The 114,857-nt window shown below is 56.8% G+C and carries 110 protein-coding genes (1 of these 110 running past the window's edge); 53 read left to right on the forward strand and 57 right to left on the reverse strand.

All coding sequences use genetic code 11. The features are described 5' to 3' along the window. The first annotated feature begins 1,026 nt into the window (after window positions 1–1,026). Window positions 1,027–1,764: a uracil-DNA glycosylase gene (locus OSH09_RS14860; RefSeq protein ID WP_266121578.1), complete on the forward strand. Its 738-nt coding sequence runs from the start codon at window positions 1,027–1,029 to the stop codon at window positions 1,762–1,764. 30 nt (window positions 1,765–1,794) lie between these two features. Beyond that, on the forward strand, window positions 1,795–2,148 hold the full coding sequence (locus OSH09_RS14865; protein WP_222669201.1) for a hypothetical protein: 354 nt from the start codon (window positions 1,795–1,797) through the stop codon (window positions 2,146–2,148). 337 nt (window positions 2,149–2,485) lie between these two features. Here the strand turns inward: OSH09_RS14865 and lipA are convergent, their stop codons facing one another. Continuing rightward, window positions 2,486–3,490, reverse strand: a complete 1,005-nt coding sequence (gene lipA, locus OSH09_RS14870; RefSeq protein ID WP_207872967.1) for a lipoyl synthase — start codon at window positions 3,488–3,490, stop codon at window positions 2,486–2,488. A gap of 199 nt (window positions 3,491–3,689) precedes the next feature. On the opposite strand from lipA, the gene OSH09_RS14875 reads away from it, so the two are divergent. Then, complete coding sequence (locus OSH09_RS14875; protein WP_222669203.1) at window positions 3,690–4,481, forward strand: enoyl-CoA hydratase; 792 nt, start codon at window positions 3,690–3,692, stop codon at window positions 4,479–4,481. 84 nt (window positions 4,482–4,565) lie between these two features. Here OSH09_RS14875 and lipB read toward each other — a convergent pair whose 3' ends face one another. From lipB to OSH09_RS14900, 5 genes are all read right to left on the reverse strand, one after another. Beyond that, the gene (gene lipB, locus OSH09_RS14880) at window positions 4,566–5,228 is read right to left on the reverse strand and encodes a lipoyl(octanoyl) transferase LipB (protein WP_266121425.1); all 663 of its coding nucleotides are present in this window, start codon (window positions 5,226–5,228) and stop codon (window positions 4,566–4,568) included. A gap of 17 nt (window positions 5,229–5,245) precedes the next feature. Next, entirely contained in the window at window positions 5,246–5,518 is a 273-nt protein-coding gene (locus OSH09_RS14885) for a DUF493 family protein (RefSeq protein ID WP_266121426.1), read from the reverse strand. Further along, window positions 5,515–6,387, reverse strand: coding sequence for a D-amino acid aminotransferase (locus tag OSH09_RS14890; protein WP_153228819.1), 873 nt, complete (start codon window positions 6,385–6,387; stop codon window positions 5,515–5,517). The genes OSH09_RS14885 and OSH09_RS14890 overlap by 4 nt, the downstream gene beginning before the upstream one ends. Before the next feature lie 23 nt (window positions 6,388–6,410). Further along, window positions 6,411–7,640, reverse strand: coding sequence for a D-alanyl-D-alanine carboxypeptidase family protein (locus tag OSH09_RS14895; RefSeq protein WP_207872959.1), 1,230 nt, complete (start codon window positions 7,638–7,640; stop codon window positions 6,411–6,413). 125 nt (window positions 7,641–7,765) lie between these two features. After that, the gene (locus OSH09_RS14900; protein ID WP_266121427.1) at window positions 7,766–8,416 is read right to left on the reverse strand and encodes an alpha/beta hydrolase; all 651 of its coding nucleotides are present in this window, start codon (window positions 8,414–8,416) and stop codon (window positions 7,766–7,768) included. 57 nt (window positions 8,417–8,473) lie between these two features. On the opposite strand from OSH09_RS14900, the gene OSH09_RS14905 reads away from it, so the two are divergent. The 5 genes from OSH09_RS14905 (at window position 8,474) to OSH09_RS14925 (ending at window position 11,850) form a co-directional block, all read left to right on the forward strand. Beyond that, window positions 8,474–9,343 (forward strand): biotin--[acetyl-CoA-carboxylase] ligase, encoded by an 870-nt coding sequence (locus tag OSH09_RS14905; protein ID WP_266121428.1) that lies wholly within the window; start codon window positions 8,474–8,476, stop codon window positions 9,341–9,343. Between the two features lie 38 nt (window positions 9,344–9,381). Continuing rightward, a complete protein-coding gene (locus OSH09_RS14910) occupies window positions 9,382–10,218 on the forward strand; it encodes a type III pantothenate kinase (protein WP_266121429.1) in 837 nt (278 codons plus the stop codon). A gap of 142 nt (window positions 10,219–10,360) precedes the next feature. Further along, on the forward strand, window positions 10,361–10,537 hold the full coding sequence (locus OSH09_RS14915; RefSeq protein ID WP_266121430.1) for a hypothetical protein: 177 nt from the start codon (window positions 10,361–10,363) through the stop codon (window positions 10,535–10,537). An 18-nt stretch (window positions 10,538–10,555) separates the two neighbouring features. Further along, window positions 10,556–11,386 carry a UTP--glucose-1-phosphate uridylyltransferase GalU gene (gene galU, locus OSH09_RS14920; protein WP_266121431.1) on the forward strand — a complete coding sequence of 277 codons (831 nt, stop codon included), beginning with the start codon at window positions 10,556–10,558 and terminating at the stop codon, window positions 11,384–11,386. Between the two features lie 254 nt (window positions 11,387–11,640). Next, entirely contained in the window at window positions 11,641–11,850 is a 210-nt protein-coding gene (locus OSH09_RS14925) for a cold-shock protein (RefSeq protein WP_026483779.1), read from the forward strand. 147 nt (window positions 11,851–11,997) lie between these two features. On the opposite strand, the gene OSH09_RS14930 is transcribed toward OSH09_RS14925, so the two are convergent. Continuing rightward, window positions 11,998–13,332, reverse strand: a complete 1,335-nt coding sequence (locus OSH09_RS14930; RefSeq protein ID WP_266121432.1) for a 3-deoxy-D-manno-octulosonic acid transferase — start codon at window positions 13,330–13,332, stop codon at window positions 11,998–12,000. 185 nt (window positions 13,333–13,517) lie between these two features. Continuing rightward, complete coding sequence (gene waaC / locus OSH09_RS14935) at window positions 13,518–14,519, reverse strand: lipopolysaccharide heptosyltransferase I (protein WP_266121433.1); 1,002 nt, start codon at window positions 14,517–14,519, stop codon at window positions 13,518–13,520. 123 nt (window positions 14,520–14,642) lie between these two features. On the opposite strand from waaC, the gene OSH09_RS14940 reads away from it, so the two are divergent. The 8 genes from OSH09_RS14940 (at window position 14,643) to OSH09_RS14975 (ending at window position 22,759) form a co-directional block, all read left to right on the forward strand. Beyond that, entirely contained in the window at window positions 14,643–15,542 is a 900-nt protein-coding gene (locus OSH09_RS14940; RefSeq protein ID WP_222669210.1) for a LysR family transcriptional regulator, read from the forward strand. Window positions 15,543–15,640: 98 nt separating this feature from the next. After that, window positions 15,641–16,444: a putative hydro-lyase gene (locus OSH09_RS14945; RefSeq protein ID WP_222669211.1), complete on the forward strand. Its 804-nt coding sequence runs from the start codon at window positions 15,641–15,643 to the stop codon at window positions 16,442–16,444. A 117-nt stretch (window positions 16,445–16,561) separates the two neighbouring features. Beyond that, entirely contained in the window at window positions 16,562–17,608 is a 1,047-nt protein-coding gene (locus OSH09_RS14950) for a TRAP transporter substrate-binding protein (RefSeq protein WP_207872949.1), read from the forward strand. 130 nt (window positions 17,609–17,738) lie between these two features. Then, on the forward strand, window positions 17,739–18,359 hold the full coding sequence (locus tag OSH09_RS14955; protein WP_266121434.1) for a TRAP transporter small permease subunit: 621 nt from the start codon (window positions 17,739–17,741) through the stop codon (window positions 18,357–18,359). Beyond that, window positions 18,356–19,639: a TRAP transporter large permease gene (locus tag OSH09_RS14960; protein ID WP_266121435.1), complete on the forward strand. Its 1,284-nt coding sequence runs from the start codon at window positions 18,356–18,358 to the stop codon at window positions 19,637–19,639. Before OSH09_RS14955 ends, OSH09_RS14960 begins: the two co-directional genes overlap by 4 nt. A 32-nt stretch (window positions 19,640–19,671) precedes the next feature. Next, on the forward strand, window positions 19,672–20,355 hold the full coding sequence (locus OSH09_RS14965; RefSeq protein WP_222669215.1) for a DUF2848 domain-containing protein: 684 nt from the start codon (window positions 19,672–19,674) through the stop codon (window positions 20,353–20,355). 42 nt (window positions 20,356–20,397) lie between these two features. Continuing rightward, entirely contained in the window at window positions 20,398–21,753 is a 1,356-nt protein-coding gene (locus tag OSH09_RS14970) for an amidase (protein WP_266121436.1), read from the forward strand. 70 nt (window positions 21,754–21,823) lie between these two features. Next, the gene (locus OSH09_RS14975; RefSeq protein ID WP_266121437.1) at window positions 21,824–22,759 is read left to right on the forward strand and encodes a DMT family transporter; all 936 of its coding nucleotides are present in this window, start codon (window positions 21,824–21,826) and stop codon (window positions 22,757–22,759) included. A 16-nt stretch (window positions 22,760–22,775) separates the two neighbouring features. Here the strand turns inward: OSH09_RS14975 and fmt are convergent, their stop codons facing one another. Next, a complete protein-coding gene (fmt, locus tag OSH09_RS14980) occupies window positions 22,776–23,717 on the reverse strand; it encodes a methionyl-tRNA formyltransferase (protein ID WP_207872938.1) in 942 nt (313 codons plus the stop codon). 5 nt (window positions 23,718–23,722) lie between these two features. Further along, complete coding sequence (gene def / locus OSH09_RS14985; protein WP_207872936.1) at window positions 23,723–24,241, reverse strand: peptide deformylase; 519 nt, start codon at window positions 24,239–24,241, stop codon at window positions 23,723–23,725. A 167-nt stretch (window positions 24,242–24,408) separates the two neighbouring features. Between def and dprA the strand changes: the two genes are divergently transcribed. The 3 genes from dprA (at window position 24,409) to OSH09_RS15000 (ending at window position 27,056) form a co-directional block, all read left to right on the forward strand. Continuing rightward, on the forward strand, window positions 24,409–25,563 hold the full coding sequence (gene dprA, locus OSH09_RS14990; protein ID WP_266121438.1) for a DNA-processing protein DprA: 1,155 nt from the start codon (window positions 24,409–24,411) through the stop codon (window positions 25,561–25,563). A gap of 105 nt (window positions 25,564–25,668) precedes the next feature. Beyond that, window positions 25,669–26,589 (forward strand): hydroxymethylglutaryl-CoA lyase, encoded by a 921-nt coding sequence (locus tag OSH09_RS14995; protein WP_266121439.1) that lies wholly within the window; start codon window positions 25,669–25,671, stop codon window positions 26,587–26,589. After that, window positions 26,589–27,056 (forward strand): hypothetical protein, encoded by a 468-nt coding sequence (locus tag OSH09_RS15000; RefSeq protein WP_207872930.1) that lies wholly within the window; start codon window positions 26,589–26,591, stop codon window positions 27,054–27,056. The genes OSH09_RS14995 and OSH09_RS15000 overlap by 1 nt, the downstream gene beginning before the upstream one ends. 136 nt (window positions 27,057–27,192) lie before the next feature. Here the strand turns inward: OSH09_RS15000 and OSH09_RS15005 are convergent, their stop codons facing one another. From OSH09_RS15005 to OSH09_RS15040, 8 genes are all read right to left on the reverse strand, one after another. Then, a complete protein-coding gene (locus OSH09_RS15005) occupies window positions 27,193–28,209 on the reverse strand; it encodes an amino acid ABC transporter substrate-binding protein (RefSeq protein ID WP_266121440.1) in 1,017 nt (338 codons plus the stop codon). A 90-nt stretch (window positions 28,210–28,299) separates the two neighbouring features. Then, window positions 28,300–29,580 carry a phenylacetate--CoA ligase family protein gene (locus tag OSH09_RS15010; RefSeq protein ID WP_207872926.1) on the reverse strand — a complete coding sequence of 427 codons (1,281 nt, stop codon included), beginning with the start codon at window positions 29,578–29,580 and terminating at the stop codon, window positions 28,300–28,302. 161 nt (window positions 29,581–29,741) lie between these two features. Then, window positions 29,742–30,575: an ABC transporter ATP-binding protein gene (locus OSH09_RS15015; RefSeq protein ID WP_207872924.1), complete on the reverse strand. Its 834-nt coding sequence runs from the start codon at window positions 30,573–30,575 to the stop codon at window positions 29,742–29,744. 50 nt (window positions 30,576–30,625) lie between these two features. Next, complete coding sequence (locus tag OSH09_RS15020) at window positions 30,626–31,894, reverse strand: ABC transporter substrate-binding protein (protein WP_376912221.1); 1,269 nt, start codon at window positions 31,892–31,894, stop codon at window positions 30,626–30,628. Window positions 31,895–32,031: 137 nt separating this feature from the next. After that, window positions 32,032–33,096, reverse strand: a complete 1,065-nt coding sequence (locus tag OSH09_RS15025; protein WP_207872920.1) for a branched-chain amino acid ABC transporter permease — start codon at window positions 33,094–33,096, stop codon at window positions 32,032–32,034. A 12-nt stretch (window positions 33,097–33,108) separates the two neighbouring features. Further along, on the reverse strand, window positions 33,109–34,038 hold the full coding sequence (locus OSH09_RS15030) for a branched-chain amino acid ABC transporter permease (protein ID WP_207872918.1): 930 nt from the start codon (window positions 34,036–34,038) through the stop codon (window positions 33,109–33,111). Window positions 34,039–34,049: 11 nt separating this feature from the next. Then, entirely contained in the window at window positions 34,050–34,850 is an 801-nt protein-coding gene (locus OSH09_RS15035) for an ABC transporter ATP-binding protein (RefSeq protein WP_207872916.1), read from the reverse strand. Next, the gene (locus tag OSH09_RS15040; protein ID WP_222669229.1) at window positions 34,850–36,817 is read right to left on the reverse strand and encodes an AMP-dependent synthetase/ligase; all 1,968 of its coding nucleotides are present in this window, start codon (window positions 36,815–36,817) and stop codon (window positions 34,850–34,852) included. The genes OSH09_RS15035 and OSH09_RS15040 overlap by 1 nt, the downstream gene beginning before the upstream one ends. A 175-nt stretch (window positions 36,818–36,992) precedes the next feature. Here OSH09_RS15040 and OSH09_RS15045 point away from each other — a divergent pair, with 175 nt between their 5' ends. Then, window positions 36,993–37,679: a Crp/Fnr family transcriptional regulator gene (locus tag OSH09_RS15045; RefSeq protein WP_266121441.1), complete on the forward strand. Its 687-nt coding sequence runs from the start codon at window positions 36,993–36,995 to the stop codon at window positions 37,677–37,679. A 29-nt stretch (window positions 37,680–37,708) separates the two neighbouring features. Here the strand turns inward: OSH09_RS15045 and OSH09_RS15050 are convergent, their stop codons facing one another. Then, window positions 37,709–38,677: a Bug family tripartite tricarboxylate transporter substrate binding protein gene (locus tag OSH09_RS15050; RefSeq protein ID WP_207872912.1), complete on the reverse strand. Its 969-nt coding sequence runs from the start codon at window positions 38,675–38,677 to the stop codon at window positions 37,709–37,711. 134 nt (window positions 38,678–38,811) lie between these two features. After that, window positions 38,812–39,516 (reverse strand): YggS family pyridoxal phosphate-dependent enzyme, encoded by a 705-nt coding sequence (locus OSH09_RS15055; protein WP_266121442.1) that lies wholly within the window; start codon window positions 39,514–39,516, stop codon window positions 38,812–38,814. Between the two features lie 194 nt (window positions 39,517–39,710). Between OSH09_RS15055 and OSH09_RS15060 the strand changes: the two genes are divergently transcribed. The 6 genes from OSH09_RS15060 to OSH09_RS15085 all read left to right on the forward strand — a co-directional run bounded on the left by OSH09_RS15060 (window position 39,711) and on the right by OSH09_RS15085 (window position 45,305). Further along, window positions 39,711–41,000, forward strand: a complete 1,290-nt coding sequence (locus tag OSH09_RS15060; protein ID WP_207872910.1) for a Glu/Leu/Phe/Val family dehydrogenase — start codon at window positions 39,711–39,713, stop codon at window positions 40,998–41,000. A gap of 158 nt (window positions 41,001–41,158) precedes the next feature. After that, entirely contained in the window at window positions 41,159–41,938 is a 780-nt protein-coding gene (locus OSH09_RS15065) for an ABC transporter ATP-binding protein (RefSeq protein ID WP_243430186.1), read from the forward strand. Between the two features lie 89 nt (window positions 41,939–42,027). Further along, window positions 42,028–42,837, forward strand: a complete 810-nt coding sequence (locus tag OSH09_RS15070) for a transporter substrate-binding domain-containing protein (protein ID WP_266121443.1) — start codon at window positions 42,028–42,030, stop codon at window positions 42,835–42,837. 18 nt (window positions 42,838–42,855) lie between these two features. Beyond that, entirely contained in the window at window positions 42,856–43,569 is a 714-nt protein-coding gene (locus OSH09_RS15075) for an ABC transporter permease (protein WP_207872906.1), read from the forward strand. Next, window positions 43,566–44,249, forward strand: coding sequence for an ABC transporter permease (locus OSH09_RS15080; RefSeq protein WP_153228792.1), 684 nt, complete (start codon window positions 43,566–43,568; stop codon window positions 44,247–44,249). The genes OSH09_RS15075 and OSH09_RS15080 overlap by 4 nt, the downstream gene beginning before the upstream one ends. A 66-nt stretch (window positions 44,250–44,315) precedes the next feature. Next, on the forward strand, window positions 44,316–45,305 hold the full coding sequence (locus tag OSH09_RS15085) for an asparaginase (RefSeq protein WP_266121444.1): 990 nt from the start codon (window positions 44,316–44,318) through the stop codon (window positions 45,303–45,305). Window positions 45,306–45,407: 102 nt separating this feature from the next. On the opposite strand, the gene OSH09_RS15090 is transcribed toward OSH09_RS15085, so the two are convergent. From OSH09_RS15090 to OSH09_RS15110, 5 genes are all read right to left on the reverse strand, one after another. After that, a complete protein-coding gene (locus OSH09_RS15090) occupies window positions 45,408–46,334 on the reverse strand; it encodes a pseudouridine synthase (RefSeq protein ID WP_266121445.1) in 927 nt (308 codons plus the stop codon). Between the two features lie 100 nt (window positions 46,335–46,434). Continuing rightward, window positions 46,435–49,089: a TRAP transporter permease gene (locus tag OSH09_RS15095; protein ID WP_266121446.1), complete on the reverse strand. Its 2,655-nt coding sequence runs from the start codon at window positions 49,087–49,089 to the stop codon at window positions 46,435–46,437. Window positions 49,090–49,269: 180 nt separating this feature from the next. Then, window positions 49,270–50,268, reverse strand: a complete 999-nt coding sequence (locus tag OSH09_RS15100; RefSeq protein WP_266121447.1) for a TAXI family TRAP transporter solute-binding subunit — start codon at window positions 50,266–50,268, stop codon at window positions 49,270–49,272. A gap of 55 nt (window positions 50,269–50,323) precedes the next feature. After that, window positions 50,324–51,220: a MurR/RpiR family transcriptional regulator gene (locus OSH09_RS15105; RefSeq protein WP_266121448.1), complete on the reverse strand. Its 897-nt coding sequence runs from the start codon at window positions 51,218–51,220 to the stop codon at window positions 50,324–50,326. Between the two features lie 155 nt (window positions 51,221–51,375). Beyond that, entirely contained in the window at window positions 51,376–51,654 is a 279-nt protein-coding gene (locus tag OSH09_RS15110; protein ID WP_207872894.1) for an acylphosphatase, read from the reverse strand. A 183-nt stretch (window positions 51,655–51,837) separates the two neighbouring features. Here OSH09_RS15110 and OSH09_RS15115 point away from each other — a divergent pair, with 183 nt between their 5' ends. Next, complete coding sequence (locus OSH09_RS15115; protein WP_266121449.1) at window positions 51,838–54,402, forward strand: EAL domain-containing protein; 2,565 nt, start codon at window positions 51,838–51,840, stop codon at window positions 54,400–54,402. A gap of 49 nt (window positions 54,403–54,451) precedes the next feature. On the opposite strand, the gene rmuC is transcribed toward OSH09_RS15115, so the two are convergent. Beyond that, a complete protein-coding gene (rmuC, locus tag OSH09_RS15120) occupies window positions 54,452–55,819 on the reverse strand; it encodes a DNA recombination protein RmuC (protein WP_266121450.1) in 1,368 nt (455 codons plus the stop codon). 278 nt (window positions 55,820–56,097) lie between these two features. Here rmuC and OSH09_RS15125 point away from each other — a divergent pair, with 278 nt between their 5' ends. Next, complete coding sequence (locus OSH09_RS15125; protein WP_207872888.1) at window positions 56,098–57,108, forward strand: acyltransferase; 1,011 nt, start codon at window positions 56,098–56,100, stop codon at window positions 57,106–57,108. Between the two features lie 33 nt (window positions 57,109–57,141). Here OSH09_RS15125 and OSH09_RS15130 read toward each other — a convergent pair whose 3' ends face one another. Next, entirely contained in the window at window positions 57,142–58,389 is a 1,248-nt protein-coding gene (locus OSH09_RS15130) for a D-amino acid dehydrogenase (protein WP_266121451.1), read from the reverse strand. A gap of 106 nt (window positions 58,390–58,495) precedes the next feature. After that, complete coding sequence (locus OSH09_RS15135; RefSeq protein WP_207872884.1) at window positions 58,496–59,380, reverse strand: LysR family transcriptional regulator; 885 nt, start codon at window positions 59,378–59,380, stop codon at window positions 58,496–58,498. A 147-nt stretch (window positions 59,381–59,527) separates the two neighbouring features. Between OSH09_RS15135 and OSH09_RS15140 the strand changes: the two genes are divergently transcribed. Next, on the forward strand, window positions 59,528–60,196 hold the full coding sequence (locus tag OSH09_RS15140) for a GntR family transcriptional regulator (protein WP_266121452.1): 669 nt from the start codon (window positions 59,528–59,530) through the stop codon (window positions 60,194–60,196). A 130-nt stretch (window positions 60,197–60,326) separates the two neighbouring features. On the opposite strand, the gene OSH09_RS15145 is transcribed toward OSH09_RS15140, so the two are convergent. Then, a complete protein-coding gene (locus OSH09_RS15145) occupies window positions 60,327–61,283 on the reverse strand; it encodes a Bug family tripartite tricarboxylate transporter substrate binding protein (protein ID WP_207872880.1) in 957 nt (318 codons plus the stop codon). A gap of 355 nt (window positions 61,284–61,638) precedes the next feature. Between OSH09_RS15145 and OSH09_RS15150 the strand changes: the two genes are divergently transcribed. The 3 genes from OSH09_RS15150 to OSH09_RS15160 all read left to right on the forward strand — a co-directional run bounded on the left by OSH09_RS15150 (window position 61,639) and on the right by OSH09_RS15160 (window position 64,739). Further along, a complete protein-coding gene (locus tag OSH09_RS15150; protein WP_266121453.1) occupies window positions 61,639–63,255 on the forward strand; it encodes an ATP-dependent acyl-CoA ligase in 1,617 nt (538 codons plus the stop codon). Between the two features lie 21 nt (window positions 63,256–63,276). Beyond that, entirely contained in the window at window positions 63,277–64,437 is a 1,161-nt protein-coding gene (locus OSH09_RS15155; protein WP_266121454.1) for a thiolase family protein, read from the forward strand. Between the two features lie 113 nt (window positions 64,438–64,550). Beyond that, complete coding sequence (locus OSH09_RS15160) at window positions 64,551–64,739, forward strand: hypothetical protein (protein WP_266121455.1); 189 nt, start codon at window positions 64,551–64,553, stop codon at window positions 64,737–64,739. A gap of 878 nt (window positions 64,740–65,617) precedes the next feature. On the opposite strand, the gene OSH09_RS15165 is transcribed toward OSH09_RS15160, so the two are convergent. The 3 genes from OSH09_RS15165 to dctP form a co-directional block, all read right to left on the reverse strand. Beyond that, on the reverse strand, window positions 65,618–66,928 hold the full coding sequence (locus tag OSH09_RS15165) for a TRAP transporter large permease (RefSeq protein ID WP_266121456.1): 1,311 nt from the start codon (window positions 66,926–66,928) through the stop codon (window positions 65,618–65,620). A 14-nt stretch (window positions 66,929–66,942) separates the two neighbouring features. Next, window positions 66,943–67,467 carry a TRAP transporter small permease gene (locus OSH09_RS15170; RefSeq protein WP_266121457.1) on the reverse strand — a complete coding sequence of 175 codons (525 nt, stop codon included), beginning with the start codon at window positions 67,465–67,467 and terminating at the stop codon, window positions 66,943–66,945. Window positions 67,468–67,597: 130 nt separating this feature from the next. Further along, the gene (dctP, locus tag OSH09_RS15175; RefSeq protein WP_266121458.1) at window positions 67,598–68,572 is read right to left on the reverse strand and encodes a TRAP transporter substrate-binding protein DctP; all 975 of its coding nucleotides are present in this window, start codon (window positions 68,570–68,572) and stop codon (window positions 67,598–67,600) included. A 206-nt stretch (window positions 68,573–68,778) separates the two neighbouring features. Here dctP and OSH09_RS15180 point away from each other — a divergent pair, with 206 nt between their 5' ends. After that, on the forward strand, window positions 68,779–69,459 hold the full coding sequence (locus tag OSH09_RS15180; protein ID WP_266121459.1) for an HAD family hydrolase: 681 nt from the start codon (window positions 68,779–68,781) through the stop codon (window positions 69,457–69,459). 182 nt (window positions 69,460–69,641) lie between these two features. Here the strand turns inward: OSH09_RS15180 and OSH09_RS15185 are convergent, their stop codons facing one another. From OSH09_RS15185 to OSH09_RS15245, 13 genes are all read right to left on the reverse strand, one after another. Then, complete coding sequence (locus OSH09_RS15185) at window positions 69,642–69,983, reverse strand: hypothetical protein (RefSeq protein ID WP_207872871.1); 342 nt, start codon at window positions 69,981–69,983, stop codon at window positions 69,642–69,644. A gap of 4 nt (window positions 69,984–69,987) precedes the next feature. Beyond that, window positions 69,988–70,623, reverse strand: a complete 636-nt coding sequence (locus OSH09_RS15190) for an ABC-type transport auxiliary lipoprotein family protein (RefSeq protein ID WP_266121460.1) — start codon at window positions 70,621–70,623, stop codon at window positions 69,988–69,990. Next, window positions 70,620–71,537, reverse strand: a complete 918-nt coding sequence (locus OSH09_RS15195; protein WP_266121461.1) for an MlaD family protein — start codon at window positions 71,535–71,537, stop codon at window positions 70,620–70,622. The genes OSH09_RS15190 and OSH09_RS15195 overlap by 4 nt, the downstream gene beginning before the upstream one ends. Beyond that, window positions 71,537–72,334 carry an ABC transporter ATP-binding protein gene (locus OSH09_RS15200; protein WP_207872868.1) on the reverse strand — a complete coding sequence of 266 codons (798 nt, stop codon included), beginning with the start codon at window positions 72,332–72,334 and terminating at the stop codon, window positions 71,537–71,539. Before OSH09_RS15200 ends, OSH09_RS15195 begins: the two co-directional genes overlap by 1 nt. Next, complete coding sequence (locus OSH09_RS15205; RefSeq protein WP_207872867.1) at window positions 72,328–73,464, reverse strand: ABC transporter permease; 1,137 nt, start codon at window positions 73,462–73,464, stop codon at window positions 72,328–72,330. Before OSH09_RS15205 ends, OSH09_RS15200 begins: the two co-directional genes overlap by 7 nt. A gap of 64 nt (window positions 73,465–73,528) precedes the next feature. Beyond that, a complete protein-coding gene (locus OSH09_RS15210) occupies window positions 73,529–74,353 on the reverse strand; it encodes an NHL repeat-containing protein (RefSeq protein WP_266121462.1) in 825 nt (274 codons plus the stop codon). Window positions 74,354–74,368: 15 nt separating this feature from the next. After that, a complete protein-coding gene (locus OSH09_RS15215; RefSeq protein WP_266121463.1) occupies window positions 74,369–75,664 on the reverse strand; it encodes a TRAP transporter large permease in 1,296 nt (431 codons plus the stop codon). Then, window positions 75,657–76,148 (reverse strand): TRAP transporter small permease, encoded by a 492-nt coding sequence (locus OSH09_RS15220; protein ID WP_266121464.1) that lies wholly within the window; start codon window positions 76,146–76,148, stop codon window positions 75,657–75,659. Before OSH09_RS15220 ends, OSH09_RS15215 begins: the two co-directional genes overlap by 8 nt. Window positions 76,149–76,163: 15 nt before the next feature. Then, window positions 76,164–77,132 (reverse strand): TRAP transporter substrate-binding protein, encoded by a 969-nt coding sequence (locus OSH09_RS15225; protein ID WP_266121465.1) that lies wholly within the window; start codon window positions 77,130–77,132, stop codon window positions 76,164–76,166. A 37-nt stretch (window positions 77,133–77,169) separates the two neighbouring features. Further along, the gene (locus tag OSH09_RS15230) at window positions 77,170–77,844 is read right to left on the reverse strand and encodes a DUF4286 family protein (protein ID WP_266121466.1); all 675 of its coding nucleotides are present in this window, start codon (window positions 77,842–77,844) and stop codon (window positions 77,170–77,172) included. A 196-nt stretch (window positions 77,845–78,040) separates the two neighbouring features. Continuing rightward, window positions 78,041–78,979: a LysR family transcriptional regulator gene (locus OSH09_RS15235; RefSeq protein WP_266121467.1), complete on the reverse strand. Its 939-nt coding sequence runs from the start codon at window positions 78,977–78,979 to the stop codon at window positions 78,041–78,043. After that, window positions 78,976–79,575 (reverse strand): RNA 2',3'-cyclic phosphodiesterase, encoded by a 600-nt coding sequence (thpR, locus tag OSH09_RS15240; RefSeq protein WP_266121468.1) that lies wholly within the window; start codon window positions 79,573–79,575, stop codon window positions 78,976–78,978. Before thpR ends, OSH09_RS15235 begins: the two co-directional genes overlap by 4 nt. 44 nt (window positions 79,576–79,619) lie before the next feature. Then, window positions 79,620–80,516 (reverse strand): LysR family transcriptional regulator, encoded by an 897-nt coding sequence (locus tag OSH09_RS15245; RefSeq protein ID WP_207872859.1) that lies wholly within the window; start codon window positions 80,514–80,516, stop codon window positions 79,620–79,622. Window positions 80,517–80,657: 141 nt separating this feature from the next. On the opposite strand from OSH09_RS15245, the gene OSH09_RS15250 reads away from it, so the two are divergent. The 3 genes from OSH09_RS15250 to OSH09_RS15260 all read left to right on the forward strand — a co-directional run bounded on the left by OSH09_RS15250 (window position 80,658) and on the right by OSH09_RS15260 (window position 83,380). After that, complete coding sequence (locus OSH09_RS15250; protein WP_266121469.1) at window positions 80,658–82,226, forward strand: amidase; 1,569 nt, start codon at window positions 80,658–80,660, stop codon at window positions 82,224–82,226. Window positions 82,227–82,465: 239 nt separating this feature from the next. Then, window positions 82,466–82,714 carry a GlsB/YeaQ/YmgE family stress response membrane protein gene (locus tag OSH09_RS15255; protein ID WP_266121470.1) on the forward strand — a complete coding sequence of 83 codons (249 nt, stop codon included), beginning with the start codon at window positions 82,466–82,468 and terminating at the stop codon, window positions 82,712–82,714. 222 nt (window positions 82,715–82,936) lie between these two features. After that, a complete protein-coding gene (locus tag OSH09_RS15260; protein WP_266121471.1) occupies window positions 82,937–83,380 on the forward strand; it encodes a DUF488 domain-containing protein in 444 nt (147 codons plus the stop codon). Between the two features lie 11 nt (window positions 83,381–83,391). Here the strand turns inward: OSH09_RS15260 and OSH09_RS15265 are convergent, their stop codons facing one another. The 5 genes from OSH09_RS15265 to OSH09_RS15285 are packed head-to-tail and all read right to left on the reverse strand — an operon-like array spanning window position 83,392 to window position 88,374. Continuing rightward, window positions 83,392–84,840 (reverse strand): DUF3482 domain-containing protein, encoded by a 1,449-nt coding sequence (locus OSH09_RS15265; RefSeq protein ID WP_266121472.1) that lies wholly within the window; start codon window positions 84,838–84,840, stop codon window positions 83,392–83,394. Next, window positions 84,837–86,243: a DUF2868 domain-containing protein gene (locus OSH09_RS15270; protein ID WP_266121473.1), complete on the reverse strand. Its 1,407-nt coding sequence runs from the start codon at window positions 86,241–86,243 to the stop codon at window positions 84,837–84,839. Before OSH09_RS15270 ends, OSH09_RS15265 begins: the two co-directional genes overlap by 4 nt. Before the next feature lie 15 nt (window positions 86,244–86,258). Continuing rightward, complete coding sequence (locus tag OSH09_RS15275; protein WP_266121474.1) at window positions 86,259–86,756, reverse strand: TPM domain-containing protein; 498 nt, start codon at window positions 86,754–86,756, stop codon at window positions 86,259–86,261. Between the two features lie 17 nt (window positions 86,757–86,773). Next, complete coding sequence (locus OSH09_RS15280; RefSeq protein WP_266121475.1) at window positions 86,774–87,736, reverse strand: TPM domain-containing protein; 963 nt, start codon at window positions 87,734–87,736, stop codon at window positions 86,774–86,776. 17 nt (window positions 87,737–87,753) lie between these two features. Next, complete coding sequence (locus tag OSH09_RS15285) at window positions 87,754–88,374, reverse strand: LemA family protein (protein ID WP_266121476.1); 621 nt, start codon at window positions 88,372–88,374, stop codon at window positions 87,754–87,756. Window positions 88,375–88,801: 427 nt separating this feature from the next. On the opposite strand from OSH09_RS15285, the gene OSH09_RS15290 reads away from it, so the two are divergent. The 4 genes from OSH09_RS15290 (at window position 88,802) to OSH09_RS15305 (ending at window position 93,407) form a co-directional block, all read left to right on the forward strand. Continuing rightward, window positions 88,802–90,277 carry a DEAD/DEAH box helicase gene (locus OSH09_RS15290; protein WP_207872852.1) on the forward strand — a complete coding sequence of 492 codons (1,476 nt, stop codon included), beginning with the start codon at window positions 88,802–88,804 and terminating at the stop codon, window positions 90,275–90,277. 63 nt (window positions 90,278–90,340) lie between these two features. Continuing rightward, the gene (locus tag OSH09_RS15295; RefSeq protein WP_266121477.1) at window positions 90,341–90,964 is read left to right on the forward strand and encodes a LysE family transporter; all 624 of its coding nucleotides are present in this window, start codon (window positions 90,341–90,343) and stop codon (window positions 90,962–90,964) included. Window positions 90,965–91,061: 97 nt separating this feature from the next. Beyond that, window positions 91,062–92,675, forward strand: coding sequence for a peptide chain release factor 3 (locus OSH09_RS15300; RefSeq protein ID WP_207872850.1), 1,614 nt, complete (start codon window positions 91,062–91,064; stop codon window positions 92,673–92,675). Between the two features lie 108 nt (window positions 92,676–92,783). Next, window positions 92,784–93,407, forward strand: coding sequence for a hypothetical protein (locus OSH09_RS15305; RefSeq protein WP_266121478.1), 624 nt, complete (start codon window positions 92,784–92,786; stop codon window positions 93,405–93,407). A gap of 75 nt (window positions 93,408–93,482) precedes the next feature. On the opposite strand, the gene bfr is transcribed toward OSH09_RS15305, so the two are convergent. The 3 genes from bfr to OSH09_RS15320 form a co-directional block, all read right to left on the reverse strand. After that, entirely contained in the window at window positions 93,483–93,962 is a 480-nt protein-coding gene (gene bfr / locus OSH09_RS15310) for a bacterioferritin (protein ID WP_207872848.1), read from the reverse strand. A 269-nt stretch (window positions 93,963–94,231) separates the two neighbouring features. Continuing rightward, window positions 94,232–94,501 (reverse strand): (2Fe-2S)-binding protein, encoded by a 270-nt coding sequence (locus OSH09_RS15315; protein WP_207872847.1) that lies wholly within the window; start codon window positions 94,499–94,501, stop codon window positions 94,232–94,234. Window positions 94,502–94,640: 139 nt separating this feature from the next. After that, window positions 94,641–95,525: a LysR substrate-binding domain-containing protein gene (locus OSH09_RS15320; protein ID WP_207872846.1), complete on the reverse strand. Its 885-nt coding sequence runs from the start codon at window positions 95,523–95,525 to the stop codon at window positions 94,641–94,643. A 170-nt stretch (window positions 95,526–95,695) separates the two neighbouring features. Here OSH09_RS15320 and OSH09_RS15325 point away from each other — a divergent pair, with 170 nt between their 5' ends. From OSH09_RS15325 to OSH09_RS15365, 9 genes are all read left to right on the forward strand, one after another. Further along, window positions 95,696–96,316, forward strand: coding sequence for an isochorismatase family protein (locus tag OSH09_RS15325; protein ID WP_266121479.1), 621 nt, complete (start codon window positions 95,696–95,698; stop codon window positions 96,314–96,316). Window positions 96,317–96,350: 34 nt separating this feature from the next. Beyond that, the gene (locus tag OSH09_RS15330) at window positions 96,351–97,352 is read left to right on the forward strand and encodes a TRAP transporter substrate-binding protein (protein ID WP_266121480.1); all 1,002 of its coding nucleotides are present in this window, start codon (window positions 96,351–96,353) and stop codon (window positions 97,350–97,352) included. A 58-nt stretch (window positions 97,353–97,410) separates the two neighbouring features. Continuing rightward, window positions 97,411–97,929 carry a TRAP transporter small permease gene (locus OSH09_RS15335; RefSeq protein ID WP_207872843.1) on the forward strand — a complete coding sequence of 173 codons (519 nt, stop codon included), beginning with the start codon at window positions 97,411–97,413 and terminating at the stop codon, window positions 97,927–97,929. A gap of 1 nt (window position 97,930) precedes the next feature. Then, window positions 97,931–99,229, forward strand: coding sequence for a TRAP transporter large permease (locus OSH09_RS15340; protein WP_207872842.1), 1,299 nt, complete (start codon window positions 97,931–97,933; stop codon window positions 99,227–99,229). A 128-nt stretch (window positions 99,230–99,357) separates the two neighbouring features. Next, window positions 99,358–100,569 (forward strand): CaiB/BaiF CoA transferase family protein, encoded by a 1,212-nt coding sequence (locus OSH09_RS15345; protein ID WP_266121481.1) that lies wholly within the window; start codon window positions 99,358–99,360, stop codon window positions 100,567–100,569. Further along, entirely contained in the window at window positions 100,566–101,471 is a 906-nt protein-coding gene (locus OSH09_RS15350; protein WP_266121482.1) for a hydroxymethylglutaryl-CoA lyase, read from the forward strand. Before OSH09_RS15345 ends, OSH09_RS15350 begins: the two co-directional genes overlap by 4 nt. Then, window positions 101,468–102,880, forward strand: a complete 1,413-nt coding sequence (gene leuC, locus OSH09_RS15355; RefSeq protein WP_266121483.1) for a 3-isopropylmalate dehydratase large subunit — start codon at window positions 101,468–101,470, stop codon at window positions 102,878–102,880. The genes OSH09_RS15350 and leuC overlap by 4 nt, the downstream gene beginning before the upstream one ends. Then, window positions 102,877–103,515 (forward strand): 3-isopropylmalate dehydratase small subunit, encoded by a 639-nt coding sequence (gene leuD, locus OSH09_RS15360; protein WP_266121484.1) that lies wholly within the window; start codon window positions 102,877–102,879, stop codon window positions 103,513–103,515. The genes leuC and leuD overlap by 4 nt, the downstream gene beginning before the upstream one ends. A gap of 479 nt (window positions 103,516–103,994) precedes the next feature. Then, window positions 103,995–106,121, forward strand: coding sequence for a TonB-dependent receptor (locus OSH09_RS15365; RefSeq protein ID WP_266121485.1), 2,127 nt, complete (start codon window positions 103,995–103,997; stop codon window positions 106,119–106,121). Window positions 106,122–106,307: 186 nt separating this feature from the next. Here OSH09_RS15365 and rpoN read toward each other — a convergent pair whose 3' ends face one another. Next, window positions 106,308–107,693, reverse strand: coding sequence for an RNA polymerase factor sigma-54 (gene rpoN / locus OSH09_RS15370; RefSeq protein WP_266121486.1), 1,386 nt, complete (start codon window positions 107,691–107,693; stop codon window positions 106,308–106,310). Between the two features lie 16 nt (window positions 107,694–107,709). Between rpoN and OSH09_RS15375 the strand changes: the two genes are divergently transcribed. From OSH09_RS15375 to leuA, 3 genes are all read left to right on the forward strand, one after another. After that, on the forward strand, window positions 107,710–108,264 hold the full coding sequence (locus OSH09_RS15375) for a hypothetical protein (RefSeq protein WP_207872835.1): 555 nt from the start codon (window positions 107,710–107,712) through the stop codon (window positions 108,262–108,264). Between the two features lie 39 nt (window positions 108,265–108,303). Then, window positions 108,304–108,456, forward strand: a complete 153-nt coding sequence (locus OSH09_RS15380) for a hypothetical protein (RefSeq protein WP_153228734.1) — start codon at window positions 108,304–108,306, stop codon at window positions 108,454–108,456. A gap of 138 nt (window positions 108,457–108,594) precedes the next feature. Next, window positions 108,595–110,289, forward strand: a complete 1,695-nt coding sequence (gene leuA, locus OSH09_RS15385) for a 2-isopropylmalate synthase (protein WP_266121579.1) — start codon at window positions 108,595–108,597, stop codon at window positions 110,287–110,289. Window positions 110,290–110,526: 237 nt separating this feature from the next. Here the strand turns inward: leuA and OSH09_RS15390 are convergent, their stop codons facing one another. From OSH09_RS15390 to OSH09_RS15400, 3 genes are all read right to left on the reverse strand, one after another. Continuing rightward, window positions 110,527–111,291, reverse strand: a complete 765-nt coding sequence (locus tag OSH09_RS15390) for a YwqG family protein (RefSeq protein ID WP_266121487.1) — start codon at window positions 111,289–111,291, stop codon at window positions 110,527–110,529. Window positions 111,292–111,506: 215 nt separating this feature from the next. After that, window positions 111,507–111,827, reverse strand: a complete 321-nt coding sequence (locus tag OSH09_RS15395; protein ID WP_207872833.1) for a hypothetical protein — start codon at window positions 111,825–111,827, stop codon at window positions 111,507–111,509. Window positions 111,828–111,913: 86 nt separating this feature from the next. Beyond that, a complete protein-coding gene (locus OSH09_RS15400; protein ID WP_207872832.1) occupies window positions 111,914–112,261 on the reverse strand; it encodes a DUF1840 domain-containing protein in 348 nt (115 codons plus the stop codon). 97 nt (window positions 112,262–112,358) lie between these two features. Here OSH09_RS15400 and OSH09_RS15405 point away from each other — a divergent pair, with 97 nt between their 5' ends. Further along, on the forward strand, window positions 112,359–114,857 hold the 5' portion of the coding sequence (locus OSH09_RS15405; RefSeq protein ID WP_266121488.1) for a phospholipase effector Tle1 domain-containing protein. 1,215 nt of this gene lie beyond the right edge of the window; the window shows 2,499 of its 3,714 coding nt (coding positions 1–2,499); the start codon lies at window positions 112,359–112,361; its stop codon lies beyond the right edge, outside the window.

Genomic DNA, 114,857 nt, shown 5'->3' on the forward strand with positions numbered 1-114,857 from the left:
AGAGAAACGAGATTATGAAGCAGATCAGGCAGTGTGTCAAGCGTTTTTTTGAAGAAGTTAGAAAGTTTTAAAACCGTCCAACTCGTCCCGCTTAACCAGAACTTTCGTTCCGTCCTACCTGGCGAACAATCAACCGTAAGGCTAACTATCCAACTTCACAAACAAGGGTAAATTTTCAAATCCGTTTCAACCTTCGAAACCGCTTAAAAACTTAACGTTGCGTTCTCTGGAGCAGAACCTAGAACTTTAACACAGAATTTTCTGATTTGTCAAGCTCCGGGTTTTACGCCGTGTCAGTTACCTGACTCAGTCATTCAAGCTTCGGTGCGGACCTCTTGGTCAAGGCGGTGAATCTTGGCTAACTGCTCTCTGCGGCGCCTCGGGAAAACCCTGTGTGTGCTGCAGCGAGAAAAGAACTATAGCACGATGATTTTCGACTTGGCAAGTTTTTTACCTGAATATTTCATGCAAAAGAGGAGGTTTACAGTGTATTTCCACTTAGATCATTGTTATATATAAGAAATCCTAAATGGAACTAAATGATACTGAAATGGCTATATCTCGTTCATAGCAGGAGGGACACCAGAACAGGCCTGTGAAACACCAGGATGCTCATCGCAGAACAGGTCGATTCCAGGCTTTTCCTCTCCAGCTCAGTATCGATTCTCTCGATTTGCACTGAGTTCCCCCTCCAAAGTGTTTTCGCAGACAGACAGACAAGATGAGAATGCAGTTGCGATCCCGGGGTAGGTTGAGCAAAGACCCGACTATCACCATGGATCGCCAATCTTGAACCTAGTCTGCAACACTCTATATATAGAGCCAGTCATCCCTCTATATATAGAGGCATGCCAAGCGCCCTACTTTTGACCGACAAACCTCTCTATATAGAGACCCCCCACCCAAGCAGATAGGTAGGCCACCTCTCCCCTATTACAATAGGCGGACAAATAACTCTGTATGCAGACTATGGCCCGCTCATCTTCTCAAGCCCCTGCGGCACAGCTCAGTCTGATTGGCGAAGAAATGCTCTCCGGCAATCTCCTGACCGAGAACATCCTGACTCAAGCTGCCCGCCTTCCCAACGACTGGCGCGCAACATTGGATCGCCCGGAGCTGCAAGACATATTGGCAACTCTGGCCAAATGGTTGGACAAGGAGTGCCAGGATGGCGCCTCTATTTACCCGGCCGCCCCTTTCCGCGCGCTGGAACTGCTGCCATTGCAGAAAGTCAGCGTAGTGATTCTGGGCCAAGATCCTTATCACGGCCCCAATCAAGCACAGGGCCTGTCATTTTCTGTGCCTGACACCTGCCCGGCTCCACCCAGTCTGCGCAATATCTTTAAAGAGCTGGAGCTGGAATATCCCGACACCGCTTTGCCAAGCAGCCATGATTTAAGCAACTGGGGCCGACAAGGTGTCTTGCTATTGAATACATCGCTAACAGTAGAAGACGGTTTACCTGCCTCTCACGCCAAGAAAGGCTGGGAACAGATTACTGACTCCCTGCTGATGAACCTGGCTCAGCAAAGTACGCAGCCTATTGTTTATATGTTGTGGGGTGCTCACGCCCAAGCCAAAGAGGCCTTGATCCAGCAGCACTCTCAGCACCCCTATCTGATTTTGAAGGCGAATCACCCTTCCCCCTTGGCTGCGCGCCGCCCCCCTGTGCCTTTTATTGGTTGCGGTCATTTCCAGCAAGCCAATGACTGGCTCAAAGAGCAGGGTGCCACCCCCATACAATGGTTTGCCACTGGCGCTTAACCATCCGTTCCCCTTACCTGATCCTGAACCATGCCTTTAAGCCCTGCCAATCCAGAATTAAGCTCTTCAGAACAACATGCTCTTTGGTCGAACGAACTGCTCGAACAATATAGCTGGCAATTTCAAGGGGAGACGCCGTTCGCCGTCCCCCTGGCCAGCCTTCCCTTGCTAGATGAACTGTTCAAGTTTGTTAATGAGACCATCAAGGACTCTTTTGACCGCTCTTTATTCTGCTGGACTGATCTCAAACAAGACAGCAAAGGCCTGACGGCCTGGTATCTGGGCGTCGAAGACTATGACGAAACCCTGGAACCTTATATAGAGAGCTTGTCGACCCGCGCCCTGACACTGGGCGATGCAGTGGAGCCTCCAGCTTCTAGCTGAAAAGCGATCACGCACATATTCGGGACAAGTTAAAGGGCCGGTTACGGCCCTTTAACTTGTCCCGCTACTCGACATGCTCTCATCACAGCAAATAGAGATGGGTAGATAGCCCAACAGGCAAAAACTACCAACCCACTCGCCTCACTCCACCTCAGCTCCACGCTGCGCCGGATTGAATCGAAGGACAGCGACAAGATAGCCTAGAGAGGCTGATATGCCTGGTCGACTACACAAGACGTAACCCAACAAGCCTCTATATAAGAGCAGACATAAAAAAAACCCGGCCAAGCGACCGGGCTTTTCAGATGAAAGCGGAGAGTTATCCCCCCTTCTCTCTTTATGGTTGCACACCTGCTGCATGCGCTTGCTGATCAGCGTGATAGGACGAACGCACCATGGCACCAACGGCCGCATGGGTAAAGCCCATTGCATAGGCTTCGCGTTCAAACATCAGGAACTCGTCAGGCGTCACGTAACGCATCACAGGCAAGTGGTGCCCGGATGGTTGCAGATACTGGCCGATGGTCAGCATATCAATATCGTGAGCACGCATATCGCGCATCACTTCCAGAATCTCTTCGTTGGTTTCGCCCAGACCAACCATCAAACCGGATTTAGTTGGAATGTTTGGATGCAGCTTCTTGAACTCTTGCAGCAACTTCAAGGAGTGATGGTAATCAGAACCAGGGCGAGCCTGTTTGTACAAACGTGGCACCGTCTCCAGGTTGTGGTTCATCACATCAGGAGGGCAGGCATTCAGGATACCCAAGGCACGATCCAGACGGGCGCGGAAGTCCGGCACCAGCACTTCAATGGTCGTGGTAGGCGAATGCTCACGCACCTGACGGATACATTCAACAAAATGGGCGGCACCGCCATCGCGCAAGTCGTCACGGTCTACGGAGGTAATCACCACGTAGGACAGCTTCATGGCGCCTATCGCCTTGGCCAGGTTGGCTGGCTCGTTTTCGTCCAGAGGGTCAGGACGGCCATGGCCTACGTCACAGAAAGGGCAACGACGTGTGCACTTATCACCCATGATCATGAAGGTGGCTGTGCCCTTGCCAAAGCACTCCCCGATATTGGGACAGGACGCTTCTTCGCACACCGAGAACAATTTGTGCTCGCGCAGAGTTTCCTTGATCTCGTAGAACCGGGAGTTTGGTGCTGCCGCCTTCACCCGAATCCACTCAGGCTTTTTCAAACGCTCTGCCTGCACGACCTTGATTGGAATGCGCGAGGTCTTGGCCTCGGCCTTCTGCTTTTGCGTTGCGTCGTAGTCGACAACGCGAGGGCGAACAGTAGGTTTGGAATCGACGGACGTATCTGTAGGGGTGGTCATAGGCGTCTAAATAGAAAAACAGCGTGCGGGCAACATCACTGAACGATGGGCGCAGTGGCCAATTGTAGCCCCTTCGCTTTACAAGCGCCTAGAACAAGGGCGATAGTTTGTGCCAGACCCCTCTAATATAGAGGTCGACCTAACGATGCAGCAACACCCGAAAATAAAACCTGCACATACTATAAGTACGGAGACTTGCATGTCACAAGAACACCTGGCCGATCCCGTCCTGCTGGAACAGCATCAAGGACTGGCCCGCATCACCTTGAACCAGCCCGCAAAGTACAACGCCCTGTCTGAGGAAGTGTTGGATTCTTTACAACACATTCTGGACAAGCTGGCCCATGACCCAAGCCTGCAGTGCGTCATTATTCAGGCAGAAGGCAAAGCCTTTTGTGCCGGGCACGATCTGAAACAGATGCGCTCCAAGCCCGAGCACGACTACTACCGGGATTTGTTCAGCCGCTGCAGTCGCGTCATGCAAGGTGTGCTGGCATTGCCGGTGCCCGTGATCGCTCGAGTACAAGGACTGGCCACCGCTGCTGGCTGTCAGTTGGTCGCTACCTGCGATATGGCTGTGGCCACGGAATCCGCTCGCTTTGCAGTCTCCGGCATTAATGTCGGCCTGTTCTGCTCTACCCCGGCCGTTGCCCTGTCACGCTGCGTACCGCCCAAGGCCGCCATGGAAATGCTGATGACTGGTGAGTTCATCAGTGCCCAGCGGGCGCAGGAGCTAGGACTGATTAATTACGCAGTCCCTGAAGACCAACTGGATCAAACTGTCCAGAAGTTGGCCGACAGTGTTTTGGCCAAGAGCCCGGTCGCGGTGCGTGCTGGCAAAGCCATGTTTTACCGCCAACGCAGCCTGGCTCTTGAACAGGCCTACGACTATGCAGGCCAAGTCATGGCAGACAATATGATGAGCAATGACGCCTGCGAAGGCATTGATGCCTTCATTCAAAAACGCGCGCCGCAATGGATTGGTACCTGAAACAGCGCACTGTCCTGGTCAATAGCGATATTTGAGACTGAGCATCGCGTTACGCGGTGCCCAGTAAATCCCCAGACCAGCCACTCAAACGCTGACAAGCTGGCTACGTTGGGCCAGTGCTCGACTTAAATACGTGCATAGATACTGCGCGGCTTCGTCCATAGACACGTTAATGCCTTGCGAGCGCATGTCCGTCGTTTGCAGACCTTCATAGCCACAGGGATTGATGCCGTTAAAAGGGCTCAAATCCATGCTGATGTTCAACGCCAGGCCATGATAAGAACGGCCATTACGAATTTTTATTCCCAAGGCGGAAATCTTGGCCAGTTCCTGGTTTGCCGCCTCTTGCGGCACGTATACACCGGGTGCCCCCGGTTTGCAGCACGCGCCCTCGACACCAAAATGCGTCAGGCAACTGATGACCGCGTCTTCCAGGAGACGAACATATTCTTTGACGTAGAGGCCTACCCGGCGCAGATCAAACAGGCAGTACACCATTAACTGCCCAGGGCCGTGATAGGTGATTTGCCCGCCTCGGTCGGTTTGCACCACAGGGATGCCACCGGGGTTAAGCAAATGCTCCGGCTTGCCAGCCTGTCCCTGGGTATAGACAGGTGTGTGTTCGACAAGCCAGATTTCATCAGGGGTCTCTGACCCGCGCTGCTCGGTAAACTCGCGCATTGCTTGCCAGAGAGGTTCATAGGCGCTAGGCCGCTCAAACCACTTGATACGAACTGAGTCGGACATGAACGCCTGATCCCTGCTTACATCACCACGCGCACAAGATGATGCGCATGCAGGGCACGGTACAAATTATCCAGTTGCTCGCGCGAAACGGCGCGAACGGTGAATGTCAGGCCCATGTAGTTGCCTGCCTTGCTGGGACGTACTTCAATCGTAGCGGCATCAAAGTCAGGGTCGTGTTCCAGCACAATGGCCAGCAATTCGTCCTGCAAGGCGTCGTGGGTTTGCCCCATCACCTTGATAGGAAAGTCACTGGGGTACTCGATCAACGATTCTTCAGGGGAAATAGTCATGCTTGCTCCGCAGCCTTGATGGCCTTGTCATAGCCTTCACGTAATTTCGCAAAGACAGGGCCGGGTCGTCCGTCACCGACGGGCTGACCGTTAAATACAACGATGGGCAGCACCTCTTTGGTGGCTGACGTCATCATAATTTCGTCGGCAGTGTCGACCTCTTCACGAGAGATCTGACGCGCCTGAAAAGCTATGCCCGCCTGGGCGGCCAGCTCTTCCATCAAACTGTAGCGAATCCCTTCCAGGATCAAATTGTTACGCATGGGTGCCAGCAAGGTGCCGTCGCGCACAATCCAGATATTGCAGGAGGCCCCTTCGGTCAGAAAACCGTCTCTAAACTGAATGACCTCGTCCACACCGGCTTCAACCGCCTGCTGCTTGGCCAACACATTGCCCAGCAAAGAAACGGATTTTATATCGCAACGCAGCCAGCGCTCATCTTCAATGGCCACCGCCTTCAAGCCCGTCTCGCGTTCTTGCTGCACACGCTTGAAGGGCGAGACCATGATGAAGATACTGGGCGCCACATTGCTGGGGAAGGCATGTTCGCGCTTGGCAACACCACGGGTCACCTGAATGTAGACCATGCAATCAGCACCACGCCCCGAACGGGCCAGCATATCCAGCACCAGCTTTTCCCATTCACGACGCGTAAAGGGATTGGTGATGCCTACTTTTGCCAGACTGCGCTCCAAACGCCCCAGGTGTCCGTCAATACGAAACGGTTTACCGTGATAAGCAGGCACGACATCGTAGATGCCGTCGCCAAAGATGAAGCCGCGATCCAGTACCGAGATCTTGGCTTCGCCCAAGCGTACGAAATCGCCGTTCAAATAAACAATACTGTCGGGATCAATGCCTGCAATCATAGGTTCAGCCTCGCACCAAGGGATTACTCAAACATCAAGCGCACTTTGTCGGCCATGCGACCAAAAAAGCCTGCCTCGGGCACGTCCTGCAGCACCAGCAATGGCTGCTCGGCCAGGACTTTGCCATCCAGGGACAAAGTCAGTGTACCGACCTTGTCACCCTTGCTCAACGGAGCCAGCAAAGGCTGGGTGTAGTTGGCAACGGGCTTGATCTCCGAAGACTTGCCGCGAGGAACCGTCAGCCACAAGGCACCTTCCGTACCCAGGCCTACGTTCTCGACCTCACCTTCCCAAACACGGGCGGTGACAGCAGGATTACTGGCGTCGTACAGCTTGACCGTCTCAAAGTTCTGGAAGCTCCAGTTCAGAAGCTTCAGGCTGTTTTCTGTACGGGCAGCATCGTTCGCGGTACCCACAACCACCGACACTACACGACGGCCGTCGCGCAAGGCGGTCGACACCAGGCAGTAACCTGCCGATTGAGTGTGGCCGGTTTTCAGGCCATCAACCGTGTTGTCCAGCCACAGCAGGCGGTTACGGTTGGGCTGCTTGATATTGTTGTAGGTGTACTCTTTTTGGCTGTAGTAGTGCAGATACTGGGGAAAGCGGGCAACCAGCGCCGCGGACAACACACCCAGATCGCGGACCGAGGTCAGATGATCAGGATCAGGCAGGCCGGTGGAGTTCTTGAAATGCGTGGCCGTCAGACCCAGCTTGGCCGCTTCTTCGTTCATCAAGGCGGCAAACGCACCTTCGCTACCCGCAACGGCTTCAGCCAGAGCGACAGAAGCATCGTTACCCGACTGCACGATCACGCCTTGCAGCAGATCATTCACGGGCACTTGCGAGTTGACCTTCACAAACATGCGCGAACCTTCGGTGCGCCATGCCTTGTCCGAAATCACAACGGTTTGGTCCAGCTTCAGACGACCGGATTCCAGTGCATCAAAGACCAGATAGGCCGTCATCAGCTTGGTCAGGGAGGCAGGCTCAACCCGCTCGTTCAAGCCTTCTGCCGCGATGATCTGGCCACTATTAACGTCCATGGACAACCAGGCACGGGCCGTCAGGCCAGGTGCGGGCACCACGGACAAATCACCCGGCAAGGCAGGCGTCTGAGCGCCAAGCACTTGGGCCGATTCTGTCGGGGCAGGGGTTTGAGTTTGTGCCTGAGCCACCATAGGCAGCGCCAAGGCAAGTGCCACCACACAACGGGAGAGGACCGGAGATGCAAATTTTTGAATAGAAGTCATGGGAAAAATCGATTGCTTTGACAGTGGCGGAAAGAACCCATTATGGCAGAGCCATCTGGGCCTGTGAGGGGCAAGGCCCCTGAGTCTGAGCGGGAAAACGCAACGATTTGAAAGCAAAACCCGGCTTAGGTTCCAAGCCCGGCCAAATGACGGCTAACCAGCTCGCGCAACTGAATCAGCTTGCCATGAAAAAAGTGACCCGCATCGGGCAGAACCACCATGGGCAACTGATGTTGGCGTGCAAAATCCATGCCTTCCGGCAAGGGAACGACATCGTCTGTTTCACCGTGCACTAATAAGGTATCAGCAGGCGGGCTGACATCGCGGAATCGGAAACGATTGACCGCGGTGCCAGTCAGGATGAAAGCGCTGGGCAAGCTTGCCTGGGCTTCTTGCAGACTGGCATACACTTGAGCAGCAACCGCAGTGCCAAATGAAAAACCGGCCAACATGGATGGGCCGGAGTTCCACTGCGGGAAATGCGATGGGAATTGCTCGATCAAGGCCAGCATATCGGCAGTTTCGCCGCGGCTGCTGTCGAATTCACCGGCGGATTTTCCGACACCACGGAAATCCGGACGTACGGCCAGCAAACCATGTTGAGTGGCGCTGCGCGACAAGGTTGTCACGACTTTGTTATTACGTGCCCCGCCATGCAGGGGATGGGGGTGCAGCAACAAGGCCCAACCCTTGGGCTCGCCTGCTGGCCAGTCCAGAGCACAGTCAATAACACCGGCCTGGCCGGAAAATTGGATTGTATCTACGCGTTCAGACATGCTCAGATCAAATATCACATAAGATTACGTTTAACTCATCCAGTGTACCGGATTGTCATGAATACCTCTTCTGCATTCACTTTACCCAGCCCTCGCGATATGGTCGCCGAGTTGCGCACGCGCTTGCCGCATTTCCCTCAGATCCGCTGGGTAGACTCCACCGAATCGACGAACGCGGATCTGCTTGCCCTGGCTCGCCAGGAGGCTGGTCCGCGTGTGCGTCCCTGGTTATTGGGTGCACATTTGCAAAGCCGTGGCCGTGGGCGTGCCGGACGCACCTGGGAAAACAGTATCGGTGCCAATCTGATGTTTTCCTGTGCTTTCGATATTTTTTTGCCGACGCGGCAATTGCCTACGCTCTCGCCGCTCTCTGGCCTGGCAACAACTGAAGCGCTACGCCAGTTACTGGAACCGGCGGTGCGCAATCGTCTGGCCATGAAATGGCCGAATGACGTGCTGTGGGATCAGGCCAAGCTGTCCGGCATTCTGGTGGAAGCGACCCGAGCCAGCGCAGCGCCCAGTTCCAGCGACCATCACGTTGTCATTATTGGTATAGGGCTGAATCTGCGCGAAGCTGCCATCATCAGCCAGAACACCCAGCGCGCGATTGCTGACTGGAGCAGCATTGCTGAGCACTCGCAGCAAGCCTCCTTGGTGCGGTGTGCCGATATTGTGGCCAAGGTTGCCCAAAGTCTGTATTTGAGCCTGAACCATGTCACGGCCCACGGCTTTGCCGATCTGCCCACACGGTACGCACAGGTGGACGCACTGATTGGTCAGCAGGTTCATATCATCGACAATGGTCAGGTCCTGCACACAGGCATCGTGACCGGCATTAATACCTCGGGGCAGCTACTGTTACGTCACCCTGATGGTTCCGAACGTGCGGTAACCGTGGGCGAAGTTTCCGTTCGCGCCCAACGCTGATCGCTATACTGGCTCCTTTTTAGCGCTGACAACCCGGCATGACCTTGCTTATCGACTCTGGCAACACCCGTATCAAATTAGGGTGGTGTCATCCTTTAACCGGCGCGCGCGAAAGCCAGCCGGTTAGCTTGCACGCGGATCAATTGGATCAATTGGCCGTTTGGCTGGAAGCGGGCCAGGCCCCGCTACAGGAGTTTGCCTGTCAAAAAGGCATGCAAGCGCTAGGCGTCAACGTGGCAGGCCCACAGGTTCAAGCACAAATTGATGCGGCAGTCAGTCGCTTGGGCCTGGGCCCCGTGCGCTGGCTGCAAGCCCAGGAGCAGGTTTTTGGGCTGCACAATGATTATGAGCAAGCCAGCCAATTGGGCGCAGATCGCTGGGCTTCTTTATTAGGTCTGAGCGACTTGTTGGCTCATGAATATCCTGCACAGCAAGGCGCGTTGCTGATCAGCTTTGGCACGGCGACAACGATTGACCTGCTGGGCCCCGCACAAGATGGAATACGCCACTTTTTGGGTGGATCTATTCTGCCCGGACCCAGTCTGATGCTGGCGTCCCTGAAGCAAAACACGGCGCAGCTTCCTGAGGCCCACGGTCAGACAGCGGCTTTCCCTCGAAATACTCAAGCCGCTATTAGCACAGGAGTAGCAGCCGCTCAGGCAGGGGCTGTATTACGACAGTGGGAAAAAGGCCGCCAACACCTGGGGCACAGTCCATTGATCTTTGTGGCAGGTGGCGGTCGTGCACTGGCGCAGCAAGAACTGTTAGAACAATTAAGTAGCCATTGTCGCCTGCTAACTATAGAAGTCCCGGAACTCCGCGAACTGGAAACTCCCGCGCTGCGAGGACTGGCACTGTTTGCGCCCAAGCCTTGATCGAACGCACTCACTGTTAAAACAGGTTCGTACACGGCATAGCCCAAGTGACCCATCGATACGATTGGCATTAAAACGGATGAACTTAAACCCGCCTGCCCGTACAATCTCGGGTTGAACTGTATTTTTCAGGGCATCGACGATGCGACTGCTTTTCATACTGATCCTGGTGGCTAACGTAGCCCTGCTGGCCTTTGGACAAGGCTTTTTTGGTACGCCCCCCAGCGAGCAAGGTCGTGAACCCCGGCAGTTTTCGCAACGCAATCAGGATGCCATTCAACTTGGCGCACCCAGTCACCCCACCCCTTCCGCACCCTGAGCCACGATTGACGACATTATGAAACCCATACGCAAAGCTGTTTTCCCCGTCGCCGGTCTAGGCACGCGCTTTCTGCCTGCCACGAAAGCCATGCCTAAGGAAATGTTGCCTATTGTCGACAAACCGCTGATTCAATATGCCGTCGAAGAAGCCATCGCGGCGGGTGTCACTGAATTGATCTTTATTACTGGTCGCAACAAACGGGCGATTGAGGATCACTTCGATAGTCTGCCCGAACTGGAACACGAGCTGGAAGGTAAAAACAAGCTGGAGCTCCTGGATGCCGTCCAGAACATCATCCCCAGCCATGTGTGCTGTATCTACACTCGCCAGCCACGCGCGCTGGGCCTGGGTCATGCTGTGCTATGCGCAGCCCCTATCGTAGGCAACGAACCTTTCCTCGTGCTGCTGGCCGACGACCTGATCGACGCTACGACACCTGTCTCCAGACAACTGGTTGAGGCAGCGCATCAATACAACGGTAGTATTGTCGCGACACAAAATGTAAATAGAAATGAAACAAATAAATATGGAATTGTGTCGGGTAATTTAGTCGATTCCAAAGCGACTCGGCTTAATGGAATTATTGAAAAACCAGAACCCGAAGTAGCTCCTTCTACACAAGCCGTTGTAGGCCGTTATGTATTGGAACCGGAAATCTTTGATCACTTGCGACGCACTCAAGCAGGGGTCGGTGGCGAGATTCAATTAACGGATGGAATTGCCAGTCTTTTGGAAAGTCGTGCGGTATATGCATATGAATATGAAGGCACACGTTACGACTGTGGTAGCAAGGCCGGATTCTTTCATGCTACGCTTGAATTTGGTCGTAAATACCACGGACTTTAACGAGGGGCGCAGAGGGGTCCGTACGGGAAACAAGCTTAGTTGTAATTGTTGATCAAACACTGCCTGAAAACCACGCAGAGGGTCGATTTAGCTTGACTTACAGGTTAAATACCCCCTACGATTGGCGGTGCAGGATTTCAAGTTCGTCGAAGTTTGTTCAATACGGTATTGTTTCTAATACTCATTGCCCTGATTTTTACATCTTGACAATCTTTTTTGAGCAGATTGCTCGTCATTTTTAGGGAATGCAGGAAATGCAAACAGAAACCGGTATCGTGAAATGGTTCAATAACGAAAAAGGCTACGGCTTTATCTCCCCCGACAACGGTGGCAAAGATCTTTTCGTTCACCATTCCGACATCTTGGGCACGGGCTTTAAATCCTTGGAAGAAAACCAACGCGTTTCGTACGTGTCGGCTGAAGGCCAAAAGGGTCCACAAGCTAAGAGCATCCAAAAACTGTAAATCGATTTCGATCAGTTTTTAGATCTCAAAAAAGCCCGCTTATGCGGGCTTTTTTATTTAACTTGATTCAAATCAAGACAAGCTGTCTACAACACGCCACAAATATCAAAACGCGTAAAAACCAAATACTTATTAACTAATAAGAATCTACGTATTTGAATCGCGAATTTGCGCCAGTCCAGAAAGAACACGTTGCACCGCGCCCTCATGCATCTGGACCCAATGCAAACCCGCATCGGCCATCTTGTGATGCCGGGCCGGATCATCCACCAGCTCCACTGCCTGCTGTAGTGCCAAGGCCGGCGTACTAGCGCGTATGGCGGCCCCTGCCTGCATGGCATCTTGCATCGCCTGGGCGAAATTATGAGTATGCGGGCCCACAATAACGGGCACACCAACAGCACAAGCCTCGATAAAGTTCTGTCCGCCCAAAGGCTGGAAGCTGCCCGCCACGATCGCTACCCGCGCCATGCCGTAATACCAGTGCATTTCACCAATGGTATCGCCTAGCAGGACATCCACTTCACGGCACGCCTGAATGGCACTGGTACTGGTATCGCCCTGCTCCAGCAGCTCACTACGTCGCACCGAACGCAATCCGAGCTGGTTCAAATAATCAGCAGCTTCGTCAAACCGCTCTGGGTGTCGTGGAATCAAGACGAACAGTACCGGGCTATGCAACTCGCTACCATGTTCACGTTCGCGACGCAGGTAATGGGCGATGGCATCCGTGAAGTCAGCGTGTTCGGTCTCGCGCGTACTGGCGATCACAACCACGCGCCGTCCCAGTGCACTGGCAAAGCCTCGGCCACGCTCAATCTTGTCTTGCGGCAACACCACATCAAACTTCAAATTGCCGGACACTCGCACACCCTGCGCGCCAGCCAACTCCAAACGCTGGGCATCAGCCAGGCTTTGGGCGTAAATCAGCTTGAAAGAGCGATAGGCTCTGCGCATCACCGAACCGGCTTTCAGACTGGTACGCAGGGCATTTTCGGAAAATCGGGCACTGGCCAGCATCATGGGGACGCCTTGACGCTGCGCAGTGGCCAGCAAGTTGGGCCACACTTCACGTTCGATCAGCACGCCAGCACAAGGACGGTAATGGGCAAAAAAACGCCGTACCGAGCCTGGAAAGTCGTAAGGCAGCCATTGCTGCAACAATTGACCACTGGCAATCTCGGCCGCAAACGCATTCGCACCTTCGGTACGACCCGTCACTGTCATATGCGTCAGCAAGACCGTCTCGCCCTGATCCAGCAAGGCACGAATCAAAGGCTGGGCAGCCCGCGTTTCACCGAGACTAACCGCATGAACCCACACCGGTGCTTTTTCAGGGGCTGGCAGGGCACCATAAAAGCCAAAACGGGGGCCCGACAGTACCTGCCACTCACCACCTGCTCGACGGGCACGCAAACCCATCCAAGCCATCAAGGCTGGAGCCAGAATGCGAATAGAGGCGGTATAAAAAAATCGGTTCACCCGCGAAGCCTCGGTACGAAATCAACAGCAGCTAAGCCAGGCTTAGCGATGTCGGGAAGAAAGACAGAAGATGCGGTGGAGCAGAAAAAAGGCCTGCGCCCAAGCGGGGCCGCAGGCCCCTTAGCACCGCGTATTGTAAGCACAAAGCCTGCTCACAAAAAAACGAATTGACCGTGACAGTCAAACTAGCTTTTTTGTGACGCTAGCGAGACCCCTTCAGGCGCTGTTGTCCGACCCAGCGCCTGATCGATGGCACAGAGTACGGTTTCAGCCGAAGGAGGATGCCCGCGTTCGCCCAGACTGGCTGTATAGGCCGAGCCTTCCAAGGGAGTACGCACAGGCGTGGATGCTTTATAGATACCGATAGTGGGACGACCCAAACCGGCCGACAAGTGCGTCAAACCACTGTCCAGCCCCACCATGACTTGCGCACCGGCCAATTGCAAGGCGATAGGCGTCAAATCCATCCTGGGCATTACCTGAGCCTGAGCACGGCCTGCAATCAATGCCTCGGCTCGCTCTGACTCGGCGGGGCTGCCTGCCAGCAATCGCAATGCCATCCCTTCACCCTGCAAACGATCAAACACCTGTTGCCAGTTCTCCGGCTCCCAGAGCTTATCGTCCCGGCTGGCCGAGGGCATGATGATGGCGTAAGGATCCTCATCCTTGGGCGCTTGCGCCGCCAGACCCTGCAAACCAAAGTCCGGTGCACCGTCAAACTGATAACCAAAGGCCGAGGCTGCCAGGCTGCGCTGACGAAACACGGCAGGCTGCCAGAAGCCGACACGATGGCGCACATCATAAAAAAGCGAGGCCAATGGCTCACGCGCGGACTTCCAGTCCAGACCATGACGACGACCTTTGGTCTGCCGCACCAGCCAGATGGATTTCATCAGGGCCTGCATATCCAGAACCACATCGTATTGACGCGATTGCAACTGCTCACGCAGTACGGCCCTTTCCTGACGCGTCTGCGCAGACCACCATTGTTTGCGCCAGCGCCGGTGTGCGACCGGGATCACTTCATTTACGGCTGGATGCCAGCCAGGAATCTGGGCAAAGCTCTCTTCTACGAGCCAATCAATCTGTGCACCGGGCACATGGCGTGCAATGTCCGAGATCGCTGGCAGCATATGCACCAGATCTCCCAATGAGGACGTACGCACAATCAATATCTTGCAAGTCATGGGCGAATTATAGTGGTGGCCGCGTCCAATCAAACAAAGATGCCGAAAAATATCCGTCTGCTCTCGCTCTGCGCCTCAAGAGCCATCAGGCATAATAAGACTGCCTATTTTCTGGACCGGAACATGATTGATCTCAAACAGATCGAAGCCTTTGTATGGGTTGCCGAGCTTGGCGGTTTCCGGGCGGCTGCCGAAAAACTCAACACAACCCAACCGTCTATCTCTCAGCGCATCGCTGGGCTGGAATCCAGCCTGGAGCTGCGCTTGTTTGATCGGGGCGCCCGGGGCATCAAACTGACCGACAAAGGTCAGGAGCTCCTGTCGCACGCCCAGCGCATGCTGGACTTGCGCACCGAGATGCTGCGCGCAGCCAAAGAGCAGAATGCCATTCGCGGACTGCTGCGTTTGGGCGTGGCTGAAACCATCGTGCAAACCTGGTTGCATGAACTGATCGACAAGCTGCATCAAGAATACCCGGCCTTGGTGATCGAGATCCATGTCGACACCACCAGCGTGCTGCGTCAGCAACTGGCCAGCTTCCAGATTGATATGGCCATGATTGTGGGCGTAGGCCAAGACCCTAAAGAACAGTGCATTCGACTTTGCGCTTATCAGTTAGGCTGGGTCGCCAGCCCGGACTTGAAGCTGCATGGGCGAAAAGTCAGCGTTTCAGAACTAGGGGTTTACCCTGTAATCACCTACCCTTCCGGTAGCGTTCCTTACCTGGCCACACGCGAAGCCCTGCTGCGTGCTGGCGTCAAATCCCCACGTATTTTTGGCAGTGCATCGCTAAGCACTATCGTGCAAATGACACGTCATGCCATGGGTCCCAGCGTGCTGGCTCCCGAGGTCATAAAAGACGAGCTTTCCGAGGGAAAACTGCGTCTTTTGAAAGTGGATCAGCCTTTGCCTGCCATCGAATTTTTTGCCTGTTGGATGGACTCGCCGGACAGCCATATTGCCCGAGTCGTTGCCAATCACGCGCAAGAAATCGCGCAACAATACGTGCAGTCCGATAAGTAATCCTTATGGCCTAGGATTCAAACATACGATTGGACACACATTATCTGATCGGTTGCAATCCGAGGCTGTGATCAACCCCCTTTGTGCGAGTGGTCATCATGAACCTGCAAACCCTGCCTGTGCTGGCGCCCGAGGCTGAAAAATGCCGCGAGCTGATTCGTCAAGAAACCCATACTGGTCCTACCGCAGGACTGGCCGCAGGCTATGTGCAGGCCAACCTGATGATTCTGCCTAAAGACTGGGCCGATGAGTTCTTGCTGTTTTGTCAGCGCAACCCCAAACCCTGCCCTTTATTGGCAGTGACGGAACCCGGCCAGTTTCAGGTTCCCACCCTGGGTGGCTCGATTGATCTGCGCACGGACTTCCCTCGTTACCGTGTCTGGCAGAACGGCGAGCTCAGCACTGAGCCTCTGAACATTGAAGATGTCTGGCGCGATGATCTGGTGTCCTTTCTGATTGGCTGCTCCTTCTCGTTTGAAGAAGCGCTGCTGGCCGACGGAATTGATGTGCGCCATATCAGTGCAGGTGTGAATGTGCCCATGTATCGCAGTTCGATCCAGACCCAGGGCACGCAGCGTTTGGCTGGCCCTCTGGTGGTATCGATGCGCCCCATGCGTGCCGCTGATGCCATCCGTGCGATTCAGATCACCTCGCGCTTTCCGTCCGTGCACGGTGCCCCGGTTCATATCGGCGACCCGTCCCTGATCGGAATCAGCGATCTGCAACACCCCGACTATGGCGATGCAGTGCCAGTCGGCCCCGACGAATTACCCGTTTTCTGGGCTTGCGGCGTTACCCCTCAAGCCGTCGCCGCCCAGGCCAAGCCGCAGTTTTGTATCACGCATGCCCCTGGCCATATGTTGATTACGGACCTGCCCAACACACGGCTGGCCGCGCTGTAAGCAAGTTTTGACCGGCACAAAAAACCGGTCACCCCTTTGGTTTCAATATGCAGCTCCCTGCCAACCAGAGAGCGCACTCTATCAACCATACCGCTGGACCGCTATTAGGAGCACCTTATGAAAAAAATCGTACTGACCTCCCTGGCTTTAGGCTCCCTGGCCCTGGGCTCTGCCACGATGGCCCAGGAACTGCCCAAGACTTCCCTGAAAGTTGTCGGTGGCTTGAGCAACCTGACTGCCTACCAGAACACAGAGCAGCCCTTCTGGGCCAAGAAAGTGCCTGAGCTGTCCGGTGGCCAGATCACCGCTGATATCAAGGGCTTTAACGACATGGGCCTGAAAGGTCCTGAAATCATGCGCTTGATCGGTCAAGGCGTGATTCCTTTTGGTACAGCAACGCTGGCCTACTTCGCCAGCGACAACTCCATTAACGAAGCCATCGACCTGGCTGGCCTGGCTCCCGATATCGAAGTGGCCAAGAAGCTGACCGAAGCCTTCACCCCTGCTTACGAGCAGTTCTACGCCAAGAACAACGTCAAGGTACTGGGTTTCTCCACCTACCCTGCCCAGGTTCTGTTTTGCAACGGCAACTTCAACGGCCTGAGCGATCTGAAAGGCAAGAAAGTGCGTACCAGCAGCCGTACACAGGCTGAATTCGTTCAGGCTCTGGGCGGCAACAGCGTAACCATCCCATTTGGTGAAGTGGTTCCTGCACTGCAAAACGGTGTGGTCGATTGCGCCATCACCGGCTCCATGTCCGGCTACTCGGCCAAGTGGTACGAAGTGAGCTCCAGCCTGTACGAAATGCCAATCAACTGGAATCAGCAAATTCACGCTGCCAACCTGGGCAACTGGAACAAGCTTGATCCTAAGGTCCAAGAGTTCCTGGCCAGCAACATCAAGACCATGACCGAAGACATCTGGGCCGCTGCTGCTAAAGAAACGCAGGAAGGTTACGACTGCAACACCGGCGCTGACGCTTGCACCCAGCCTCTGAAAGGCAAGATGACTCTGGTCAAGCCTACCGACGCTGACCGTGAGCTGCTGAAGAAAGTCATGAGCGAAACCGTGGTGCCCAAGTGGGCCGAGCGTAGCTCCGCTGACACCGTGGCTGCCTTTAACGCCAGCCTGAGCCCGATCCTGGGTTTTGAAGCCAAGAAGTAATCTGACTTAATGTCACTGCCAACCGACGCTACCCCTCGCGTTGGTTGGCGGCCCAGCACCTGGGCCCACCCTGTCTCCAGGGCCTACTGTCCATTTATATGTTCCCTGAACCCTATACGGGTTAGACGCCATGGAAAATACCGAAAAATTCGCCATGCTTAACCGCCTGCTGGCTGGTGCTACCAATCTGTCGCGCTACGCAATCTGGTTTGCTGGCAGCCTGACCTTGCTCAGCGCTCTCTATATCACGGCCGATGTGCTGTTTCGCAAATTCACCGGACGCTCGCTAGGCGGCTCCGATGAATTGTCTGGCTATGCCTTTGCCATCAGCATCTCCTGGGCCTTGTCCTTTGCCACCTTGCAACGCGCCAATATCCGTATCGATGCCATCTACCAGCATCTGCCCGTGCGCCTTGCCGCACTGCTGGACTGGATTGCCCTGGTCGCCCTGTCGGTCTTTATTGTGTATCTAACCTTGTATGCCACCAGCGTGGCAGATATCTCCTGGGTTAACCAATCCACCGCCAACACGGCGATGGGCACACCCTTGTGGATTCCCCAGTTTCTGTGGGTAGCTGGTCTGATCTGGCTGTGTATTGTCCTGGCCCTGATGCTGTTGCGCTCCAGTCTGGCTCTGATTACGGGCGACCTGGCAGGGATTCAGTCCCTGTGCGGTATCCGTAGCACCCAGGAAGAAGCCTCTGAAGAAGCCGAGGCTGGCAAACGCATGGTGCAAGGAGACGCCAAATGATTACCACCGCACTGACTCTCTTGCTCGTTCTGATCGGACTGAGCATTCCCGTGGGCGCTGCCCTGGGTGTTTTGGGCCTGATTCTGGACCCACTGTATTCCATGCTGCCCCTGACCGGCGCATTGGGTGAAATTTCCTGGGGCACCAGCAACGAATTCCTGCTGGTCGCTATCCCTCTGTTCATCATGCTGGGCGAGATTCTGCTGCGCTCCGGTATGGCTGAACGCATGTACAACGCCATGAGCCTGTGGCTGTCCTGGCTGCCTGGTGGCCTGATGCACGCCAATATCGGTGCCAGCGCCCTGTTTGCTGCCACCTCCGGCTCCAGCGTCGCCACCGCCGCTACCGTGGGTACTGTGGCCCTGCCTCAGATCAAGAAGCAAGGCTATAACGAGCCTCTGTTCCTGGGTAGTCTGGCCGCTGGCGGCACCTTGGGCATTCTGATTCCGCCATCGATCAACCTGGTGATCTACGGCGTGCTGACCAATACCTCCGTGCCCAAGCTGTATCTGGCGGGCATCATCCCCGGTCTGGGCATGGCCTTGCTGTTCATGCTGGCCATCGCGGCCGCCTGCATGGTCAAACCCAAATGGGGCGGCGCCAAGATCCGTGCCTCCTGGGGCCAGCGTTTTGCCAGCCTCGTGCATCTGGTTCCTCCTCTGGGCATCTTCCTGCTGGTCGTGGGTTCGATTTACGCCGGTGTTGCCACCCCAACCGAAGCCGCTGCATTGGGTGTCGTGGGTGCGTTGATCCTGGCCGCTTTCTCGGGTCGCATGAGCTGGAACATGATCAAAGAAGTGCTGGAAGGCACCATGAAAGCCACCGCCATGATCATGCTGATCGTGATCGGTTCCGCTTTCCTGAACTTTGTGATGGCCGCTACCGGCCTGACCAATGCGCTGACCGATGCCATTACTGGCCTGGGTGTCTCGCCCATGGTCATGCTGCTGATCATCGTGGTGTTCTATCTGGTGCTGGGCTGCTTCATGGAAACCCTGTCCATGATGATCACCACCATCCCTATCGTGGCTCCCATCATGATTGCCCTGGGCTTTGACCCGGTCTGGCTGGGTATCGCCATCATTATTCTGGTGGAAGTGGCCCTGATCACTCCGCCTGTTGGTCTGAACCTGTTTGTGGTTCAAAGCCTGCGCAAGAACGGCAGCATGAACGACGTCATGATCGGCAGCCTGCCTTTTGTGATCATGCTGCTGGCAATGGTAGGCCTGTTGGCTATCTTCCCGGATCTGGCTTTGTGGTTGCCACGCCTTTTCGGTTAATCCAATCTGTCTTTGAGTAAACGAGTACTGCTATGCGTTTGACTTTTGAATTGGCTCAGGCCACCCATACTGAAATCATCGAAGCTGATTTGCAGCACTGCATCGTGGCTGGCTGGGCTGGCCGCGATCTGGCTGCCATCGAGCACCACATTGAAGAACTGGCCGAGCTGGGCGTACCGCGTCCAAGCTCGGTGCCTTTGTACTACCGCATCGCCGCCAACCAGATGATCCAGGATGCAGACATCCAGGTCGTTGGTGCAGGTTCCTCCGGCGAAACCGAAGTGTTTGTGTTCAACCACCAGGGTCGCCTGCTGGTCAGCCTGGCCTCGGACCACACCGATCGCGTTCTGGAAGCACACAGCGTGGCCCTGTCCAAGCAGATCTGCGCCAAGCCTGTTGCTCGCGAAGCCTGGTTGTTCAGCGACGTGGCCGAGTACTGGGACGAGCTGATCATCCGCGCCTACATTCAGGAAAACGGCAAAGAAGTTCTGTATCAAGACGGTCCTTTGTCCACCCTGAAGAACCCGCTGGAACTGATCGAAGGCTACTTCCAGTCCGCCACCATGCCTGAAGGCTTCGGCATGACCTGCGGCACCGTGGGTGCCATCGGTGGCATTCGCCCAGCCGCCCAGTTCACCATGGAGTTGTATGACCCCCGCCGCGAACGCAGCATCCGTCATACCTACGTGGCTGAAGTCCTGCCTGAAGTAGCCTAAACTGGCTCCGCCCGCCCCACCCATTTAATTTGTGAGTGACCCATGCTAGCGACTATTACCGAACTGCAACGTGCTCTTGATCGTGGCGAAACCACCTCGGTCGAACTGACCCAGCAAGCTCTGGATCGTATCCAGGACGAAAGCCGTGACGGCGCTGCCGCCTTCATCGAGGTGTTTGCTGAACAGGCTCTGGCTGCGGCCAAGGCCTCCGACATTTTGCGCGCAGCCGGTTTGAGCCGCTCGCTGGTGGAAGGTCTGCCCATGTCGGTCAAGAACCTGCATGACATCGCAGGCTATGTCACTTTGGGTGGGTCGGCGGTATTGAAAGATGCTGAACCAGCCGAGCAGCACGCCACGATTGTGGAGCGTCTGCTGCGCGCCGGAGCCATCCTGATTGGCTCCACCAACATGACCGAATTTGCCTTTTCCGGTCTGGGTATCAATCCCCATTACGGCACACCGCGCTCTGTCTGGGATCGCGACAACGCCCGGATCCCCGGCGGTTCGTCCTCCGGTGCCGGGGTCGCTGTAGCCCAGGGCATGTCGGTTTTCTCCATCGGTACTGATACAGGTGGCTCCATCCGTATCCCTTCGGCCTTTAACGGCCTGACCGGCTTCAAACCCACTGCGGAGCGCGTCCCCAGCGAAGGCACCATGCCTTTGTCGCGCAGCCTGGACTCCAATGGCCCTCTGGCTGCCTCGGTAGAATGCTGCGCCATTGTTGATTCCATCCTGACCGACCAGCCTTACGTACCCGTGGCAACCCCTGCCCTGGATACCCTGCGTCTGGCCGTGCCTAAAACCTTTGTCTTTGATGGCATCGATGAGACCGTACGTGCGGCCTTTGACCGTGCCATCGCACTGCTGCGCGAACAAGGCGCGGTAGTCGAAGAGATCAATCTGCCCGAATTTGACCAACTGCCACAGATCAACCGCAAAGGCGGCTTTGTCTGCGCCGAAGCCTGGTCCGTGCACCGCGACACCCTTCAAAGCAAGGGCGACGAATACGATCCACGCGTGGCCTCCCGCATTCTGCGCGGTAAGGACATCGACTGCGCCGACTACATCGAGCTGCAAGACACACGCCAGGCTTGGATCAGCGCCGTGGAAAGCCGTCTGGAACGCTACGACGCCGTACTGATGCCTACCGTGCCTGTGGTCGCTCCTCGCATTGCCGATCTGAAGGCATCGGACGAGGTCTACTTCGCCACCAACGGCCTGGTGTTGCGTAACCCTACCCTGATCAACTTCCTGGACGGCTGCGCCCTGTCGCTGCCTTGCCATGCGGCTGATGAAGCCCCTGTGGGCCTGATGGTAGCGGCGCCTGCCTACCACGACGAACACCTCTTGGCAGTAGGTTCAGCAATCGAACGGGTATTGCCCCTGCACAAACGCTAATCCGGTAAGATTTACGTTCGATACAGGACGGCCATCCGGCCGTCCTTGTGCTTTTCGTCAGGAGCCTGTCATGAGCACACCCCAACCCTCCTCCTTGCCCCAGACCATGACACCAACGGCCTTTCCCTTGGCGGGGGTGCTCATTCTGATTCTGTCTTCCTGGGCCCTGTCGGGTCTGGATGCCAGTGGCAAATGGATCATGGGTTTTGGCGTGCCGCTACTGGTGATGTGCTGGTTTCGTTACGTCGTCCATCTGGGACTGGTTCTGGCACTGGTCTTGCCAGTAAAGGGCCGCAAGATCCTGCGTAGCTCCCGCCCCAAAGCACAGATTCTGCGTGGCACAGTGATGATGCTGTCCACCTTCTCGTTTTTCAACACCTTGAGCTATCTGCCTCAAGCCGAAGCCACCTCCATCAACTTTCTGGCCCCTTTGCTGGTGCTATCTGTCGCCCCCTGGATCCTGAAAGAGCCACCACGCATGAGCCGCTGGGTGGCCGCTGGTGTCGGCTTTCTGGGCGTGCTGATCATCATTCGGCCTACCGCTGGCCTGCATCCGATAGGGGTGCTGTTTGGTTTGATGACCGCCTGTCTGTTCGCCACGCAATTTATCGCAACACGTCGCGTAGCCGTGGACAACTCCCTGACAACACTGATCTGGAGCGGGGCCGTAGGCAGCATCTGCCTGACCATTGCTCTGCCCTTTCTGCTGCCCGCCGCCCTGCCAGCCCTGAAAGAGCTGAGCTTTTTTCAATGGTTGATTCTGATTTCGACCGGCTTGTGGGGCTGTCTGGGCCATCTGCTGCAAATCCAGGCCTATCAACGCGCCTCGGCGTCTTTGCTGGCACCCTTCGTCTACCTGCAGATCGTGGCAGCGGCCGCACTGGGCTGGCTGATCTGGGGGCAGTTCCCCGATATGTTCACCTGGATCGGGATTGCCGTGGTGTGTACCAGCGGCATTGTGATTGGCGCTCTGGAGTGGCGACGCCAGCGCACTGCTGGCGTCTGAACCCGCTTGGCAAGACTTAGCGCGACTGCCAGCCCTGTACAAACACCGCAACGGGCTGGCGCTTGGAACCGGCTTTTTGCAGTTCCAGCAAACGCAGCACACCTTCACCGCAAGCCACATCAATACCTTGAGCACTGACGTTCAGAACCTGTCCAGGTTCTGCGGAATGCTTCTGCTCTACCGCCTGGGCGCGCCAGACCTTCACAGGCTGGTCCAAACCGGGCAAGGACAGGGTGGAACCTGGCACCGGGTCAAACGCGCGAATACGGCGCTCCAGCTCCTTGGCTGGCTGGCTCAAATCCAGCACCGATTCCGCCTTGGACAATTTCTCGGCATAAGTCACGCCTTCTTCTGGCTGAGGAACCGCTTGCAGCGTGCCATCACGTAATTTCTGCAAGGCTTCCAGCAAAGCTTGTGCGCCCAGTTCTGCCAAATCATCATGCAATGTTGCAGCGCTGTGATCATCACGAATCGCCAATTCACTGCGCACCAGCATATCGCCGGTATCCAGACCCTCATCCATCTGCATGATGGTGATGCCGGTAGCCGCATCGCCTGCCTGAATCGCACGCTGAATCGGTGCCGCACCGCGCCAGCGGGGCAACAAACTAGCATGGATATTGAAGCAACCGTAACGCGGCAGCTCCAAGGTCCACTTAGGCAAAATCAGGCCGTAAGCAGCCACCACCATCAAGTCCGGCTGCAAATCCAGCAAGGTCTGACGGGCCTGAGCAGCTTCTTCGGGGTACTTGCCGTCCAGTCGCAGACTATGTGGCTGCAGGACCGGAATATTGGCGTTCAATGCCGCTTGCTTGACGGGACTAGGGCTGAGCTTCATGCCACGACCGGCAGGGCGGTCTGGCTGCGTCATGACCAAAGGAACATCAAAGCCCTGCGCTAACAGGGCTTCCAGGGCGATACGGGCAAAATCCGGAGTACCGGCAAAAACAATACGCATGGCGACTATTGCCCTGCCTTCAATGCTTCACGCTGCTGCTTGCGCAGACGGCTACGAATACGTTCACGTTTGAGCACGGACAGGTATTCCACAAACACCTTGCCGTCCAGGTGATCCAGCTCGTGCTGAACACACACGGCCAACAGACCATCGGCTTCTTTCTCGTACCACTCGCCTTTTTCGTTCTGAGCCTTGAATCGGATATTGGCAGCGCGCTCGACCTTGTCGTAGGTATCGGGAACGGACAGACAGCCTTCTTCGTAGACCTTCAGCTCTTCGCTTTTCCAGGTGATTTCAGGGTTGATCAGTACCAGCAATTCCTTGCCGCTTTCCGACACGTCAATCACGACAACACGCTCGTGCACATCCACCTGGGTCGCGGCCAAGCCTACGCCGGGCGCGTCATACATGGTCTCGGCCATATCCTTGACCAGTTTGCGAATACGGTCGTCGACCTCCTGCACGGGTTTGGCAACCGTGTGCAGACGTGGGTCAGGAAATTTAAGGATAGGAAGCAAAGCCATTGTCATGTCCGAAGAAAAAGCGATAAGTCGATATAATAAAACAAGTTTCAGGGCGGCACCCGATTGCCCCGGCACCACACGAAGCCCTAGCAAAAAAATGGCCTTCACCCTGGATAAAACAGTCCAGGCCAAACAGAACAATTATCGGTTTCGTGCCACACTGCCTTATGCCTGATCATTTTAGCTCGGATGAAATCTCGAAAGAATTGCGTGCCTGGTTGCGCCTGTCGCTTGAACCAGAGCTTGCACCCGCCCAGGCCCGGCAATTGCTGGCCGTTTGCGGATTGCCGCCGCAAATCTATCAAAGCTCGGTTCAAGCCCTGTCACGACACATTCCTGGCGAGCTGGCTGTACAGCTAAGCCAGGAGCCACTGGACGAACTACAAGCACAAATCGAGCAAGCCGTAGCGTGGCTAAAACAACCCGGCCATCATGTTGTGACGCTGGCCGACCCCACCTATCCCGCGGCACTGCTGGACCTGCACGATGCACCGCTACTGCTCTATGCCAATGGCAATCTGGGCGCTCTGCAGCACAAGGGGTTGGCAATTGTGGGCGCACGCAATGCCACCCAATCCGGCCAGGAAACCGCCACGGACTTCGCCGCCACGCTGGCGTCCAAAGGCTGGTGCATTATCAGCGGACTGGCCAGTGGTATTGATCAGGCAGCGCATAAAGGAGCCTTGAAAGCAGGGCCAGAATCAGCAGGCACGATTGCTGTGATGGGGACAGGACTGGATCTGGTCTACCCGGCAGCACACCGCGACCTGGCCCACCAGATCAGTGATCACGGGCTGCTGCTCAGCGAGTTCCCCTTAGGCACCCGAGCCATGCCGCATCACTTCCCACGCCGTAACCGCATTGTGGCGGCCCTGGCGAAAGGAGTGCTGGTGGTCGAGGCCGCAAAACAAAGCGGCTCCCTGATTACGGCTCGTCTGGCTGGCGAGTTGGGACGCGAAGTCTTTGCCATTCCTGGCTCTATTCATTCTCCCTTGGCGCGCGGCTGCCATGCCCTGATTCGCCAGGGCGCCAAACTGGTGGAAAGCGCCCAGGACATTCTGGACGAGCTGGGCAATGTACAAACCACCTTCAGTCTGGACACCAACGGCCAGCCCACGCTCCAGCGTGCCCACTATGAGGCCTTGCCAGACGAACTTCGCCCTATTCTGGAGCGTATCGACTTTGCTCCCCTAACCCCGGAGCAACTGATGCGACGTACAGGCTTGCTGGCAACCGAACTGCCTGCGGTCCTGGCAGAACTGGAGTTGGCAGGCTGCATCGAGCCTCTGGCAGACGGACGATTTCAACGCTTGAAGCCTTAAGGGCCATAGGGCAGTTCCTAGGACGCCAGCCCTGCCTTCAAGAGGTATCATGACGAATACGTAAGGGCCTTGAGGCCCAAGCCATTTCTCCCTTCAGGAAACGTCATGTCATACCCATCGCGCGTCAAGATTGTGGAGGTCGGCCCTCGGGACGGCCTGCAAAACGAAAAAGAATTTATTCCCACCGATATCAAAGTCGAACTGGTCAACCGTTTGTCCAATGCGGGCTTTGCAAACGTGGAAGCGGCTTCCTTTGTCTCGCCCAAATGGGTGCCACAAATGGCGGACGGCGCAGAGGTGATGGGTGCCATTGATCGCCGCCCCGGCACTATCTATTCAGTCCTGACACCGAATATGCGTGGTTTTGAAGGGGCTCTGGCTGCCAAGGCAGACGAAGTAGTCATCTTCGCCGCCGCCAGCGAGGCCTTTTCGCAGCGCAATATCAACTGCAGCATCGAGGAGTCGCTGGAGCGCTTTGCCCCTGTTGCACAAGCGGCCAAAGAAGCCGGTCTGCGCCTGCGTGGCTCCATTAGCTGTGCCTTTGGTTGCCCCTACGAAGGCGCAGTAGCCCCCTCCAATGTGCTGAAAGTAGGCAAACGCCTGATCGAACTAGGCTGTGACGAGATCGACGTGGCCGACACCATCGGTGTGGGTACAGCCCGCCAGGTCTACGAGGTCATGCGCATGGTGACCGAGCACATTGACCCGGTCCACGTGTCCGGCCACTTCCACGACACTTATGGCCAGGCCATCGCCAATATCGTGGCCTCCATGCAGGCGGGTATTCATATTTTCCACAGTTCCGTGGCCGGTCTGGGCGGCTGCCCCTACGCCAAGGGAGCAACCGGCAACGTCGCCACCGAAGACGTGCTCTTCCTGATGCAAGGCCTGGACATTGAAACCGGCATTGATCTGAATGCCGTGGTGGACACGGGCCAGTGGATTTCGGCTCACCTGAAGCGCAAATCAGCCAGCAATGCCGGTAACGCCCTGGCCGCCCGCAAGCAAGGGGCCGCCGCGTGTTGATGAGCCAAGCCCCCTCGAAAGAGGAAATCGATGCCATGTTGAAAGATCTGGGCTCGCTTCCCATCCAGGGCCGCTCCTGGCCCAAATGGGTGGCAGCCGGTGCCTGGATTGTGTTGGCCCTGATCGGTGTACGTTTCGCCCTGGTGGCCAGCTCCCCGCAAGGCGCAGCCATCAGCCCTGTGCTGGCAGGCTGTCTGGTCTTGCTGTTTACTGGCCTGATCCTGATCGCCTGGCATATGTGGCACGGCATCACCACCATTGATCAGAACGGCATACGCCAGAACTGGATCATGAAACGGGAAGTGCAATGGCAAGACATCCACTTTGCCAAGTTCGTGCCCCTGTTCAACTCCAAGCGCCTGATCTGTTTTACCCGGCGCGGACGACCTGTGATTTTTCAGGGTGCCACGCAGGATCTGCAAGTGGCCTTTGCCAAGATTTCGCTGGTGTTACGGCGCAAGAACTAAGTCTCCAGGTTTGCCCCATGCGGCTTTGGCCTATTGGGGCAAAGAGCAAATCAGATTCATGACCCTCGAATCTAGCAGCCAATAAAAAAGCAGCTCCCAAAGAGAGCTGCTTTTTTTATCGCGAATCCTGAAAGGATTAACGAATAGGCAGACCGTAGATCAGGCCGCCATCAATCCACAAAGCATTCAAGCCACGTTCGATTTGCAGCGGGCTACCTTTACCGACGTTGCGGTCAAAGGACTCGCCGTAGTTACCGACTTGCTTGATGATGTTGTAGGCCCATTTTTCATCCAGGCCCAGGTTTTTACCGGCACCGGGCGTCACGCCCAGCAGACGCTGAATGTTGGGGTTGTTGCTCTTGAGCTTCTCGTCCACGTTAGCCGCTGTCACGCCCAATTCTTCGGCGTTGAAGCTGGCCTGAATGGACCATTTCACAATGTTCAGCCAAGCATCGTCGCCCTGGCGAACGAATGGGCCCAGAGGCTCTTTGGAAATGATTTCAGGCAGCACCTGGTAGTCGTCCGGGTTCTCCATTTTGGAGATACGGATCGAAGCCAGGCCGGAAGCGTCGGTGGAGAACACGTCACAGCGGCCAGCCACGAAAGCGTTAACCACTTCGTTGAACTGTTCGATGACCACAGGTTTGTACTCAACCTTGTTGGCACGAGCCCAGTCAGCCATGGTGTTTTCGTTGGACGTGCCGGTCTGCATACAAACCGTGGCGCCGTTCAATTCCTTGGCGCTGGATACGCCCAGCTTCTTGGACACCAGGAAGCCCTGGCCGTCGTAGAAGTTGATGCCTGCGTGGACAGCGCCCACGGCGGTGTCACGTTGCTGGGTCACAGTGGTGTTACGGGCCAGCAAATCAATTTCACCGGACTGCAAGGCGGTAAAGCGTTGCTGCGAGTTCAAGGGCACGGCCTTGAACTTGCTGGCGTCGCCCAAGGTGGCGGCGGCTACCGAGCGACATACGTCAATATCCAGGCCAGTCCATGTGCCCTTGTCGTCAGGAGCAGAGAAGCCGGCAAAACCGGTGGTCACGCCACACAGCACATGGCCGCGCTGTTTGACATTGTCCAGGGTGGCGGCCTGGGCAGCAGGCAGGCTGGCCATCAGGGCCAAAACTACGGCAGAAACGGGCACAAAGCGCATCGGGCTCTCCTCAGAAGGTATAGGTATTGACTATTTTCCAGCATAGTACCGCAGCCCGACTGCTACTTGTGTGCATATCTACATGGCTAATTAATCGTAGCTGCGTTGGTCTTCGATGACTTTACCATCCCGAGGCAAGGCACCTGGCTCTACAAATTCCACCTGAGCACGCAGTTTGGTGATTTCCCGGATCGAGTCGGCCAAGGCACTTTCCAGACCTTCAGGCTTGGCGGTGACTTCCACCTGGAACACCATCTGGTCCTGACCGCTGGCACCCCGTACCACTAGACGTGCCTGACCCAGCTCCTTGTGACGCAAACGAATCTGCTCCACTTGTCCCGGATGGACAAACATGCCGCGTACCTTGGTTGTCTGGTCAGCACGCCCCATCCAGCCGCGAATACGCTGGTTGGTACGACCGCAAGGAGACTGACCGGGCATGACGGCGGACAAATCGCCCGTGCCAAAGCGCACCAGCGGGTAGTCGGGGTTAAAGGAGGTCACAACAACCTCACCCACCTCTCCTGGAGCGACAGGCTGACCAGTACCGGGTCGCACGATTTCCAGAATCAGGTTTTCATTGAGCACCAAGCCTTCGCGGGCCTGGGTTTCATAGGCAATCATGCCCAGATCGGCACTGCCGTAGGCCTGGTAGCCTGCCACACCGTGCTCGCTGAACCATTTTTGCAGAGATGGCGGATACGCCTCTCCCGAGAACAGGGCTTTAGTCAGACCCGGCAAGGCAATCTGCATGGACTGGGCTTTTTCCATGATGATCTTCAGAAAGCTGGGCGTACCGGTATAGCCATTGGGACGCAGGTCCGCCATGGCCTGTACTTGCTGCTCTGTCTGACCCACCCCGCCCGGAAACACCGTGCAATCCAGGGCATGGGCAGCGGTTTCCATCATGGAGCCAGCCGGGGTGAAGTGGTAGGAGAAACAATTGAAAATCAGCTCTTCCCGACGAAATCCTGCCGCGTAGAGGGCGCGAGCAAAACCCCAATAATCCGGGCGACGGCTTTCAGGTTCGTACATGGGGCCGGGCGAGGCAAACACTTTACGTGCGGCACCCCAGCCTATGGAGGAGAAGCCCCCAAACACCGATTGCGCATAGGCCGCAGAATCTGCACCAGAACGGGCTTGTTCACGTGCTGCAAGCTGGGCTTGCAGCAGTTCACCTTTGCGAAACACAGGGATGGCCAACAGATCTTCGCGGCTGCGTACCGCACCCAGATCCACGGACTCCAATTGCTTGGCAATGGCCGGTGCCCCTTTGGCAGCCGCTTGCAGCACCTGCGGCAGGCGGGTCATTAAATCGGCTTCGCGCTCGTCCGGTTCCAGGGTTTCGCGCTCGTCGTAATATTCGCTCATCTCTCCTCCAGTGGGATGAATTGGCATTCAAACACTCCCGCGCCCAGCCGACTTTCTGCCCGTAGACAGAGACGTGTCGATGCCAAGCTCTGCTACCACACCCCGTGTAGCCAGAAGCTGCCCAAAACTAAAAACGTCAAAAAGGGTAAGGGGTAGCGGCTTTACGCCAACCAGCGCTTGCGTCGTCGATAAAATTTATTGTCGCGAAAGCTCTTGCGCTCGCCCCCGGACACACCCAGATAGAACTCCTTGACGTCCTCGTTCTCCGCCAAGGCCTGGGAAGGTCCATCCATCATCACCCGACCGTTTTCCAGGATGTAGCCGTAGTCGGCATACTTCAGGGCCACGTTGGTGTTCTGCTCGGCCAGCAAGAAGCTGACTCGCTCGCGCTGATTCAAGTCACGCACGATCTCGAAAATCTCTTCCACCACCTGCGGGGCCAGCCCCATGGAAGGTTCATCCAGCAAAATCATGCCCGGGTCGGCCATCAGGGCACGGCCAATGGCACACATTTGCTGCTCTCCGCCCGAGGTATAGCCTGCCTGACTGGTGCGACGCTGCTTCAGACGCGGAAAGTACTGGTACACCTTGTCCAGCTCGGCGCTTAAATCGCCGCGCGACAGGGAGCGGGTATACGCCCCGGTCAGCAAGTTTTCTTCAATACTCAAGTGCGCAAAACAGTGACGCCCTTCCATCACCTGCACCACGCCGCGCTTGACCAGATCAGCCGGTGTCAGTTGGTCGATGCGTTCACCACGCAAATGAATCTGGCCTTTGGTCACATCGCCGCGCTCGGCGCGCAGCAAGTTCGATACGGCCCGCAAGGTCGTGGTTTTACCGGCACCGTTGGCGCCCAGCAAGGCAACAATCCGCCCTTCCGGCACACGCAAGGAAACGCCCTTGAGCACCAGAATGACGTGGTTGTAAATCACTTCGATGCCATTGACGTCCAACAGCGTTGGCGTCTCATCCACTTGGCCTACGGTCTCACTCATAATCTTCCCCACGCAATGCAGTGCCCAGGGCGAACCCTGGGCGCCTGGGTTTAGCCTTCGCAGGTGCGAGGCGTAATTTTCTTCTCAGCGGCGTACTTGGCCGACATTTCTTTGACTAATGGATCAACGAAGTTCTTGTCGGACTGATACCAGTCAGATACGACTTCAAACTTGTTGCCGTCCCACTGCACAATACGTGCCCAGTCATCACCCATGTGGTTGCTGCAAGAGGTCTTGACGGGACGCATGATGCCCTCAAAGCCCAGCTCTTTCAGACGTGCTTCGTCCAGGTCCAGGTTCTCAAAGCCCCAGCGCACTTGCTCAGGCGTCATTTGCTTGCCCTTGCCAAACTTCTCTTGTGCGGTGCGAATGGCTTCTACCTGCATCATGGAGATCATCATGCCGCGGGTGTGAGCCAAGGAACCGACGTGCTTGTCGCGGTTTTCAGCCCCTTTGCCTTTGGCGTGCAGATCGCGCACGGCATCATGCACCGGACCATCGCCAGCACTGTTGTGAATGGTGATGCCCTTGTAGCCCTTGGCGGTCTGGCCCAGATCGACCACATCGCTCTCGGACGCTGCCCACCAGATGCCATAGATCTTCTCGCGTGGGTAACCCACGGCCTGTGCTTCACGAATGGCGGTAGGCGTCATGATCCCGGCGCTCCACAGCAAGACGAAGTCAGGACGGTTTTTACGCACTTGCAGCCAGGTGGATTTTTGTTCCACACCAGGAGCGGTCACAGGGTACAGATCCAGCTTGAAGCCTTGCTCTTTGGCACGTGCCTGCAACAGGGCGATAGGTTCTTTACCGTAAGGCGAGTCGTGGTAGACCAGAGCAATGCGCTGATCTTTAAGCTTGTCCTCGCCCACTTGCTTGGCGATGTCCTGGATCATGACGTCAGCAGCGGTCCAGTAGGTGCCCAGCAGTGGGAAGTTCCACTCGAACACCGCGCCGTTAGCCGAGTGAGACAGACCGTAGCCCATGGTTTCAATGGTCACGCCATCGACAAAGGCCTTGTCAGTCAGTGCGAAGGTAATGCCTGTGGACTGGGTATCAAAGCCCGAAGCGCCCCCGTTCTTGCCTTTCATGCGCTCGTAGCACTCGACACCACGGTCGGTGGCATACGCGGTTTCACACTCCTCGTACACCAGCTTGACGCCATTGACACCGCCGTCACGTTCATTGACCAAAGCCAGATAGTCCAGCTTGCCGTCCGCCCATGGGATACCCAGTGGGGCAAAGGAGCCGGTGCGGTAGGTCAGCAGGGGAATGTACTGTTCCTCGGCTGCCAAAGCGGCTGTGCTCATGGTCAACATTGCAGCGCAAGCACTCAAGCCGAGCACAGCGCGTTTCAGTCGTGTTGTCATCTCCTGGTCCTCCGATAAGTACCATTTGTCTAAGTACCCCATCCCGATTGGTGGGGCTGTTTTTGTAATGAACTGCCTACCTGCTATTAATGGGGGAAGGGCCACAAACGCAGCTTTTCCTTACCAATACTCCAGAGTCGAGCCAAACCGTGCGGCTCCACAATCAAGAAAAATACGATCAGGGCACCGAACACCATGTGTTCAATGTGCGAGGCGGTATCCACGCCAATCGACACGCCAAACCAGTGCGGCACGTTCGTCAGGAACACGGGCAGCAAGACCATGAAAGCGGCACCAAAGAAGCTGCCCACAATCGAGCCCAGACCACCGATGATGACGATGAACAGCAACTGCAAGGAACGGTTCAAGTCAAAGGCCAGCGGTTCCCAGGAACCCAGGTGTACAAAGGCCCACAAAGCACCAGCCACACCGATGATGAAAGAGCTGACGGCAAAGGCGGTGAGCTTGGCGTAGACCGGACGAATACCAATCACCTCAGCCGCCACGTCCATGTCACGAATCGCCATCCATTGACGCCCAATTGCGCCACGCACCAGGTTCTTGGCCAGGAGCGCGAACACCACCACAAACAGCAGCACAAACAAGTACTTTTGCATGGGAGTCTGAACAGGCAGACCGAAGGCGCTCAAGGCAGGCACGGACACGTTGCCCGATGGCGAATAGTTGGTGAAAAAGGCGATACGCAGGAAAGCCCAATCCACAAAGAACTGTGCGGCCAGCGTCGTAACAGCCAGGTACAGACCCCGAATACGCAAACTGGGGATACCGAAGGCCACACCCACCAAAGTAGCGAAGACACCGCCCAGCAGGATCTGCAAGACCAGTGGCAGTTCCGGAATACGGACACCAAAGTTCCAGGCGGCGTAGGCGCCCACTGCCATGAAGGCACCCGAACCGATGGAAATCTGGCCGCAATAGCCCACCAGAATATTCAGGCCAATCGCTGCCAAGGACAGGATCAGAAAGGGGATCAGAATGGCTTGCAGGAAGTAGTTGGATGCCATGGCTGGCACCAGCAGGAATGCCACCAGCAACAAGCCCAACACCACATAGCGATCCTGGCGGATGGGAAAAATCTGCTGGTCAGCCCGATAGCTGCTTTTGAACTGACCATTTTCGCGGTAAATCATATCGACTCCACCTCAGACGCGATCAATAATCTTCTCGCCGAACAGACCTTGAGGTCGGAACAGCAAGAACACCAGGGCCAGCACATAAGCAAACCAGATCTCGATGCCGCCACCTACATAAGGGCCCAGATACACCTCGGACACCTTCTCGCCTACACCGATAATCAGGCCGCCCACAATGGCACCGGGCACCGATGTCAGACCACCCAGAATCACCACCGGCAAGGCGCGCAGCGCTGCGGTAGACAGGGTGAACTGCACTCCATACTTGGAGCCCCAGATGATGCCCGCCACCAGAGCCACCAAACCGGCCACGGTCCAGACCACGACCCAGATACGGTTCAGGGGAATACCAATGGATTGCGCTGCCTGGTGATCGTCCGCCACCGCACGCAGGGCACGACCTACGCTGGTGTATTGGAAAAACATGGCCAGGGCAGCCACCAGCAAGGCAGCAACCACCGCCGAGCTCAAGTCTTCCAGGCTGACCAGCACACCGCCTTCAAACACGGATTCCAGAATGAAAGCCGGGTCTTTGGGCATACCCACATCAATGGAATACACGGAGCTGCCAAACACGATCTGGCCCAGGCCATCAAGCAGATAGCTGATACCGATGGTGGCCATCAGCAAGGTTGTGCCTTCCTGGTTGACCAGATAACGCAGCACCCAGCGCTCAATCACGACAGCCAGCACAAACATCAAGATGGCCGAGACAATGAAAGCCAGCACATTGCCCAAAATGCCAGGCTCCATGCCCAGCAACTGCGGAATCCACTGGGACAGACGGGCCATGGCCAGTGCGGCCACCAGCACCATTGCGCCCTGTGCAAAGTTAAAGACACCCGATGCTTTGAAGATCAGGACAAAGCCCAGCGCGACCAAGGCGTACAACATCCCGCTCATCAGCCCGCCCAGCAAAGTTTCAAGAAAAAATGCCATGTCCGTTCCCCTCAATGGCCAGCGCCAAGATAGGCGCGGATGACGTCCGGGTTTTGTCGTACTTCGTCAGGAACCCCGTCACCAATTTTCTTGCCATAGTCCAAGACCACCACGCGGTCCGAAATGTCCATGACCACGCCCATATCGTGTTCGATCAAAACAATCGTGGTGCCGTACTCTTCGTTCACATCCAGAATAAAGCGGCACATATCCTGCTTTTCTTCGATGTTCATGCCCGCCATGGGCTCGTCCAGCAGCAGAATGCTCGGTTGCATCGCCAGCGCCCGACCCAGGTCAACCCGTTTTTGCAGGCCGTAAGGCAGACGTCCCACCGGCGTTTTGCGGTAGGCCTGAATCTCCAGGAAGTCGATAATGCCTTCCACGTATTCACGGTTGCGAATCTCTTCACGCTCGGCACCGCCCAGTCGGAAAGCCTGGGCAAACACCCCGCTTTTCATGTGCAGATTGCGGCCGGTCATGATGTTGTCCAGCACACTCATGCCCTTGAACAGCGCCAGGTTCTGGAAGGTACGGGCAATGCCCTGCTCTGCCGTGTGACGCGAGTTCATGCGTGCATAACTCTGGTCCCGCAAGACAATCTCGCCTTGTTGTGGTGCATACACGCCGTTGATGACGTTCAGCATGGAGCTTTTGCCTGCCCCGTTCGGGCCGATGATGGAACGGATCTCGTGTTCACGAATGTTGAACGAGATATCTGTCAAGGCTTTCACACCACCAAAGGACAGCGAAATATTCTTCAAATCCAGTACTACAGGGCCAATGCGACGGCCCGGCGTTTGCGCCTCAGTCATCATGCGCTCCTTGCTGCTACGTCTGTCATGCGCTCAATGTGCAGGTCTGCCGAGATGCGACCGCTGCGCCCATCCTCAAACTTCACTTCAGTCTCCACAAACTGTCTGTCCAAGCCGCTGAACAAGGCATCGACCAGCACCTTGTACTTCTGTGCAATAAAGCCGCGACGTACTTTGCGGGTACGGGTCAGTTCATCGTCATCAGGGTCCAGCTCTTTGTGCAGAATCAGGAAGGCATTGATGCGCGAACCGGCCAGCTTGGGATCGGAAGCCAGATCTTCGTTGACCTGTGCCACGCAATCGCGAATCAAGGCGTAGACCTCGGGCTTGCCTGCCAGGTCGGTGTAACCGGCATAGGGCAGGTTGCGACGCTCGGCCCAGTTGCCCACGGCTTCCAGATCAATATTGATAAAGGCGCACACTTCTTCCTGGCCATCGCCAAAAGCCACGGCTTCTTTGACGAAGGGGAAGAACTTGAGCTTGTTTTCGATGTACTTGGGTGCAAACAAGGAGCCATCGGCCAGCTTGCCCACGTCCTTGGCCCGGTCGATGATCTTTAACTGACCATCCGTGTCCAGATAACCGGCATCACCCGTGTGATACCAGCCGTCCTCGGTAAAGGACTCGGCCGTGGACTCGGGGTTGCGGTAATACTCTTTGAACAGGCCAGGGCTACGCACCTGAATTTCACCGTTATCGGCCACACGGATTTCCACGCCTCGTACAGGTGGGCCAACCGTGTCAGGACGCACATGACCATCTTGCTGCACACATACGAACACGGAAGTTTCAGTGCCGCCGTACAACTGCTTCAAGTTGATGCCGATCGAGCGGTAAAACGTGAACAGATCAGGGCCAATCGCTTCACCTGCCGTGTAGGCTACCCGCACCCGACTCATTCCCAGTGCATTGCGCAAAGGGCCATAAATCAGGGCATTGCCCATGGCGTAGCAAAGGCGATCCCACAGGCCCACGCCGGGGCTCTTGTCCAGAATCTTGACGCCAACCCGGTTTGCCAAGGCCATGCAGCGCTTGAACAGGGCACGCTTCAAGGCACCCGCATCTTCCATGCGAATGGTGACCTGCGTCAGCAAGCCTTCCAGCACGCGGGGAGGGGCAAAATAGTACGTTGGGCCAATGTCGTGCAAATCGATGGACACGGTTTCGGGCGACTCGGGGTGATTGACCGTAAAACCCGTGACCAGAAACTGGGTGTAGGAAAACATGTTCTGCCCAATCCAGGCAGGCGGCAGATAGGCCAGCACTTCCTCGGCATCGGTCAGCGATTCCAGCTCCTGAATGGCCAGGCCACGATCCACCAAAGCCGCATGCGTCAGCACGACACCTTTGGGTTTGCCGGTAGTGCCGGAGGTATAGAACATGGCGGCCGCATGGTCAGGCGTAATCGCTTTCCAGATACGACGTACACAGTCCGGATCACGCGCTAGTTGCAAGCGCCCCTGCTCCATAACTTGTTCGATGAACTGCAATTGCTCGTACTGGTAATTGCGCAGACCGCGTGGGTCGTCGTAAATCAGCGCATCCAGATCGGGACACTGGTCCCAGACTTCCAGCAGCTTGTCGACCTGCTCCTGATCTTCGACCACGGCCACACGGATGCTGGCATCCAGCAAAACGTGCAACATTTCCTGGGCCACGGCATCCTGATACAAGGGCACAGGAACAGCGCCCAGCATTTGGGCCGCCATCATGGCCAGATACAAACGCGGGCGGTTCTCACCGATCACCGCAACGTGCTGTCCGTCTTTGACACCCAGCCCGGCCAGGCCCGCAGCCAGTTGCTCGGCCTGTTCAGCCAGCTCCCGCCACGTCCAGGTCTGCCAGATTCCCAGGTCTTTTTCGCGCATGGCGATATTGCTGCCGCGCACCTGGGCATGGTGTTCTATCCAGGCTGGGAAGGTGCCGGGTAAACCCGCTACCTGCTCTTTATCCATCCGCACAACCATGTCTCCTCCGAATTTTCCCGGCTTGTTATGGTCCAGGAGGCTGCTTATGATTGAGACCGAAGGCGAACTTGATGCCCTCACGCTATTTGCAGCCTGTTATTAATCAAGTTATCGGCTGCCCGTCCCGAAGATTGTCACGGACATGACATTCGACCTTTATCGAGGGTTAATCCTCATGCATGTTGTAGATGCTTTATCCGAGCGAGCCGCCTGGTTTCGCCTGTTGACACCGGAGCTGCAAGAGCGTGTCCGGCGCGATACTTTGGTCACTGAGTACGAGGCTGGCGCCATTGTGGAACGCAAGGGAGAACGCGCCACCGCCTGGATCGGCGTGCTGTCAGGTTTGCTCAAAGTGTCGGTAGGAAATTCCGAAGGCAAGATTGCCTCCATGACTGGCGTACCCGCCGGTGGCTGGATAGGCGAAGGCTCCTTGCTCAAGAACGAGGAACGTAAATACGATGTTGTCGCCTTGCGCGACAGCCAGGTGGCCCGACTGCCCGCGCATAGTTTTAACGACTTGCTGGACCAGAGCATTGCATTCAACCGCTACCTCCTGCATCAGCTCAATGAACGTGTGGCGCAATTTATCGGCAAGGCCGAGTACAACAGCCTGTCTACGCCCGATGCCCGCGTGGCACGTTGTCTGGCAGAGCTGTTCAACCCGCTGCTCTACCCCGGAAAAGGTCTGCGCCTGGACATTACCCAGGAAGAAATTGGCTATCTGGCCCGTGTCTCGCGCCAGCGCGCCAACCAGGCATTGCGCCAGCTTGAAAACGAGGGTTTGCTGCTGATCAAGTATGGTGGCGTCCAGGTTGTAGACCTGGACGGCCTGAAACGCTACGGCGATGAGTATGCCACCTGATTATGCGGCCACTGTGGGCCGCATCAACATCAATCCATACGGATACCGGCACGCTCGATAACCGTGGCCCATTCAGCGCGTTCACGCTGAGCGTAGGCCTGGAATTCATCGGGCGTCATGGGCATGGGTTCTACGCCCATATCGCGGATCCGCTGGGCCAGCTCAGGCGTTTTCAGGGCCTGCATCAAATCCTGGCTCAAGCGTTGACGAGCAGCCTCATCCATCTTGGGTGGCCCCACGATGCCCTGCCAAGCGTAGGCGTAGAAGTCGGCGATACCCGCTTCGGCCATGGTGGGCACGTCAGGCAGCAAGCCACTGCGCTCAGGCGTGGCAACGGCCAGCACCCGCAATTTTCCTGCCTTGATGTTGGACAGTGCTGCCGCGGAGTCCACAAAGGACATATCCACCTGACCACCTAACAAATCCTGAATCGCAGGGGCGGCGCCCTTGTAGGGCACATGCACGATCTTGGTGTCCGTGCGCTGCTTGAACATTTCCAGTGCCAGATGGTGTGGGGAGCCACTGCCAGCGGACGAAGACGTCAGCTTTTCAGGCTGTTTACGCGCGGCTTCCAGCAAATCTGCCACCGTCTTGTACGGAGACTCTTGTGGCACCGCCAGCATCAGGGGAAAACGAGCCAGACCGCCAACATACGTGAAGGCCGCCGGATCGTATTGCAGCTTGCTGTACAGGGAGGAGTTGAACGCCAAAGTGCCTGAATCAGCCGTTCCTACGGTATAGCCATCCGGCTTGGCATTGCTGACGTAGGTTGCACCAATAATGGTGGCCGCCCCCGGCTTGTTTTCCACAATCAACGTCTGGCCCAGGCTGCTTTCCAATTGCTTGGCGACCAGTCGGGCAATCACATCTGAACCGCCCCCTGCGGGATAAGGCACTACCCAAGTCACGGCAGACTGGGGCCAGTCTGCTGCCATCGCCGTTCCTGTCAGGCTGGCGCTTAGCAACAGCACACCGGCTCCAAAGTTCTTCCAATGCATGATGTCTCCTCCATGCGTGCAGACAGCGCTTTTGGCGCTATTCTTTTTAAGTGTTAAGCATCCCGTCCAGGATGCGCAGAGACATTATGCGCGGACAGCCGTGCGCAGGGCATTAGTAACGATGCTGATATCGATTAACGATAATCGCGTGCGCCAAACAGGGCCGAACCCACACGCACTTCAGTAGAACCTTCCTGAATCGCCAGCTCGAAATCCCCGCTCATGCCCATGGACAGGCCTTGCACCTGCTCGTAGCCCAGCTCGACCAGACGATCTCGCCATTGGCGCAATTGGGCAAAACAGGCACGTACGGCCTGAGGGTCGTCGCTATTGACGGCCATTGTCATTAGCCCACGTACTTTCAAGGTATCCAGTGAACACAAAGACTGCATGAAAGCAGGCAACTCGTCCGGGGCCAAACCAAACTTGCTGGGCTCGGGCGACGTTTTGACTTGAATCAGTACATCCAGGCTGCGCTGCTCTGTTTGCAGGCTTCGATCCAGAGCCTGAGCCAGCGATAAACGGTCCAAAGACTGCACTTCGCTGGCTAAGCGTGCGATGTCTTTAGCCTTATTGCTCTGCAGATGGCCTATCATCACCCACTGCACCGCGCGATCGGCCAGCTCTGCCTGCTTGTCCCGAATCTCCTGAACCTTGTTCTCGCCCATTCGTGACAAGCCCAAATCCAGGGCTTGAGCCAGCACGGGCACAGGAAAGGTTTTGCTTACCGGTAAAAGAGCCACCGCATCAGCAGGGCGGCCGGCCTGCAAGCAAGCCTGTTCGATGCGTTGACGCAACTGCGCCAAGCGACCAGAAAGGGAAGAGTCAGAAGAAGCCATCAATGCACACGCACCCAGATAAAACCATCGCAAACGCTGCAAACACAACAGCGGCCATTTCCGATAGCATAACTGTTGCACACGGCCACCGCTAAGCCAATACACAGCGTGTTTGCCGGGCTCTGCGTCTGTGCGCAACCACACGTCTTCACTGTGTACTCGTATCCCGTTTCCCCAACCTTATCGAGGAGCTCATGACAGATCGTCCCACCCATGCTTTGCCGTCATACCTGAACGCCGACGACGTCGGCCCCTGGGGTATTTATCTCGAACAAGTGGAGCGAGTCACTCCGTACCTGGGCAAACTGTCCCGATGGGTTGAAACACTCAAGCGCCCCAAGCGCACACTGATTGTCGACGTACCCATTGAACTGGATAACGGCACCGTGGCCCACTTTGAGGGCTATCGCGTTCAACACAATACTTCCCGTGGCCCAGGCAAGGGCGGCGTGCGCTACCACCAGGACGTAACCCTGTCCGAAGTGATGGCCCTGGCTGCCTGGATGTCGGTGAAATCGGCGGCGGTGAATCTGCCTTTTGGCGGTGCCAAGGGCGGTATTCGTATTGATCCACGCAACCACTCTCAGGCCGAGCTGGAGCGCATCACGCGCCGCTACACCAGCGAAATCGGTGTGATCATCGGCCCCAACAAAGATATTCCCGCACCGGACGTGAATACCAACGCCCAGACCATGGCCTGGATGATGGACACCTATTCCATGAATGTGGGCGGCACCAGCACCGGCGTGGTCACCGGCAAACCCGTGTCCCTGGGCGGCAGCCTGGGCCGTGTGGAAGCCACAGGCCGCGGCGTATACACAGTAGGCTGCGAAGCCGCCCGCGATGCTGGTATCGATCTGAATGGCGCCCGCGTCATTGTGCAAGGCTTCGGTAACGTGGGTGGCACCGCCGCCCGCCTGTTCCAGGAAGCCGGTGCCAAAGTGCTGGCCGTACAGGATCACACCGGCACCGTGTACAACGCCAATGGTCTGGATGTACTGGCCTTGCTGAACCACATGGAACAGCACAAAGGTCTGGCCGGTGCGCCCAACACGGAAGCCATCTCCAATGAAGACTTCTGGCATATCGAAACCGATTTGCTGATTCCTGCTGCCCTGGAAGGCCAGATCAACAAAAACAATGCAGAACGCATCCGCGCCCGCATTGTGATTGAAGGCGCCAACGGCCCCACCACTCCCGAAGCCGACGACATCCTGAACGACAAGGGCGTGACCATTGTTCCGGACGTGGTCGCCAACGCCGGTGGCGTGACCGTGTCCTACTTCGAGTGGGTCCAGGACTTCTCCAGCTTCTTCTGGACTGAGGACGAGATCAACAACCGTCTGGAAATGATGATGCGCTCGGCCTACACCACGGTGGCGGCGGTTGCCAAAGAGCACAACGTCACCTTGCGTACGGCTGCCTTTATTGTGGGTTGCGCCCGCATTCTGGAATCTCGTCAGGTACGTGGCCTGTATCCCTAAGCTGATAAGGCGGCGTACTCGGTTTATGCCGCTTTTTATGAGCAAAATACAGCGCTGGTGCAAAAAAAACAGGGGGAAAGCGGTAGAATCGGGCATCCAGGATATGACACCCGTATGAAACCCTTACCCCCTTTCTCTTTGACCGCAAGGACGTTGCTGTGAATACCAATGACCTGAACGCGGCGGTCCAGGTTCGCGACATCCACAAACGCTTTGGCACCAACGAGGTGCTCAAGGGCATTTCCCTGCAAGCTCACAAGGGCGATGTGCTCTCCATTATTGGTGCCTCCGGCTCGGGCAAAAGTACACTGTTGCGCTGCATTAACCACCTGGTCGTGCCTGATCAGGGCGAGATCCAGATCGGTGCCGACATTTTGCGCAGTCATCGCAATCGCAAAGGGGAATGCCAGACGGACAACCCGCGCCTGCTGGAACAAGTACGCGCACGTCTGGGCATGGTGTTTCAGAATTTCAATCTGTGGTCGCACCGTACGGTGCTGCAAAACGTCACTGAAGGCCCGATTCATGTCAAAGGTCGCTCGGCCCGTGAAGCCGCCGACTACGCCCGCGAACTATTGGGCAAAGTGGGTTTGAGCAACAAATGCGACGCTTACCCGGCCGAGCTGTCCGGCGGCCAGCAGCAACGCGTGGCCATTGCCCGTGCTCTGGCAATGGATCCGGATGTCTTGCTGTTTGACGAGCCGACGTCGGCGCTGGACCCGGAAATGGTGGGTGAAGTGCTACGTGTCATTCGCCAGTTGGCCCAGGAAGGCCGCACCATGATCCTGGTAACACACGAAATGAATTTTGCGCGTGATGTGTCTTCCGAGACCATTTTCATGCACAACGGCCTGATTGAAGAACGGGGTCACCCCAAAGACTTGTTCGATAGGCCACAATCCGAGCGTCTACAGCAGTTTCTACAACCAATGCAGTAAGATCATCGCTTCGTGAATACGACACCGGCTGGAAAACCAGCAGGGCTAATACGGCCCTCACCAGCCTATCCACAAAGGAGAGCCAGACCATGAGTTTCCTCAGCAAGACCCTGATCTGTGCCAGCCTGGCCCTGTTGGGCTCCCAGGCTGCAATGGCAGACACCCTGAAAATCGGTACCGAAGGCGGTTACCCACCATGGAGCATGGTGGATGCAGCCGGTAAAGTCACCGGCTTTGACGCCGACGTGGGCGCTGCCCTGTGCAAAGAGCTGAACAGCGACTGCAAATTCATCGTGCAAGCCTTTGACAGCCTGATCCCTTCGCTGGATGCCAAGCGCTTTGACCTGATCATCTCGGGCATGTCCTACACCCCCGAGCGTGCCAAGCGCGTGAACTTCAGTATTCCTTACGCCGTTGAAGATGCCATTTTCGTTCTGCCCAAGAGCAGCGATCTGGTTGGCGCCGACAACGAACAAGCTATTTTTGACGGCCTGGCTGGCAAAACCATTGGCGTTCAAGGCGGCACCACCCACGGCGCTTTCCTGTCCAAGAAAGCCCCCAAGACCACCGTCAAGAACTACGAGACCCTGGACCAGATGCAAATCGATCTGGACGCCGGTCGTCTGAACGGCACCTTTGCCGACCTGACTTCCCAGTCCAAGTTCCTGCATAAAGTCGGCGAAGACAACTTTGCGCTGTCCAAACTGGTCATCAAAGGCTCTTCCGATCCTGAAACTCTGGGTTATGGCATTGCCGTCGGTATTCACAAAGACAATGCAGAACTGAAAGCCAAGGTTGACGCTGCCCTGTGCAAGCTGATCGACGATGGCACCGTCAAGACCGCCAGCGAAAAGTGGTTTGACATCGACATCGCCAACTACCAGATCTGCAAGAAATAAGTCGAGAAGTACCACTTGATGCTAGAGACCATTTTTAATGTGCTGCGCGAAGGCTGGGGCTGGATGTTCCTTCGCGGAGCAGCAATGACCTTGCTGATCTCCGTTTTGGGCATGGCCCTTGGCGTAGTCATTGGGATTACAGGAGCCAGCATCAAGACCAACGGGCCACGCTGGCTGCGTGGCCCCGTTAGCCTGTACACCACGGTTGTCCGCAGTATCCCCGAGCTGCTCATCATCTACCTGCTGTTTTTTGGCTCGGTGCAAGTTGTCGCCGATCTGGCCGATTTCATGCGCATGGAAGATGTGATGACGCGCTGGTTCCCCGCGCTGGTCGGCATTTTAGCCATAGGCCTGATTGCAGGCTCCTATAGCGTGGAAGTATTTCGCGGTGCCTTGCAAGCCATTCCCGAAGGCCAGATCGAAGCCGCCAAGGCCATTGGCATGTCGTCCTGGCAGCGCCTGCGCCGCATCATCCTGCCGCAAATGTTCTGGTACGCCCTGCCCGGTGCCAATAATGTCTGGCAGACCGCCCTGAAAGATACCGCTCTGATCTCCCTGGTGGGCCTGGTCGAGATCATGCGCGCTGCCACCCTGGGTGCCGCCAACACACGCGAACCCATGGCCATGTACCTGATTGCGGGTGTGCTTTATTTTCTGATTGGTGCCTGTAGTCAGGCCCTGTTTTTGCTGGCCGAACGTTACACCGGCAAAGGCATGAGAGCCCGGGCATGATTGATCTGGAATTATTCAAGACCACTGTCGAAACCCTGTTCAAAGGGTTTGGCTTGAGTGTGTATATCGGTCTGTGGGGCATTGTGCTCTCGCTATTCATTGGCCTGTCGCTTGCCTTGATGCGCCAGTCCAATAGCCGCGCCCTGCGCAGCTTTGCCTTTAGCTACAGCACCCTGTTTCGCGGCACCCCCCTGCTGGTGCAATTGTTCCTGCTGTACTACGGCGTGGGCACTCTGAGTTTTGTAAAGGAATCACCCACTCTGTGGTGGCTGTTCAGCGACGGCATGCGCTGCGCGATTCTGGCCATTGGCCTGAACAGTGGCGCCTACGTCAGCGAAGTATTCCGTGGCGGTTTCCAGGCAGTGCCAGTGGGCCAGATAGAAGCGGCCAAATCCATAGGCATGTCCGCCTGGACACGGTTTCACCGCGTGGCCTTCCCCTTGGCAATCCGCCAGGCCCTGCCCGCCTATAGCAATGAAATTGTGCTGGCGATCAAAGGCACCAGTCTGGCCTCGACCATTGCTGTCATGGATCTGACCGGCCATGCCAAGCGCTTGATGAACCAGAACTACGCCATCATCGAGACCTTCGTTATTGCAGGTTTGCTGTACCTGCTGATCAACTTTACTTTGCTGTCGGTGGTGCACCTGATCGAGCGCTGGCTGAAAGTACGTCGTTAACGCGGCGTTATCCTGAAGCAGTCTCTCCGCACCCCATAGCGCTACTACTGGACGCGGAACACTCTCATGCCGACACGCCCCAAACTGGCCCTGGTGGGCACAGGCGGCACCATCGCCGCCACCACCCAGTCCAATACTGGCCTGACTGATTACGACATCACTGAAGGCGTGCAAACGCTTTTGCAGGCCGTACCCGGCATTACCGAGCTGGCTGATCTGGAATGTCATCAGGTTTTCAATGTGGACAGCCGGGCGATGGGCTCGCTAATGCTGCTGGAGCTGTCGCACAAGCTCAATGAGCTATTGGCCAGGCCGGATATCAATGGAGCCGTGATCACTCACGGCACCGACACGCTGGAAGAAAGCGCTTTTTTCCTGCACCTGACCCTGAAAACCGACAAGCCCGTGGTGATGGTGGCTGCCATGCGCCCCGCCTCGGCCCTGAGTGCAGACGGACCACTGAACCTGTATCAGGCCGTCCAGGTGGCCTGCTCTTCGCTGGCACAGGATCAAGGTGTGCTGGTCTTGCTGAATGATCAAATCCACAGTGCGCGCTTCCTGAGCAAACAACACACGACACAAATCAGTGCCTTCGGCTCGCCCGATGCTGGCCCCTTGGGCCTGGTTGCAGGCGGTCAGCCGCGCTTCATGATGCGTACTCTGCTGCCCCATACACACAGCAGCCTGTTCGATGTACGTTCCTTGCACAGTCTGCCTAAAGTCCAGGTCTTCTACGACCATCCCGACACCTTGGCCGAGCTATACCGCCATGCAGCGCAAAGTGGTGTGCAAGGCATTGTGGTGGCGGCAACCGGGAACGGCAGCCTGACACCCGGTGCGCTAGAAGGCGTCAGCCGGGCGCACAGACTGGGTGTGGTGTGTGTTCGGGCTTCGCGTATCCACGCGGGGCCTGTGACAGACAGCGCCTACGATGAAGACCACCACACGATCGCGGCGCACTATCTACCCGCGCAAAAAGCCCGAATCTTGTTGATGCTGTGTCTGGCAAGCAAACTGGAACACGGCGAGATTGAGGGTATTTTTCGCGATTACTAAGTCGTGATCATGATGAGTCTTCAACAGCCAGACCAAATCAAGATCCGGGCTTGAGCCGTCGACTCGTCATTGGCAGCCCGCTATGCACAGACCATATCGCCACTACGCCAACTCCAACTGTCGCCGACTGCTGAAACGCCGTGACTGACCCGTTACGGGGTCTACAAATGCAATATGTCGAGCCAGTAACTGCAAGGGTTGGCTGAAGTCATCCGCATCGCGCTCCGGCAACAGCTCGGGATAGAACACATCATTGACGATGGGCGCCCCAAGACTGCTTAAATGCACCCGTAATTGATGTTTTCGACCACTTTGAGGACGCAAGCGATACAGCGCCAGATGCTGCCCCTGCTCGGTATGCCATTGGCGCTCGCACACGATCTCAGTGCTGCTATTCGGTTCTCCGGCCACCTCTTCCATTACAAAGCGACCCGGCACCTCTTTCATACGGCTACTGTACAGCAGCCCATTCGCCAGCTTCTCTTGAAACGGCGCGACGGCTTCATATTCCTTCTCGATCTCGCCCTGCTGAAAAAGAGACTGGTACGCACCACGAGACGCAGGATCACGGCAAAACAGCAAGATTCCCGCTGTTTCCCGGTCCAGCCTGTGAATAGGACTGATGTCATCCTCTCCAAAATCACGGCGCAAACGAGTCAAGGCGGTTTCGGACAAATAACGACCACCCGGCGTCGTTGCCAGGAAATGCGGTTTATCCACCGCAATCAAACGCTCATCCTTGTAAAGAACAGGCATCTCAAACGGCACCACTGCTTCGTTTTCCACCATACGGAAATACCATAGCCAACGCTCCGCCTGATAAGGCGAGCCTGGCTGTTGGCGGACTCCGTCCTGGTCCAGAATGTCGCCACGGGCCAGCCTCTCCAGCAAAACCTCGGGGCTGACATGGGGGAAGCGTTCCAGCAAGAACTCTTCCAGCAGGCGCCACGAACCACGCGGACACCATACTTTGCTGGGGCTGACCCCATCACGAGACGCCAGGGGTGGGAGAGAACGAATAGATGTCATCACAAAAGCCAAACAGAAAACGGCCCGCTTGCGCAGCGGGCCTGAAATCCAGGGCCATCAGTGTACTACCAGCCGCCACAGGGGCGGCTGGCGCTTGAGATCAGGTTTGGGCAGCACCGTGTGCAGGCAAAGCACGCCGCATCCGCACACCCTGCCTTGTCCACAACCAGACCAGAATCAGGAATGCTGGAAGAAACACCCAGAACTCGGATGGACGATCGGGATGCGGCACTTTAACCTGCTGGATATCCCAGCCCTGCTCCCACCCCCCTCTGCGTGCCGAACTGCCAAAGGCAACCGATGCCACTTGAGCCGTGTCTCCAAAGGCCATGACCGTCAGACCTGCCAAAGAAAGGCGTTTGCTAGCCGCAGCCAGACCCGTCGCCTGATCTCCTTCCGGCAAGGCTGGCAGGGACACGGCAACCGTTTTCTGCAAATCCTTGCCTTCCAGGTTCATCCCGGCCAGTTGCACCACCAGATTGCCCCCGTCCGGCGTGTTCTGCACCACCTGCATCAACTCGGAGGCGGGACGACTTTGGTACTTCTCGCTGACATGATCCATGAACCAGTCCGGACGGAACAGCATGAACGTGACCAACAACAGCAAAATCGTCTCCAGCCAACTGGTTTTGATACGCAGCCAGCCCATTGTTGCCGCCGCAAATGCCAAAGAGGCCACGGTTGCGCCCACCACGACCAGGACCAACTCCCAGACACTGTGTATGCCGATCAACAAGAGCATGGGGTTGAAGATGAACATGAAGGGCAGCACCGCCGTACGCATGGCATAAGTGACGCCCTGCACCCCGGTCTTGATCGGGTCCTCCCCTGAAATGGCAGCGGCTGCAAAGGTAGCTAACCCCACAGGCGGCGTAATATCCGCCATGATCCCGTAATAGAACACGAACATGTGGACTGCAATCAGCGGGATTACCATTCCGCTTTGCGCCCCCAGCTCCACCACGACGGGTGCCATCAGTGTCGCCATCAGAATGTAGTTGGCGGTGGTGGGCATACCCAAACCCAAAACCAGGCACACGGCGGCGGTAAAGAACAGCATCACCAGCACATTGCCCATGGAGACCAGCTCCACAAAAGCTGTCATGCGCAGGCCAAGACCTGTCAGGGTAATGGCTCCCACAATCAAGCCTGCTGTCCCGCAGGCAATCCCGATACCCACCATATTACGGGCGCCTTCCTGCAGTCCTGTCCAGACCTCACTGATACCCTGGCGCAGCGGTTGAGCCGTTGCCTGCTTGCGGAACCAGGCGATGATGGGACGCTGTGTGGCCATCTGAAACAACATGGCCATTACAGCCCAGAAAGCCGACAGACCGGCAGACATCACCTCTACTGTCAGACACCACACCAAAATGCCGATCGGAATCAGGAAATACAAACCGGCACGTACGGTAGGCCAAGGCTCAGGGCGCACCGGCGTCTTCACATTAATGTCGGTGGGCAGATCCTCGTGGTCTGCGGCCACTTTCAGCAGGAACACATACAGCACCAGCAGCAAAAGCAGCAAAATCCAGATCGCCGCATCACCGGCTACTGCCTGAACTCCAACACCTATCCAGTAGACCAGGCCCATCACAATCAAGGTGCCGGCGGTGCCCATGCCCCACCCCGCCAGTTTCTGGGTAAAGGTCTTGGGTTTGCCCGACGCCATCATGGGCTGAATACCCAACTTCAGTGCTTCCAGATGCACGATATAAAACAACGCGATGTATGAAATGACCGCAGGCAGCAAGGCATGCCGAATGATGTCGGTATATGGGATGCCTACATACTCAATCATCAGAAAGGCAGCCGCCCCCATGACTGGCGGCATGATCTGACCATTGACGGACGAGGCTGTTTCAATCGCCCCGGCCCGAATACCGCCATAGCCTGCTTTTTTCATCAGGGGAATAGTGAAAATACCGCCCGTCACCACATTGGCGACGGAAGAAGCCGACACAATCCCGTTCACGGCCGAGGAGACCACGGCAACTTTGGCCGGCCCGCCCCGCAAATGCCCCAGCAAGGCAAACGAAACCTGCATCATGTAATTGCCCGCCCCACAGCGATCCAGCAAGGAGCCGAGCAGTACAAAAATAAAGATATACGAGACCGAGACGCCCAGAGCAACTCCGTATACGCCCTCCGTGGTCAGCCACATATGCGAGACCAGACGCTGCAAGGAGGCACCCCGGTGAGACAAGGCATCGGGCAGCCAGGGACCCAGAAAAATATAGGCAATAAAAACAATCGCCAGCACCGCCATGGGCGCGCCCAAAGAGCGCCGCGTCGCCTCCAGCAGCAACACCAGACCCATACTGGCCACCACCACATCCATCGTGGTGGGGATGCCGGGGCGAGTCGCCAATTCTTTATAGAAAAAGAACAAATACGAGCCGCAAAAGGCCGCAATCAGGGCCAACAACCAGTCATGAATCGGAATCCTGTCCCGCGCGGACTGCTTGCGGGCAGGAAAAGCCAGATAAGCCAAAAACATGGCGATACCCAAATGCAGGGCACGCGCTTCAGTGTCATTGAAAATGCCCAAATTCAGGGCAAACGGCAGCGGAGAGGCATACCAAAGCTGAAACAAGGACCAGCCTATTGCAGCCAAAAACAAAACCATGCCTGCAGCACCAGTCACTGAACGGCCACCACGATCGACATCGGCAACCAGTTTTTCCAGTTCTGCCGTCTCATCCTGTGTCAGGGCGATGTCCGGCCCCGTTTTTTTATGTTCTTGTTGTGTCATTTACATTTGTCTCCAGGAAAACCTGGCGTGGAGCACCGGCACCGCCGACACCGTCAGCCAAGCACCCGCTCTACCTGAGCCGGGCAGCCCAGGACCTCCAGACCAGAGGCAAGGTCACAGCTATGGCCATGACACTTGCGGCCAGGCTGGCACAGCCAGCCTGGTGTCAATCAGACTGTCTTACAGCAGCCCTTTTTCCTTGAAGTACTTTTCAGCCCCTTTGTGCAAAGGAGCAGACAGGCCATTTTTGACCATGTCCTCTTTCTTCAGATTCGCCAGTGCAGGATGCAGACGTTTGAAGTCATCAAAGTTGTCGAACACCGCCTTGACGACGTTGTAGACGGACTCTTCGGGCACATCCTCGGACGTCACAAAGGTCGCCAGAACACCATAGGTCTGGACGTCGTCAGGATTGTTGGGGTAGAGGCCACCAGGAATCGCGACCTTGGCATAGTAGGGATAAGTCTCGACCAACTTGTCCACTGCAGGACCGGTCAGAGGCACAAGCTTGGCGCCGCAAGAGGTAGTGGGATCCTGAATGTTGGCCGAAGGATGGCCTACACCATAGATAAAGCCGTCAATCTTGCCATCACACAGTGCCGGGCCGTGCTCATCCGGGCGCAGCTCCGAGGCCAAGGAGAAAAAGCTGTTATCCAGTCCCATGGCCTGCAGCAACTGATCCATGGAGGCTCGCGTGCCCGAACCCGGATTGCCTACGTTAAAACGCTTGCCCTTGAAGTCGTCGAACTTGCTGACATTGGCCTCTTTGCGAGACAGCACAGTAAAGGGCTCCGGGTGAATGGAGAATACCGAGCGCAGCTTCTTGTAAGCCCCGCCGTCCTTGAACTGGCCTTCACCGTTGTACGCGTTGTAGCCCACATCAGACTGCACCACGCCCAGGTCCAGCTCGCCAGCTTTGATGGTATTGACGTTAAAGACCGAACCACCCGTGGACTCCACCGAGCAACGCACACCGTCAGCATCACGATCTTTATTCACCAGACGGCAAATGGCGCCACCCGCCGCGTAATACACCCCGGTCACACCACCAGTCCCTATACTGACAAACTTCTGCTGGGCGCTGGCAGGCAAGGGGCTGAGCAACATGGCGCACATAGCCGCTGTTGCACTAAGCGCCCACACCGTTTTCTTGCCTGTTTTTTTGCTAATGTGTTCCATCTTTGTGTCTCCCATGGGGTCTCCCCTGTTTGTATAGCCGGTACGACCGGTTTCTTTACGTAGACGAAGCGGAGCCAACCGCCTCGTCCTGTTGCCAATAAACTCCCTGACTTCGAAATGAGGACTCCAATTGCGCCAGGCGCTGCACCACTGCCTTGCCGCCCAAGGTGGCAATTCGTGCCAATAAATGCTCGGCAACCGTGACGGTGCCCACTAGAGAATGAAAAAAACTGGCCGCTGGCTGCTCGCTGGTCTGCGCATCAAACAACAAGACATGCTCGGCGCCCTGCGCCACCGGAGACAGCACACTGTCCGTTATGGCGACCACGGTAATGCCACGCTGCACCGCCTGCTGCACACTATTGACCACTGTTTTCACATACGGAGCCTGGCTGATCACAATCAGCACCCCCCCGCTGTCCAGGCCAGCCTCCAGCTCCAGAAACAAGTCCACAGCCCGGTTCAGCAGAACGCCGTTACCGCGTATCAATTGATACGCATAATGCATCTGGAACGCACAGGCAAAGCTCACTCCCAAACCCATGAAACCCACTTTGGAAGCACCCAGAATCGCCTGGGCACAGGCGTCTAGCGATCTGACGGGATTAAGCCTCAAGACAGACTCCAGGGCCATCTCCTGTTGCTCCCCCAGGTCCCGTATTTGTTGCTCTGAAGCCCGGTTGCCTTGCAAATTCTGGGCCCGCGCTGCCATCGTGCCGCCATTGCGATGCAATGCCTGCTGAAACGGCTCACGAAAGCAGTCATAGCTTTCGTAGCCCGCCGCCTTGGCCAGACGAAGCATCGTGGCCGGAGCAACGGACAACTCCTGCGCCTGTTTGCGCATGGACCACAGGCTGACTTCAACCGGGTGGCGCTCCACCCATTGAGCAGCACGACGCAACTCGGGCGTCAGACCAGGCAAGATACGCTGCAAACGCAACAAGGGCTCCATTTGTCGTCCTACTCACACATCAACACAATAAAACGCATGTTAATCTGGAGAGCGTCAAAAAAAACAAATGTTTTCCTAGGGTTTGCCCGCTAATAACTATAATTATTTCTTTTCGGGGCGGGCCCAATCAACGCTGAGATCGCCGCTCGCGCTTGCTAGCGAATCTCAAAAAAATCATACCGCTTGTCGGTATAAGAGCGCTGTATATCCACGTGCTCAACCACCGCCTGCTCGGGGCCGATATACAACCAGCTCACCATACTGTCTATGGCATCCGCGCTGCCCTGCAACAGCAGTTCTACCGAACCATCCGCCGCATTGCTGACCCAACCTCTGACGCCATACAAATGAGCGTGACGCAGGGCACTGGATCGAAACCCGACCCCTTGCACCCGCCCCTTAACACACACCTCTACCGTTTCACAATCCGCCATTAACCTGCTCCCTGCTATTTGTGCCCGAAATGTGGCAGCATCCGCCCCACATCTCGATATTCAGTTAAATTAGTCACATCATTGTTGCATGACCGCACCCGCCCCCGATTACCTGCTTTGTGCAGCCTCTACCCTATGAATTTGCCCCGCCTTCTTACTCTATCGCTGCGCAGGGCAACGCACATGCTAGGCATGCTGGCCGTCCTGGGGTTTCTGACACCCTTTGCCCATGCTGCACCGCACTCCCAACAGCATATTGTGCGCGTCGGAATTTACGAAAATCCGCCCAAACTTCTGCTGGACAGCCAGGCCCGCCCCGGTGGCATTATGGGCGAACTCTTGCTGGAAATTGCCAAGCGTGAAGGCTGGACCCTGGAAGCCGTACAGTGCGATTGGCAACAATGCCTGAACGCTCTGCAAAATGATCTGCTGGATATCGTGCCAGGCCTGGCTTATTCGCCTGAACGAGCCGCTCTGTACAGTTTTCACAGCCGCGCTGTGCTGGAAGACTGGTCACAGATCTTCACGGGTAAAACCACCCATATCGGCGCACTCAATGACTTGAATGGCAAACGAATTGCCGTCATGAGCGGAACGCTGCAATTAACCCAGCTCTACAATATTTTGCAGAAACTGGAGCTGGGGTCCAAGCTGGTTATTACCGACTCCCAATACAGCGCACTGAAACTGGTGCAGAACAAACAGGCGGATGCCGCCGTCGTCGGCCATTTATTTGGGGTACGCCATGCGGGCGAACGCGGTCTGAAAACCGCCCCCATCCGGCTGGAGCCGACCAACACCTACTTTGTGACCGCCAAGGATCGACACCTGGATCTGCTGGCCGCCATTGATAGCCACATCAAGCAGTGGCAAGACAATAACGACCCGTTTTACACGGAAACGCTGAATCAGTGGGGTCTGCGCCTGATCGAAACACCGACCAAGCCCTGGATTATCCCCGCTCTACTGACGCTGGGTGTCTTGCTGACGATTGCCCTGCTAACCGTCACCCTGATGCGAATCGGCCTGCGCCGTCAGCGCAAGAAACTGGTCCGCACCGAGCACCATCTGCACACGGTGCTGGATGCCATTGATGCGTACGTCTACATCAAGGACGATCAGTTTCGTTATCAATACGCCAACCGCAAACTGTGCGAGGACCTGAACTACACCACGGCCAGTATCGTGGGTAAAACTGATCAGGACTTGTACGCCAACAAGCAGACCATCAACGAGTTTCGTCACAACGACGAGCAAGTGCTGTATAGCGGCGAGAGACTGGCCGTAGAAGAAGTCGTACGCGACCGCAAAGGCGATATTCGCGCAACCTTCTTCTCCATCAAAATGCCGGTCAAAGACCCCGAGACCCGGCAGACCAGCCTGTACTGTATTTCCACCAATATCTCGGCCCTGAAAGCCACCCAGTCAGAGAACTACCGGCTGGCGTTCTACGACCCGCTAACCGAACTGCCCAACCGCCGCCTGCTGCTGCAACGTCTGGAACGTCACCTGCAAACCATAGAGCCGTACAAACGGCCCGGTGCGCTGTACTTCCTGGATCTGGATCGCTTCAAGCACATTAATGATGCTCGCGGGCACGCGATCGGTGATGCCCTGCTGCGTAAAGTCGCACGCCGCCTGTCCCTGATTATTGATCCCCAGGACATTGTGGCTCGCCTTGGCGGAGATGAGTTCGTCATCCTGAAAATTCTGCATCCCGGTACTGTGCGTGACTGCTACAAAGAAGCGCTGGAATTTGCCGAGCTGGTGCGCACGCGCCTGGAAGAGCCCTACAGCATCGAAGGCCACTCCTATCTGAGCAGTAGCAGTATTGGTCTGGCCCTGATTACCGACAGCACGCTGACCTCGGAAGACCTGATGCGGCAGGCCGACACGGCCATGTATCGCTCCAAGGAAAACGGCCGCAACCAGATCACCTTGTACGAGCCCGGCATGCAAGAGGCGGTCGAGGAGCATCTGAACCTGCAGCATGACCTGCGTTTTGCGATTGGCTCAGATCAATTGCGCCTGTTCGTACAGTCTCAATACGACAAGCAAAACCGCATTTGCGGGGCCGAAGTGCTGCTGCGCTGGCTACACCCTACTCGCGGCATGCTGACACCCAATCTGTTCATTCCGCTGGCAGAAAGCACGGATCTGATCACCCCGCTGGGCGACTGGATCATGGCCTCGGTCTGTGATTTGCTGCTGCAAACCCAGCAGTGCAACTTCCCGATCTCCATCAATGTCAGCCCGATTCAGTTCCGCCGCCCCGACTTTGCCCGCCGCACGCGTCAGATTCTGGAAAGCAGCGGCGCACCCGCCCACCGCTTGATCTTTGAAATTACCGAAGGGGTGCTGATGGAGGACTTTGCCTCCGCCAACAGCATGATGCGCGAGCTGAAAGACGTGGGTATCCGCTTTTCCATGGACGACTTCGGCACGGGCTACTCCAACCTGGCGGCCATCCGCCGCTTGCCCCTGTACGAGTTGAAAATGGACCGCAGCCTGATCCTGGGCGTGCCTATGGAACAGGAAGCCAATGCCATTGTGCGCACCGTCCTGGCGATGGCCCGACAATTGGGACTGCATGTGGTGGCGGAAGGCGTGGAAAACGAGCAACAAAAAGAGTTCTTGCTACGCCGTGGCTGCCACGCCCTGCAAGGCTATCTGTTCTGTGCGCCTCAATTGGTGGAACAGTGGCTGGAAGTGATTCAACAAGACTGCGGGCCGGTGGAGCCGCAGTAAGCTCCAGCATCGCCTATGTAAAATTTGTCGGCAACTGGTCTGAACACCATCAGGTATCAGCTTCCTTGTTTTGGCCAGGCCCCTCATCCTCCGGCAACACCCAATCCAGCCGCTCGTGCTCTATATCCGTATGCAGAGGCTCGATTCCCGGCTGCGTACGTTTGGCACGCGCTGATAGCTCGGCAAAGCGGCTGACCTTGCCATACAGGCCCTGCTGCCCGGCCAGCGCTGTCACTGTACTGTTGTAGTGCTTGCCTGCCTGCCCCAAGGTTTCACCAAGCTTTTTCAGGCGCTCCGCCAGAATGGATACCTGGTTATAGATATCCCCCGCCCGCTGACTGAGCTCGTGCGCCTGCTCGTTACTGCGCACCATCATCCAGATATTGGCCACGGTACGCAAAATAGGCAGCAAGGTCGTGTGTGAGACCATCAGGACGTTCTTGCCCAGGCCGTAGTCAAACAAACCGTGATGCTGTTGCAGCGCCTGCATATAAGCCGCTTCGATAGGCACGTACATGAACACAAAACCAGGGCTGTTCAGACCCGACAAGGCGCTGTAGTCCTTGGAGGCCAGATCATCAATATGATTGCGTAGCGCTTGCACATGGGCCTGCAGGCTTTGCTGGCGCTCTTCCTCGGTCTCCGCACGAATCGCCCGGTCGTAATCCACTAGCGATACTTTGCAGTCCAGCACCAGGTGCTTGTCCTGCGGCAGGTGCACCACGAAGTCAGGGTAGCGCAGGCGGCCCTGCTCGTCACGGGCCTGCCATTGGGTATCGAAATGCACCCCACGCACCAGTCCAGCAACTTCCAAAGTTTTTTCCAACTGGGTCTCGCCCCAATTACCGGTGGTCTTTTTATCGCCTTTCAACGCGACCGCCAAAGAATGGGCCTCGGCACTCATGCGCAGACCCATTTCCTGCATGCGTTGCAGCTCCAGGCCCAAGGCCGTCTGACCCTTGACCGACTCATCATGCACCTGATTCACACGTAGCTGAAAACCGGCCAACTGCTCGCGGAAAGGTCGCAGCATTTCATCCAGAGTGCGCTGACTATCCTGGCGTAGTGTTTGCCCTTTGGCCTCCAGAATCTGCTGGGCCAAGGACTCGAACTGCAGGCGCATTTGCTCCCGGCTGTGCTCCAAGTCTTCTTGTATGGCCTGATTACGCATCTGCTGGGCCTGCAACTGGGCCTCTCGACGTATCAGTTCTTTATCCAGCTCCACGGCACGTTCCTGGGCGTCCAGCGTTTGCTCCTGAGCCTGGGCCAGCTCCTGCTCCAGACGGGCGCAGCGATCCTGCAGTGCCTGCTCGATAGGTGCACTCATGCGCGCTCGCAGCCACAGCCCGAGCAGCAAGCCCAGCGCCAAGGCGACCAAGGCAATCAGCACATCCATTCCCGTCAAGTCCAACTGCATCCACCGTACTCCTGCCCAGCTCCGCCATGTCAGGAATGCCCCGAATGGTCTGTCTGGCTAAGCCTGCTATTTAACCGTATAACGCTGGTAATTTATACACCCTTTTGAGGCTAGGCTCGAAAGGAGATGGGATGACTTGATCTACCCCGGCCCATCAGGAAACGCCTCCCCTCATCGTCACATCCCGTCAAAACTGGACGCGAAATCCCGTATTTGGGGGACAAATCAGAAACGTCTGCTCGTTAGCATGGGGAGGTCTCTGATTTTTATGGCTTGTCATGAACTGGATTAGCAATGCACGGATTGTGGCGATTTTTTCTGTCGTCTGCCTGCATATCGCCGCCTACGCCGTCCTGAATGCCGAACTGGGCACCGCCAATTGGTGGAGTGGCAATCTCTACGATGCTGCCACTCGCTGGTGTGTCCCCGTGTTTGTGATGGTGAGTGGCGCGTTGTTGTTAGAGCCCCGCCCGCAGGAAGGCATGAAGCTGTTTTATCGAAAACGCGCGGCACGGGTCTTGTTACCGCTATTGTTCTGGACCGCTTTCTATCTAGGCTGGACAGCCTTCAAGCAGCACTGGTGGACACCGGAGGCGGACCCCTACCCCTATCTGGAACGCCTGCTGCAAGGGCGGCCCTACTTTCACCTGTGGTTTCTGTACATGATTGTGTTCCTGTACCTGTTCACGCCCTTTTTGCGGCGCATGGTACAGAACACCAATCTGCGGCAGTTAGCGGCATTAACCGGGGCGGCTTTTGTGCTGTCTGCCCTGAGCACGCTGAGCAACCCGGACCTGAACACCCACTCCGCACCTTTCTTTACCTGGTTCCTGTCCTATCTACCCTACTTCTTGCTGGGTTATCTGCTGCGCAAAGTGCCGGTGACTGTGCCTCGCTGGCTGACTATCACCGTGCTGTTGAGCAGTATTGCTGCAACGGCCTGGGGCTTTTATGCGCTGGCCATGACGCACGATAGGCAAACGGGTGCGTACTTTTATGATTACCTGAGCATCACCGTCATTCCCATGTCCATCGCGCTAATCCTGCTACTGCGCGACTGGAACCAGCCTTTGATCAACCCACGTATCAGTGCCCATCTGGCGGAGCTGACCTTGGGGGTGTATTTGATCCACCCCTGGCTGATCGACCTGATGTACCGCTATCTGTTCACCGCGCTGGATTTCAACGCACTTTGGTCGATTCCGGTTCTTGCTGTCGCCATCTATGGTCTGTCCCTGTTGCTGACGGCGTGCTTCAAAGCCACGCCGGTTTTGCGGGCGACAGTCTAGAAAACTACTTAAAAAATAAAAAAATGGGCGGGTTTAAGGACGGAACGGTGCATCATCAATGGGCGAAGCCTCACCCGTCAGATGCGCCGCCAGAATCGCCGCACTTCCGCAAGCCAAGGTAAAGCCCAAAGCACCATGACCTGCATTCACCCACAAGCGGCCTGCCAGCTTGCTGGCGCCCACCACGGGTTTGCCTGACGGAGTCGCTGGGCGCAAGCCAGCCCAGGTCTGCGCCTGTTCCAGCGGCAAGCCAGGGAACAGATCCTTGACCTGCTGCTTCAAGGTCGCCATACGGGCAGCAGGAATATCCAGACCATCAAAACCAATATCCACCATCGCTGCCATACGCAAGACTTCACCCAAACGGGCGTACACAATGCGCTGCTCGTAATCGGTAACGCTGATAGCGGGTACAGCCTGGTTCAGGCCTTCCAAGGGCAGGCTCAGGCTATAGCCTTTCAAAGGATAGATCAGCGGACGGCCACCTAATTGACGCAGCAAAGGCACCGTACCCATACCGCTGGCCACCACAAACTGATCTGCCTGGATCTCGCCTTCTGGCGTTTGCACGGCTCGAATATCACGCCCTTCCACCACAAAGCGCTGCACGGGCGTGCTCAACTTCAGTTGATAATCGCTGTCGTTTTGCATGCGCTCATGCAGGGCCATCGAAAACAGATAGGCATCCCCCGCTTCCTCGCTGGGGGTGTAGATCGCCCCTTGCAGGCGCGAACCCAAGGCTTGCAAAGAAGGCTCCAGCTCCAATACCTGAGCCGCTTCCAACACTTGCTGCGAAGAGCCCATATCAGCCTGCAACTGCGCCTGCTCACGCGCATGCTGGAAAGGGCCAGGGCTGCGGAAAGCAATCAGCTTGCCATTGGTCTGATGCGCAAATTCCAGATTGAAGCGCTCCTGCCAATCGTGCAGGATGTCTCGGCTCAAGTAAGACAAGGTCAGCATCTGGGCCGTGGTGCGACGCACCACATCGCCCCGGCAGGCTTTCAAAAAATGCAGCAGCCAGCGCCATTGCTGTGGGCTAAGTGCCGGTTTGAAGCGCAGTGGCGAGTCTTTATTCAATAACCAGCGTGGCAAATCCTTGAACACGCCAGGATCGGCCAGGGGGGCCACATAGCTGTAGCTGAGCTGTCCGCCATTGGCAAAGCTGGTCTGCCCGGCCACTTGCGAACCGGCCTCCAGTACCGTGACCTTCACCCCTTTCTGGCGCAACATGAACGCGGTGCTCATACCAATGACACCGGCGCCGATAATACATACATGCATGGAAATACCCCCAATAACTGGACTCTATTGTCTTGGGGGCAAGGTCACAGCGCCAATGAATAGTTGGCGCACTCCATAACCCAGGGTTATGGTTTTGGCTTTCTGCCTAATCCGGAAAACGACATTCCAGCAGGGCCTGCCGGATGTGATCCAGCACACGTTCACGGGAGCCGGAACCGGCGTCATCATGAGCCGTCAAAATGCTGACGGGGATAGGCAAAGGTTCTGGCAAGCGATGGATAACAAGGCCTCGGCCTTGCATGGCGCGGGCGGTGACCAGATCCACCAAAGCCTCGCCTACCCGCTGCAGCACCAGGCCACAGGCTACGTAATGAGTCTGAACCCGCATGAAGGGAGCCACATCGGGGACATAGCGCTGCAGCAGGTCCTCCACCATCGCACCCACAGGATCGTCGGCATCTAAAGCGATGAAAGCACGCTCGGCCATCTCTTCCCAATGGCGCAAAGGAGCAACACCCGGCAAAGTCACATGGACCAGTTCGGTATGAGCCAGAACCTGCTGCTGCACACCGGACGACTCGCCCTGATCAAAGCTCATCACCATGTCCAGATCGCGCGTTTCCAGGGCTTGCAGCAACTCCCCACTGTGATGGGTACGCAGCTCGAAACTCATGGCCGGGTGAGCCTGACGGCAGCGGCTCAAGGCCACGGGCAGTAGCTCCAGACCAAAGGCCGGGCTGCTGCCAATACGCCATAAACCCTCGTGATGGGAGCGCAGATTGCGCGCCAAGCGGCTGACGTCATCCAGATTCTGATGCAGACGCGCAACGTAAGGGGCCAGAATGCTGGCCTCGCGGGTGGGGATCAGACGGCCACGCACGCGATCAAACAGCCGAAAGCCTAGCTGCATTTCTGCCGTTGCCAGCATTTTGCTGGCGGCAGGCTGTGAGATATGCAGCAACTGCGCAGCCTGCGTCAGAGAGCCGCCACGGCAAATCGCATCAAAAATTTCTACATGCCGCCACCGCATCGACTGACCCTCCTGGTGCGTGCTGGTCTGAAAACACCCCATTATCCTGCAACTTGGCCTGACAGAAAACGCCTCAGCCCCCTGCGCTTACTTGGTATCCTATAGCCCTTTGAGTCTTTTGCCGTGCGCCAGACGCCGGATGAGCTTATGGCTGCCAACCCCTACAAAAAACGCGAACCCAATATCCGTGAACAAGTCTATGGCATGCTGCGCCAGGACATTGCCCTGGGAAAAATCGGTTTTGATGTCCGTCTTGTCGACAACGAAATTGCAGCCAGCCTGAATGTCTCCCGCATGCCCGTACGCGAAGCACTCATGCAGCTAAAAAATGAAGGGGTGCTGGACGGTACGTCGCGCGGCTTTGTGCTGCGGGTGTATACGCCACAAGAGATTGAAGATATTTACGCAGTGCGTGCCCTGCTGGAACCTCCTGCGGCACAACTGGCCTGCGCCAATCAAAGCAAGGTGGGCATATTGGCACTGGAACAAGCCTTGAGCCGGATTGAGGCGACTCACCAACAAGGCGACCCTATCGACAATATTCAGGCGAACTGGGCCTTTCGTAGCGCCTGGATCAGCATGGTGCCCAACAAGCAACTGGTGGACACCATGGAACGCCTGCACGACAGAGCTGATCAGGCGCGCACAGCCTGTTTGCAAGATGCCCAATTCCGTCTGGAAACCATGCAACGCGCCAAGGCGATATGCACCGCTTTTAGCGAGCGCCAGGAGAAACAGGCAGCGCAGTTGATTCTTGAAAACCTGATTATTTGCGGCTCGGCGTATTGCATCAAGCAGGCAGAGTTGCTGGCCTAGCTGCTGTTGATGACAGACCACGAATCACCCCATTGCTAGACACACCATCCGTCTAAATGGCGTCACTCCTGGCTTCATAGGTTAATAAAAAAGGGCGCCGCAGCGCCCTTTTCCTTCAAGCCATCACGACTTAGTCCAGCGTGATGTCCAAGGCCTTGATCGTCGGCCCCATTGCCTGTGCATCGTGCTCGATCAGATCGGCAAACTCTTTGGGAGTAGAAGGCTCGATCTGAATACCGAAGTCCACGAACTTCTTGATGACGGACTCTTCTTTCAGCACAGCGGTCAACTGCTCGGTCAAACGCGCTACGTCTTCATCAGGCGTACCGGCTTTGGCCGAAAAACCCCACCAGATCGTGAAAGCCACATTCGGAATACCGGCTTCGGCAATGGTTGGAACGTCTGGACGCAGAGGGCTGCGCTCTGTCGTAGCAGCGGCAATCGCACGCAGGCGGCCATCTTCCAGGAAGCCACGGCTACCTGTCAGCACATCAAAAATGAAGTCGATCTGGCCGCTGACGGCGTCGATCAACGCTGGGCCCGCACCCTTGTAAGGCACGTGCACCAGGCGGGCACCGGTTTCTTTGCGCAGCATTTCACCCAGCAGATGAGTGCCAGTTCCCATGCCGGGCGAACCGTATGTCAGTTCTTGCTTCTGGCCTGCAGCCACCAGGTCCTGCACGGTTTTGAAGGGGCTGTCTTTATTGACCAGCAGGAACACGGGCGCTTTGGCGGCCAGCGTCATGGGGATCAGGTCAGTAGCAACGTCGTAATTCAGGCGCTGGTAGAGGTGACGGTTCAAGGAATAAGCACCGCTATCAGCCAGGAACAAGACCGTACCCAAAGAGGCGGGGTTAGCGTTTTTCACCACGTTCATGGCGACCTGGGCACCGGCACCTGGACGGTTCTCCACGATCACTTTCTGATCAAAGCGAGTGCCCATTTCCTGGGAAATCACACGCGCCAACTGGTCCGCCGCACCGCCCGGTGGGTAAGGCACAACCAGCGTCACATTCTTGTTTTGAGCATGGGCCTGTGCACCCAACATCAGCGCACAACACGTTGCCAACTTAAGCCATACCTTCATTGTTCTATCCCCGTTGCCCCTATGGGCTTATTCAAAGTCATTGTGAAGCAAATCGGCTCAGTTCCATGAGCCTGAACTGCTTGTTGCTGATCGACTGTTGTCTACGAACCTGATCAACCGCCCTGCCTGCCGTGTCTGTCCGGCCTGCCAGGCGCCCCCTTTTCTGTCTTCCTCGGCCCTGGGTTTGCGCGAAATACCACTGCTTGATGGCATCAGCTACTTCGGGTTTTTCCGGTGAAGGACAGGAATTTCAAAATAATATATTGCAGTATACTGTTTACAGGATATTAGTAATTTCACCCATGCACATCGGCTTGCCGCCTTGATCGCGCGTTGGCCGGGAGACAGATTGATCATGCACGCCCATTCCATTCCTGCTTCTGAATTGCCGCTGTTTTCAATACCTGCCACACAGCGCACGGTGCCTGCCCTGCTGCGTCTGCGCGCAGAGCGTATGGGTGATGTTCCGCTGTTCTCAGACCGCCAAAACAGCTACACCGGCCAGCAAACCTTGCAGGCTGCTGCCGCCAGTGCCAGCCGCTTGAGCCGTGCCGGTATCAAGCGTGGCGACCGTGTTGCCCTGCTGTGTACCAATCGCCACGAATTCCTGGATATGGTGCTGGGTTGTGGCTGGTTGGGCGCGATTGTGGTGCCTATCAATACCGCTTCACGCGGTGCGCAGTTGCAGCACATTTTGAGTAATAGCCAGGCTAGCCTGCTGGTGGTGGAAACGGATTTGACGCCCTTGTTGGCCGATGTAGACCTCAGTGCGACTGCCGTCCAGCAAGCCTGGCTGATTCAAGGCCAGGAAGCGGCACAAACGCTGGCTGTGGCCACATGCGATCTGCCTCCTTTGGGCGATTACTGCGAGCCTGCTGATATCGGCCCCGGTGACACCTTGGCCATTTTGTACACCTCCGGTACGTCTGGTCCCTCCAAAGGGGTTCAGTGCCCGCACGCCCAGTTTTACTGGTGGGGCATCTACACCGCCAGCAAGCTGGGCATGAAGCCCGATGATGTGCTGTACACCTGCCTGCCAATGTTCCACACCAATGCCTTGAACACCTTTTTCCAGGCCCTGGTCAGCGACGCCTGCATGGTAGTGGACAAGCGTTTTTCGGCCAGCCGGTTCTTCGACAATCTGTGCGAAACCGGCGCGACGATTACCTATCTGCTGGGTGCCATGGTGCCTATTTTGCTGTCCAAGCCCGAGACAGCGGCAGAGAAGCTGCACAAGACCCGTATTGCACTGGGCCCAGGTGTGCCGGAGCAGTTTCACAGCCAGTTTCTGGAGCGCTGCCATATGCATCTGCTGGATGGCTTTGGCTCTACCGAAACCAACTATGTGATGGGCCGTGGCATTCAGGAACAGCGCAATGGCTATATGGGACGCGTGTCTGAAGGTTTTGAAGCGCTGGTTGTAGACGAGAACGACAACCCGCTGCCAGACGGTGAAGTGGGCGAGCTGCTGCTGCGTGCCGATCAGCCCTATGCTTTTGCGCTGGGTTACTACGGTCAGCCCGACAAGACGGTCGAGACCTGGAAGAATCTGTGGTTCCACACGGGCGACCGCGTCGTGCGCGATGCCGATGGCTACTACCGCTTTGTGGACCGTCTGAAAGACATGATTCGCCGTCGTGGTGAAAACATTTCTTCGTATGAAGTCGAACAGGCTTTGGCCAGCCATCCTGCGGTTCACACAGTCGCAGTCTATGCCGCCAAATCCGAGCTGGCCGAGGACGAGGTCATGGCCATGATTGTGCTGCGCCCTGATTGCACGGTCAGTTGCGAAGAACTACTGCAACACTGCGAACGCCGCCTGCCTTACTTTGCGGTGCCGCGCTTTGTTGAGTTTGCTGAGGTCTTGCCCACCACGGAAAATGGCAAGATTCAAAAGTTTGCCCTGCGTGATCGTGGCATTGGCCCCGACACCTGGGATAGAGAAAAAGCGGGCTATCAGGTTCGCCGCTGATCGCTGCCACAGGAATTCGATATGACGCCTAGTTTCAATCTGGATACGGTGCGCCTTCTAGGGGCCACTGAAGTCACCTATACCCGGCGCGGTCAGCTCAGCACCTCCGAGCTGCTGGCTCAGGCTTTCAAACAGTCCTTGGCCGCCGCCGGTTTGCAGGCCAGCGATATTGATGGTCTGGGGGTGGCCTCGTTTACCCACGCGCCTGATCGGGCGATTGACCTGGCCTGGAAGCTGGGCTTGAAGGTGGGCTGGATTATGGATGACAGCAATGGCGGTGCCAGCGGTCTGAATATCCTGCAACACGCGATCCGCGCGGTTCAGGCAGGGGATGCCCGCTGTATTGCGATTGTGGCGGGCGATCATTTTCAGGCCAAGGATTTCCAGCAACTGGTCGAGAACTATAACCAGACGACTTACGATCATTTGCGGCCTTTGGGCGCGGGCAGTCCGAATCATCGCTTTGCCATGCTGACGGCGAATCAAATGCGCACGCTGGGTTTGGAGCGGGAGGATTATGCCGCGCTGGTGATGCGGCAGCGCTTGTGGGCCAGCATGAATCCTGGGGCGGCGTATCAAAGCCCTATGAGCCTGGATGATTATTTGAATGCGCCTCAAGTAGCAGACCCACTGACTCGGCTGGATTGTGTGCCGGTGGTGGATGGGGCCAATGCCTTGATTGTGATGCGCGAGGATCATCCGGCAGCAAAGAATCAGCCTGCAATTACGGTGAAGGCTTTACGCAGTTTTCACAATATTGATGATCAGCAAGGCGATGGTTTGAGCACGGGTCTGGCGGCTTTGGCCCCGGCTTTGTGGGCGGACTCGGGCTTAAGTCCTGCACAGATGGATGTGGTCAGTATTTATGACGATTATCCGGTCATGGTTTTGGCGCAGTTGCAGGATTTGGGCTTTTTTGATGCAGACGGGGCCAAGCGGTTTATTCACGAGTCGATTGCGACGGGGCGTTTGCCTTTGAATACGTCTGGCGGGCAGTTATCGGCCGGGCAGGCTGGGGCGGCATGCAGCTTGCATGGCTTGGTGGAGGTGATCCATCAGTTGAGCGGTCAGGCGGGAGAGCGTCAGGTGGCGCAGGCTCGTTATGGTTTGGTCACGGGTTACGGCATGGTGGAGTATCGCTATGGCATGTGCTCGACGGCGCTTGTTTTGGAGGCCTTGTGATGGGTCCGTCTGTGTTTCGTTGCGTGCAGTGTGATCATCGTATGTTCCCGGTGCGGTTCTTGTGTCCGAAGTGCCATGGGGATGGGTTTGAGGCTGAGGTGTGTGCGTCTGGTGTGGTCACTGAACTGACGCGTAGTGCCTTGTCTGGCGAGGAAGCGGGGGTCTATATGCTGGCGGCGGTGGCCAGCGATGCGGGGCCGGTGTTGATTGCCCGTGTGCTGGATGAGGCCGTGCAGCGTGGGGATGGCGTCGCTTTGGTTCTGCGGGATGGCGGGATTTATGCGGATCTTGTGCGTGGGTAAAAGCACTGTCTCAGCGGCTTTCTTTGGAATGGCCTAGCTTTCTGGGCTTAGGTTTAAATATCCAGGCATGTAAAGGTAGGGATGGCTCAAGGCTTGGAGTAAGCCACTGTTCGACGCGATAAAGAAGGTAGCTATAAGACGCTGATTAAGGGGCCGTAGCGGCGTTGGGGCTGGCAACTTGCCGGTGCTGCGCACCGGTGCCCTGGTCAGATAATCGCTACGGGCGCACCTTGAACTCGTCCGGTGGTTTGTCCCCCGGACAAACCACAAACGTCGGACTCAAACAGCAAGGTGCTTGCACCCCTACGCAATTATCTGCCTGCGGCAAGTCACCTGATCCGCCCGAACGCCGCTACGGCCCCTTGATCAGCTCACAGCTTCTTTTATCGGACAGTTGTTGATTGGGGTTTGAATGCTCCGACGTCGTGTTCTTAACGAGATGTTTGATCGTAGAGCTGCTTGATGAAAGGGATTGTTGAGAAAGATGGGAGTAGGCAAACACTGTGCCAAGCCCGTATTTGCCAATGTCTGAGCACGCTTTACTACACGCAAGTTACAGGCGCAGGGCTGACACGTTTAAGCCTTAAAAACCGACTTGAACGCTGTCGGTACGCATGCAAGCTGCATCCTACTCGCCTTCAAAATCGATCTCAGCGACGGGCAGAAAGATTGTTCAAGTTCTTAGGTGCCACTCCCTCATGAATCACTTTGCTGCACATAAATATGCGGCAAAAAATGATCAACGCTATCAGGCATGAAAAAACCTCAGTTTGGCATCTGCCGAACTGAGGTTTTTTGTTTGAAAGCCTGTTCCAGATTGTGGCTTTCTTCGCGGGACAACATGCTTGTTGTCCCGCTGTCAGGCTGACTGCTCTGTCTTAGCCGATCAGTCCTGGCAAGCCTACGGCAATCCAGGGGATGAACAGGACCAAGGCTAGTACGCCGACTTCGATCACCAGGAAGGGCACGGCTGCGCGGTAGATGTGGGGCAAGCGGATGGACGGGGGGGCCACGCTTTGCATCACGATCAGCAGCAGGCCAAACGGTGGGGTCAGCAGACCGATTTCCAGCGCGATCAAGATCATCACGCCCAACCAGACTGTGTCCACGCCTGCAGCCAGCGCCAGAGGCATGAAGAAGGGCAAGGCGATCATCATCATGGAGATCTGGTCCAGCACCATACCCATGACCAGCAACACCAACAGCATGCAGATCACCAGCACGAAGGGCGACAGGTTGTAGTCTTTGATCATGCCAAGAAAGCCTGCGCTGGCTCCGGAGAAGCTGAGCAGTTGTGCGAAGGTGGTGGAGGCGGCCAGGATGAACAGGATCACGACCGACACTTTGGCGGTTTCGATCAGGCTCTTCCACAGGGCTTTCAGGGTCAGGGCTCGGTAGGCGATGGTTGCCAGTACCGAGGCTACGACGCCAATTGCGGCCGATTCGGTGGGCGATGCCCAGCCCGCCAGCATCGAGCCGACAACCGCAATGAAGATACCCAGCAGTGGCACGACGTTGAACACGAAGGGTTTCCACAAGGCCCAGCCTTTCAGACGGGTCGCGGGGTCTTCGTCGCTCATGGGGGCATCTTGGGGACGCAGACGGCTGCGTACCACCACGTAAGCCAGGAAGCCTGCTGCCATCAACACTCCAGGCAGGATGCCGCCGATCAACAGTCGTTCGATGGAGATACCCGCCAGGCTACCCAGCATGACGGCCAGAGCCGAAGGCGGGATCAGCATGGCGATACCGCCTACCGCCATAATGGGACCCATGGCCATGGTGGGGTGATAGCCGCGACGCAACATTTCTGGCAGCATCACGCCGCCCATCATGGCTGTGTTGGCAATCGAGGAACCGGACAGGGTGGCGAAGGTGGTGCCGCCCAGGATACTGACGATAGACAGTTTGCCCGGTACGCGCGAGATCATGCGTTCGATGGAGTCGATGGCTTTGAAGGCCAATCCGGTATGAAAAAGCACCTCACCCATCAAGACAAATAAAGGGATGGGGGTTAAGGAAAAACTGCCGATGGAGGCAGTGGTGTTGCGCGCCCATTGTGCCAAACCTGCCGCTTCGCCCAGAAACAGCCAGGCACCCAGCAAGTTGACGGACAGAAAGGCAAAGACCACCGGCGTGCCGATAGCCATCAAGAGAAAAAGTGATCCCAGCAGTAGGATCAATGCCATGTGCCATTCCATGTTCAGGCTCCTTGCTCAACGGGACGGGAAATCAGGCGGCGCAGGAACTCCAGCGCCAACATGGATGCACCAAACAGCAAAGGCAGATTCAGCCACCACTCCGGGAACACCAGGGCTTTGAACACCATGGCTCCTTGCTCGTGAGCGTCCAGAGCAACGACGGCACACTGCCAGGCCAGCACGGCGCTGACAAGCAGGCCCAACAGGTTGGAAACCAGATCCAGCAGGCGCTGTACAGGCATGGGCATGTTGTTGAACAGCACGTCGATACGGATATGGCCGCCCAGGTACAGCACCCAAGGTGCGGCGACGAAGGTGGCGATGATCAGCATGTATTCGGTTACTTCCACGCTGGTGGACAAGGCGTCGTAGCCCAGGTTGCGCAGCACTACGTCGGCACAGACCAGCAGGCTCATCAGCCCGAAGGTTAGGGCCGCCACGGCGCCACAAGCGTTCATTAAAAGGGCGTAAGGACGCCCCCAGGTCGTGTTGGAAGGCAAGCCTTCCGGGGCAGTTGCAGCAGACATCGCGTCTTCTCCGCAGATCAAGGTCACTGAAAGGGCGGGCAGATTGCCGCCCGGATGGCATCATCAAAAAGTGGACACTGTCCCCAAGGGCACAATGTCCACTGTCAAACTACATAATCAGCAGTCTTGTTTAAGGCTGGTAACCACCAAACAGTTCACGCAGTTGCGCGGCGTATTTGGGGCTGGATTTGTCGATACCGGCCCAGCCCGATTCGTAGGCTTTGGTACGCAAGGCACGGGCCACGTCGGGTTCCAGAACCAGAGCTTGCACACCGGCCTGTTCGGTAGCGGCTTTTTCCTCAATTGCCATCTGGTGTTCAGTCACGTTCTGCGACTCCATCCACTCGATCTGCTTGCGCATGAAGGCTTTCTGGTCTTCGTCCAGTTTTTCCCAGCTCTTCTGGTTCATGAAGAAGCCCACTTCCACGTTGTAAAAACCGGGTTCTACACGGTATTTGGTCTTTTCATGCCAGCCCATTTCCATCACGCCCACCGATGGCCAGCCATAGCCGTCCACCACGCCACGCTCCAGCGCTGTGTAGACCTCACCCGGTGGGATCTGCAAAGGTGTTGCGCCAATTTCGCGGAAGAAAGACAGGTACACCGGCACGCCGCGCAGCTTGAAGCCCGACAGGTCTGCCGAGGTCACGGGTTTGTTGGTGTAGATGTGGTACTGCAAGCCATCCGTCGTGCGGGCCAGCCAGGTGATGTTGGCTTTCTCGCGGTGAATCTTGTCCATCAGCTCGTAGCCACCGTTCTGGCGCAGCTCGCTCATGGGTTTTTCGGTCAGCGTCAAAGCCAGTGCTTCAGGCACCAGATTGGCGTGGAATACGGCTGTAGTATTGGCGAAATCAATCACGCCGGAACGCAGGGCATTACCGACTTCAAAAGGAGGGATCGCTTCTGGACCACCAATCACATTGATCTGAACCAGACCCTTGCCTTCACTGTTGACCTTGTCAACGAACTGCTTGAATCGCTTGGTAAAGAAGGTGTCCATCGTAAAGACAGATACCGCTTTCAGCGTTACTTCCGCTGCCTGTGCGCCAGCCATTCCCAATGCCAGCAAGGCCGCAGCCACCACCCGAGTTGTTTTATGCACCATGACGGAACTTCCGCAGAAAGATTTATTATGAAATTTTAGTTTAGATATAAATATATCAATAATCAATTATTTATGAGTCGGGGTTTTCACTAAGCAAGCTAAGGGGCCAGAGGGTCTGGCGCCATCATCCTTCATCAATCCTGCCTTTGGGCTGCCTGCTGTATCATCACAGACTTCAAGTTTTGTTGGCTTAAAAGGTATTACCCATGACATTTTCCGCTGTGCTGTTTGATTGTGACGGTGTGCTGGTAGACAGCGAACCAATCACGGTTCGTGTACTGCGGGACATGTTGCAAGAGGAAGGCTGGGTCATGACGTACGAGCAGTGCTATGACTGGTTCATTGGCAAGGCTCTGCCCGACGAGCTGCCTACCGTGCGCAAGATGACGGGTAAAGATCTGGATATGGAATGGGTGATGGCCTTTCGCATGCGCCGCAACCATGCGCTGAGCAATGAAGTCATGGCCATTCCCGGTATTCAGGACACGCTGGATGCGATCTTGCGTGACAAGCCCGGCATGATTGCCTGCGCATCCGGTGCGGACCGGGCCAAGCTGGTACTGCAGTTAGGGCAAACCGGCCTGCTGGACTATTTCGGCACCCATATTTATAGCGGGGCTGAAACGCCACGCAACAAGCCTTACCCGGACGTGTATCTGGCCGCCGCTCAAGGACTAGGCGTTGATCCCACACAGTGTCTGGTGGTGGAAGACAGCGTCACGGGCGCTACCGCCGGTCTGGCTGCAGGCGCAACCGTCCTGGGCTACTGCCCGGTTCCGGACAAGGAAGAGGAATTACGCAGCCTGGGGGTGCGTGACACCTTCCGCCGCATGGATGAATTACCCGCTTTGATCGCCAGGCTGGAACAGGAACGGGTACAAGGCTGATTCATAGCCAAGCAATAGAAAAAGCGCTGTGTTTTAGGCAGTTTCTTCAAAAGAGGGCGATCCCATCTTTTTGAACTGCTCAAAACACAGCGCCTTTTTTGCCGCCGGGCCACCCCAAGGCTTGGCTCCCCTCGGGAGGCAGCAAGCCGAAAGCTTAGCGTGAAGGGTGGGTTGTCTTCTGCTTAATCTTCCAAATGGAAGGTATGCAAAATCCGATGCAGCACTGGCGCAATAATCAACCCGAAAGTGGCCGCCAGTACCAGGCTCACATAGGCCCCGTAAATGGCAAAAAATACTTTGCCTGCCCAGGTCTCAGGCAAGGCCATCGGGCCTAGTCCACCCACCATCATGGCGGCATTGAGCGCCGCATCGTGCCAATGCACGTTCTCTTCAAACCACATATGGCCCAATGCTCCCAGCATCAGCGAAAAGGCCACAAAAACAATGCCAATAAAGGCATGCACCAAAAGGCGCTTGGCAAATTGCCAACCCGTTATCAAGGGCTGATCACGAGACTCGTACATGTCATCAAGGAGCCTTGGTCTGAACCGTTAAAGAAGCTAACCATTGGCTGACCTGCAAGGACAAGGTGTCCGTCGCCTGTCCAAATGCCTCAACCACCTGCGGCACGGCTGTGCCCACTACATCCTGCTGCACCAGAAAACGATGCGTTTGAAGCAATTCGCCAGAGCGCTGGTTACGTACCAAAGCATCTAGCTGAATGCGTACGCGTGGCGCTCCCTGGACATACTCCACCTGGAATGCACCCAGCGTACCGCTTAGCTCCAGATCACTGATGACGGACTCACTATCCAGCACAACGGCCCGGAACTGGCCTGCGTCACGCAAGCCATCGGCCAAACGGTTACGCAGCAAGGCAGGCACATCATCGCCCCAACGTACGCCTTGATAGGCGCTTAGCTCATTGCCTTGGGGCAGGACGGTGATACGGGAGCTGGCCAGCAGGCGCTCGGCATGGGGCCGGTTTACCTGAATGATCAGGTTCTTGTGAGAAGCCGGAGCTTGCTGAGCTGTCAGTGCCACAGCGGGAAGCTGGTAATAAGTCAGGGATTCAGCTTTGGGCAGAACCGAGCAGGCGGTGGACAAGGCGGCCAGGCCCAGGACCGATACCTGCAGCAAACGACGCACAAGCGTGGGCATCATGGTGTGAACTCCTGTAATTTGTCGCGACCCAAGAGGTAGCCTGCCGGATTATCTTCCAGACGAGAGGTCACCGCCCGGAAACCCGCCAGCACCTGGCGCAATTCACGCAAGGCAGGCTCGATCTCGGTCAGACCCTGAGCACCGCGGCCAATCGCCGCCGAATTCTGTTCCAACAGCTTGCTCAGGCTTTGAGTGGCACGGCTGAAATCCTCCATGGATTTCTGAATCGCATTCATGGCCTGCGTCCCTTGTCGGTCTACCAGACCTTGTGTGGACGACAGCAGCGTTGTGGCCTGCTGGCTGGCCTGAGACAGCTCCTTCACCAGGCTTGGCACGCCTTCACCCGCTGTTGAGAGCTGGCCCATCAAGGTTTCCAGTTTTTGCAGGCTGGCCGACAAGGATTTTGAGTTCTCGGCCGACAGGAAGGCATTGGCGTTATCCAGCAACTTGGTGATTTGCGTCATCATTTCCTCGCCACCGGCCATAAGCTGGGCCAGCGGAGAGGGCGAAGCCACAATCATGGGCAAACCATCGCCCGTGGCTTCCAGCAAAGGGCTGTTGGGGGTGCCACCGCTCAGTTCAATGACGGACTGACCGGTGATACCGGCCAGTGCCAGACGAGCTTGCGTGTCTTCATGAATAGGGATGGAAGCCTGAATCGACACTTGCGCACGCACACGCTGCAAGTCGTTCGGGTCCAGGCGTAGCTGGCGCACTTCACCGACGCGCAAACCGTTGTATTGCACGGCGCTGCCACGAGACAGGCCCCGCACACCTTCCAGAAAGACAATATCGTAATCGCGGGTCTCGGCATCCTGCCCTGCCTTGGCCAGCCAAAGCGAGAACAGGACAGCAGCCACAGCCACTACCAAGGTAAAGACCCCGATCAATACATGATGGGCACGCGGTTCCATTAACAATGCTCCTGACGACGGTTTTGGGCCTGTTGGGCGGCCCGTCCCCGTGGACCGTGGAAGTATTCCCGAATCCAGTCGTTATCAACTTGCTCCACACGCGCCAATGTGTCGTTGACCAGCACGCGCTTTTCCGCCAGCACGGCCACCCGATCACAAATGGTGTAGAGCGTATCCAGATCGTGTGTGACCAAAAACACGGTCAACCCCAGCGCATCGCGCAAGGTCAAAATAAGCTGGTCAAAATCGCCCGCACCCACCGGGTCCAGACCGGCAGTGGGCTCATCCAGAAAGAGAATTTCCGGGTCTAGTGCCAGGGCACGTGCCAAGGCGGCACGCTTGATCATGCCGCCGGACAATTCAGCCGGGTATTTGGTGGCCGCATTGGAGGGCAAGCCTGCCAAAGACATTTTCATGGCGGCGATGTGTTCGGCCGCAGCACGGGACAGGCCGATGTGCTCGATCAAGGGCATGGCAATGTTCTCCACCACCGTCAGCGAAGAGAACAGAGCCCCTTGCTGAAACAACACACCCAGACGGCGTTCCAGCCGCGAACGTGCTTCAGGCGACAAGGAGCCAATTTCCTGATCAAAGATACGTACTGTGCCGCCCGTCGGTGGGCGCAGACCCAGAATGGAGCGCAGCAGCACGGATTTGCCCGTGCCGGAGCCACCCACCACGCCGACGATTTCACCGGGATACACATCCATATCCAGATGCTCGTGCACGACGTGATCGCCAAAGCGGTTGTCCAGGTCGCGAACCTGAATAATGGGACGAGCGGCTGTCTCTACCATCCCATCTCCATGAAGAACAAGGCTGCGAGCGCGTCAATCAGAATCACAATAAAGATGGACTGCACGACCGCAGAGGTCGTGTGTTCGCCCACAGACTGCGCGCTACCCGTGACTTTAAAACCTTCCTGGCAGCCAATCACAGCAATCAGAAAGGCAAAGATAGGGGCTTTGGACATGCCCAAGACAAAGTGCCGCAAATCAATATCCTGATTGAAGATATTGATGAACATGGTGGGCGAAATATCCAGAATCAGGGCACACACCAGCCCGCCCCCAAAAATCCCCGCCACCATGCCGACAAAGGTCAGAATGGGCATGGCCAAGAGCATGGCCAGCACGCGAGGAATGACCAGAATCAGCATGGGATTCAGGCCCTGGGCACGCAAGGCATCGATTTCTTCGTTCGCCTTCATGGAGCCAATCTGCGCGGTAAAGGCACTGGCGGTGCGACCTGCCATCAAGATGGCGGTCAGCAGCACGGCAAATTCACGCAAGAAGGAAAAGCCGACCAGGTTCACGGTATAGATCGTGGCACCAAAATCGGCCAGTACCGTCGCCCCCAGAAAGGCAATCACCGCGCCAACCAGAAAGGTCAGCAAGGCCACAATAGGCACGGCGTTAAAAGCGGTTTCTTCTAGCTGTGCCACAATCGACGTGACACGCCACTGGCTGGGCCGCAGCATATTCAGAAACAGGGTTTCCAGCGTCAGGCCGATGAAACCCAAGAGCTCACGCACATTGCGCGTGATGTGAACCATTGCCAGGCCCACACGCTCGAACAAATCCGTAATTCCCCAACGAGCCGTCTTCAGATGCTCCTGCTCCATCCGGCTCATTGCTTTGGCGACGGTTTGCAATAACTGATGGCGCTCTTTGGATAGACCTTGGGCGCTATCCAGGGCCGTTTGTACTCGTTCGGCGCCTAGCCATTCGCACAAGACTTGAGCGCCCGTGGTATCCAGGGACTTCAGTTCGCTGAAATCCAAAGACCAAGCGCCCTGCTTGTCACTAATCGAGCGCAAATTGCTTTGCAGCGCTTCATAGTGACGCAAGGACCAATCGCCTAGCAATTGGAGCTGGCCGGAGGAATCTGTACGAACATACAGAGGCGCGGACGTATTCATGCGCATAGTCTAATGGATTTGCTCTGGGAGCTTCCATAGCGCCGACTACTTTTTCATTCTTTGTTGGCGATTAAGCTGGCTGTAAGCAAGTTAAACAATCGGGCAACATTTCCGCTATATAAATACGCCCGTCCAAGCCTGTGGACAGGCCGTGTCCGTACACACCTTGGACCCGGCAACGCCCTACCAGCATGCCTGAATCCGGGTCGAACAAGGACAGACTGGCGGTTTGGTCGCTAACCAGTACCGAACCGTCTGTTTGCACAGCCACTGCCATGGGTTTATGCATGGGACGCAGCTCGCCCAGATAACGGCCTTGCGCATCCAGATGCTGGACACGGTTGTTTTCCCGGTCAGCCACCCAGACCGAGCCATCGGCGGCACAGGCCAGCATATGGGGTGTACTGAACTGCAAGGGACCGGAGCCTGGCGCTCCCAATGCTGCTAACCACTGGCGTTGCGGGTCAAAACGGTGGACTACGGTATTACCGTAGCCATCGGTGACCCACAAGCCACCATCACCACATTCAACTGCGTGCGTGGGATGGTTGAAAGGCTCTTGCCAACGCGGCTGCTCCGGTTGTCCCAAACGCCATTGCTCATGGCCTTGAGCATCCAGCGCCAGAACCTGATGCCCATCCAGATCCGTGACCAGCACCCCGCCTTGCGGGCGGGCACTGATATGGTGCGGGCACAGAATATCCTCCAAAGACCAGCGCGCTGATACCTGCCCATCCGGTGCCAGCACCAGCACGCAAGCCGGACGACGCAGCAAGGCGGCGATACGCCCGTCAGCCAGCACCGCCACACTGGTGATGCTGCTGATATCTGCCTTTGTCCAGGCGCGCTCTACCTTGTAGCGCTGCGAACCCAAGCTTACATAGGCAACTGCCATCTCCAGCCCCCTCCCTTACATGGCGTTAGGCAAGACCATGACGATTTGCGGGAATATCGTCACCAGGACTGTCGCCAGAACAAGCAACAGGAAGAACGGGAAGGCCATGCGTACCAGTTCAAACAGATTGCGTCCGGTAATGCCCTGAATCACAAACAGGTTGAAACCGATGGGCGGTGTGATCTGCGCCATCTCCACCGTCAGAATCAAATACACGCCAAACCAGATCGGATCGATGCCCGCTGCAATGACCGCAGGCAGCAAGACCGAGGTGGTCAACACCACGATAGATATCCCGTCCAGAAAAGCACCCAGGATCACAAAGAACACCGTCAGCACAGCGATCAAGGCATATTGGTTCAAACCCAAAGAACCAATCCAGGCAGCCAGATTGGCTGGCAGTCCGGTAAAGCTCATGGCGCTGGTCAGGTAAGCGGCACCGATCAGAATGAAGGAGATCATGCACGAAGTACGTGCTGCGCCCAACAAACTGGCGGTAAAGGTTTTCCAGTTCAGGGAACGACCCACGGCCGCAATGACCAAAGAGCCAATCACGCCCAGCACGGCGGCTTCCGTGGCGGTTGCAATACCCCCGTAAATCGACCCGATCACCGCAACAATCAGCAGGACCACGGGCAACAGCAGGCGCAAGCGCCGTACTTTTTCACCCAGGCTTAACTCCTCGGTCGCGGGCGGCACCCGATCCGGATGGCGAATGGACCAGATCGCGATATAGGCCGAGAACAGGCACATCAGCAAAATGCCGGGTAGCACGCCCGCCACGAACAAGCGGATGATGGAAACTTGTGCGGCAACCGCATACACAATCATCACAATGGAAGGTGGAATCAGCAAACCCAAGGTACCGGCCCCGGCCAGAGAGCCAATACTGATGCTGTCGTCATAGCCGCGTGACTTCAGTTCAGGCAGGGAGATACGGCCAATTGTTGCCGCCGTGGCAGCCGAAGACCCGCTGACCGCAGCAAAAATACCGCAGCCCAGGGTATTCACGTGCACCAAACGGCCCGGCAAACGCTGCACCCACGGACCCAACCCGCTGAACATATCTTCCGCCAGACGCGTGCGATACAGAATCTCCCCCATCCAGATAAACAGAGGTAAGGCCGTCAAGGCCCAACTGGCCGATGAGTCCCACGCTTTAGTCGCGAAAATGATGCCCGCTGGCGCGTCGGCATACAGAAAAATCGACAAAATACCGCAAGCGATCAGAACCAGCGCTACCCACACGCCACTGGCCAGCAAGGCAAGCAGAACAACAAACAGCACAATTGCCTGAGATAAATCAGCCATGTTCAGTCGCCTCCAATTCTTGACCCTGAACCACACGCAGCAATCGCCGCAACAACATCAAGGTCAGCAAGCCCAAACCAATGGGCATCCCCAACTGGGGAATCCACAGCGGTACTGCCACCATGCCCTGCGCCACTTCCTTGTAAATGAAGGACTCATACACAAAATGGGCGGTTTCCCAGGTGCACCAGGCGGCCAGCGCGATCCCGATCAGCGTCGCCAATAGCTCGTAAGGGCGTCGCAGACGATCCGGGATCACCTGCAGCAACAAGGACACACGGATATGGTCGCCATGCAGCATGGCATAGGGCAGCGCCAGGAAAATTGACGCTGCCATGAACCAGCCCGCAAAGTCATCCGAAGCGGGGATTTGCATGGAAAACAGGCGCGCCACAATCTGCGCCGTCACCACCACCCCGATCAAACATAGAAAGAGTGCGGCCAGTGCGCCGCATACTCTGGCCATACGCTCCAGCACAATCATGGACGCACTCCTTGTTTAGGGCTGACGGTAAGTATCAAGCAGCTTCTGGCCGTCGGCACCGGCTTTCTTCAACCATTCTTCGGTCATGGTCTGGCCAATAGCATGCAGCTCGCCCGCCAGTTTCTCGCTCAACTGGCCCACCACCATGCCTTTGTCAGCCATGGTTTGTGTCAGCTTGGAAGTTTGCTCACGCGACATGGCCCAACCACGCTGCTCGGCACGTGCACCGGCGTCCAGCACCGCTTTTTGCACGTTTTCAGGCAAACGCTGGAAAGCACGCTTGTTCATGATGACAAAGCTTTGAGGAATGAAAACCTGAGCGTCGTAGTAGTACTTCACGTAGTCCCAGGCCTGCGAATCCACACCCGTGGCGGGCGAGGTCAGCATGGCATCAATAATGCCGGTGGAAAATGCCTGGGGGACTTCAGGCGTTTGCACGGTCGTCGGGACCGCACCCATCAAAGACGCCAGGCGACTGGTGGCCGGGCTATAGGCACGAAAGCGCACGCCTGCCAGATCAGAGAGCTGCTCAACTGGCTTTTTTGTGTAGATACCTTGGGGTGGCCAGGGCGAACCATAGACCAGAATAATGCCTTGCTTGTCCAGGCGTTCGGCCAGGAAAGGACGGGTCGCTTTCCACAGCTTTTCCGACTGATCGAACGAGGACGCCAGGAAAGGCACACTGTCGACCTCGAACAGGGGGTCTTCATTACCGATAGCCGCCACCAGCATTTCACCGGCCTGCACCACGCCTTGCTGCACACCGCGCTTGACCTCGGGGCGCTTGAGCAGCACCGAGTTCGATTGCACGTTGATATTCAACTCACCATTGGTCGCTGCTTTGATGTCCGCTGCGAACTCGCGGGCATTTTGCGTCAGGAAATTGCTATCAGGCTGCTCGGTACTCATGTTCCAGTTGGTGGCAGCCTGAGCCGTACCCGCCAGCGCCAGAACGCAGGCCATCGAAAGTAGTTTTTTAATCATGATGTCGCTTCTCCCAAGAATTGAGGTGATGACCGCCTTATGAGCGGCTCGCATTCAGATCCCGTGACTGCAGATCCCACAGCAAAGAAAACTCGGATACATCGTTAGTCGCCACCCCCAGGTCCTGCTGCAAGCGAGCAGCCAGGGTACGAGCAGCGGTCATAGTGGTCAGATCGGCCACCAGATAGGGGTCCAGGCTGCGCTGTTGCGCGTCCTCGGACGGTAAGGGGGTAGACAATTCGGGATCAGGCGTCAGTACCCGCAAGGCCAGCAGGCCATCGGTTTGCTCCAGATAGGCCGCGCTCTGTTGAGCCAGCGCATCCAATTGCCTGGCTGCAGACAAGCGGACCAGCAACACCACAGAGCCGGTACCCACGCCGCCCAGCAAGGACACCGCCATCACGCGGCGCTGGGTATTACTCATGCGGCCAAAGTTGGCAATCGACCAGTCTGTTTGCTGCTCAAAGGCCTTTTTATATTCCGCCGTGCCAAAGACCCGCAGGGACTCGGTACGGTACAAGGCCAGGTACTTGCGACCAGCGCCTTGGCGCACATAGCGGCGTGACCATTGAAAACCCGGTATGGCGGCACGTTCAGCCATGTGCTCGCGCTCATACCATTGATTGAAATCCTGCTCATGCTCAGGGGCAATATCCGTCCAGATGAACAGTTCCCCCGGCGCATCACGATCAGTGCGAAAAGTAGCAGACACGAAAGCCTCCTGAATCAAAGTCGTTGCACACTCTTTATGGGAGTGTCCAACGGCTTCTGGGCGGATTCCAAACGGTTTATTTCAGCCTGGAGCAATAGGAAAAAGCGATCAGTTCAAGCGAGTGGCGCGGTATATAGATTATCAAGCAAGCTCACGCTCAGTACACATGCCTAGCCAAGGGGAAAACCCTCAAAGGCTAAATAGCGAAGACGCGCGTGTCTGGTGGCGGCAAGGCCAGCCCCGGATGCTCGGCAGCAAAATGATGCATGCGCTCCAGCGCCACGCCGATCACGGCCTGGGCTGTCTGTGTCAGCGGGTCGGGTCGCCAGCTTGCCACCAGCCGCAAGTCCGGCAAAGCATGCTCACACACAATTTCCTGATACAGCCCACTTGTGATCTGACGGCTGACAGCCGCCAGGGGCAGGGTGGCCACACAAGGTTGTGCTTCCAGCAACTGGGTACTGGCGGCAATGGACGACACGTAATGAATCCGGGCCTGGTCGACTGGCAAGGGTTCCAGCAATTGCACCAAGGCCAGATGAGGTTGAGAACCACGGGGAAAGGTCACCAACGGCCAGCGTTGCACTAATTCCTGCAAGCCACTGCGCACAGGCATGGCCTCACCGGCCATACATACCCAGCCCATGCGCATGGAGCCCATCGGCAGGTTGCGTATGCCATCGCCCATGATGGGGTCCGTCTGCAAGGCCACATCAATAGTGCCGCGCTTGAGCAAATCATGCAGACGCAAAGTGGACTCGGCCGTCAGCTCAATTTCCAGTTCGGGATACAAGGCATGCAATTGGCGGATCAAGTCCTTGAACCAGGTATGCACAATGGATTCCACCACCCCCAAACGCACCCGGCCGCTTAAACGGCTGGAGCCTGCCAGGGCCTCGCGCAAGTCGTGTTCCATACCCAGCATCTGCTCGGCATACTGCATCAATTTGCGCCCTGCCGGAGTCAGGCGCAGATCACGATGGCCACGCTCGAACAAGGTTTTCTGAAACTCGCTTTCCAGAGCCGCAATCCGCCCTGATACCGCGGCCTGTGTCAGGTGCTGCTTATTGGCGGCGGCACGAAAACTGCCCAGGCGGGCAATCCAGATAAAGGTTTCTAAAAAACGGATATTCATGAAGTTGTCTTTCCCGACCCCACTGTGGCCGCCACATGATATTGGCTGCGCAACTCCCCCGGCACGGACACGATCAAACCTACGCCATCACCAATAAAAGCCTGAGGCGGTAAAGCATGACGATGCGACTGATCCGCCGCAATCCGCGCATGGCGCAGCAGGGACACATGGGGCCTGAAGCGGCGCGGTGGCTGGGTCCAGCCCAAGGTAGTCAGCCTGACCCAGATATCCTCGTGCCACTGCTCCAGCAGCGTCAGCGCCTGCTCTTGAGATTCATCCGGGCCAGCCCAGACCACCTGGGGTTTCTCAAAAACATCCCGTAGCGTCAAGTCCAACTGGATCTCGGGCACGGGCCAACCCGCCATACTGGCCGCCAAGGTTTGCAAGGCCGATACGCTGCTTCCATCCAGAAACGCCAGCGTCAAATGAAAATGATCCGGTTGCATCATGCGCCCGCCATACAGGGCATGTGCATCAATGGCTTGTTCAGCCAGATAGAGACGGGTCTGCGCATCCGGCCACCAGCCAATAAACGCACGCAAGGATTGCTCGGGGCCTAACTGATGCAGGTCCAAGGCGGGCAAGGGAATCGTCATGAGCAAACCCTCAAACAAAGCAGATCAGAAAGCGGGCGTCTGACTTACGCCCTGCACAGGCGACGCGCCAGATCGTAAACAATATCCAAGGCGGGCAATTGCGTGCGCCCTGAAAGGCGTACCAAGGCATAGTGCCCGGACAAGGACGAAGAAAACAGACCCAGCGGCACCAGATCACCCGCATCAATATCACGGCGTACGGCAGCCAGCACGCTCATCAGGACCATATCGCTGTCCATCACTACATCGCGCTGGATACTGAAGCTATCACAACAAAAGCGTACAAAGCTGTCGGGGTGGCCTTGGGCACCAAACTCGGCAATCAGACGGTCGGTCAAATCATCACTAATGACGGAGCAGGCCACGGGATACTGGCTGATCGCCGCAAAATCCAGTGATTCCTGCTGCAAGAGGGGGTGGCCCTGGCGAACCAGCATATCGCCTTGCATAGCGGGCAGATACTCAATATCCAGACCACGCACATCGGTCACTGCACTGACATCCAGCACCACCATATCGTAGCGTTCCCGGCGCAGGCCCTCGATCAATTCCAGTGTGCGGCCAATTACGGCATCCACACGCAAACGCGGGTACTCGCCCAATAAAGCCACCATGCACGGATGCAGCAGGACAGCGGCGGGGGTAGAGCTTAAACCCAGGCGCAGGCTACCTGCATCCTCACCCTGAATCAGCGCCAACTCGCGCTGCATCGCACGGCCTTCCTGCAAAACGCGATGCGCCCGCTCCAGCAGTACCCGACCATAAGGCGTCAAAAAGATACGCTGGCTGCTGCGATCAAACAGCGGCACGCCCAGTTCCTGCTCCAGAGCCTGGATGCTACGACTCAAGGCAGACTGGCTTAAATGGACAGCTTGCGCGGCCCGATGAAACGTACCGTGTTCGCAAACGGCCACAAAGTGCCGCAGCTTGCGAAAGTCCATGCTTGTCCCCTTGCTGACGCTTGAACCGGCTTATGCACAGACCGCATCAACTTGATGATTTTTTGGCGTTTGAGCCGCGCATTGTACCTGCATAGAATGAGCTGGCCACTTGGATGGCCTTACAAAAAACGGGAGACAAACATGACAGATACCTCGACACCCCTGGACGCACGCCGCCGCTTTTTAAAAACTACCGGCTTGCTGTCGCTGGCAGGGATGGCCCCTTCCTTGGGACGCCAGGCCTTCGCAAAAACCGCCCCCGGTCCTGGCACGGCTCAAGACATCATCATGGCCGATGCGCTGACCTTGTCGGGCTGGATTGCACAACGCCAGGTCTCCTGCCGCGAAGTCATGGTGGCGTATCTGGACCATATCGACCGTGTGAACCCCAAGGTCAACGCCATCGTGTCTCTGCAAGAGCGCAGCGGCCTGCTGGCCCAGGCCGACAAACGCGATCAGCAACTGAAGGCAGGCCAGTACCTGGGCTGGATGCACGGCATGCCCCAGGCACCCAAAGATTTGGCAGCAACAGTCGATATCGTCACCACCAGTGGCTCGCCGATTTTCAAGGACTATCTGCCCAAACAGGACGCCATCATCGTCGAGCGCGTACGGCAATCCGGCGCCATTCTGATCGGTAAAACCAATACCCCGGAATTTGGCCTGGGATCGCATACCTACAACCCCGTTTTTGGCACCACTGGCAACGCCTACCAGCCCGATCTGTGTGCCGGTGGCAGTAGTGGCGGAGCCGCTGTCGCCCTGGCTGCCCGCATGCTGCCCGTGGCCGACGGCAGCGACATGATGGGTTCCCTGCGCAACCCCGGTGCCTTCAATAACGTCTACGGTTTTCGGCCATCACAAGGCCGCGTGCCCTATGGCCCCACCTCCGAAGTCTTCTTCCAGCAAATGGGCTATGAAGGCCCCATGGGTCGTACCGTTTCCGACCTGGCCATGCTGCTGGCCACTCAAGCCGGTTTCGATGCACGCACCCCGCTCAGCATCAGCCAGGATCCACAACAATTCACTGGCAAACTGCAACGCGACTTCAAAGGCACCCGCATCGGCTGGCTGGGCGACTACAGCGGCTACCTGCCCATGCAAGCAGGCGTCATGAACCTGTGCCAGACCGCACTGAAAAGCTTCGAGGCCATAGGCTGCACCGTCGATGCGGCACAACCCGACTACTCCATGGAACAACTGTGGCAAACCTGGCTGACCCTGCGCCATTTCACCGTCGCTGGAACCGCCCAGGGCCTGTACGCCAAACCGGAACTGCGCGCCCAAATGAAGCCCGAAGCCATCTGGGAAATAGAAGGGGGCCTGAACCTGACAGGAGCCCAGGTTTACCAAGCCTCCATCAACCGCAGCAAATGGTACGAAAGCCTGCGCAAACTGTTCCAGACCTACGACTACCTGGTCCTGCCCACTGCTCAAGTCTTCCCCTTTGCGGGCACCACCCACTGGCCCACCGAAATTGCCGGACGCCAAATGGATACCTACCACCGCTGGATGGAAATAGTGATCGGCGGCTCCCTGGCAGGGCTGCCCGTCATGAACGTGCCTGCGGGCTTTAACGAGGCCGGATTGCCCATGGGCTTGCAGATCATGGGCCCTGCCCAGGCCGATATGGCCGTGCTGCAACTGTCCTACGCCTACGAGCAGGCCACACAGTGGGTGCAAAAACGTAAACCTGCTCTATTGGGCTAAGCCAAGCCTCAACACGGCTGCCGGGGTTTGAAAGAGTCCCGACTTGAACAAAGCGCAGGAAAGACTACTGCCAACTATCACACGACATAGCCAAGCTAATTACCAGTCATCGATTTACAAAACCTGACGTTTTTAACTGTTTCAGAAACACAAAACGATAGACGCCTAAAAACTCCATACCTAAGATAAGCGGAGCGGTCCGAATCCCAGACCGGCAAACACAGAACAGGAGTGGCACGATGGGTATTATCTCCATGATTATTGTGGGCTTTATCGTAGGTTTGCTGGCGCGAGCCATCATGCCCGGCGATCAAAAAATGGGATGGATATTGACCACCATCCTGGGTATTGTCGGTGCCTTTGTCGCAGGCTATCTGGGACAAGCCATGGGCTGGTACGTACCTGGCGAAGGAGCAGGCTGGATCGGTTCTATTGTGGGCGCCATCATCGTTCTGTTCGTTTACGGCTTGGTCAGCAAGAAAGCGTAAAACGCCGCATCACACAAAAAAACAGCAGCCTTGCAGCGACTGGGGCTGGCGATCTGAAACATCGCCACGGCCACAGATTGCTGGAAGGCTGCTACGCTGAATGAAGCGCGATTCACCGATACTTATCGCTATCGCAGCCCTGACTCACAGACAACATAGACAGATCAATAATTAAGCGCCAAGCGCCTGAACACCCAAAGCCTGACGCTCCCGGAGGCGGTCATGCACTACACCATCACCTTGAGTCGCATTTACGATGCCATCCATGAGCCTGCCAACAAAGCAGCCCGTGTGCTCACAGACCGTCTCTGGCCACGCGGCCTGAGCAAAGACAAGCTAGGTGACATCCAGTGGCTGCACGACGCCAGCCCCACTCCTGAATTGCGCAAAGACTTTCATAGTGGCGCCATTTCCCCGGAGCAATTCCAACGCCACTATCAAGAACAACTAGAGCACGACCCTGACTCCTTGCTCTCCTTGATGAGGCTGGCCCGCAAAGGTGAACTGCAATTGCTAACCGCCACCCACGACCCGCACACCTCGTACCTGACAGTACTCAAACAAGCTGTGATCAAGGCCTTGGCTGAGGAAGATCGCCTACACGACGGCAATGAACCCAGCTCGCCGGTTTGTTATGCGCATTTAGTGAAAGATGAAGAGAAATAAGCCGGGCTTGGCTATCCCTGCGGCTGCCCGACAGAGCTAGCACCGGGCGCATTGCGCGCCCCCAACAGCCTCTGCACCAAACTCTGCACGCACGCCTCGCGCCGCGAATCCGGTGCATAGTCAGCCCGTAACGTAGACCAGGACGGATGAATCCTTGCCTGCGCCAGTTCCTCCGGCAGGCCTTGAGCCCGCCACACATTCAATTCCCGCTGCAAAGCCTGATCGAAATTCTCGGCATCAATCTCGCCCAGGCGAATCGGCGTCTGGGCCGCATGACCGCGCCGCTCCAAAGCCGCAATCAAACTCAACTGCCGTACCGCTAGCAGACGCAGGACCGCATCGTCCACACTAAGCTCTGTCTCGCCCCGCAGCTTGCCCATCAAACGCTGGCCCCACTTGTCCGCACCTTGCCACAAACCGCCTGCCAATGCGCCCAAGACTGTTCCAGTCCCCAAGCTAAGGCCACCCGTCATCACATCCAGCGTCGCTCCGGCCATGGCACCTGCCGCCACACCCTTGCCCAACTGCACACCAAACTCTTTCAAGGCCTGAGGATCAAACAAATCCATCCCCCAGCGCCCACCATCAAAATGCAGCAGATCTGCCACCACATCCTGGCGACCAAAGCTATAACGCTTGAGCAAGGCCTGCACACTCTTGGCCTCGCGGGCCAGGACCGGCTCACGCAACTGCTGCGCAGCCAATTCCATAGACTCCGCATCCGAAGGCGTGCTGACCCGCCAGGCCGCCACATCCACCAGCAATTCCGCCAATAAGCGCAAGGCATCCCGACGACGTAAAGCAGCCTGCTGAGTCAGATCCACTTTCAACTGCTGCAACACGCCTGCCTGCGTTTCCAGCAGCACCGCCAGCTTGTCATACAGCAAAGCCTCACCATCCAAGGCGGGTGCGACCGTGTCGAACTCTGCCAAAGCATGTAGCCCCAAACGGGCCAGGGCACTGCGCCACTCCTGAACCCGCGCCTGCGGGCTACGCACAAAATTCAGCACAGGCAACAAAGGCCGTCCGCTATAGGCCAGCAAGGTCAGCTCGTCCTTATGCTTGCTCAACACAGGATCACGCGCATCCACCACATACAAGCCTGCATCGCAGGATTGCAGCTTGCGCAACACACGAGCCTCTTGCTCAAAGCGCCCCTGCGCCGCTGGAGACTCCAGAAAGCGGCGAATCCGTTCCGGCCCATCAATACGCTCGCCGGGCTGGCTTAACTGATCCATGAAGTCCAGCAAAGCCATACTGTCTTCCAGGCCCGGCGTATCGAACAGCTCCACCAGGGCTTCGCCATCCACGGTCAGCCTTGCCCCTTCCACATGACGCGTCGTGCCCGGGCTGTTACTGACCTGCCCAAACTCCGTATCCCGCGTCAAAGTACGCAGCAAAGAGGTTTTACCCGTATTGGTGTGACCCACCACAGCCAGCGTCAAAGCAGCGGCACTCATGAGGGCTCCTTCAAAGACACATCAGGCCATTGATCGTGAATCTGCCCCGGCGCAAAACCCGCTGCCACCAGACGATCATGCCAACTGCGGCGGCGCGTCTGATCCGGGTCGGCCAAGGCCTCGTCCAGCAAAATCACATCCGATTGCTGAGCCAATTGCGCCCACTCAACCAGTGTCGCCACCACACCGCGATCCGGTGTCTGGGCAGCATCACAAACCATCAACAAATGACGCGGCGTGGCCGACTGCAAACGCCCCAGAATATTCAGACGCTCGGAGCGGGAATCCACCCGGCCCAAATCCTGCATCTCCGCCTGCATAAAAGCGGGTGGCCAGGAATGTTCAGGCGGCAGTTCCAAACCCACAAGGCACAAGGCATTGGCAGCCAAAGGTACGCTGGATTCGTGTTGAATTCGGGCCACTCTATCGGGCGAGGCCAGCTCGTCCACACCCGTCGGTTCGCTGGCTGGCATCAAGCGCGGGCGCAGTTCTGCCAGACCCGGCAAGCTGTCGTCCAGCGTCAAGCGGGCTGTGTGTTTACGCCATTGCCACAGGCTCCAGGCCAGAGCTAGTACACGGGGAATCAGGCCATACGTCACCACGGCACCCAGCAGCCAGCTAGACCACAGAGCCTGGGATTGGGCACCCAGCAATTGCAGACCATCGCTGCTACGTATCGTCAGGGTATCGGGCAGGGCAAAGCCCAGCAAAGCAGGCAGGGCACCAATACGTTCCACCAGCCACACAAAGGTGTCCGGCGTTAACAGCGTGGTTTCCCAATTGAAGTGATAACGGCGCGAGGCCAGTAAAAGAAGCAGGGTGCTCAAAGCCGACACAAAGGCCAGCACCCATAGGCTATGGCTGATCAGCCCGGCCAACCAGGATTGGCTACCCCGACGCGCCAACACGGCGGCAAAGGCCTGGGGCACCAGGCTGGCATCGCCTTTAACAAAGCGGCGGCTAAGCCACCACCAGGCATCACCCGCCCAACTGCCGGTGCCACCACTCTTGCCCGACCAGAACAGGCTAAGCAGCCAGAAAATAAAGGTCAGTGCATGCAGGCCGAGCAAAGCGCCCAAAGCCGTCAGAACATTCACTGCGCGACTGCCATCGCCCAAGGCCCCGGCTGCTGTTCCGGCCCCGGCCAGCAAAGCCAGTACGGCCATCGCAATCAATAAGAGGCGGGCTACTCGCCACCAGCGCGTCCAGGCTTGTTCCAGGCCATCACGACGTGCCAGGGCCAAGGCCCGAGCCGTCACTCGTTGAGCAAAGGAGCCACCCGCAGCCCGTGCGCGGCGCGATTCAGACAGGTCTTCTATCGGCCCCCACAGGGTCTCGCGCAAACGTATGGCTTCAAGCAGAGTTTGCTGCTGCCAGGAGCCGACGGATTCAGACGGTTTCATGGCACTGACCACCACTTAGAGAAGTACAGGTTCGTCAGGCAAGGCGTTGACTGCCTCCGCACCCGGAGTCTGCGCAGGAGCGCCTTGCTGCAAGACGGTTTCAATGGCGCTGACCGCGCCCAGCAAACCAGACAAATACTCACGCGAGGCCAGATCTTTTTCCAGTTGCTGGCAGATCTGCGCCCATTGCGCCGGGTCAGCCTTGATACCCCGATCCGCAATGATATGAATACGGCGCTGACCCAAAGCCAGATACAGCAAAACGCCGGAGTTCAAGGGCGTATCCCAGACACGCAAGCGGCCAAAAACTTCCAAAGCCCGCTGAGCGCTGTCCGCTTCATGGGCGGGCAAGACGGCCTCAATCGCCACCACCAGCTCGCCACTATGGTTCTGTTCACCTTTGCGGATTTGCTCGGCCAGATGGCTCAGCATCTCGGCATTGAAATGACGACGGCGTAGCCATTGGCCTTGTACCGATGCCCAGCCCGACAGCTCTTTCCAATTCACACTCATGTCGCTCCCCTGTGGCCTTACCAACTACCGGAAGCGCCACCGCCTCCGCTACCGCCACCACCACCGCCGCTGCCTCCACCAAAACCGCCGAAGCCGCCACCGCTGCTGCCGCCATTCCCACCAAAACCACCGGAGGAATAACCGCCCAGGCCACCAATGACGCCGCCACGGCGTGAGGCACGCCCGGAGCTGGACTTACCGCCCGCGCCAAAGAGTCGGCCAATCATGCTCAAACCAGCGCCTACCACTGCCGCCAATAAAGCCAGCCCGATGCTGCCTGAAACGACCAGGGTGAACACACCGGCTGCCAAGGCGGCAAACACGGGAGACGCAAAAAACACAATCGCGCCCACGGCCAGCAAAGGCTCCCAGAACACGCCTTCTTCACCAGACGAGGTAACAGGCGCATTTTTAGGAGGAGGGGGAAGCTCTTCACCATTGACCAGACCCACCAGGCTATCGGCAGCCGCCTGGACCCCGGCGTAGAAATTGCCTTCGATAAAACGAGGCGTCATCTGTTCGCGGATAATGCGGCCTGCTTGCAAGTCCGTCACCGCGCCTTCCAGGCCATAACCGGTCTGGATACGCATGCGGCGATCATCCTTGGCCACCAGCAGCAAGATGCCATCGTCCACTTTCTTGCGGCCGATTTCCCACTGATCAAATACACGCAGCGCATATTGCTCGATGGTTTCTTCGCCCGTGGTGGGCACCATCAAGATCACTACCTGTGCGCCTTTTTCCTGTTCTACCGCTTTAAGCTGCTGGTTCAGGGCGTCTTTTTGATCCGGGCTTAACGTGCCGGTCGTGTCTGTCACCCAACCCGCAATGGCGGGAATGGGTTCAGGTTTGGCCTGCGCCTGTGCCCAGGGCCAGCACAGCAACAAGAGGGCCATCAACAAGCCACAGGCCCAGGACAGGCTGCCGGAACGTGCAGACCCAGGCCCAGCAGTCGGTGCAAGATCGTGCACGTTCATCATGCTTTCTCCTGAATGAATCAATACCCGGCAGGAGCAGGGGTCGCAGGGATATCAAACTTGACCTCGGGGTCGCGTGTGATTTCGCTTTGACGGTCCACCCCGTAGTTTTCCTTGACCTTGTAGCCAAACAGCTTGGCGGTGATCAGGGTTGGGAACTGGCGAATGAACAGGTTGTATTCCTGAATGGTTTGCACATAACGGCCACGCTCGGTGGCGATACGGTTTTCCGTGCCTTCCAACTGTGTCATCAAGTCGCGGAACAAGCCATCGCTTTTCAGTTGCGGGTAGTTTTCCGATACCGCAATCAAACGCGACAGGGCCGAGGACAACTGGTTCTGGGCTTCCTGAAAGCGTGCCATCACTTCGGGGTTGTCCAGATCGTCCACTTTCATCTGAATCGTGCCAACTTTGGCACGGGCCTCGGTGACTTGAGTGAGCACCGTGCGTTCATTAACCATATAGGCATTGACCGAGCTGACCAGCTTGGGCACCAGTTCGGCGCGACGCTCGTATTGGTTCAAGGTTTGCGACCAAGCGGCCTTGACCTGCTCGTCCAGGCGCTGGATCTCGTTATACCCACAACCCGACAGCAAGACGGCCACGCTGCTGATAAAGACCCATCGAATCCATGATGTCATGATTTTTTTCCTGCAAAAATAAGCAGATAAACAACAAAAACGGGTTCTGACCCATTTGCTCGGGCACGTGCCAAACAGAGCCCGGCGGTGCGTGCACGCCAAGCGTAAACCGCGTGCCGCAGCATAACAAGTACGTCTATGACGGCGCTTAACAATTTCTGTCAAATCCAGGTCTGCCATCAGCCTGACCTTTTACGCTTGAAGCAGGTTGTTTTAACGCTACCGGTCAAAATGATACAAGATGGTCAATGAGGATTTTTACTAATTTCACGCTATAATGTCTGATTGCGCAGCGCACCAATCTCTGCGCCTCTTGCAGCAGGCGGCGTTCTTGCCCCTGCCGTGGCATCGTCGCCATAAACAAAATACCTTAGCCTGGATTGGTAGGGCCCCAAAGAGGGCTTTTGGGCTAGTCACTGGAAAATTCTTGGACTCTCAAATCACTTTTGCCTCTCTTGAGCTGGCAGAACCTCTGTTGCGTGCTGTAACTGACGCAGGCTATACCCACCCCACCCCTATTCAGGCCCAGGCGATCCCCAAGGTCATTGAAGGTGGTGACCTGTTGGCCGCTGCTCAAACCGGCACTGGCAAGACCGCAGGCTTTACCCTGCCTATCTTGCACCGTCTGCTGAACAACCCTCAGCAAAACCGTAAACCAGGCCGCCCACGTGCGCTGATCCTGGCTCCTACCCGTGAACTGGCCGCCCAGGTTGAAGAATCGGTACGTTTGTACAGCCAGCACACCCGTCTGCGCTCGATGGTCATGTTTGGTGGCGTGAACATCAACCCCCAGTTCCATGCCCTGCGTAAACCGCTGGACATTCTGGTCGCAACTCCTGGCCGTTTGCTGGACCACGTGCGTCAACGCACGGTGGACCTGACCGGTGTGGAAATCCTGGTCCTGGACGAAGCCGACCGCATGCTGGACATGGGCTTTATCCGCGACATCCGCAAGATCATCAGCCTGATGCCTGTTGATCGTCAGACCCTGCTGTTCTCGGCTACTTTCTCGGACGAAATCCGCGAACTGGCCCGCAGCTCGCTGAACAACCCGGTCGAAGTGGCTGTTGCTGCCCGCAACACCACCAATGAACTGATTACCCAGCAAGTGATTCTGGCTGACCAGGCACACAAACGTGACCTGCTGAGCCACATCATCCGCGAAAGCAGCTGGAACCAGGTGCTGGTGTTCTGCCGCACCAAGCATGGCGCTAACCGTTTGGCCGAAAAACTGTCCAAAGACGGCATGGCCGCCGAAGCCCTGCACGGCAACAAGAGCCAGGCGGCTCGTACCCGTGCTCTGGCTGGCTTTAAAAACGGCAAGGTTGTGGTGCTGGTTGCCACCGACATCGCTGCACGTGGTCTGGACATTGATCAACTGCCTTACGTGGTCAACTTTGAACTGCCTAACGTGCCTGAAGACTACGTACACCGTATTGGCCGTACTGGTCGTGCCGGTAGCGAAGGCGTGGCCTTGTCCCTGGTGGATCGCAGCGAAATGCGTCTGCTCAAGCAGATCGAACGCATGACCCGCAATCCTATCGAGCGCATCGTGGTGGAAGGCTGGACGCCTCCTTCGCGCGCTGCTCTGGCTGAAGAAGCCAAGGAAGACACCTACGCAGAACGCCGTTTCCACAGCGCTCCTGGTCCTGGTTCTCGTGCTCCAGCAGGTGCTCGTCGCACTGGTGGCGGTGGTGGTCAGGCTCGCTCGGCTGAAGGCCGTGGCGGCAATGGCGAAAGCCGTCCTCGCCGTCCAGGCAACGACAACCGCCCACGTCGCAGCGCCGCTCCTGGCGGTGCAGGTGGTGGTGCTGCCCGCGCTGGCCAAGGTCGCCCCGGTGGCCGTCAGGACAGCCGCGGCCCGAACCGCAGCAACCGCAGTCCTGCCCAAGCCAAAGCCTAAACCCGGCAAGGGGCTGTGCCTGCCAAAGGCGGGCACAGTGCCCGCCTTTGAACCGAGCACACCATGGCACTGAGCACCTGGCTCGCCTTTTTCGCGGCTTCCTGGGTTATCTCCTTTTCACCCGGACCGGGTGCAATCTCCTCCATGTCCTCCGGCCTGAAATACGGCTTCAAGCGTGGCTACTGGATGGCGATTGGCTTGAATATCGGAATCATGATTCAGATATTCATCATCAGTCTGGGGCTGGGACAGGTCCTGGCCCGCTCGGAACTGGCTTTTACCACGCTCAAATGGTTGGGTGCCGCGTACCTGATCTATCTGGGCTGGAAGCAATTGCGCACCGACGCCATGCCGGTGCAAGTCTCAGGGCAGGAGCCCAGCGACTTTCGCATCCGTGATCTCTTGCTTCGTGGTTGCCTGATCAATATCACCAACCCCAAGGGTCTGGTATTTCTGCTGGCCATCATGCCCCAGTTTCTGGACTTGAATCGGCCCATGCAGCTGCAATACCTGCTGATCGCCATGACGCTGTGCTTTACCGATCTGGTGGCGATGGGGTGCTACACCTCGCTGGCCGCTCGCATGTTGCATTTGCTTCGTCAGGCCAGCCATGTTCGGCTGCTGAACCGCGTGTTCGGTTCGCTATTTATTCTGGCAGGTACGGTATTGGCTAGCGTGTCGCGTTAGCCTGGTGCTCGCCCGCGCTTGCCCCCAAGCCCTGCTTTACGGATAATTCGCTCACTGTTTTCCACGCGCCAAACTGGCGCTGCCACAAGGATTTTCAATGTCGTCCGGTGACATACGCTCTGAAGTCAAGAAACGCCGCACCTTTGCCATCATTTCCCACCCCGACGCGGGTAAGACCACACTGACTGAAAAACTGCTGCTGTTCGCAGGTGCGATTCAGATTGCAGGCAGCGTCAAGGCACGTAAAGCCAGCCGTCACGCCTCCTCGGACTGGATGGAAATTGAAAAGCAACGTGGTATCTCGGTGGCCTCCTCGGTCATGCAGATGGAATACCGCGACTGCGTCATCAACCTGCTGGACACCCCCGGTCACCAGGACTTCTCCGAAGATACCTACCGCGTGCTGACCGCCGTGGATGCCGCCTTGATGGTGATTGACGCGGCTAACGGTGTGGAACCTCAGACCATTCGCCTCTTGCAAGTGTGCCGGGCCCGCAATACGCCCATCATTACCTTTGTGAACAAGCTGGACCGAGAGGTTCAAGAGCCGCTGGATGTGCTGTCGGAAATTGAATCGCACCTGGGTATGGAAGTCGTGCCATTTTCCTGGCCTATCGGGATGGCACGTCGCTTTGGCGGTGTGTTCAATCTGCGCGCCAACCATATGCGCGTGTTCAAACCCGGTCAGGAACGTCATGGCGAGGATGAAATCATCCCCGGCCTGGACAACCCCGTGATTGCCGAACGCTTTGGCGAACCCTTTGAAAAAGCCCAGGAAGAGATTGAGCTGCTGAACGCCGCTGCTCCTGAGTTCGACCTGGAAATGTTCCTGGCTGGCCAGCAAACGCCTGTTTTCTTTGGTTCGGCCATCAATAACTTTGGTGTGCAGGAAGTGCTGGACGCCTTGGTTGACCTGGCTCCTGCCCCTGGCCCACGCTCTGCCTTGCAGCGCGAAGTGCAGCCTGACGAGCCCAAATTCAGTGGTGTGGTGTTCAAGGTGCAAGCCAATATGGACCCTGCCCACCGCGACCGCGTGGCCTTTGTCCGCGTCAGCTCTGGCCATTTCAAGCGCGGCATGAAACTGAAAGTGTCACGCACCGGCAAGGAAATCCGCCCCAATAACGTGGTGTCCTTCCTGTCGCAACGCCGTGAACTGCTGGACGACGCGTTTGCAGGCGACATTATCGGTGTCCCTAACCACGGCATTTTGCAGTTGGGCGACGTGCTGACCGAAGGCGAAAACCTGCAATTTACCGGTCTGCCTTTCTTTGCTCCTGAACTGTTCCAGTCCATTGAAGTTAAAGATCCCCTGCGCACCAAGCAGTTGCGCACCGGCTTGACCCAATTGGGTGAAGAGGGCGCCATTCAGGTGTTCCGCCCCCATATGGCAGGCGGCATGATGCTCTTGGGCGCCGTTGGCCAATTGCAGTTTGAAGTCGTCGCCCATCGCCTGAAAACCGAATACGGTGTGGACGCTCGTCTGTCGTCGAGCCGCTTCAATATGGCGCGCTGGGTAACGGCCAAAGACCCCAAGGACATGAAGAAGTTTATCGAGACCAACGCAGGCAATATCGCCTATGACGTGGTCGAGGCCATTGCCTTTTTAGCAACGTCGCCCGCGCAGTTGCGTGTGGCTCAGGAGCTGAATCCCGGCATTGAATTCCACGCGTTACGTGAACATGGTGGACACGTTTTCGGGGATGCCGTCTAATTCTGTCACAAGAGCAGGGCCGACATTTCGCTACAATGACGGCTCTTTTCTTTTAATAACGCGCATCCGGCCCACCGGATGGCTCCTGATTCAACCGAGACATCGCTTATGCCCTGGCGTTTTATCATTGCTGTCTTGCTGCTGGTAGCAGGTGCTTCAGTGTGGGGCGGCCTGGAACTGGGGAACTGGCTCATCGCGCACGGTCCTGAAAAGTCCATGGCGGTCAGCACACCCGACCCGTCCGACCTGCCTACGCTGGATGCCGATGGCAAGCCCTTTACTGCGCAACCGCCACAGCCTTTACCCAATGGTCGCTTAGGTGTGCCACAAGCACCCACGCCGATTGCCTGGGAAATCGACACCTCAACCTTGTCGAATGAAAACCCCCCGATTGCCCTGGCCACCACCTCCATCTCGCTTGAGCAGGCTATCCAGATTGCCATGACCGAGCAGAATCGGGAGTTGCAAGGGATTGCCCGTGTCAATCTGGGTGGCTCCGAGCCTATCCAGCCAGTGGAAGTAGGCGCACCGCCACCACCTCCGCCTCAGGATATCCAGATCGCCAGCTCCAATGGTGGTGCATGGCAAGCTCAGTTGCAGCAAGAGCTCAATGCCTGCAGCAGCAAAGGCTTTTTCGATCGCCCAAGCTGTTCCTGGGAAGCGCGTAACAAGTACTGTGCGCCTAACAATGCCTGGGGCAAAGTTCCTGGCTGTCCTAGCAAGTCCTTTTAAGACAGCAAAAGGTATGCCCAATAAAAAAGCACCCGTTTTACCGGGTGCTTTTTTTGTAGCCTGACTGACAAACACTTATTCGTCGTGGTCGCCCATCTGCGATTGCAGGTAGTTAGGCAAGCCCACTTTTTCGATCAGCTCAAGCTGTGTGCCCAGCCAGTCGATGTGCTCTTCGGTGTCGTCCAGAATCTTCAAGAACAGATCACGCGACACGTAGTCACGCGAGGACTCACAGTATTCAATGGCTTCCACCACGGTCTGACGGGCGGCCTGTTCCAGCTTCAGGTCACAGCCCAGCAGTTCAGGCACGTTCTCGCCAATCATGATTTTGTGCATGTCCTGCAGGTTAGGCAGGCCGTCCAGCATAAAGATACGTTCGATCAGCAAATCGGCGTGCTTCATCTCGCCGATGGACTCGTCATACTCGTGTTTGCCCAGCTTGTTAAAGCCCCAATGGTTCAACATGCGAGCGTGCAAGAAGTATTGATTAATTGCTGTTAGTTCGTTCTTTAGCTGCTTGTTCAGATGCTGAATTACCACTTTATCGCCAAACATGCTGTTCTCCTGTAAATCTGACAGCGCTCCCCCCAAGGAACCGCCGAACCCCCATAAAAGCTGCTCACGCCAGGGATCGCACATAGGCGCGATGCAGGCAAAAACACGGTGGGGGATGAATGTCACAGGCTACCATGCACGCAGTGGCGATGGCTTAAAAAACAGCTAAACACCCAGAAAGCGTTGCGCTTTTGGGTTAGTAACACGACTAACAACAATCATTCCCACTAGCAATAGCGGGAATGATGAAAGCTGAGAACAATGCGCAATCAGGCGCGGCAGACCAGGCGGCCGAACTCGGGAACAGGGATCAGGCTGTCGTTGGCAGCATGATCCACCCGGGCTGCGCTAACGCTGGCAATCATGGCTTGATTGGCATAGCGCCCGCCGGGCAAGTAGTCCTGAGCCGTTTCCGCGCAGCATCCACAGCAAGAAGCAACACCTAGCTGGCCTTGAAGATCTGCCAGACTGGCAGCGCCGCCGCGTACTGCTTCTTGTACTTGCCGTTCGGTGATGGCATTACATATGCAAATAAACATGAGAACCATTATTATCAAGAAACTTGAAAAGATCAATAGTCATTCGCATTAAGAACACACCCTTACCACTGCACCTCTATGAAGCCGAATCCAGCCATGCGCAAACTGGCTCACAAGCTCGTCGGCAACACACCACATCTTAATTCTGCAAAAGATGATCCATCAGCAAACGGGCCGCGGGCGACAAGCTGTGGCGGCTACGTACACACAGTGCCACCCGTCTACAGGTCCAGGGTTCCTTGATCACACATAAGGCCAATCCCAGGCTTTGCACATAAGACTCGGCCACGGAACGCGGCAACACGCCTATACCCAAACCCGCTTCGATCATGCGGCACTGCGCATCGTAGCTGGTGACCTGCACGCGACAACGCCACGGGCGCTCCAACTCGCTGGCGGCACGTATCAGCAAAAGATTAGGGTGGCTGCCCGTGTGCATCCCCACATAGTCAAAATCCAGCGTATCGGCAAAGGGCAGTTCACTACGTCCCGCCAAAGGATGGTTCGCCGGGACCAGCAAGACCAATTGATCCTGCCTGTAATCGTAATACTCCACCTCCACACTACCCACGCCCCGTATCAGAACACCCAGATCGGCGTTGTTATCAGCCACCGCCTGGGCCACACCGGAGCTGATGCGCTCTTCCAAGGACACCTGCACTTTGGGATGACGCTCCATGAAGGAGCTCAGGGCCTGGGGCAGAAACTGCGTAATGGATGACAAGTTGGCGGCAATACGCACATGCCCGGTCGCACCACCGGCAAAATCCCGCATCGACGCCCCCATGGCGTCCATATCATCCAGCAAACGCTGCGACATGGCCGCCAGCGACTTGCCGGCCGCGGTCGGGAGCACCCCTTTATTGCTGCGCTCGATCAAGGCCGTGCCCAACTGCTCTTCCAGATCACTCAGCCGTTTGCTGACCGCAGCCGGGGCGATATGAAATTGCTCGGCAGCACCCGAGATAGTGCCGCGTTCAATAACCAACAAAAAAAGCCGAAGGGACTTGGGATCAATGTTCATAAGCCAGTATTCCATCCTATGAAAGCCGGGTCGACAAGCATCTTGCCATCATCAATCGCGATAGCACCATCGCAATTTGACGCTGTACTCACACGATTAGCGATGACAGACTACGCAAATAATACGGAACCTGATTATTTAAGTCAGGAAAAATAGATGAGGGAGACAAGATGCGCGACAGCGACAATCTGAAGGGGGGGTTTGACGGCACCCTGCCCATGGGGCAACAGCCGACTTTGGTCGTGATCGACTTCCAACGTGGTTTCACCGAACCCGGTTTGACGCCGCTGGCTTCCAACTGCGACAGCCAGATCGAGCAAACCAATGCCTTGATCCGCGCCATCCGTGGCAAGGGCCGCGTTATTTTCACCATCATCAGCTATGAGCCGCATCTGGCCGATGCCAATCTGTGGTTGACCAAGGCCTCGTCCTTGCGCTGCCTGCTGCGTGGTTCTTCCGCCTGTGAACTGGATCCACGGCTGGACTACGACCCCGAACAAGACATCATCCTGTACAAGACCCAGGCCTCCGCCTTTTACGGCACGCCTTTACCCGCTTTGCTGGCCCACCAGGGCTGCGACATGCTGATTGTGGCCGGTGCCACCACCAGCGGTTGCGTCCGTGCCAGCGTAGTGGACAGCTTGCAGTCGGGATTTGCCCCGTTCGTGGCTGAAGATGCAGTCGCAGACCGCTCGGCAGCCCAACACCACAGCAATCTGGTCGATATGGCCAGCAAATACGCCGAAGTCCTACCCTCGGCCGATTTGATCACCCACTTACACACGCTTTAACGCTACACAAAAAAAGAAACCACAGGAGACCTTCATGAAAAAAGCCCTGACAGCGGCGCTGACCGCCTGCACCCTGGCGCTAGGCATTTCGCCCGCCCACGCCCAAGAAGTTGAGCTGACTTTTTCAACCTACTTGCCACCGGCTTACGAATACGCCTGGAAGCCCATCGAGAACTTCGTCCAGACCGTAGAGAAAGAAAGCCAGGGCCGCATCAAGATCAACGTATTCCACTCCGGCCAACTGTTTGACGGTTACGAGGAACTGCCGGCCCTGTCGCGTGGTGACGTGGATATCGTCAACATGACCAGCACCTACCCCAGCGGTACGGTGCCTGCGCTGAACATCTTTACCCTGCCATTCCTGTTTGACAGCACCGCTCACCTGAAGCGTGCACTGGACCAGGGCCTGTTCAAGCTGGGTGCCGAGCAAGAACTGCGCGACACGCACGACGCCGTGGTGCTGGGTCTGGCTCCATGGGACCCGTATGAGTTCTACAGCCGCAAAGCTCCGATCAACTCGGCAGCAGATGTGAAGGGCAAAGTCTGGGCCTCGACCAGCTCCATGGACGCACGCGCCCTGCAACTGCTGGGTGGCTCGCCTACCGGCATGCCGTCTTCCGAGCTGTACCTGGCTTTTGACCGCGGTGTGATCGACGCCACCCCACGCCCACTGCTGACCGGCATTGGACGCAATCTGTACGAAGTGGCCAAGTATCTGTCCATCGCCAACTTTGGCATCGACGTTTCCGTGCTGACCATCAACCGTAAAAAATGGGAATCCCTGCCACCTGATCTGCAAGAGATCATCAGCAAGGCCGCCCAGCAGCGCGACGAAGAGCAATTTGAACGTGTCAGCGCGTTTGTAGATCAGGCTCTGCAACGCTACGAGCAAGCCGGTGTGGCCATCAACCGTGTTGAACCTGCCCAACTGGAAGAGATGCGCAAGCTGACCCGTCCAGCCATTGATGAATGGAGCAAGCAGGTTGATAACGGTCCCGCCTATCTGGAACTGATCGAAAAAACCCGCCAGCCCTGATCACGCGTGACTGCGTGCCGGAGTAACACCCGGCACGCATCCCTCGTGTGGAGACACCATGAATCCACTTATTCATTTTCTGGGCGCATTTGCGCGCGGCAGTAACCGTGTTGCCATTCTGGTGGCCGAAGTTGCACTGGCCGCCCTGATGATTGCCTGCACCTACGGCGTTATCGCCCGCTATGTATTCAACAGCCCCAGCATCTACATCACTGAAGTATGTGTGTACTTGCTGCTGGTTTGCTCCTGGCTGTCCATTGGCTGGGTCCATCTGGAAAACCGCCACGTCAGTGTCGAAGCCTTCCATATGAAGTTCTCGCCACGCGGCCAACGTCTGGCCACCTGCATCTCGCAGCTATGCATCCTGTTTTTCTGCCTGGTGCTCTTGTGGGCCGGTATTTCAGTGGTGGAGACGGCCATTGCCCGTAACTACCGATCAGCCTCCATGCTGCGTTTCCCCCTGTGGATGGCCTACGGCATGATCCCGCTGGGCGGCACCTTGCTGGGCCTGGCTACCCTGCGCCAACTGTTCATTCCGAACAGCGTGGAATCCAACGACAGCATCAAGGAGTTCTGACATGGATTCCATGCTCATTTTCAGCCTGATGATGGCTTGCTTTGCCATCCTGATGGTTATCGGTACCCCCATCTTCGCCGCTCTGGGCGTCGCCAGTATTTCCGGCATTCTCATGAAGTCCGGTCTGGGTGGCCTGGATGTGATTCCCGCCACGCTGCATCGCGGCATGGCCAGCTATTCTTTGATCGCCATCCCGCTCTTTATCCTGATGGGTGAAGTGATCGCGCGCACCAGCATTGGCGGCAAGCTCTATCAGCTCTTTTACCTCTGGTTGAACCGCATGCCCGGTGGCCTGGCCGTTGCCAGTGTAGGCAGCTCGGCCGTGTTTGGTGCCATGAGCGGGGTCAGTGTGGCCGGTGCAGCCACGATTGGCCGCTTTGCCATTCCTGAAATGCTCAAACGCGGTTACTCGCCCAGCCTGTCTGGTGGGACGATTGCAGCCGCCGGGGCTCTGGCATTGTTGATCCCTCCCAGCATCGGCTTCGTACTGTATGGCGAAATGGCAGACCAATCGATTGGCAAGCTGTTCATTGGTGCCTTGCTGCCCGCCTTGATGGTCACTGTCATGATGGTGATCTATGTCGTACTGGTGGCCGTATTCAAGCCTGAAGCCGCCCCCCGCAACGCCGAAACCGTGACCTGGTCCCAAAAGCTGGGTGCCCTGAAAGACATTTGGGCCGCTGCACTGCTTATCTTGCTGGTATTGGGCACGATTTATCTGGGTATTGCCACACCAACGGAAGCAGCCGGTATCGGTGCCGCAGGCGCATTTCTGATTGCTATGGCCTACGGCGAGATGAACTGGCGCACGGCCTTGCAGATTTTGCGCTCCACCGCGGTCACCAGTGGCATGATTTTGCTGATTCTGGCCGCCGCGCTGCTGTTCGGCTACATCATGACTCGTCTGATGATTCCGCAAAAACTGGTGACGCTCATTACGGCGTCATCGCAACCCTCGTGGGTAATCCTGATATTCGTTCTGCTGTTTCTTATTTTGATCGGCATGTTTCTGGATATTGTTTCGCTTATCCTGATTACCACACCTGTTTTGCTGCCGGTTATTGTGGCCCTGGGTTACGACCCATTATGGTTCGGCATTGTGATGATTATTGCCTGCGAAATGGCCGTGATTACACCACCGGTAGGATTAAACCTGTATGTGATCAAGGGAATTGCTCCACAGATATCACTACAGCAGATTACACGCGGTGCGCTGCCCTTTGTAGCACTGGAAATTCTGGCAATTGTCATTTTGACGATCTTCCCGGAAATCATTCTTTGGTTACCTAGAACGCTTTAAAAAATAAAACCCGCTTTATGCGGGTTTTTTCTATTTTCCATCCACGTTTTTCACGATGGCAGCATAATATTTGATTGCTTTTCCACTTTCTTTTTCTATACCAGAATCAATAGCTGGAGGAAACAGAAATGGATAAGAACACATTTACCGAACCGCCCCTGAAAGGCATCAAAGTCCTGGAGCTCGGTTCATTAATTGCTGGCCCCTACGCCGGTAGCCTGCTGGCCCAATTCGGGGCTGACGTCATCAAGATCGAACCGCCAGGCAAGGGCGACCCCTTGCGCCGCTGGCGTCAACTGCACAAGGACACGTCCCTGTGGTGGCGTGTACAAAGCCGCAACAAGCGTTCGATTGCACTGGATCTGCGTCAGCCTGAAGGTCAGGAAATTGCCCGTGAGCTGGCCTTGCAAAGCGATATCGTCATTGAAAACTTCCGGCCCGGTGTGCTGGAACGCTGGGGCCTGGGCTGGGAAACGCTGCACGCCCTGAACCCGCGCCTGATCATGGTGCGCGTCTCCGGCTACGGGCAGGACGGTCCCTACCATCGCCGCCCCGGTTTTGCAGCCATCGCGGAATGTATGGGTGGACTGCGTTATGGCACCGGCTACCCGGATCGCCCACCTGTACGCGCAGGCGTCAGTCTGGGCGATACGCTGGCTTCACTGTACGGCACCATAGGCGCGCTGCTGGCCATGCACCATCTGCGTCAGGAAGGCGGACAGGGCCAGATGATTGATGTGGCTTTGTACGAATCTGTCTTTGCCATCATGGAAAGCCTGATTCCCGACTATCAACTGAACGGCCATCAGCGCGAACGCACCGGGGCCAGCCTGCCCGGTATCGCCCCCTCCAACACCTATCCCACCGGCGACGGCAAATGGGTGGTGATTGCCGCCAATAGCGACGCCATTTTCATACGTCTGATGCAGGCGATGGGCCGCCCCGATCTGGCCAGCGACCCGCGCTTGTCCGACAACGCCGGGCGCGTCGAGCACAGTGCCATGCTGGACCAGACGATTGGCGATTGGACCGGCGCACGTAGCCTGGACGACGTGCTCCATGCACTGGAACAGGCCGAGGTCCCCAGCGGCAGCATCTACACAGCAGCCGACATTCTTGATGACCCGCATTATCAGGCGCGCGGCATGCTGGAAAAACACACACTGGAAGACGGCCAGGAACTGACCATTCCCGGCATTGTGCCCAAGCTAAGCCGTAGTCCCGGGGCGACTCAATGGTTGGGGCCGGAATTGGGCGAACACACCGACAGCATCCTGCAGGAACTGGGCATGAGCCCGGAGCGCCGCCAAGCCCTGCGTGAACAAGGAATCGTGGAATGAGTACCGTACTGATCACCGACGTCACCTTGCGTGACGGCCTGCAAATCGTGCCTCGCTGGGTGCCTACCGCTGACAAGCTGCGCATTGCACAAGCACTGCCCCAATGCGGTGTACGCAAAATTGAGCTGACGTCCTTTACTTCGCCCAAAGCCATCCCATCCCTGGCAGATGCCGATGAACTGGCCAGCCTGACCACACGCGATTCGCAGGTTTGCTATACCGCTCTCGTACCCAATCTGCGGGGAGCACAGCGCGCCCTGGCTGCCAGAATGGACGAGCTGAACTTTGTGTTTTCCGCGTCTGAAGCCCATAACCAGGCCAATCTGCGCATGACGATTGCTCAATCCTTGATCCAGCTTGAACAGGTGATAGCCGCAGCGGGCAACACCCCGGTGAACGTGTCCCTCTCTACTGCCTTTGGCTGTCCCTTTACCGGTGCCGTTGCCCCCTCCCATGTCATTGAGCTGATGCAGGAAGTCCAACGCATGGGTGCCAGTTCCATCAGTCTGTGCGACACCACCGGCATGGGCTCACCCGCCGATGTGGAACGCCTGACCCAAGCCGCACTCAGCCTGTATGGCGAGCAGGGTGTCACCGGCCATTTCCACGACACCCGGGGGCTGGCACTGGCTAATGCCTGGGCTGCCTATCGCGAAGGTGGACGTCGTTTCGATGCCGCTTTGGCCGGTCTGGGTGGCTGCCCTTACGCCCCCGGTGCCAGCGGCAATGCCAGCCTGGAAGACATGGCCCATATGTTCCAGATCAGCGGTATCGAAACCGGCCTGGATCTGGAAGCGCTGCAACCCTTGGCCGAAGAAATTGCCGCTCTGACTCAAGAGCCTATTCAAAGTCGCCTGCACAAAGCCGGACCCGCTTACGCCCTGAAGGTGTGCCAGCCATGAGCCAAGCCCGTACTCTTTTTCAAAAGCTCTGGGATGCACACCGTGTAGCAGCGGTAGACGACGAGCATGATCTGATCTACATAGACCGTCAGTTGTTGTACGAAGTCACCAGTCCGCAAGCTTTCGAGAGCCTGCGTCTAGCCGGGCGTGTGGTGCGTCGTCCCAGCACCGCCCTGACCACGGTGGACCACAATGTGCCCACTCGCCGCCGCAATCAGCGTCTGGAAGACCCTTTGGCTCAGGCACAGATTGATCAAATGGAGATCAATAGCCGGGAGTTTGGGCTGCGCTACTTTGGACTGGATGACGAGCGCCAGGGCATCATCCACGTGATCGGACCCGAACAGGGCATGACGCTGCCCGGCTCCAGCATCGTCGCGGGGGATTCACACACCAGCACGCACGGTGCCTTTGCTGCCTTGGCTTTTGGTATCGGCACCTCCGAGGTCGAACACGTCATGGCGACCCAATGCCTGGCCGCAAAGCGCATGCGCACGCTGCAGGTCGATGTGCAGGGCGAGTTGCCCGCCACCAGCACAGCCAAAGATCTGATTTTGCAAATCATTGCCCGCATGGGTGCTGATGGCGGACGCGACTGCGCCATCGAATTCACAGGCTCCGCCATTCGCGCTTTGTCCATGGAAGGGCGCATGACCTTGTGCAATATGGCGATCGAGGCCGGGGCACGTATCGGCCTGGTCGCCGTGGACGACAAGACGCTGGACTATGTGCGAGGTCGCCCCCTAGCTCCCAAGGGCGCGGAATGGGACAAGGCAGAACGCTACTGGCGCACGCTAGTCAGCGACGAAGGCTGCCACTACGATCAACACTTGCTGATCGATGCTGCCCAAGTGGCTCCCACCGTAACTTGGGGAACATCGCCCGATATGGCGGCTGCCATCGACCAGCTTGTCCCTGATCCCCTCGCGGCTGCTACAGGCAAACAGGCGGACGCCCAGCGCGCACTGAGCTATATGGACCTGCAGGCGGGCCAGCCACTGGCAGGCATTCCTATCGACCGGGTGTTTATTGGCTCCTGTACCAATGCCCGTATTGAAGACTTGCGAAGCGCTGCCGCCATGATTAAAGGCAAGCATGTAGCCAGCACTGTGCTGCAAGCGCTGGTCGTTCCAGGCTCCGGTCTGGTAAGGCGTCAGGCCGAACAGGAAGGGCTGGACCAGATCTTCATGCAAGCCGGTTTTGAATGGCGCGAACCAGGCTGCTCCATGTGTCTGGGCATGAACGAGGATCGCTTGAATCCGGGTGAACGCTGCGCCTCTACCTCCAACCGTAACTTTGAAGGTCGGCAGGGCGCTTTGGGACGCACCCATTTGATGAGCCCGGCCATGGCTGCCGCCGCTGCAATTGCAGGTCATCTTGTCGATATCCGTAACTGGGACGCCGCATGAATACACCTTTTACTTCCGTACGTTCGCGCCTGATTGCACTGGACCGCGCCAATGTGGATACCGACGCAATCTTGCCCAAGCAATACATGACCTCGCTGTCACGTACCGGCTTTGGGCAATATGCCTTCGATAACTGGCGTTACGCGGATATTGGCTACCCTGGAAAGCCGCTGGAGGAACGTGAGCCGATCACGAGCTTTTGCCTGCATCAGCCGACCGCACAAGGAGCACGTATTCTGTTGGGTCGAGAGAACTTTGGCTGCGGTTCCAGTCGTGAACACGCCGTTTGGGCACTGAACGATCTAGGTATTTCTGTGCTGATCGCACCTTCATTTGCCGACATCTTCCGCAATAACTGCTTTAAAAACGGCATGTTGCCCATACAGCTCAACGCAGAGCAGATTGATAATTTATTCATTGCTGCCGCCCAAAACCCGTGGGATGAATGGACGGTGGATCTGGAAGCCTGCATGTTGATCGGCCCCGACCAGCACATCCGTTTCCAGGTGGAGCCGGAGCGTCGCCACCGCCTGTTGCTGGCGCTGGACGATATCAGCGTGACAGAACAGAAAATGGAGCAGATCCAGGCTTACGAGCTTCAACGCCGGGAACAGGAACCCTGGTTATTTAGCTAGGCGCGATAGGTAAAGGTGGGCAATTGCGGACGGGGACTTCTGTAGCTGCCTACCTCCCGCCCCAGCAGTCACAGTCACAGTCACAGTCACAGTCTCCAGGTATCGCAACACATCTCAAGCCTGTTCAGGCTACGAATAAAACAATTTCTTGAGCCACTCCCTTACGTGCCGGGAGCCGTCACCGCTCCTTTGCCTCCCCTTGCAAAGCAAACATCGCCTGTTTTGCCAAAACCACCCCATGGGACTGGCTCCCACCGATTTGCAAAACGCGCCCCGATTTCGCTTAAAAATCCCCCTGAAACCCCGGTTTCTGTCCGATTTCGGGGAAAAATAGCACGAATCGCCTCCTTATACCCCTAAGTTTTTTAGGGTCGTTTTTATATCACAAATGCGCCTAACTGCTTGAACCACCTACAAGCAAATGCTACAAATGAAACATTAATGAGAATCATTTTTATTGCTATTTAACTTACAGACTCATGCGCATTTCTTATCTTGTTGGCCTGAGCCTGCTCAGTGCAGGCAGCAGTTGGGCACAATCTTCCGATGCTCCCCCAGTTACGTCTTTGCCCACCATTGAAGTCAAAGCCAGCGAATACATTGATTTACCGCCTGCGTACGAGGGCAATCATGTCGCCACCGGCGGGAATCTGGGTTTGCTGGGCAACCGGGATGTCATGAACACTCCGTTCAGCACCATCAACTACACCAGCGATTACATCGAAGATTTGCAAGGTCAGGAACTGCGCATTCTGATCAGCAAGAACGACCCTTCTGTACAAACGCCGGGTGCGGGTGGAACAGGCGGCAAAGACACCATGTACATACGGGGCTTCCGTGCCGGTGACGTGTCTCTAAATGGTTTGCAAGGTTTGACCAGTGGCCGCCGAGTGATGGCCATCGCAGAGCGTTTAGAAATTCTCAAAGGCCCATCGGCTGTGTTGAATGGCATGAATGCCAGCAACGATGTAGGCGGCTCCATCAATCTGGTGTCCAAACGCGCCACGGATAATCCCATTACCAACGTCACCATGTCCTACATCCAGCCCTCCCAATTCGGGACGCATCTGGATCTGGGCCGTCGCTTTGGGGAATCCAATGAGCTGGGCCTGCGCTTGAATGGCGTGTTCAAGGACGGCGAGGGCGTGGTGGACCATCGGACCAACCGCGACAAGCTGATCTCCTTAGGGGCCGACTACCGCCTGGGCGCCGTCAAGTTGTCCGCCGATCTGTACCACCTGGAAGAGTACATTTCCGGCCTGAACCGGGGTGTGCGGCTGGCCAAGGGTCTGGACAAGAACCCGCTACCCACGCCGCCCAAAGGCAACGTCTTGCTGGGTGTACCGTGGGCCGCTGGCCTGACGCGAGAAACCACGGCGCTGGTACGTGCCGACTGGGCGGCCAACGACAAGCTGGCTGTCTACGGCTCTGCCGGTTACAGCAAATCCGAAATGAGCAACTACAACACCAAGGGCAGCACTTTGCTGAACGAGGCAGGTGACCTGAAACTGGCCGCCACCCGGCGCAACAATACGGGCTATAACCTGGCCGCCAACAGCGGTCTGTTCTACAACTTTGATACCGGCTCCGTGCACCACACCATCAGCGCCGGGGTGGACTGGAACCGCAAGAGCTCGCGTAGCGACAACACCTCCATCAAGGGCTGGTCCGAAACCATCAATATCTACGACCCGGACTACCCGGCGCGCCCTTATGTCCCGATGAATGGGCTAAGTGCGCCTAACGTCAGCTATTTATATAGTGCAGCCCTGGCCGACACGCTGTCCTTTGCGGACGGCAAGTATCAGCTCACTTTGGGCCTGCGCCAGCAATGGGTCAGCACCAGGGATAAAAGTGGCAAGAGCGATAACTACAGCAAGAATGCCCTGACACCCACCATTGCTGGTGTCTGGCAGTTGCGTGACGATTGGATGCTGTACGCCAACTACGCCGAAGGCCTGACCCAGGGCATGATTGTGGGCGACGACTACGCCAATGAAGGCCAGATCTTCGCACCACAAAAAACACGTCAATACGAAATCGGGATGAAGTACGACAGCGGGGATTACGCCCTGACGGCGGCCCTGTTCGATATCACCCAACCCAATAGCTATGAAAGCAATGAGCGCTTTAATGGCAAACCCAATTTGAGCTATGACGGCCGCCAGCGCAACCGGGGTGTGGAAGTGCAGGTATTTGGGCAGATCGCTGAAAACTGGCGTCTGACAGGCGGTATCGCCTACCTGGACCCCAAGATTCGCAAAGCCAGCAACCCGGATACGGAAGGACGCAATGCGGTGGGCCTGTCCCGCTGGGTCGCCAAGGCCGGGATTGAGTGGGATACGCCTTTTGTTCAAGGCCTGACCCTGAATGCCAATCTGCACACTCAATCCAAGCAATATGCAGACGCCAGCAATAGTTACTACATGCCAGGCGTGACCACGTACGACCTGGGCATGCGCTACAAGACCCGCTTTGCCGGTAAGGAAGTGACCTTGCGCGCCAGCCTGGAAAACGTGGGCAATAAAGCCTACTGGGTGGTGCCCTTGAGCAACGGCCAAGGCTCGCCGCGCACCTTCCTGGCCTCGGCCACCATGAAATTCTAAGTAGACCAGCGATACCTCTATCATCCAGTTCTCCGTCTGGCTGGCAGGGTCTAACTCCGCTTTTGCAGGGCCTGTTCATGCGTGTATGCAGGCCCTGTTTTTTTTATTGTTTTAAAGCTCTTGCCAGCCAAGACGGTGAGCCGCCGGGCCCACCAAACATCTTTGAGCTGCTATGACATGTAGTTCCTAAACCCCGGCTGCCGCCCGCATCTTGCGTTGTGATGCAGGTGCCAAGCCTTCCGCTTCCCGGTATTTAGCGACTGTGCGGCGTGCCAAGGTCAGGCCCTGAGCCTGCAAAAGATCGGTAATCTGCTGATCCGACAAGGGCTTGGTAGGCGACTCATCACGAATCATCTGGGTAATCTGCGCCCGCACCGAAGCGGCGGACATATCGGCCTTGCCATCGGAGCTAGCCAAGGCCACGGTAAAGAACTGTTTAAGCTCCATCACGCCATGCGGCGTCTGCATGTATTTCTGCCGTGTCGCGCGAGAAATCGTGGATTCATGCAGGTCCAGCTCCGCAGCCAGATCGGCCAGTTGCATCGGTTTCAGGGCCGACACACCTTGCGTGAAGAAATCCTGCTGCATCTGCACAATGGCCTGGGCCACCCGCAAAATCGTCACGAAGCGACTATTCACACTACGCAATAAGCCCGTGGCTTTTTGACGCTCGGCCAGCAAGGCGGGGTGCGTTTCAATCTCATAATCGTGCAGGTTCACCAACTGCAAGCGCGGTACCGCCAAAGGATTCAGGGCAGCCTGCCAACGATCCTTGCCACGAGTCAGCAGTACGTCCGGCACCACATAGGCCGAGACATTCTGCGTCCAGGCGCGCCCCGGCTTCGGGTCCAACTTCAATACCAGGTGATGAGCCCGCTCCACCAGCTCAGCCGAATACTGGCCCGCGCTGCGTTGGCGCAACTGGCTGGGCGAGGCCAGAATGCTGACATGTTCACGCACCAGATAACGGGCGCAATCCAGCAAGGACGGCTCCAACTGCTCCGCCTGCTGCTGCAACTGCAAGCTCAGGCATTCAGACAAATCCCGTGCACCCACCCCTGCGGGCTCCAGGGACTGCACCTGCGCCAGCGCACAGCGCAAATCACTTTCATCAACATCCAGTTCCTCGGGCAGGCAGGCCAGGACCTCATCCAAAGACACGGGCAGGTAGCCGTTATCGTCCAACTCATCGATCAATAATTGCGCCAAGGCCCGGTCACGGTCGCTCAAACGCAACAGTCCCAACTGCTCGCTTAAATAAGCGGCCAGGTCCTGGGCAATGGCTGATTCGGGGGTCCAGTCCGGGTCGTCCGAGTCACCCTGATGCTTGGGAAACTCCAGGCTCGCCCACGAGGATTCCGCCTCGCCCGAAGCGGCTTCGGGCAATGGCTCGGCGGCGACATCCGTCTGCACGTCCAGACGTTCCAGCAAGGGGTTATCCAGCAAAGCCTGAGCCAATTCCTGCTCCAGCTCGGCCCCCGATAGCTGCAACACTTTAATAGACTGTTGCAATTGCGGCGTCAAAACCAGCGTTTGCTGCTGGCGTAAATCTAGTGACTGACGCGTAAGCATAGGTACAATCGTTTCCATGAAAACTGACAACGCCCAGACACCCACCGCCAACGATAGTCAGGCTCTTCGCAGCACGCTGTTCAAGCTGTGCGCCACGGCCACTATTATCTGCACCGTAGTCACTATCGTGGTAGCCATTATCTGGTGGGACCTGCTCAACCGTCTCATCAGCTTTGGGCGTGGCCTGGATTACTCCGGCCTGCAGGCCTTGAGCATTCAAAACCTGGCACTGATCAAGCAATACAACCCGTTTTTCTGGTGGACGGTAGTGGGCGTCATAACCCTCATTATTGCCTATCTTTTGCATGGCTTCGTACAAGCGATCATGCGACGCAACCAGCAACGCATTATCGACGAGACAACCGTGGCCCAACTGGCCCGATCGCTCAGTCGTCCAGCCCGTGAAGTGATTTTATGGTCCTGGCCTGACCAGCGCAGTCCGTTGACTGTGGGCGATTTACAACGAGCCTATGGCGAATTGCGTGCGGGCCGCTTTGGCAAAATGGAACTGGCCGAGCAGCAAAGCCGCCTGTTACAAGCCGACTACGAACGCCACGAGCCACAGACCTAAGGCTTGCCTTCCTGTTTTTTTTATGTTTGACTAACGGTCATGACTCACGCACGCCAATCCTCCTACGCCTGCCAAGGTTTCAGCCCAGCCGCTGAAGCAGCCTTGTCGCGTTCCGTGCGTGAAGGCCGTTCTTCGGCCCCTGCCTCCAGCCTATCCCAACTGCTACTACTAGCGTCCGGTTGCCGGGCCTAGTGTCCTGTGGCAGTTCGGCAGCCAATACTCAGCCACATCTACGTCATTTGTGCCGCCACCGGCCTACGTAAATGCTGCAATCGCTGGTGACGGCAAGAAGTAATCAACACTTTTTGTCCGACAGGTATCCCCATGGCAATGCTGAAAAACCCCTCTCAAAAGTATCGTCCTTTTGTCGCCTTTGATCGCGACTTCGCTGAACGCACCTGGCCTTCCAAGCGCATCACCAAAGCGCCCATCTGGATGAGCACAGACTTGCGCGACGGCAACCAGTCCCTGATCGAGCCCATGAACGTGGCTCGCAAACTGCGCTTTTTCGAGCAACTCGTCAAAATCGGTTTCAAGGAAATCGAGGTCGGTTTCCCTTCCGCATCGCAGACCGACTTCGATTTCGTTCGCAAGCTGATTGAAGAAAACCGTATCCCTGAAGACGTCACCATCATCGTCCTGACGCAATCGCGTGAAGACCTGATCAAGCGCACGGCCGAAGCCGCTGCGGGTGCCAAGCGCGCCATCATTCACTTGTACAACGCATGTGCACCGGCCTTTCGCAAGATCGTCTTTAACTTGAGCAAAGACGAGATCAAGGAAATTGCCCTGACCGGTACTCGCCTGATCAAAAGCGAAGTGGCCAAGTACCCGCAAACCCAATGGGGCTACGAGTACTCGCCCGAAGTGTTCAGCACCACCGAGCCTGAATTTGCGCTGGATGTGTGTAACGCTGTGGTGAAAGCCTGGGCACCTGCCGCCGACGAGCGCGTCATCCTGAACTTGCCCGCGACCATTGAGGCCACCACGCCCAATATGTATGCCGACCAGATCGAGTGGATGCACAACAATCTGGACCAGCGCAGCAACGTGACCTTGAGCGTGCACCCGCACAACGACCGTGGCACTGCCGTGGCTGCTGCTGAACTGGCCGTGATGGCTGGTGCAGACCGTATCGAAGGCTGCTTGTTCGGTAGCGGCGAGCGCACCGGTAACGTCTGCCTGGTGACCTTGGCCTTGAACTTGTACACCCAGGGCGTGAACCCTGAGCTGGACTTCTCGGACATTGACGAAGTGCGTCGCACTGCCGAGTACTGCAACCAGTTGCCCGTTCACCCACGCCACCCTTACGCAGGTGATCTGGTCTTTACCGCCTTCTCCGGCTCCCATCAGGACGCCATCAAAAAAGGCTTGTCCCAGCAAAAAGCGGATGAGCTCTGGGAAGTGCCTTACTTGCCTATCGACCCGGCCGATCTGGGCCGCAGCTACGATGCAGTTATCCGCGTCAACAGCCAGTCGGGCAAGGGCGGGGTTTCCTACTTGCTGGAACAAGAACACGGTCTGGTCTTGCCACGCCGCATGCAAATCGAATTCAGCCGCGCCATTCAACGCGTGACCGACTCTTCCGGCAAGGAAGTGACGCCTGCCGACGTTTACGGTATTTTCGAGTCCGAATACCTGAACTGCAAAAAGCACTACAAGCTGCTCAAGCACAACATCATCAGCCAGCCTCACGCCGACAGCGGTCAGCAATTCACGATTGAAGTGGATGTGGAGCACGACGGCCAGGTTCGCACCTTGAAGGGTTCGGGCGAAGGCGCGATCTCTGCCTTTGTGAATGCCTTGGATCTGTCCATCAAGATCATGGACTACAACGAGCACGCCATTGGTTCCGGTGCCGAAACCCGCGCCGCTGCTTACGTGGAAATGCGTATCGGTGACAGCCCCTCGGGCTTTGGTGTGGGCATCCACGCCGACATCGTGACTTCCTCCTTCCTGGCGATCTTGAGCGCGGTTAACCGCCACACTATCGCCCAGCAAGAAGCTGAAACCACAACGGCTTAATACCGTCTTCATACCGCGACTTGGGTGGTGATCCCACCCAAGCGCCCGCCCGGCTCACACTAGCCGCGCCTGACCCGCTTTCGCAGCCCGACTTATCGTCGCTCTGCCCGCAACCCGCCCACAAGGCGGGTTTTTCGTGGATGCAGCACGGCGGCTCGTCTCAATAACGGGCAAACCCAGCAAAGAAACGAAACCGGCATCGACATAGGCACGAACATCCACCTTGGCTTGACTGCCTTAACCGCAATCTACTTGAATACGACTGAAGTCTTTGGCACGCAATTTATCGTCTTCGATAAAGGCCATGAGACGAGCACCATCCTGCCAGCACCAATGCAGTTTTTCGTGCGACTGCACGGTCAGCAAGGAGCGCCAGCGAGACTGGCTCGGATGCTCCGCCTGATTGGGCGTAGGGTCGTAGGCCAGACTGTCCCAGGAAGGGCGGCCCAACAGGTAGTCGCCAGACAGATCACCGTTTTCTTCCAGTTCGTCGAACCAATCGTAGAGTTCCTCAAACGGGACTGGCCAATCCTGACGCAGTTCCTCATGACGCGGAATGTCGATACAGTTCTCAAACTGCAGCGCCCAGCTACGCGTACTCCAGCGGTGAGGCGCCTGGATTTCCTGAAGATCGCTGATATCTGGCCAGTAGTAAGCCTTGAGATAGTCCTCATCACGCCAGAAAATGGCGTCATCTTCATCGAAACCGTAGAACAGCGACAGTAGACCGCTGCTTGGCAAATCGGCTGGGCGATCCGGCCCCTCCGGCAACTCCGCGAAGTTGATCTGGCCTACAAACAGATAGTGACCATCCGGATGCTCGGGCCAGGTAAAACCGGGAGGCACCATGGGCTGACCACCAAAACGGCTTTGCAAGGGCTGGCCCTTGTCTTTACCCAAATGGATCGCCACCGCTGGCTGCGCCAAATCCAGGAAATACTGTTTATGCGCTTGCAGCAATGGCGAGGCATCAAGGTGTTTTTCTACCGTTTTGAGGTCCATATTGCTTCGGGTAACAAGGTTGCAGACTATGCCGCTTCAGACCAAGTCTGAATCTGCTGGATTGTAATAAGCCCGTGAGGGCTGAGCCTATGCATTGTGTAACTGGGTTCAAATCTGAACCAGGCTGGGTCGACAGCTCCGCAGGCCCATCAGTATTCAAAAAGACATAAAAAAACCGGCTCCAAAGAGCCGGTTTTCTCTTGCCGTGAACCTGATCAGTACGTGACCGCCAGGCCCGGCAAGTCCACGGTGACCTGCATGGAACCCACCGCTTGCAAGCAATGGCGCGCGAACTCCTGGGCGCGCTCGTCGTCTTGCGACAGCAGCGTATAACCCAGGGCATCGGCCACGCCCATAATCTTGTCCAGCAACAGCACTTTGCCGCTGGCCCGCAAAGGCTCACAGCCCAGCTCTTGCCAGGTATTGTCGAACCAGTCGCGCGATTGCTTGCCGCTATTGGGATCGATGGTTTGTATTGGAGTGACCAGCTCTAGGTGCTGGCGAGGACTAAAGATCACAAGCACCATAGCGCTCATAGACGATCTCCGAAAAAAAATAGATCAACTTTGGAGCTTAAGCAAAGAAGGCCTGCCAAATTGTCGGCAGGCCGACATTGTCGAAACTACCAGGAGCTGTCAGCCGGTTCCCACATGACCGGGACGCCGGTGTTATTGGCCTGACGCAACATATCCAGCAAGGGATAGGAGCGTTGGCTGAAACTGACCGCTTGCGACATCGGATGCTCTTTTTCCTGATCCTCATCTTCGTGCGGCGTTTTCTTGTTTTCGCGATCTTGCCCTGCGGCCCGTTCGATATTGCCAATAGCTTCGGACAACTGATCGGGCGTGAAGACGCCACGCTCGGGCAAACCATCTGGATAGGAGCGCCCTGCGGCCCGGAGAATAGGCATGGCATGTTCGGCGAACATCAGAACATCGGCGGCGGCTTTGCTTTTAAAGACGACTAGCATACGGTTTCTCCTTATGGATCTTTGTGTTTCCTACTCAACTTTCAGGATACACACCCCTGCAAGATAGCAGGATTTTCCCCGTCTTGGAGAGTCCTTCATGCTTGCCCCGCTTCTGCCATGCTTAATCCTGCTTCTAAGCTGCTGCTTCCCCATCCTGGCCAGGTCACAAAGCACGCTGGAATGCCCCTTGCCCCCGTCCTCGACCCAATGCGCACCTGCTGCCGCCTTGGGCGGACAAGCCGAGCCTGCGCCAGATATGGGTTTGCTCAATCCTGTCGATTTGCTGAGCGGGCAAAAATACCAAAGCGACACGGATCTGCCGCTTAGCCAAGCCTGGCCTTTGCTGCAATTGCAGCGTCATTGGAATGGCCAAGGACGCAATCCCACCCCCACACTGGGGCATACCGGCTGGGCCTTGAACTACGACCTGCAACTGCGTCAGCAAGGCCATGCCTTGTTCATGCCTGATGGGCGACAAACTCGTTTATACCCACCGGCACAAACACAGCAGGCAGGCTGGTTTTGGCATGGGTCGAATGGTTTGATTCTGCGTTTTGACGAGCAGGGCTGGTTGATCCATGTGCGTGTTTCGACCCGGCAGTGGCTGGATATAGAGCGCTTTCCAGGCACGCATTCGCAGGCGTATGCGGTTAAAACTGTGCGTAATCATTTGGGCCAAGCGCTGGTGTTTGATTGGCAAAGCCGAACGCAGGGGCAGGTGTCGCCACAGGGACAGGGGTCACGACAAGAACAAGGGCAAAACCAAACTCAAGCTCAGGCTCTGAGACAGGTTCAGTCCCAAACCAAGACCAGGCCCCTAGCCAATATCACAACGGCGATAAAGGCAGCGGAAACGACAGCAGCAACAGAAGAAGAAGCGACGGCGGCAGCCACAGCCACAGCCATCAGTATTGAAACCCCAGCCGGGCCGTTTCTGCTGCATCTGGAACAGCACGACCAGCAAATCTGGCTGGCCAGCGTCAGCCGTCCGGACGGCATGCGCCGCCTTTATCATCCGGCCCCTATCCCTTGGGCGCATCGTTTAGGTGGCAGCAGCCTGCAAGCGCCAGGCCAAGCGGCTCAACGAATACAGGAATGGGAGTACGACGCCCAGGGGCGAGTCAGCCGTTTGCGCTCTCAGGCCTTCAATCAGGATTGGGGCGCACGTTATGAGCTGGGCCTCAGTGAATGGTCTCTAGGCAAGGAACGGCACCGCTTCCATTACCGCGACTATCAGGGACAGAGTCGACTGCAAAAACTCGACAGCCGTCTATGCGAAAGCTGTCCGGTTCACAGCACAGAATGGCAGTATGACCCGCAAGGACGCTGGCTACAGGCCGGTCCTTGGCGGGCGCAGCGGCGTGCCAATGGCTCGCTGTCACAGTTACAACAAATACAGGGCGGCTGGGGACCACTGACGCTGGAACTGGATGCACACGGACGCCTGCAAGCTTGGGCCAGCGAACAGCATGGCAGCGAAACACGTTCCTGGAACCCGGCTGGCAAGCTGGCACGCATCGATTATGCCGAGCAAGGCTCACTCCAGATTCAATACGATCAACAGGGGCGTTTGAGCCGCATTGAACATCAGCAAGGCCATGAAACGGAACGCAGCGAACTGGACTGGCTCGGCCCCGGCGCACTGCGTATCCGTCACCCTCATGAAACGCAATGGCTGAAGCTGCGAGCGGGTTTGTTGCAAGAGCGTCGTCTGGAACGTAGCCATAGTCCCGGACAAAGTTGGACCGAGCGCTTCGAGTATGACGAACAGCAAAGATTGACGCAGTACACGCTGCCAGAAGGAGGGCAGCTACGTTACCGCTGGGATACGAAGGGACACTTGCAGTCTCTGGACTGGATCAGTCAAGACGGACACACCCAAACAGTGATTCAAGCCCAGAAAGTGGGTTACGCCTGGGGGAACGGCTTGCAACTGATTACTCATGCGGATCGCACAGGCCAGCTTGTCGATTTGATGCTCTTGCATGCCGATGGCACTCCGGCCTGGACGCAGGCCCGCCGTCTGGATGAGCAAGGCAAGGTGCTGGAGGACCTGCATGAATACCCGCTACTGCACCACACGCGTCACTCACGACTGAACTACGACACGCGAAACCGGCTGACGGCCTTTCAGCAGGGGGATACAAAACCGGCACAGTGGCTGGCTTGGGAGCAAAGTGGCGCACTTGCCGCGCGCTACCCCGAGCTCGCGGCCCCCATTCAGCGCACACCCACGGGAATGGCAAGCGCAGTCGGCACACTACGCCTGGAATATGCTCCCAACCGTCGCTTGCGACGCGTTCTGGCAGCCGATACCACGGTAGCCCAGTACCGTCACGACGCCTTCGGCCAACGTATCTGGCGTCAGCAAGGTCAACAAGAACGAGCCTTTTTCTTTCACGGCCAGCAATTGATGGCCGAGCTAGATTTACCCGCAGCATCCGGCCAGTTCTTGTCCCGACGGTATCTCTATGCCGGACTGACTCCGGTTGGCATGATTGTGTATCAGCCTGACGGGCAAGGGCAGTTGTACTACCTGCATAGTGATTTGATGGGAGCGGTTCGGCTGATCAGCAATCAATCGGCTCAAGCAGTC

Origin of the sequence: Alcaligenes parafaecalis, assembly GCF_026344135.1 — a bacterium.
GTDB lineage: Bacteria > Pseudomonadota > Gammaproteobacteria > Burkholderiales > Burkholderiaceae_B > Alcaligenes > Alcaligenes parafaecalis.

Bases quoted from the DNA above. Each gene is read 5' to 3' on its own strand.
- OSH09_RS15390 (WP_266121487.1), bottom strand. From the start codon at position 111,291: ATGGACCTCAAAACGGTAGAAAAACACCTTGATGCCTCGCCATTGCTG.
- OSH09_RS15200 (WP_207872868.1), bottom strand. From the start codon at position 72,334: ATGGTAGAGACAGCCGCTCGTCCCATTATTCAGGTTCGCGACCTGGAC.
- OSH09_RS15135 (WP_207872884.1), bottom strand. From the start codon at position 59,380: ATGCGGTGGCGGCATGTAGAAATTTTTGATGCGATTTGCCGTGGCGGC.
- OSH09_RS14895 (WP_207872959.1), bottom strand. From the start codon at position 7,640: ATGACTTCTATTCAAAAATTTGCATCTCCGGTCCTCTCCCGTTGTGTG.
- OSH09_RS15180 (WP_266121459.1), top strand. From the start codon at position 68,779: ATGACATTTTCCGCTGTGCTGTTTGATTGTGACGGTGTGCTGGTAGAC.
- OSH09_RS15150 (WP_266121453.1), top strand. From the start codon at position 61,639: ATGCACGCCCATTCCATTCCTGCTTCTGAATTGCCGCTGTTTTCAATA.
- OSH09_RS15210 (WP_266121462.1), bottom strand. From the start codon at position 74,353: ATGGCAGTTGCCTATGTAAGCTTGGGTTCGCAGCGCTACAAGGTAGAG.
- dprA (WP_266121438.1), top strand. From the start codon at position 24,409: ATGCCTGATCATTTTAGCTCGGATGAAATCTCGAAAGAATTGCGTGCC.
- OSH09_RS15060 (WP_207872910.1), top strand. From the start codon at position 39,711: ATGACAGATCGTCCCACCCATGCTTTGCCGTCATACCTGAACGCCGAC.
- OSH09_RS15005 (WP_266121440.1), bottom strand. From the start codon at position 28,209: ATGCGCTTTGTGCCCGTTTCTGCCGTAGTTTTGGCCCTGATGGCCAGC.
- OSH09_RS14940 (WP_222669210.1), top strand. From the start codon at position 14,643: ATGATTGATCTCAAACAGATCGAAGCCTTTGTATGGGTTGCCGAGCTT.
- OSH09_RS15130 (WP_266121451.1), bottom strand. From the start codon at position 58,389: ATGCATGTATGTATTATCGGCGCCGGTGTCATTGGTATGAGCACCGCG.
- OSH09_RS15105 (WP_266121448.1), bottom strand. From the start codon at position 51,220: ATGGAGCCCTTGTTGCGTTTGCAGCGTATCTTGCCTGGTCTGACGCCC.
- OSH09_RS15030 (WP_207872918.1), bottom strand. From the start codon at position 34,038: ATGGCATTTTTTCTTGAAACTTTGCTGGGCGGGCTGATGAGCGGGATG.
- OSH09_RS15020 (WP_376912221.1), bottom strand. From the start codon at position 31,894: ATGTTGACCATGAGCACAGCCGCTTTGGCAGCCGAGGAACAGTACATT.
- OSH09_RS15335 (WP_207872843.1), top strand. From the start codon at position 97,411: ATGAATCCACTTATTCATTTTCTGGGCGCATTTGCGCGCGGCAGTAAC.
- OSH09_RS15280 (WP_266121475.1), bottom strand. From the start codon at position 87,736: ATGATGAACGTGCACGATCTTGCACCGACTGCTGGGCCTGGGTCTGCA.
- OSH09_RS15380 (WP_153228734.1), top strand. From the start codon at position 108,304: ATGACTCACGCACGCCAATCCTCCTACGCCTGCCAAGGTTTCAGCCCA.
- OSH09_RS15050 (WP_207872912.1), bottom strand. From the start codon at position 38,677: ATGCATTGGAAGAACTTTGGAGCCGGTGTGCTGTTGCTAAGCGCCAGC.
- galU (WP_266121431.1), top strand. From the start codon at position 10,556: ATGAAACCCATACGCAAAGCTGTTTTCCCCGTCGCCGGTCTAGGCACG.
- OSH09_RS14915 (WP_266121430.1), top strand. From the start codon at position 10,361: ATGCGACTGCTTTTCATACTGATCCTGGTGGCTAACGTAGCCCTGCTG.
- leuC (WP_266121483.1), top strand. From the start codon at position 101,468: ATGAGCCAAGCCCGTACTCTTTTTCAAAAGCTCTGGGATGCACACCGT.
- OSH09_RS15400 (WP_207872832.1), bottom strand. From the start codon at position 112,261: ATGCTAGTCGTCTTTAAAAGCAAAGCCGCCGCCGATGTTCTGATGTTC.
- OSH09_RS15165 (WP_266121456.1), bottom strand. From the start codon at position 66,928: ATGGCATTGATCCTACTGCTGGGATCACTTTTTCTCTTGATGGCTATC.
- OSH09_RS15090 (WP_266121445.1), bottom strand. From the start codon at position 46,334: ATGACATCTATTCGTTCTCTCCCACCCCTGGCGTCTCGTGATGGGGTC.
- bfr (WP_207872848.1), bottom strand. From the start codon at position 93,962: ATGTTTGGCGATAAAGTGGTAATTCAGCATCTGAACAAGCAGCTAAAG.
- OSH09_RS14890 (WP_153228819.1), bottom strand. From the start codon at position 6,387: ATGATTGCAGGCATTGATCCCGACAGTATTGTTTATTTGAACGGCGAT.
- OSH09_RS15085 (WP_266121444.1), top strand. From the start codon at position 44,316: ATGCCGACACGCCCCAAACTGGCCCTGGTGGGCACAGGCGGCACCATC.
- OSH09_RS15195 (WP_266121461.1), bottom strand. From the start codon at position 71,537: ATGGAACCGCGTGCCCATCATGTATTGATCGGGGTCTTTACCTTGGTA.
- OSH09_RS15330 (WP_266121480.1), top strand. From the start codon at position 96,351: ATGAAAAAAGCCCTGACAGCGGCGCTGACCGCCTGCACCCTGGCGCTA.
- OSH09_RS15215 (WP_266121463.1), bottom strand. From the start codon at position 75,664: ATGGCTGATTTATCTCAGGCAATTGTGCTGTTTGTTGTTCTGCTTGCC.
- lipA (WP_207872967.1), bottom strand. From the start codon at position 3,490: ATGACCACCCCTACAGATACGTCCGTCGATTCCAAACCTACTGTTCGC.
- OSH09_RS15010 (WP_207872926.1), bottom strand. From the start codon at position 29,580: ATGAGCGAATATTACGACGAGCGCGAAACCCTGGAACCGGACGAGCGC.
- OSH09_RS14945 (WP_222669211.1), top strand. From the start codon at position 15,641: ATGAACCTGCAAACCCTGCCTGTGCTGGCGCCCGAGGCTGAAAAATGC.
- OSH09_RS14960 (WP_266121435.1), top strand. From the start codon at position 18,356: ATGATTACCACCGCACTGACTCTCTTGCTCGTTCTGATCGGACTGAGC.
- rmuC (WP_266121450.1), bottom strand. From the start codon at position 55,819: ATGCAGTTGGACTTGACGGGAATGGATGTGCTGATTGCCTTGGTCGCC.
- OSH09_RS15315 (WP_207872847.1), bottom strand. From the start codon at position 94,501: ATGTTTATTTGCATATGTAATGCCATCACCGAACGGCAAGTACAAGAA.
- OSH09_RS15325 (WP_266121479.1), top strand. From the start codon at position 95,696: ATGCGCGACAGCGACAATCTGAAGGGGGGGTTTGACGGCACCCTGCCC.
- OSH09_RS15075 (WP_207872906.1), top strand. From the start codon at position 42,856: ATGCTAGAGACCATTTTTAATGTGCTGCGCGAAGGCTGGGGCTGGATG.
- OSH09_RS15345 (WP_266121481.1), top strand. From the start codon at position 99,358: ATGGATAAGAACACATTTACCGAACCGCCCCTGAAAGGCATCAAAGTC.
- OSH09_RS15185 (WP_207872871.1), bottom strand. From the start codon at position 69,983: ATGTACGAGTCTCGTGATCAGCCCTTGATAACGGGTTGGCAATTTGCC.
- OSH09_RS14965 (WP_222669215.1), top strand. From the start codon at position 19,672: ATGCGTTTGACTTTTGAATTGGCTCAGGCCACCCATACTGAAATCATC.
- lipB (WP_266121425.1), bottom strand. From the start codon at position 5,228: ATGTCCGACTCAGTTCGTATCAAGTGGTTTGAGCGGCCTAGCGCCTAT.
- OSH09_RS15070 (WP_266121443.1), top strand. From the start codon at position 42,028: ATGAGTTTCCTCAGCAAGACCCTGATCTGTGCCAGCCTGGCCCTGTTG.
- OSH09_RS15300 (WP_207872850.1), top strand. From the start codon at position 91,062: ATGTCGTCCGGTGACATACGCTCTGAAGTCAAGAAACGCCGCACCTTT.
- OSH09_RS15320 (WP_207872846.1), bottom strand. From the start codon at position 95,525: ATGAACATTGATCCCAAGTCCCTTCGGCTTTTTTTGTTGGTTATTGAA.
- def (WP_207872936.1), bottom strand. From the start codon at position 24,241: ATGGCTTTGCTTCCTATCCTTAAATTTCCTGACCCACGTCTGCACACG.
- OSH09_RS15155 (WP_266121454.1), top strand. From the start codon at position 63,277: ATGACGCCTAGTTTCAATCTGGATACGGTGCGCCTTCTAGGGGCCACT.
- OSH09_RS15100 (WP_266121447.1), bottom strand. From the start codon at position 50,268: ATGGAACACATTAGCAAAAAAACAGGCAAGAAAACGGTGTGGGCGCTT.
- OSH09_RS14995 (WP_266121439.1), top strand. From the start codon at position 25,669: ATGTCATACCCATCGCGCGTCAAGATTGTGGAGGTCGGCCCTCGGGAC.
- OSH09_RS15025 (WP_207872920.1), bottom strand. From the start codon at position 33,096: ATGATTTACCGCGAAAATGGTCAGTTCAAAAGCAGCTATCGGGCTGAC.
- OSH09_RS15285 (WP_266121476.1), bottom strand. From the start codon at position 88,374: ATGACATCATGGATTCGATGGGTCTTTATCAGCAGCGTGGCCGTCTTG.
- OSH09_RS15040 (WP_222669229.1), bottom strand. From the start codon at position 36,817: ATGGTTGTGCGGATGGATAAAGAGCAGGTAGCGGGTTTACCCGGCACC.
- OSH09_RS15045 (WP_266121441.1), top strand. From the start codon at position 36,993: ATGCATGTTGTAGATGCTTTATCCGAGCGAGCCGCCTGGTTTCGCCTG.
- OSH09_RS15055 (WP_266121442.1), bottom strand. From the start codon at position 39,516: ATGGCTTCTTCTGACTCTTCCCTTTCTGGTCGCTTGGCGCAGTTGCGT.
- OSH09_RS15000 (WP_207872930.1), top strand. From the start codon at position 26,589: ATGAGCCAAGCCCCCTCGAAAGAGGAAATCGATGCCATGTTGAAAGAT.
- OSH09_RS15110 (WP_207872894.1), bottom strand. From the start codon at position 51,654: ATGGCGGATTGTGAAACGGTAGAGGTGTGTGTTAAGGGGCGGGTGCAA.
- OSH09_RS15275 (WP_266121474.1), bottom strand. From the start codon at position 86,756: ATGAGTGTGAATTGGAAAGAGCTGTCGGGCTGGGCATCGGTACAAGGC.
- OSH09_RS15260 (WP_266121471.1), top strand. From the start codon at position 82,937: ATGCACTACACCATCACCTTGAGTCGCATTTACGATGCCATCCATGAG.
- OSH09_RS14905 (WP_266121428.1), top strand. From the start codon at position 8,474: ATGAATACCTCTTCTGCATTCACTTTACCCAGCCCTCGCGATATGGTC.
- OSH09_RS15375 (WP_207872835.1), top strand. From the start codon at position 107,710: ATGAAAACTGACAACGCCCAGACACCCACCGCCAACGATAGTCAGGCT.
- OSH09_RS15080 (WP_153228792.1), top strand. From the start codon at position 43,566: ATGATTGATCTGGAATTATTCAAGACCACTGTCGAAACCCTGTTCAAA.
- OSH09_RS14860 (WP_266121578.1), top strand. From the start codon at position 1,027: ATGCTCTCCGGCAATCTCCTGACCGAGAACATCCTGACTCAAGCTGCC.
- OSH09_RS15225 (WP_266121465.1), bottom strand. From the start codon at position 77,132: ATGATTAAAAAACTACTTTCGATGGCCTGCGTTCTGGCGCTGGCGGGT.
- OSH09_RS14865 (WP_222669201.1), top strand. From the start codon at position 1,795: ATGCCTTTAAGCCCTGCCAATCCAGAATTAAGCTCTTCAGAACAACAT.
- OSH09_RS14910 (WP_266121429.1), top strand. From the start codon at position 9,382: ATGACCTTGCTTATCGACTCTGGCAACACCCGTATCAAATTAGGGTGG.
- OSH09_RS15395 (WP_207872833.1), bottom strand. From the start codon at position 111,827: ATGAGCGCTATGGTGCTTGTGATCTTTAGTCCTCGCCAGCACCTAGAG.
- OSH09_RS14975 (WP_266121437.1), top strand. From the start codon at position 21,824: ATGAGCACACCCCAACCCTCCTCCTTGCCCCAGACCATGACACCAACG.
- OSH09_RS15220 (WP_266121464.1), bottom strand. From the start codon at position 76,148: ATGATTGTGCTGGAGCGTATGGCCAGAGTATGCGGCGCACTGGCCGCA.
- OSH09_RS15095 (WP_266121446.1), bottom strand. From the start codon at position 49,089: ATGACACAACAAGAACATAAAAAAACGGGGCCGGACATCGCCCTGACA.
- OSH09_RS15035 (WP_207872916.1), bottom strand. From the start codon at position 34,850: ATGACTGAGGCGCAAACGCCGGGCCGTCGCATTGGCCCTGTAGTACTG.
- OSH09_RS14900 (WP_266121427.1), bottom strand. From the start codon at position 8,416: ATGTCTGAACGCGTAGATACAATCCAATTTTCCGGCCAGGCCGGTGTT.
- OSH09_RS14875 (WP_222669203.1), top strand. From the start codon at position 3,690: ATGTCACAAGAACACCTGGCCGATCCCGTCCTGCTGGAACAGCATCAA.
- OSH09_RS14970 (WP_266121436.1), top strand. From the start codon at position 20,398: ATGCTAGCGACTATTACCGAACTGCAACGTGCTCTTGATCGTGGCGAA.
- OSH09_RS15145 (WP_207872880.1), bottom strand. From the start codon at position 61,283: ATGAAGGTATGGCTTAAGTTGGCAACGTGTTGTGCGCTGATGTTGGGT.
- OSH09_RS15125 (WP_207872888.1), top strand. From the start codon at position 56,098: ATGAACTGGATTAGCAATGCACGGATTGTGGCGATTTTTTCTGTCGTC.
- leuD (WP_266121484.1), top strand. From the start codon at position 102,877: ATGAATACACCTTTTACTTCCGTACGTTCGCGCCTGATTGCACTGGAC.
- dctP (WP_266121458.1), bottom strand. From the start codon at position 68,572: ATGGTGCATAAAACAACTCGGGTGGTGGCTGCGGCCTTGCTGGCATTG.
- fmt (WP_207872938.1), bottom strand. From the start codon at position 23,717: ATGCGTATTGTTTTTGCCGGTACTCCGGATTTTGCCCGTATCGCCCTG.
- OSH09_RS15295 (WP_266121477.1), top strand. From the start codon at position 90,341: ATGGCACTGAGCACCTGGCTCGCCTTTTTCGCGGCTTCCTGGGTTATC.
- OSH09_RS14955 (WP_266121434.1), top strand. From the start codon at position 17,739: ATGGAAAATACCGAAAAATTCGCCATGCTTAACCGCCTGCTGGCTGGT.
- thpR (WP_266121468.1), bottom strand. From the start codon at position 79,575: ATGACGATTCCCTTGCCCGCCTTGGACCTGCATCAGTTAGGCCCCGAG.
- OSH09_RS15365 (WP_266121485.1), top strand. From the start codon at position 103,995: ATGCGCATTTCTTATCTTGTTGGCCTGAGCCTGCTCAGTGCAGGCAGC.
- OSH09_RS15250 (WP_266121469.1), top strand. From the start codon at position 80,658: ATGACAGATACCTCGACACCCCTGGACGCACGCCGCCGCTTTTTAAAA.
- OSH09_RS15255 (WP_266121470.1), top strand. From the start codon at position 82,466: ATGGGTATTATCTCCATGATTATTGTGGGCTTTATCGTAGGTTTGCTG.
- OSH09_RS15190 (WP_266121460.1), bottom strand. From the start codon at position 70,623: ATGATGCCCACGCTTGTGCGTCGTTTGCTGCAGGTATCGGTCCTGGGC.
- OSH09_RS15170 (WP_266121457.1), bottom strand. From the start codon at position 67,467: ATGTCTGCTGCAACTGCCCCGGAAGGCTTGCCTTCCAACACGACCTGG.
- rpoN (WP_266121486.1), bottom strand. From the start codon at position 107,693: ATGCTTACGCGTCAGTCACTAGATTTACGCCAGCAGCAAACGCTGGTT.
- OSH09_RS15235 (WP_266121467.1), bottom strand. From the start codon at position 78,979: ATGAATATCCGTTTTTTAGAAACCTTTATCTGGATTGCCCGCCTGGGC.
- OSH09_RS15265 (WP_266121472.1), bottom strand. From the start codon at position 84,840: ATGAGTGCCGCTGCTTTGACGCTGGCTGTGGTGGGTCACACCAATACG.
- OSH09_RS15015 (WP_207872924.1), bottom strand. From the start codon at position 30,575: ATGAGTGAGACCGTAGGCCAAGTGGATGAGACGCCAACGCTGTTGGAC.
- OSH09_RS15350 (WP_266121482.1), top strand. From the start codon at position 100,566: ATGAGTACCGTACTGATCACCGACGTCACCTTGCGTGACGGCCTGCAA.
- OSH09_RS15205 (WP_207872867.1), bottom strand. From the start codon at position 73,464: ATGCGCATGAATACGTCCGCGCCTCTGTATGTTCGTACAGATTCCTCC.
- OSH09_RS15140 (WP_266121452.1), top strand. From the start codon at position 59,528: ATGGCTGCCAACCCCTACAAAAAACGCGAACCCAATATCCGTGAACAA.
- OSH09_RS14885 (WP_266121426.1), bottom strand. From the start codon at position 5,518: ATGACTATTTCCCCTGAAGAATCGTTGATCGAGTACCCCAGTGACTTT.
- OSH09_RS15270 (WP_266121473.1), bottom strand. From the start codon at position 86,243: ATGAAACCGTCTGAATCCGTCGGCTCCTGGCAGCAGCAAACTCTGCTT.
- OSH09_RS14925 (WP_026483779.1), top strand. From the start codon at position 11,641: ATGCAAACAGAAACCGGTATCGTGAAATGGTTCAATAACGAAAAAGGC.
- OSH09_RS14950 (WP_207872949.1), top strand. From the start codon at position 16,562: ATGAAAAAAATCGTACTGACCTCCCTGGCTTTAGGCTCCCTGGCCCTG.
- waaC (WP_266121433.1), bottom strand. From the start codon at position 14,519: ATGACTTGCAAGATATTGATTGTGCGTACGTCCTCATTGGGAGATCTG.
- OSH09_RS15245 (WP_207872859.1), bottom strand. From the start codon at position 80,516: ATGGACTTTCGCAAGCTGCGGCACTTTGTGGCCGTTTGCGAACACGGT.
- OSH09_RS15340 (WP_207872842.1), top strand. From the start codon at position 97,931: ATGGATTCCATGCTCATTTTCAGCCTGATGATGGCTTGCTTTGCCATC.
- OSH09_RS15305 (WP_266121478.1), top strand. From the start codon at position 92,784: ATGCCCTGGCGTTTTATCATTGCTGTCTTGCTGCTGGTAGCAGGTGCT.
- OSH09_RS15115 (WP_266121449.1), top strand. From the start codon at position 51,838: ATGCTAGGCATGCTGGCCGTCCTGGGGTTTCTGACACCCTTTGCCCAT.
- leuA (WP_266121579.1), top strand. From the start codon at position 108,595: ATGCTGAAAAACCCCTCTCAAAAGTATCGTCCTTTTGTCGCCTTTGAT.